Here is a 92,163-nt window from a genome sequence, read left to right as displayed (position 1 = left end):
ACTCAAACAAAAACGATTTTTAATCGTCAAGCTAATCTTGTTTTTTGGTTCACTGGCTGAGGCCGATCTAGAACCTGCTAAAGAATTGAAATATTATTTTTATTTAGGACAGATGTAATCAAACACCATTAATATAAAATGACAAAGGTTCACAGAGGTAAATCCTTGTGGATTTATTGAATATCTATTAAAAAACTAGTGCCTCAGTGTTCATTTTTAACTCTTTATTGACATAAAAAACTAATTTAAAGATCCCGTTTCTTTCTTAATTAAAGTCATGGCTAAACGAATTACATGATGTGGAATTTGCTTATTGGTTAGCTCATAAATTTGCTGTAACTGCATATGTGGATGCTGTGTTAAAATATCTTTTATCTTCTTTTTTTCATAGGGTAAAACATACTGAGCAATATCAATTCCTGCACCTTTTTCATACAAAGTAGCCAGGTGAGAATATACCGTAATTACATTTACTCCGGTTCTTGATGCAATAATTTCGGGAGATAAACCTTGTTGATATAACTTTAATGTTTTTTCATACGCAGGAGCCTTTTTCACTCGTTTCTGCTGTAAAAAGGCATTTATTTCATCCACAAAAGCCTGCCCGTACTGCTCCCATTTTTTATTTCCAACTCCCGAAATTTCTTTCATTTCCCATTCGTTTCGTGGTCTGTAAGTAACCATTTCAGAAAGTGTAGCATCCGAGAATAAGATATAAGGAGGAACGCCCATTTCTACAGCCATTTTTCTTCTCAACTGGCGTAATCTTTCGAAGAGACCTTCTTCTCTTGGAATGCTAACAGCTGGTTTTGGCTTTTTGATCTCAATTTTAGGTTCACGTTGTATTTTTTGATGCAGATGGTGCAACATGACTTCTTCTCTTTCAAAAAGCACTTTATTGCTTAATGGTGTTAAGGCAAGAATAGTACCTTGCTCATAATCGACCTTTAAATATCCCAGGCCGATCAATTGATTGATGACATTCTCCCAATCCACCAGGCTCAATTCTTTTCCGGCACCAAAAGTTTTAATTTTATGAAAACCTCCGGCCAACACATCAGGTGATCTGAGCCCGGCTAAAACTTGTGGTAAAATACTTTTAGGAAGCTTACCCGATAAACGAGCTACAGCAGATAATGCTTTTTGAGCCATCACTGTTCCATTAATCAAATTCTGCCTGCCTCTACAATTATCACACTGACCGCAATTATCAACAGTCCACTCTCCAAAGTAATTTAGTAAGAGTCTGCGACGACAATGATTAGACTGGGCAAAAAGCAACATTCTTTCCAGGCGGGCATTCAAAATTACTTTTCGTTCCGATTCTTCATTAAAAGATTCCAGAATACTATAATCCTGCTGACCGTAGAACAATAAAGCATGAGCAGCCATACCATCGCGGCCACTTCGCCCTATTTCCTGATAATAACCCTCTAAATTCTTGGGTAGGTTATGGTGAATGACCCATCGTACATTAGATTTATCTATTCCCATCCCAAAAGCAATGGTTGCACACACAACTTTGATCCTGTCATTAATAAAATCATTCTGAATACGATCACGCACATCACTATTCATACCTGCATGATAAAAGCCTGATGATATTCCATTCGCCTTTAAATAACGAGATAAGTCCTCCGTATTTTTTTTACTCAGGCAATATACAATTCCGGATTCCCGACCTCTTTGCTGTATAAAATCCAGAATTACTTCTTTTCGTTTATAGGCTGGTCGGGCTTCAAGATAAATATTAGGTCGACTAAATGAATCTTTAAAAACATTAGCTCCGGTAATATTAAGTTGAACTAAAATATCTTTTTGAGTCAATGGATCGGCTGTAGCTGTAAGAGCCATTATCGGAATATCTTTAAACTGCTTTTTTAAATACCCCAATCGCTTATAGTCAGGCCTAAAATCATGCCCCCAGCTGGAGATACAATGCGCCTCATCAATAGCAATCAAACTAATATTCAGCTGCAACAATGTATAATAGAAACTCTCAGAATTCATCTTTTCAGGCGAAACATACAGCATTTTAATGTCGCCCTTTACTGCTTTTTTTATGATTGCAGCCTGTTCCTCTTCGTTCAGCGTACTATTTATAAATTCAGCTTCAACTCCGTTTACTTTCAGAGCCTCTACCTGATCTTTCATCAAAGCTATAAGTGGCGAAACAACAATTGCTACTCCATCGAGAGTTAAAGCAGGAATTTGAAAACAAATTGACTTTCCTCCTCCTGTTGGCATTAAAACCAAACAATCTTCCCCCTGTAATACAGCATCTATTACTTTTCCTTGTAATGGTCTGAAATCACTATAACCAAAAATATCTTTTAAAGTCTTCTTTGCACTTTCAATTAACATGCTGCAAAAATATTCAAATAAATTTTGAACTACTGAAAAAAATCTTGTCCTTTTTTGTAACCACATCAAAAATGCGGGTGTCTAAATAAATAGAAACAGAACAATAAAAAATTAAATATCATGGAAGAAGTATTAGTACCTATTTTTGTAGTCGCCATTATTTTTGGTTCCATTCCAGGAATGATTGTAGCTTTAATCTATTTAAAGAACAGACGAATTGAACGCACTGCCCTTATTGCTGCCGGATTAGATGCAAGCATATTTAAAGAAGGTGAAAAGAAATCAGCCATTCACCATACCTTAAAATTTGGAATATTATCTGTTGGTGTAGGTCTTGGTATTATTATAGGTGATCTGTTGGCTCAATCATCTAATTTATCAGAACCGACAGCATACTTTTCAATGATTTTTATTTTCGGAGGTATCAGCTTATTACTTTATTATCTGATTCAAAAAAGAATAGAAACACAGTCATAATAACAACAGATCGTTAGATTTTAGATAACAGACATTAGACTGATTTACAAATCAGTTAAAATCAATAAGATAATCATTCCGCCATAGATGATTTAATATATTTAGAATCATCATATTAAAAATTTTAACGAACTAATGAATAAAAAAAGCGATGCATATGCATCGCTTTTTTATTCATTATTATTTTTTCAGAACCCTACTTCGTAAAACCATATAACTTCAACATCTTATTGAATACTTCAGTATTCTCATAGATTCCACCAAACTCACTGGCACCTGGTCCAACAGCAAATACTGGAACCATACAACCAGTATGATGACCTGTTACAAATCCACCTTCCACTTTTCCTTTATTGATATCTCCACCAACTACAGCAAAACCTCCGGTTTCATGGTCTGCAGTAACAATCACCAATGTTTCTTTATCCTCTAAAGCAAATTTTAACACCTCTCCAATAACTGTATCAAAATCCAATACTTCACCAGTTAAGAAAGAAACATTATTTTGATGTGCTCCCCAGTCAATTTGTGATCCTTCAATCATTAAAAAGAAACCATCTTTATCCTTACTTAATATTTCTAAAGCCTTATCTGAAGCCTTTAACAGCATATCTCCTCTTTGGGTGTATTCCGGATTATGTTCTGGTGCTGTTAATACACCCAGATGACCTTCGTTAACATTTGCTGCTGCATCAAGATCTGTATACATTTGGTAACCTTTTTCTTTTAATTCAGATACCAGATTTCTTTTATCCTTACGATCTGTGAAAAAAGAATTCCCTCCACCGATAAATACATCAATATCTGTTTTTAAAAAATCAGCAGCAATCTCTTCATACATACTTCTTTTGGGTTGATGTGCAATAAATGAAGCTGGGGTTGCATGTGTAATAGCAGAAGTACTTACTAATCCTGTTGCCAAACCATTAGCATCAGCAATTTCAAGGATGCTTTTAAGTGTATTTCCATTTTCATCTACTCCAATAGATCCATTGCTGGTTTTCTTTCCACAAGCCAAAGCTGTTCCGCCGGCAGCAGAATCCGTCACATAATCATCGGCACTTTGAGTTTTTGAAAAACCTATGCTTTTAAAATTCTGCAAGTTAAGCTGTCCTTTATTAGCAGTTATTCCGGCAAATATATGATCAACACCCATTCCATCGCCAATTAGCAATACAATATTCTTTGGCTTTTTCTTAAACTTAACCTCATCTACATTAACCTGTAGTACCTCATGTACCTGCTTATTCTTAAATACTAATTCTGTATCCTTATCTTTATAATTCTCCTGAGCTTTAACAGATCCGAATAAAAAAACACCTATTCCTATACCTATTAAGTATTTGCTTGCAATCATGATTAATTTATTTTGTTGATTTTAAATTTCTATCTCTAATTTATTCTGATGATAAACATACAACATATATGTTAATCACAGTAACCTACAACTTTAAAAAATGTTTATGTTTAAATTCTGGCCGAAATGTTTATCTTTTTTATTCGATAATGGTACAAATTTAATTTTGTCAACAGCATTTTCCTTTATATAACGTTCTTTAAACTTTATTAACAATATTGTGCTACAATTTCTAAGATTAATTATCATATTTGTATCAGGGATTTTTCATAAAACTTGGATTTAGTTAGCTGAATTAAGGGGAAAGGGCAGATATATTCATCTGCCCTTTTTATTTACCCCCAATTTAAACTCACAAATACTCAAAAAAAACCTTTTTTATTCGCCCTACACCCTATTACTTCTTTTTTTTCATCTTGCTATAATTGTCATTTTCATCACAGATTAATTAGTTATTTTGTACTACTTCTCTTTGCTATTTTATATTTAATATTTTCTTTCACACATATATAACCATTACTTAAACCTTTAAATGAAGTAAGTAATACTTGACATCTTCAATATTTATTACTTAATTGAACTTAATGAGCGCTATTTTCCAATTCTTAAATAAAATGTTATCTTGTGCACATTCTATGATTAAAAACTTAATAGATTTACACGATGTCAGATCTTAAAGAGAAAATTGAACTGGAATTTATTATCAAAACCTCCCCTTCAATTTTATACAACAGGCTTTCTACTCCGAGTGGACTTTCAGAATGGTTTTCTGATGACGTAAATGTTAAAGGCAATATTTATACATTTATTTGGGACGGAGCAGAACAAGAAGCTGAACTTCTTAATAAGAAAGAAAATACTTCCATAAAATTTCATTGGCTGGATGATGATGACGAAGATGCTTACTTTGAATTCATTATTAATGTTGATGAACTAACCGGAGAAACCGCATTAATGATTATTGATTTTGCCGAGGAAGACGAGAAAGAAGATTCAGTAGAGTTATGGAATCAACAAATCGACCAATTAAAACACTGTTTGGGTTCGAATTAATTATTCCTTAAATAAAATATTAATATAACTTTGCACTCTATTTTGTACTCATGTACATTAGGGTGCTTTTTTTTGGCACAATTTTTTCTTATTCAGCACAAAAAAAATACAAATGAAGAAACTGCATATTTTCATATTAAAGAGTTACTTAGGGCCTTTAGTAATGACCTTTTTTATTTCACTCTTTATTTTGGTAATGCAAATATTATGGAGATATGTTGATGATTTAGTTGGTAAAGGTTTAGAAGTTTCTGTTTTAATAGAATTGCTTTTTTATGCCTCTTTACAGGTTATACCAATGGCTTTGCCTCTTGCTATTCTGTTAGCTTCATTAATGGCGTTTGGTAACCTGGGCGAAAACTATGAACTAACCGCCTTAAAATCAGCAGGTATTTCATTGCAAAGAATCATGGCTCCGCTTATTATCTTCTCTGTAATTATTTCATTTGGAGCTTTTAAATTCTCAAACAATGTACTTCCGGTAGCTAATTTAAAGTTCACAAGCTTAATGTGGTCTGTCCGCCAATCGCGACCAGAATTTGATATTAAAGAAAAAATATTTTACGACGGCCTTGAAAACTTTAGTATTAAAATTGATCATAAATCTAAAAACGGCGAAATGCTATATGATATTATGATTTATGACCACAGGAATGAAATGGCCGGCAATTCAAATGTAACGATAGCAGACTCCGGAAAACTTCAGTTTACAGAAGATAATAAATACCTTAAGCTTACTTTATTTGATGGAGTACAATATAACGAAGAAGCTGATGATGGTAGAAAAAGAAATAAAAATAATTATCAGTTTAGAGAAGACCATTTTAAACAGCAGGTTGCTATGATTCCTCTTCAGGGAATGGAATTTAACAGAATGGATGAATCTAATTTTTCCAGCTATGGAAAGATGAAGAACTTAGAACAAATTAGTCACGATACAGATTCTTTATTGGAAATCAGACAGAAGCACATTGCCAAGCTGAAACCACAAATGGAGAAATCCTATTTTATACAACGTAAAACTGAAAATAACAGAATAGGTCAAAAAAACGACAGTATTGCCAGCACACCTGAACCTCAAATAGAAACGTATGAAGCGGTTAATGTAGATAGTGTATTTGATAGTTTTGGTGCAGAAAAAAAGGTAATGATATTAAGCAATGCGATACGCAGATCAAGAGATGCTAAAACGAAAATAGATGATCAGCTCAATTCCATGGGACGTGTGAATTACCACATTGTCAGACATAAAATTGAGTGGCACCGCAAATTTACCTTATCTATAGCCTGCCTTATATTCTTTTTTATTGGAGCCCCTCTTGGTGCCATTATCAGAAAAGGAGGATTAGGTATGCCCGTTGTGATATCAGTTGTGTTTTTTATCATTTATTATATTATTGACACCTTTGGTTATAATGTAAGTAAAAAGGAAGTTTGGCCTCCTCATTTTGGTATTTGGCTATCTTCAGTAGTTCTATTTCCTATTGGTGTATTTTTAACTTATAAAGCAGCAACTGATTCGGCTATTTTAAATTCTGATGCCTACCTAATCTTTTTCCAAAAACTATTTAAGAAGTTTAAAAGAAATAAGAAGAAATAATTGGGAACAAGTTCAACCTGAAACTTTTCATTGTTGAAGGCAAATTATTTATTTACCTTTGCCAACCAATTTTATATATTACAGGATTTTATTAAAATAAGTCATGAGCGACCAATCATATAAATTAAACACAATAGAAGAAGCAATAGAAGCTGTTAAAAAGGGAGAGTTGATTATTGTAGTTGATGATGAAGACAGAGAGAACGAAGGTGATTTTATTGCTGCAGGTGAGTTAATTACTCCGGAAAAAGTTAACTTCATGGCTACTCACGGTAGAGGATTAATCTGTACTCCAATTACAGAAAAGAGATGTGATGAGTTAAACCTGGAATTAATGGTTGGAAGAAACACTGCACTTCACGCCACTCCGTTTACTGTTTCTGTTGACTTAATTGGACATGGTTGTACAACCGGTATTTCCACTTCAGACAGAGCTAAAACAATTTTAGCATTATGCGATAAAAAAACAACACCTGAGGAATTAGGCCGACCAGGTCATATATTCCCTCTAAAAGCTAAAGACAGAGGTGTTTTACGCAGAGCAGGACACACCGAAGCTGCCATTGATTTTGCAAGATTAGCAGGTCTTTGTCCTGTTGGTGTTTTGGTTGAAATTATGAACGAAGACGGTTCGATGGCAAGATTACCTGAGTTGGTAAAAATTGCAGAAAAATTCAACCTTAAAATTGTTACGATAAAAGATCTTATTGCCTACAGACTAAAACAAGAAAGTTTAGTTATTAAAGGTGTAAAAGTAAATATGCCTACTGAATATGGTAACTTTCAATTTATTCCTTTCAAACAAAAGTCAAATGGTTTAGAGCATATGGCTTTAATCAAAGGCGAATGGAATGAAGATGAACCTATTCTGGTCAGAGTTCACTCATCTTGTGCTACCGGAGATATCTTTCATTCAAAACGATGCGAGTGTGGTGAGCAATTACATAAAGCCATGCAAACCATAGAAGATGAAGGCAAAGGTGTTATTGTTTATATGAACCAGGAAGGTAGAGGTATTGGTTTAATGAATAAAATTAAAGCATACAAACTACAAGAAGAAGGTTTAGATACTGTAGATGCAAACGTTGAGTTAGGATTTGATGCCGACGAAAGAGACTACGGGGTTGGAGCCCAAATATTGAGAGAATTAGGCGTTAAAAAAATGAGGTTAATGACTAATAATCCGGTTAAGCGAATTGGATTAGAAGGTTACGGACTTGAGATCACTGAAAATGTACCTATTGAAGTGAAGCCTAATCAATACAACGAATTTTATATGCAAACAAAAAAAGAGCGTATGGGGCACAACCTACAGTTCTTTAAATACAACAAAAAAGAAAACAAATAATATACATAACGAAGCTGCCTTATTCAGGCAGCTTTTTTTATGGCAAATAAATACAACCACCAGTATTATTTTTACTAGCTCCGGTTACACTTTTCAAACAATTATTCTGCTCTTCAATTCTTAATACTCCCAAAAAAGCAAAGATGAGCGCTTCTTTATATTCCACAAGATTATTATCCGGAACAACTAATTTTGCCCGGCATTTTTCAGATATCAATTCCAATAAAAATTGATTATAAGAACCTCCTCCTGTAAACAATACATTTCTTAATTGATTTGTTTTTATCACACTGGCCATTTGTTGTGCGAAGTGATGATAACAGGTAGTAATAATATTTTCTATCGGGCCATCAGATTGCTTCACTAAAGGCCAAAACTCCTTCTCTACCCACTCTCTGGCAAGAGATTTTGGTCCGTTTTGATTATAGAAATCCAATGCATTTAATTTTCTATACAAATCAAAATCCAGACACCCCTTTCGCCCTATCAATCCATCCTCATCGTATGCTGTATTAAATTCTGATTGAACCAACTGATTTAAAACAAAGTTAACTGGACAGATGTCATAGGCTTTTCGCTCACCCTGCACATCATAAGAAATATTAGCAAAGCCACCAATATTTATACATGCATCATAATCAGAAAATAATAATTGATCACCTATCGGAACCAAAGGTGCTCCCTGTCCTCCCAAAGCAATATCCAGTGTTCTGAAATCTGATATGGTAAGCATTTTACACTCTGCCGCTATATAAGCTCCACACCCTATCTGAAATGTAAGGTCTTCTTCAGGCTTATGAAAAACAGTATGCCCGTGTGAAGCAACAAAATCTAAATTTGTCATATTCTGGGCAAACTCAGCAACCTTTTTGCCTATATAAGCACCATACAATCTATGTAAATGAATAAATTCTGCAGCACTTAATTTTTGTGCATTTTCCAACTTCTCCTTCCATTCATTTTCATAGGCAACGGTTGTGGCTTTTTCAATTTCAAATAACCACTTATTCTCTTCATTTTTAATATTACACAAAGCTATGTCTAACCCATCTAACGAGGTTCCACTCATAACTCCGATAACCCTATATTGTTTCATATTCATAATTAAGTTGAATTGAAAATGCACTAAATAGATGATTAATATTATACTGCATCTAATAAATTATTCATAATTTAGGATTTTAGTTAAATAATATAATCCAAATATACAATTATGCCAGATTTATCAACCTCCTATATGGGACTAAAACTTTGTAGTCCAATTATTGCTTCAAGTTCAGGTTTAACAAATTCACTTCAGGATATTATTGAGCTTGAAAAAAATGGAGCCGGTGCAATCGTATTAAAATCCCTTTTTGAAGAAGAGATTGTTACCGAAATGGAGCATGAACTTAATAAAATGCAGTCTGAAAACTATCTATATCCGGAAACTATGGAGTTTTACGAGAATTATGATGTTGAGGACACATTAACCAGCTACTTAAAATTGATTGATGATTGTAAAAAGAATGTTAGTATTCCAATTATAGCCAGTATTAACTGTATCACGTCTCACAACTGGCCCTACTTTGCCAAATCGCTTGAAGAAGCAGGAGCTGATGCAATAGAGTTGAACATAAGCATTCTACCATCAGATACAGAATCGACCTGTGTTGAAAATGAAAAGGTGCTATTTAATATTATTAAGGCTGTCAAGCACGAAGTTACTATTCCTATTGCAGTAAAAATAAGTAGTTACTTTTCCAATCTGGCAGGTATTGTTTCTCAAATATCCAGAACCGGAGTAGATGGCATTGTAATGTTTAATCGATTTTATTCACCGGATATTGATGTTAATAATTTTGAAGTGATTCCTGCACCTTTATTCAGTACACCCAACGACTATGTTATTCCGCTGAGATGGATTTCAATCATGTCTGAAAGAGTTGAATGTGATCTGGCTGCATCAACAGGTGTTCATGACGGAAATACTTTGATTAAAATGATTTTAGGAGGAGCTGCTGCTGTTCAGGTGGCTTCGACATTATACAAAAATGGATTTGCTCATATGCAATTAATGCTTAATGAGCTTAAAAACTGGATGGAAGAAAAAGACTTTTCTAATATTAAGCAGATAAAAGGAATGTTAAGTCAATCACGTTCCATAAACCCTGCAGGTTATCTTAGAATTCAGTTTATGAAGCATTTTTCACAGAAATAAAAACGCAAATTAAGTTTAAGATAAAAGACCTTTAAATAAATATTTATAGGTCTTTTTTATCTTTGTACAAATTTGAAAGAATGAATTACATAGATGATTATTACCCACAGGAACCTCTGAAAGAAGGAATAGATTTTATAATGGATCCCAGAGGTTTTAGAGTAATGACAAAAAAGTATTTAACCCAAAGAGGTTATTGCTGCGGAAATGGTTGTAAAAATTGCCCCTATTTCCCTAAGCATCAAAAAGGAAACACAAACTTAGAATAGAAAATTTTACAGATGATAAAAAAAGAAGATTTACGAATTGTATTTATGGGAACTCCGGAATTTGCAGTGGAGAGCCTTAAAGCTTTGGTTGAAAATAAATACAATGTGGTTGGAGTTGTTACTGTACCTGATAAACCAGCAGGAAGAGGGCAAAAAATAAAAACATCACCTGTAAAAGACTATGCACTGGAAGCAGGTATTAAAGTGTTGCAACCTGAAAAATTAAGAAACGAAGACTTTTTAGCAGAACTGAAAGACTTAAATGCTCATTTACAAATCATCGTTGCTTTTAGAATGCTTCCCGAAGTGGTTTGGAATATGCCTCCAATGGGATCTTTTAATCTTCATGGTTCTTTGCTTCCCCAATATCGCGGTGCTGCACCTATAAACTGGGCTGTAATCAACGGTGACAAAGAAACTGGAGTAACTACATTTTTCTTAAAGCACGAAATTGATACCGGTAACATTATCGATCAAAAAAAATTACCCATCGAAATGACAGATAATGCAGGTGCAGTTCATGACAAAATGATGGTATTAGGTGCCGAATTGGTTCTTGAAACTGTTGATAACATTTGCAACGACAAAATTAAACCTGTTTCTCAAGAAGATTTCATCAAAGAAGCTATTGTATTAAATCCTGCTCCAAAAATATTTAAAGAAGATTGTAAATTAGATTGGAGTTTAGATGTTGAGATTACCTATAATAAGATCAGAGGATTAAGTCCATACCCTGCCGCCTGGACAGAATTAATTGACGCCAATGGGAAAAAGACCAGTTTAAAAATATTTGAAACTGAAATCATTACAGATAAAAATCTTTTACCCGGTCAAATAGAAACAAATGATAAAGACCTGATTTATATAGGTTGCTCCAATGGGTGTTTAAAAATAAATACGCTGCAACTAGCCGGAAAAAAGAGGATGACTACTAAAGAATTTCTTAATGGCTTTAAAAACTTAAACGATTGTAAAGCTGAATAATTATAAATCAATAATAACATTACAGGTCCTGACTACTTTCTTAAGAAGTCAGGACTTTTCGCTTTAAATATATTGGTAAGTGCAAATGATATCAATAGCATATTCACTGAATTAAAACGAGTTTCTCCACACATAAATTCAGATCTATCTAAATTATTATACTTCACAATATATCAACTACATACTACATCATAAAAAATATTTCATTCGATTTTTTAAACAATACATTCCCTCCTACGGTTATTATCTAAAATTTTATTTACAAAGACAACATATTAATCTAAGTTCAGCATAAAATTTTAATGGAATTCAGGTTATTATTAATCCCAGACTATATAACACCAAAATTAAAAAACGAGCTTTAAATAGAACGTTTGATTTTTCCAATAACATTTAAAACAATAAAATTTGAACTAATGAAGAAACTATTACTACTCTTTTCTATTAGCCTGTTAACATCAGGCATTTTTGCTCAGGAAGCAATGATAGGTGAAATAAGAATGTTTGCAGGTAACTTTGCTCCAAGAGGCTGGGCATTATGTGATGGCCAATTACTATCCATCTCTCAAAACACTGCATTATTTTCAATTTTAGGTACAACTTATGGTGGAGATGGCAGAACCACATTTGCATTACCTGATTTAAGAGGCAGAGTTCCTATGCATGCAGGAAGTGGAACAAATCTGACTTCAAGATCATTAGGTCAAAAAACAGGATCTGAAACCAATACGCTCAATATTACTCAAATACCTTCACACACACATAGTGTAACAGTCACAAATCCTGTTTATGATGACGAAGCCAATTCTGATGATCCTACAGGAAGGTACCCTGCTGTTTCTGGAGAAAACATGTACTCAGATGAAACAAATACGAATGGTGCTACACCTGAAATCACAATTGGAAACGCAGGAGGGTCGCAACCTGTAAATAACATGCAACCTTCCCTGACTATAAATTTCATAATCGCCACTTCAGGAGTATTCCCATCAAGAAATTAACAATATGATAAAAAAAATAATTGTTAGTATATATCTATTATTTACCTGCTTCACAGGCTTTTCTCAAACAACGTTGCAAACTGGCGATGTAGCATTTGTTGCTATTAATAGTGATGGGAACACTGATGATTTTTCTTTTATTTTACTAAAAGACATTGACGTGAATACCTCAATAAACTTCACTGATAATGGCTGGACAAGTAGTGGGGCATTTAATAATATATATCCGGAAAGCCATATACAATGGCTGGCGACAGAAGATTTAGATGCAGGAACTATAATACAGATAAAAACATTTAACGGTACTCAGTTACCTGTTGCTAACTCTGGAACAATTTCTGGTGAAAACATGACCATTTCAGTTGCCGGAGATCAAATATTAGCTTATCAGGGCAGTAAGTCATCACCCTCGTTTATTGCTGCAATTAGTTTTAACAAAAATGACTTATTAGCCCCGGGGGATAATTTTGATGGAGATTCCTATTCCAATTCCACATCTGCATTACCTGATGAGCTGAGTATTGGCTACTCAGCCGTTCAAATTGTAAATCTTTCTACATACAATGAAAGTGATAATGCCATATACAATGGATCTACAACAAACAGCACCAAGAGCGTTTTGTTAGGTGAAATAAACAATTATTTAAACTGGGAAACCAGTAATTCAACGCCTTTCAGTCAATATCCATTTCCATCTGAATTTCATGTGGATTTATCAACTAACGCAGAGGGAATGAAAGAGAATAATGTTGAATTATTCCCAAATCCGGCAAGCAGTTTCTTAAATATTGTCAATAATAACAGCTATGCCAGCTATATTCAAATAATAGATTCTAAAGGATTGTTAGTAAAAGATCTAACTCTAAATTCTGTTCAAACAAAATCTGTTCATGTAGATGATTTAAAGCCGGGAATGTATATTGTTAAAATAACTTCCAACAACAACCAATATATCGAAAAAATAATAATTCAATAATTACATATAGCAGAGGTTCAAACTAAACCTCTGCTATTTTATTTCTTTTAACTGTTGTACTTTAATCTCTTTTTGAAGAATCGGAACCTGAATTTTTGCTTCTGAAAATTCTATCCCCATAACTGATTCAAGGTTACTTAAAACTGATTTTACTCTTAGAATACTTAATGCCGGATTTAAACTTTGCTCTTTATTGCGATATTCTTTTACAACAGACCATAACTCACTATTGACTTTAGATAACTTTGTATTTCCAGCATCTGTAAATCCCTTTATCGTGATTGTATAACTTTGATTTTGCGCTACAATAGTTAATTCCACTCTTCTTGAATTAATATATCTATCCAATTCTTTTTTTGATTGATAATTAACTTTATCCTGAGCTATATTACTATGATTAAGTGTATCTATACTTGCTGCAGTTAAAGAGAGATTTACTTCTTTTTTATCTTCAATTACTTCCTTTGCAAATTTCTGAAGTTTGAGTTTTTCTTGTTGATTAAAGCAATTTTCACAGCTAAATTCATCAGAATTAAAATAAATCTTCTTGCTTAGAATGGTATCCTGAATCAGGATATTATTTGTTTTTTCAAGAGGCAATTCAACCCCTTCCGTAATATTAATATAAAGCTGCACCTCATCCTTTTTGTCGCTATATATAGAATAATTTGCAGCCAATAATCTTACATTTACTTTATCTATATTAGAAGAATCATCCTTAATAATCAGATCTTGAGTCTTCATATTAAACATGTTACCATCGTCAAATGTAAATATAGAATCTTCTAAAACCCATTGTTGAATATTTTCTCCCAACAAGTCTTTTTTCTGTTCCAGTTCTTTTTCTGCTTTATCTATTTTCTGATATTCAATACTAATTTTCTTTTGTAATGAACTCAACCTATTCTCTTTCACTTCAAGATTACTCAGATTTACCTCATTCCTATTTTTACGTTGCTGAATTGCTAACTCACTTGGCTCCTTCAATTTATTAATAGAGTCTATCTCCAGATTCAGTTTGTCAATTTGTGCCTGAATTTTATTCCTATTATCACTTTCTCTTTCATAAACAGAAAGTAGTCCTCCTTCCTTATTAAGATCATTTACAATCTGATCTATTTTTCGTTCCTGATATTCTTCAAGAAAATCAAAATAAGAAGTGCCTTTACTCCAATTCCTATCAGGTGAAAACTCATCTCCTCCAAAAAGCAGATACGATTTATTCCCTCTTTCAATTACCACCAAAGGCTTTTTTAAACCATCCATTCCCCATAAAGAAAGATGCAATAACGTAGGTTGATCTTGTAACAGAGGAATTTCAGTTTCTGTTGTTGATTCGAGCTCAAGCTCATTTTTTTTAACAGACATCTTATACGTAAACAACCCAATCCCCTTACCTGTTCCGGTTCCTGTATTGTCATCCTCTACATCTTCATATTCATGGAGTAATCCAGAAGAACCACTACCTTCTCCCACAGCCAATAATGCTCCGGATAGAAATATTTTCTTTTTACAAAGAATATTAAAATACGCCTCTGAACGTTCTTCAACTATCTGATTAACGATACGATACCATTTTTCAAAGAAACGTTTTTGCGTTGCTGCATCTACTTTATTGATTTTAGTAAAAGCCTCTTTCTTTTTTATAAAATTTAAACTGGGATTTAAAAGATCAAGAAAAATTGGCTGATATTTTGATTTAAGTGTTGTTCCTGACTTGACAACAGCGGGCAGCGATTTAAACATTTCATCATAAATATACCTGGCAGTAGTATTTATTGAAAATTGAGGATTTTCCTGATAACCTGATTTAATTTCACAATACAATTCCCAAAGGGTAAGCTTAACAGCAGCTTCAGCCAAAACACCCGGCGAGGCAGAACTTATTGCATCCCAGTTTACATTTAATGATTCCGGACTATTAACAATTCTGTATTCTATTGAATCCCATAGCTGAGTTTCAAATTTATCCCTGAGTTTATTGTTAAAACTGTAAAAGTCTGGCAATTCTGGTTTCGGTCCGGAATAATTAAAGTATGGACCAATATTGCTATTTAAGCAGGATGATTTTTTTACAACCTTATATAACCATGCTTTTTGTTGTGGAGAAAATTCTTGTCCGTGAATATTGAATACGACCAGCAGAAGTAAACAAATTACCTTGACCTCCCTGATCATCCTTTTCTACTCTTTCTCAATTGAATCAATTGTCCTTCCTCAATTTTTTCACTTTTATCCAGATGATTGTATTTATACAACCTACTTAATTTTACACCATACTTTTGTGAGATGTAGTGTAACGATTCTCCGGTTTTCACTCTATGCACACTATGTTTTCTATGCGCCTTATTTCTTTTGGGCTGAACATATAAATACCTGTATTCATTAATCTTAGCATTTTTATCCAGATCGTTATAAGAATAAATCTCCCAATCTTTTAAGCCAAATTCACTACAGATATCAGTAAAGGAATCCTGTTCTTGTATGGTAATGTATTTAATACCATTATTTACTCCTAATTTATGAGATGCAAATGGTTCTACTGAAAAGTTATCAACACTTCTCCCTGTTGTTTTATAAGTACCTTCTTTACTTTTTGTTTCTCTGGCAATTTTAATGTTTCCACTATCAAAACGATCCAGGTTATTGGCTTCAATAATTTCTATCAATCTTTTTGCATATCTGGGATCAGTTGCATACCCGGCTTTTTTTAATCCATGAGCCCAGCCTTTATAATCTGTTGTTTTAAGAAAAAACAAAGACGCATATCTTTGCTTTGTAGCTAAAAAATCAGAATGATCTATGTAAGATTCGTAAACAGTTTGATATTGTCTGAAACATTCGCCTTTACTATCATCATCATGATAAACCCGATTGCCTGCCCAATCATTATGACACTTGATTCCAAAATGATTGTTCGACTTTTTAGCCAAAACAGAGTTTCCATTACCAGACTCTAACATCCCTTGTGCTAAGGTTATACTAGCCGGAATACCAACTCTTTTCATTTCTTTCACTGCTAAATCACAATATTTCTCAATATAATCCTGTCTGGTATAAGATTGAGCAAATAACTGGATGGTTAAAACAAAAAGTACTAATGATATGCCAAATCGCTTCATAATGGTATGATGTTTTTAATTGAAGACAAATATAAAAAAATGGAATCAGATATCTTCGTAATTATTTCATTTCTAAATTTTATGTCGAAATCTGGATATTATCAATCAAAAGTCTAAATTTGGAACAAATAAACATTTCATGAATAAATTCGAATTAAAGACTGAAATCACACAATACGAACATTCGGAAGAACTTCCGCTGGATGAGCAAAATTTATTATCAAAAGCAAAAGAGGCTTGTTTCAATGCGTATGCTCCTTATTCTGAATTTAAAGTTGGCGTTGCTTTATTATTAGAGAATGGAGAAATTATTACAGGATCTAATCAGGAAAATGCTGCTTACCCCTCTGGATTATGTGCAGAAAGAACCGCAATTTTTTGGGCTAACTCTCAATATCCGGAAAAAGCCATAGTTAAGATGGCCATATCTTCGTTGAATAAAAACAATAAACTTTCGCAGTTGATTACACCATGCGGTGCATGCAGACAGGTAATGATAGAAACTGAATTACGGTTTAAACAGCCAATAAAAACAATTCTTGATGGAGAAAACAAAATCATTTCTATTGATAAAGTATCTGATTTACTTCCTCTTTATTTCAATGCAGATGAATTAAAATAGGCTACAAGTTTAAAACCTGTAGCCTAATATTTTACATTACATTATCAAACTCATTCCAAAGAGATTCTTCTTTTGGAACACGAGCAGTAATAATAATCTTTTCTTTTTTTACCGGATGCATAAATTCAACCTTGCGAGCATGAAGGTTGATTCCTCCTCCTTTTAATGAGCGGGATGCTCCGTATTTCAAATCGCCTCTAATAGGACAACCAATTTTTGCTAACTGACAGCGAATTTGATGATGACGACCTGTTTCTAAATCTATTTCCAACAAATGGTAATTTGCCGAACTTGAAATCAACTTATAATTTAAAACAGCTTCTTTTGAGCCCTTCTTTTGTGAATCATAAGCCTTGGATCTATTCTTCTCCTGATTTTTAATCATGTAATGAACCAACCTACCTTCATCTTCATTTGGCAAGTTTTTAACAATAGCCCAATAGGTCTTTTTCACTTCTTTATCCTGAAACATTTTACTCAGGCGTGTAGCAGCTTTACTTGTTCGCGCAAATATAACCACCCCACTTACAGGTCTGTCAATACGATGTACAACTCCTAAGTAAACATCACCAGGTTTATTGTACTTTTCCTTAACATACGCTTTTACCTTATCGCATAATGCTTCATCACCAGTTTTATCACCCTGAACAATTTCAGAGTTCGTTTTATTTACAGCAATAATATGGTTATCCTCGTATAATACTTCCATTTTCAGTTTTAATTATAATTATCAGTAAACGGTTATTTATTAACAAATATCAGTAAACAGATTCAGTTTTCAGTACATCATACTGTTGTTTGATATCTGTTAACTGCCTACTGTTATATTTTAATACTGTTCTCTTTCACTTGGGAAGTCAACGGACTTAACGTCTTGAATATAATTTTGAACTGCACCAGTCATTTCTGCATACAAATTATGGTATCTTCTTAAGAATCTAGGTGAAAATTCCTGATTGATTCCTAACATATCATGAATTACCAATACCTGTCCATCAACACCATTACCAGCACCAATACCAATAATAGGAATTGTTAATTCCTGAGCTACCTGAGTAGCTAATTTAGCTGGAATTTTTTCCAGAACTATACCAAAACAGCCTGCTTCCTGCAACAAACGTGCATCTTCAATTAATTTATTTGCTTCCTCTTCCTGCTTTGCTCTTACTGTATATGTTCCAAATTTATGAATGGATTGTGGGGTTAATCCTAAATGGCCCATAACAGGAATTCCTGCAGATAAAATACGCTTTACAGATTCAATAATCTCTTCTCCACCTTCAATCTTAACAGCATCTGCAGCTGTTTCTTTCATAATTCTGATTGCAGACGTAAGTGCCTCTTTTGAATTACCCTGGTAGGTACCAAATGGCAAATCAACAACTACTAATGCTCTGTTTACCGCCCTTACCACTGATGCTCCATGATAAATCATTTGATCTAATGTGATAGGTAAAGTAGTTTCCCATCCAGCCATAACATTTGATGCCGAGTCTCCTACTAATATCACATCCAGCCCAGCCTGATCAACAATTTTAGCCATTGAATAATCATAAGCTGTTAACATAGCAATCTTTTCATTGTTATGCTTCATCTCGCTCAACACATGAGTGGTCACCTTTCTTTGGCGATTCATCGCTACTGACATAATCCTTATATTTTTGTGTCTTGTTATATTGGAAAATCTTCCGTGAAATTTTGTTCAACTCGGCAAAGTTACTAATTACAATTCGATTTAAGCAAGTAAAAATTCATTCCAACAATTTTTAATATTTTATCATTCAAATATTTTATACTTTTGGTCGTTGAATATTATATAAATCAATTAACACAATAAATTTTTATTCAATGAGAAAAGTATTAATCTTATTAGGTTTAGTATTAACCTTTGGAACAAATGGGTTTAGTCAAACTTTGCACTCAGGAGAACAAACAGCTGGTATTGGTATAGGTATACCGGCCATTTCAAACTACTCTGTAGACTCCAAAACACCGTCGATTACCGGTTTTTACGAATATGGTTTTACCGACAAAGTAGGTATTGGACATATTGGTGGTGGAGCAGTTTTTTCTTTTGCAGGGGCTGATTACAGAGGAGGAAATTACAGATACTCCCTGGTTGGACCAAGAGCCTCATACCACTTTGACATGACTGATATTACAGGTGACAAAGCCTGGGATGTTGTAGATGTTTATGCTGGTGTTATGTCTGGCTTACGTTTTGAGCGAGTAAAGTATGAGTATACTGATGTTTGGGGGGACAGACAAACTTACAAAGAAACTGAAACCAATTTAATTACAGATATTTTTGTAGGTATACGTTATGCTTTTGCTGATCAGTTTGGGGTATATGCAGAAGCTGGCTATGGAGTAAGTTACTTAACACTGGGTGTGAGCTACAGATTTTAGCATTGCTTAGTCAAATTTAATATAACGAAGGCTATCATTTATGATGGCCTTTTTTTTGACATAATTATTTTATAAACATTTCTTTTATCTGATATTTTAAATTATTATTGCATTAATATTAAACAATTTAACCAAACAAGCTAAACCATATACATGAAAAACCTTTTTATCTTAATATTACTATTAACGATATCAACATTATCTTTGGCAGAATCTTTCTGTGGAAAAATTATTGACTCCAAAACATTACATCCCATACCTTTTGTTAATATTAGCTTAAAAGGAACCTACAGTGGAACAGTATCTGACGCTAATGGAAGATATAAGTTAATGGTTCCTAATAAAAGCGATTACATTATTTGTTTTAGTTGTATTGGCTATCAATCAGTAGAAATCAGCTACATTCAATTAAAAGAAAAGTCTGATATAATACTCACTCCTTCAATAACACCATTAAATGAGATTGTAATAATGCCAGATAGTACTTTGCGAAGTTTCTTGAGTAAAGCCTACAATAAAATTGCTGATAATTATCCCAAACAACCAACTACGTATGAAGTTTTCCACAGAAGTGGATTACAAAATGGTGACAAAGATTATATAAGACTTAACGAAGTATTATTAAATGCCTATAAATCATCTTATGATGATAAAACAGAAGGTACAGTAAGTATCATTAAAACCAGAAAATACATTGAACCCAATCAAAGTAATGAGTTTCAGTATGTCTATTATGGCGCTGTATATGATATACACCATGACGATTTAATTAAAAATAGAAGAAAGTATTTAAAGCCGGATAAAAATTATGACTACGAATTATATGGCGTAGAATATTACAATAATAGAAAAGTATATGTAATTGACTTTAAACCAAAAGTTGACAAAAAATTAAAATATAAAGGCAAAATCTTTATTGATGCAAAAACTTTAGGTTATTTAAAAATAGAATTGAGTCCAACAGAACAATGGTTAAAAGAAAGATATAATGATGTTTTAGGTCTACACTCTAATATTAAAGCAGAAGACTTTGACTTTGTTGTTAATTATAGTATTAAAGACTCTGTCTTTTATTATCAATCGTCATACTATAAAGAGAAAATTAACCACAGAGACAGCACTTATTACTTTGTTGATGAAAATGTTGTCACCTCAGTACAAATTGATGAAGTAAATAAGATTCCCTTTAACCAGCAAGTTCCGATTACCTATGTTCCTACTATTGAAGCTAAAGAATATTCGAAAAGTGATTGGAAAGATTATGCGACAATTCCCGATGCGATAAAAATTGATACTACTACTAAAGAATTATTTATATCACCATCCCCCAAACCTACAACCAAACAAATGATACAAAAGTTAATGACAAAAATGGAGTTTACTATTGGTATACGGTACTTTGCAAATTCTATAGAACAGTCAAAAATTGACTTTAATTACCAACACCTTTCTTTTAATAAAGAAATAAATCAATTAAATGCCTCACTTAATTTTGACGAGACGATATTGTATAAATTAAATAAAAGAAACGGAATCGGTTATCAATTAAATTTTTCTTTAAGCAAAGCATTTAGAACCTCTAATAACTGCCTATACTATAATTACAGAATTCCTGTAAAAACAATTGGTCGAAATATTTTTATCAACTTATCAACGGGCTATTCTTGGTTAAGCCTAGAACAAAGTTTAGGAACTAAAAATTCAAACACCAATTTTAAATTTGGAGGTAAGAAATTTAAAAACAATAAAGTTCAAGCCTATTCCGGATTAAAAATTAATGGGTTAACCTTTGGTTCCGATATTGAATTTCAATTTTCTAACATCTTTCATCTTGTACTATCAACCAACTACATATCTCCAATAAAAACAGTAGATATTATCACACTACAAGAACGTTCAGGATTTTTCTTATTCAGAAAACATGCATCCGAACCCATATCTAATAAGAATATAGATTATTTCATCAATGATATTCCTTCTAATAAAAGTGGCATGAAGTTTAATAACTGGAGTTTCGGTATTGGATTTAAGATGAAGATATAAAATTAAAGACTCAAAAAATCTTATCTTGAATTCAATAAAAAAGCATTATATATTTGTATTGCCATAAAAAATTTAACTAAACTTAATTTAAGTCAAAATGAAAAAAATCACCATTGCATTAGGTATAATACTAATACTATAAAGTTTAGTATTACTCATAGCTTCAAGGAGCTCATATATAAGCTTACTTATAGTTGGAGATTGTGTAATAGCAATTGGCTTTACTCTAAAGAAAAAAGAATAACTTATTTCAATACTTTTTTCATACTCTTCTGATAAAACTTGCAATACTCCTGCAAACCACACTTTGCACATTTCGGTTTGCGGGCAATACATACATATCGCCCATGTAATATTAACCAATGATGGGCTATGGGTAATAACTCTTCAGGAAAGTATTTTACCAATTGTTTTTCTGTTTCTAATGGTGTTTTTGAGTTTGTTGTTAAACCTATACGCTCTGATACTCTGAAAACATGAGTATCTACAGCCATAGCAGGCTTTTCAAATACGACACTGGCAATAACATTTGCAGTTTTTCGACCTACACCGGGTAGCTTTTGCAATTCTTTAATATCATCAGGTACTACATTATTAAAATCATTAACCAACATCTTTGCCATTCCCACCAGATGCTTGCTTTTATTATTTGGATAAGTACATGATCTGATATAATCAAAAACCTCTTCTGGTGTTGACTCAGCTAATTTATCCGGTGTTGGAAAACGCTGAAACAATTCCGGAGTAATCATATTTACTCTCTTATCGGTACATTGTGCCGATAATATTACTGCTACTAATAATTCATAGGGATTAGAATAATGTAACTCTGTTTCGGCAATAGGCATATTTACCTTAAACCACTCTATTATATTTTCAAAACGTTCTTTCTTCGTCATAATTAATTTAGCATCACATGTTACCTATATTATTTTTAGTAACAACATTTTTTAATCAAAAATATGCCTCTATAAAAGTAATGAATACAATTACCTTCTTATTTATTAATTTCTATTGGTCTATTATAAAAACATCAATAAACTTAATGCCATCACTACCATCCCTGCAAACAATCCATAAATAGATAAGTGATGTTCGCCATATTTTTGTGCTGCCGGCAATAATTCATCCAAACTAATAAAAACCATAATACCTGCTACTCCGGCAAATATGATCCCAAACATGGTTGGTGATAAAAAAGGCATTAAAACCAAGTAACCAACTATAGCTCCAATAGGTTCAGCCAAACCCGATAAAAAACTTAATCTAAATGCCTTTCTTCTACTTCCTGTTGCAAAGTATACAGGAACGGAAACTGCAATTCCTTCTGGTATATTATGAATGGCAATGGCCACGGCAATAGCAATACCTAAATTGGGATCTGTCAACGCTGCTGTAAAAGTTGCTAAACCTTCCGGAAAATTATGTATACCAATGGCTAAGGCTGTAAATAATCCCATCCTCATTAAATGGTTACTTTTCTTTCTTTTCTCTTCAGTCATATCCTCAATCTTTTCCATTTCATGAGGGTTTTCTGCCGATGGAATAAATTTATCAATTATAGCTATCAATAACATTCCTCCAAAAAACGAAGCAACGGTAATCCAGGTTCCTAAAACCTCATCATAAGATTCAATCAGGTTGTCTTTTGCTTTTATAAAAATTTCAACAAATGACACATATATCATTACTCCGGCTGAAAAGCCCAGCGCTAAGGACAGAAACTTCGTATTTGTTTTCTTTGCAAAAAAGGCCATGGCACTACCTATACCCGTTGCCAAACCGGCAAACAAAGTAAGTCCAAATGCAACCAGAATATTACTAAATTCAATATGATCTATATTCATAATATTAATATTATCAGTCGATTTTAAAATTTACGAATAACTACAAACAACAAAAAAATAAATTTGTTTCCAATAAATAACGCGATTTTATAGTTCTTTTTCAAAAAGGCATATAAAAAAGCAGCATTCGTGTAATAATTATGCTATTCTTCAATAATTCATTTATTTTTGCGACAATTACCTAGCAAAGAAAATTTTGATTCGTATGATTCACATAAAAAGGTTAGTGCTTTTTTTATGGTGTAGCTTATATATAATAAGTGCTCTGGCGCAAGAAGAAACTCCTTATAAAACATCTATTCCCCAAAAGGGAGAAGGATTATATGCTTTTTTAAGTCGAAATAATCTGAATCCGGATAAGTTCACTCAACAGTTTTTGGATTTAAATAAAGGTAAGTTTGGTAAAAACAACGCTTTACTACTTGGAGTAAAATATAAAATTCCCTCATCAGAAACCTATTTATTTGAACCCTTATATGGTAAAGATCGCGAGAAGTTTAAAGTGGAAAGTGATAACCTGAATGGGGCTGTTTATTATTTGGTTAGCGGACATGGAGGCCCTGATCCGGGAGCTTTAGGGCAATATGGAGATAAAACGCTGTCGGAAGACGAATATGCCTATGACATTACACTCCGACTTGCCAAAAAGCTACAGGAAAATGGAGCCAGCGTAAATATGATTATTCAGGATAAGAATGATGGCATTAGAGATGAATCTTATTTAGAGATGGATAAGGATGAAGTTTGTAATGATGAAGAAATTCCTTTGGAACAGATTAACCGATTAAAACAACGCACTACAGCAATTAATCAGCTCTACTTAAAAAATAAACCTGCTTATCAACGATGTGTTATTATCCATGTTGATTCAAGAAGCAAAGGGAAAGCCATCGATGTTTTCTTTTATCATTCACCCAAGAGTAATTCCGGAAAAAACACTGCTCAATCCTTATTAAACATATTTGATGCTAAATACAGTCAGCATCAACCGTCAAGAGGTTACTCTGGTGTTGTTTCTTCCCGTAATCTGTATTTATTACGAAAAACCTACCCTACTGCAGTATTTATTGAATTGGGCAATATTCGTAACTATAGAGATCAACAACGTTTTATTCTTGAAAACAATCGTCAGGCACTTGCCAACTGGTTGTATGAGGGATTGCTGAGTGATTACAAATCAAATAATAAATAACAAAAAATATATACAACGCTTAAACTAAAATTATGAAACCAACATTATTAGTTCTTGCTGCCGGTATGGGTAGTAGATATGGAGGATTAAAGCAATTAGATACTTTAGGACCAAATGGAGAATCAATTATCGATTATTCTGTTTACGACGCCATACAGGCCGGATTTGAAAAAGTAGTTTTTGTAATTCGTCAATCATTTGCTGATCAGTTTAAAGAAAGATTTGATCCGAAATTAGCAGGAAAAATTGAGGTTGAATATGTTTATCAGGAGTTGGGTAACCTACCAGAAGGATTTTCGGTACCAGAAGGAAGAGAAAAGCCTTGGGGAACCGGGCATGCGATGTTAATGGCCAAAGATGCTATTAAAGGACCTTTCGCAATCATTAATGCTGATGATTTTTATGGTAGAGAAGCATATCAAACGGTTGTTGATTTTGTTGAAAACAGTAAAGATGATAATGAATACGGTATGGTTGGCTATGCACTTGACAATACACTTTCGGAACACGGAACAGTATCGAGAGGCGTATGTGAAACAGATGCCAATGATAATCTGGTAAATATTATTGAAAGAACAAAAATAGGGTATCTTGATGGTAAAGTTGTTTATTGGGAAGATGACAAAACAACTGAACTTACGGGTAAAGAACCCGTTTCGATGAATTTTTGGGCCTTTAAAAACTCTTTTTTCAAAGCGCTTGAGGATGGATTTTTAGCCTTTTTAAAAGAAAAAGGTACTGAACTAAAATCAGAGTTTTATTTCAATGCTTTAGTAGATAAAATGATTAAAGCTGATCAAGCTTCAACAAAAGTATTAAGCAGCGATGCAAAATGGTTTGGCGTAACTTATCAGGAAGATAAACCGATTGTTCAGCAAAGCTTAAATTCGCTTATTGAAAAAGGAGTTTATCCAGCTAATCTTTGGGAATAATATAAATTAGTACTCAGTCTTCAATAAGCAGTTGGCAGTATGTTGTCTACTGAAGACTGTGTGCTGAAGACTATGAATTATGACACAACCCCAAAATGTATTTAAATATTGCCCCAGGTGTGGCTCCAAGCATTTTAATTTTGAAGGAAGCAGATCTTTTCTTTGTTCAGATTGTGGCTTTCATTACTTTATTAATTCCTCAGCTGCGGTTGCCGGATTAATTGAAAATGAAAAAGGAGAACTGTTACTCACGGTGAGAGCATTCAATCCTAACAAAGGCATGCTCGATTTACCGGGAGGTTTTGTTGATCCGATGGAATCTGCTGAGGCTGCATTAAAAAGAGAGATAAAAGAAGAGCTCAACCTTGAGGTTACCGAAATGCAATATTTAACTTCATTTCCTAACGAATACGTATTTTCAAATTTTTCAGTTTACACCACTGATATTGCATTTATATGTAAAGTTAAAGGTTGGAATAATATGCATATCCAGGATGACATCTCTGATATTGTTTTTGTTACCAAGCAAAACATCGATTGGAATAACATCAGTGCAGGCTCCATTAAAAGGATTATTGAAGCCTTTTGGAATTTATAGGGAATCTATTCGAAAGAGGATATTTAGCGTTTTTATTAAAAAGAATCTTTTTTACAAAATTATTTAATCATTAAATGATCATTTTTTAGCAATTTTGTAGGCACATAAGATGATTGGAAAAACGTTCATGAAATCGAAATGAATAAATAAGGATAATGATTCTTTCTTTTTCAAAGGTAAGATGATTAAATTTATTTAGAACATTTATTCTAAACAGAAAACTTAAAAACAGATGAATCCGCAAGCACAAGAATTAAACGAGGTGATTTTAGCTAAAAATCCGGTTGTTTATGATTTATTAAGTGAGAAAGGAAAAAATATTTTCTTTCCTAAAAAAGGTATTTTAGGTCAAACAGCCGAAGCAAAGGGTACAAAAATAAACGCTACCATTGGTGCTGCAATTGAAGATGATGGTACACCAATGCGCCTTGAATCTATTGCCTCTAAAATTGATTTGGATCCATCATTATCATTCCCTTATGCTCCTAGTTTTGGCCGACCAGACCTTAGAGCTAAATGGAAGGAGATGATATACGAAAAAAATCCTGCCTTAAAAACTAAAGAATTAAGCTTACCAATTGTAACCAGTGCCTTAACTCATGGTATCAGTATGGCTGGATATCTTTGGATGGATCAGGATCAGGAAGTGATTGTGCCTAATTTATTTTGGGGTAACTATAACCTGGCATTATCTAATGCCTATGGTGCTAAACTTGTTAAATTCAACTTATTCAAAGACAATCAATTTGATGTAGATTCTTTGAAAGAAAGTTTGTTGAGTGATGGAGAAAAGAAAGTTATTATTTTAAACTTTCCAAACAACCCAACCGGGTATACTCCAACAACTGAGGAAATGAAAGCTATAGTATCTGCAGTTAAAGATGCTGCTGAAGCAGGTAAAAAAATTGTAGCCATTACAGATGATGCCTACTTTGGATTGGTATTTGAAGATGGAGTTGAACCTCAATCCATTTTTGCTTACTTATCAGATATTCATGAAAATGTATTAGCTGTTAAAATTGACGGTGCAACCAAAGAAGACTATGTTTGGGGATTCAGAGTTGGTTTTATTACTTATGGAATAAAAGGGGGTACTGAAGAATTATATCATGCTTTAGAAATGAAGACAGCTGGTGCTGTTCGTGGTAATATTTCAAACTCATCGAACTTAAGTCAATCTTTATTATTACACGCTTTTGAAGCTCCTGATTATGCAGATCAGAAACACAGTAAATTCATTATCATGAAATCTCGCTACCTGGCTATTAAAGAAGCTTTAAGCGAGGATAAATATAAAGAATTCTTCACTGCTCTTCCTTATAACTCCGGATACTTTATGTGTGTACAATTAGCTGAAGGACTTGATGGAGAAGCCATCCGCGACATCTTAATTAATAAATACAGCATAGGTATTATCAACCTGAATAATATTTTAAGAGTTGCGTTTTCTGCTATGGCAGCATCTGATGCAAAAGAATTGTTTGAAGGAATCTACAATGCTTGTAAGGATTACAAAAATCAATAAGAATAATCAATTTATATATGGAACCGCATCATACGATGCGGTTTTTTTATGCTTTTTTCTTTCATAACAAAATAAATACTTATAGCTTTAATCCTAAAGCATACGGTTATGGAAACAAAAGATCTTTATTTAAAAGAGAGAAAAGAGGTTGCTCGCTTTATGCGAAGATTATACAAAAAAGGACTTACAACCAGCTTAGGTGGCAATATCAGCAAAAGAGTTGGTGAACACTTTTTAATTACCCCATCCGAAATTGACAAAGGAACGTTAAAGGCTAAAAATGTTATTATTTTAGACAAGAACGGCAATAATCTTACCCAATGGATTACTCCTAGTCGCGAAACCAGTATGCATCTTCAAATATATAAGGATCATGCAACGATTAATGCCATAGTTCATTGTCACACCATCTTTGCGTCTTCATTTTCAGGTATGGATATTCCTATAAATGCCCATTTAATTGCAGAATCAAGAATGATTATTAAAGAACCTGTAGTTGCTCCCTATGGCCTTCTAGGTACGCCGGAATTAGCTAAAAACGTAAGTGAAACCTTTGCAGAGAATAAAGTACTGATAATGGAGAATCACGGTATTACAGCTATTGGCTCAGAAATGATAAAAGCATTTAATAGAATTGAGGTTCTTGAAAACGCTGCAAAAATGACTTTTATAACTCATTTAATGAACGAAGAAAGATCGCTATCAGAAGATCAGCTCGAACAAATAGATAACTTATAACGATACCGGATGAGAAAAATAAAAACAGGAGCCTTTGCCCTGTTGGCTTTCGAGCCATATTTTTCCTCCTAAAAGCTCTACTATATTTTTAGCAATAGACAGGCCCAATCCTGTACCTCCCATATCCAGGCTATATTGTTCCTCATCTTTAAAGAATCGCTGAAAGACCAGATTCACACGATCCTTTGGAATTCCTTTTCCTGTATCTGAAACACAAAAATTATAAAACTTTCCATCCTCACTTAATTCCACCTTAAATTTCACTTCTCCAACATTGGTAAACTTAATGGCATTTTCAATCAAATTACCCAATACCTGACGAATTCTATTATAGTCGGTATAAATATACTCATCTACTCCTTCACCAACGGAGTATGAAAAACCTATACTATTCTTTTTTATAGACTTAATTCTAATTTCGAAAACCTGATACAGATTTTTAAACAGTTCTTCTATTGAAACTTTTGATTTTTCAATTTTCAGTTGTCCGATCTGAATTTGTGAAATATCTATCAGGTCTGAAATAATGTGAAGCAACTGATTTGAGTTATCTTCAATTAAATTCAGATAGTTTTCTGCATCTCCATTCGTTAAGTCCTGATATCTTAAAATATCAACAAATCCAATAATGCCATTCATTGGGGTTCGAATCTCATGAGACATATTAGAAATAAATGCTGTTTTGAGTTTATCACTTTCCTCAGCCTTTATTTTTGCAACTGATAGCTGTTCATTAATGAGCTCGATCTGACGATTATGCTGTTGTAAAATTGTATTTTTTTCTTTTAAATTTTCATTTGCCTCACTCAGTTCTTTTGTTCTTTTCCTCACTTCCTGCTTTAACTTTCTGTTGAAAAATGAAAAGTAAGCTGTTATGAGGGAAACCAAAATCAGTACTGCAACAAGAATTTTTAATACCAGATATAATCCATCTAACTTACGTTCTTTATAATCTTCAAATAAAAAACCATCCAAACTATAATTGGGATCTAACATTCCCAGACTTACATATGAATCTGCAATATGTTTCCATCTTTCTTTATTTGTATGACCTATCTCCACAAATTTTGGAAGAATTAATTCTTCCATTTTCATCGCTTCATACATTAATACATCATAAGAAAGTTCTGAATTGTATTTTTTTTGTATCAACCTTACAATTTCATCCTTATGGTTCATTGCATAGGTCCATCCCTTTAAGGTAGCATCTACAAAATCCTGAACTTTCTCCGGATCTTGCTCTATTTGTTTTTCGGAAGTATAAATACAGTCGCCATAAAAATCCACGCCATAGGTATATGGATTTATAATTACAGGCAACTGCCCCATCTGACTTAATATAAATGGAATATCTGTTACATAACCATCAATTACTTCATATTTACCATTAATCAATCCCTCCAAACGATCACCATAAGCAACTTTCTGTACTTCATTTTCAAAGTTCATTTTTATCAACAAAGCTTTTGTTGAAGTTAAACTTCCTGATGATATCCTGATTTTACGCCCCTTAAAATCGTCAATGGTATTAATTTTATATTTGGGAAGCGTAATAAATGTTTCTGGTGAATGTTGGAATACGGTTGCCAAAACCACAACTTTATGACCTTCATTTCGTGCTACTAATAATCTGGGGGAATCAACTCCAAAATCAGCTTCACCCGCCTCTACAATACTTATAAAGTCGTCTTTATCTTTCCCTTCTATAAATTTTGGATATAAACCAACTTCCTTATAATAGCCTAATTCCTGTGCAGCGTAGAATCCTGCAAATTGAAACTGATGAGACCACTTTAGCTGTATTTTTACAGTATCCAAAGATTCAGCATTAATGCCCGAAACCACAAAACACAATAAACATATTAACCAAAGTTTTCTCATACTTAAAACAAAATCTTAACAAATATAATGCTTATTCTTAAAGTCAGACAATCATTATTATAAACTAGCCCAAATTCTTGCTAATGAAGCACCAGGGGCATCTATCTTTAAATCCAAAAAGTAACCAAACGGTGTTTGAAAAACTTCATATTCAGCATTCTCTAACCTGGATTGACTGGCATTAAATAGATCAACAGTAAAATCAAATGAAGCTTTTGATTCAGATAAATGTGCAAAGGAGTGTAATATTATTCGTTTGGTATTATTCTTTCTTGCGGTCCATTTTAAATGGTTAACAAGTTTTTTTTCTCTGCTCTTCAAATCTCTTTCTTCATCCTCTTCTTCCACCTGAATAAAAGCCAGTATCGCATTGTTAATTTCCTGTCCTAATCCCGGATCCGGAGCTGTTTCCACATTTTTTACCTGTGGTTCATAAGCAAAACTATTAATGTAAAATACTAATACTTTCATTCTTTGGAATTCTACTTTTTATGATTAGTCAAAAACAAATCTCGAAATAATAAAAAAGCATGAAAATGAACTTTTCATGCTTCTGGTTAAATATATGAATTTTTAAACCATTAAGGCATTTTATTTAGGATGTTTTGTTCTAACTCCAGTGTTTTATCCACAATTTCCTGACCTTTTGATAAAATATCTGCAACAAAGGCTTTATCCTGAAGATCCTTTGCATTTATTTTTACATTCAGCCAGGCACCTAAAACACCACCTCTGGCACTAATAGCTCCAACACCTGCATCAGTTATCGAGTTTGGATTTCCAATTTCTACCATTTTTTGCATGACTTCCATTGATTCATAGCACAACTTCATGGTATTGAATGGGATTAAAATTGCATTTTTAGTGGCTTCCTCAATAGCTACTTTTCTATTATTTATCTCTTCCTCAGTTCCTTTCGGTAGTTGAAAAGCTTCCATAATCTGATTAAATGCCTCGGTATCCTTATCTACCATTTTGAGTAATTCATCATGGAAACACTTCCCTTTTTCGGCCCAATCAGAAAACTCCCCTGCTCTGTGATCCCATCCACGTTTATGCGAAGATAAATTAGCAACCATTGTTCCCAAAGCAGCTCCTATAGCTCCTAAATATGCAGAAACAGAGCCTCCACCCGGAGCGGGAGATTCACTGGCCGTTTCAAAAACAAAATCTGTCAATGATAAATCAATCAGCTTTTTCTTTCCTTTTGAAAATTCTTTTTCAAGAATATATTCAATGATTTTTTTATCCGGATCAAATGGATATAACTCATCCAATCCCAGGGATTTTACTGCAATTTTAATAATCTCCTTATCTGAAATACCCGTTGATCTGTTTTGTTTTTTCAGAAAATATTTACCTGCATCAAGCATTGATTTCAAAGGCACCACACCGACCAATTCAGAACCTGTTACCCTTAAACCATGATGAGTTGCTCTTTCGCAGGCTACATCAAAGGCCTTATGCATACTTGTAACTGAAATATCCGTTAAGTTTAGTGACAACTGAGCAATGCCATATTCTTCAATATACCAACCAATTCCTTTAACGGACTTCAACAATCCAGGTTCGTTAACCGGATTTCCTTTTTCATCCATAACAATTTTACCTGTTAGCGGATCTCCTTCTCTTTTAACCCGGCCTCTTTCTCTGATATCAAAAGCTACTGTGTTAGCTCTTCTGGTACTTGTTGTATTTAAGTTAACATTATATGCTATCAAAAAATTTCTTGCCCCAACTGCTGTCACTCCACTTTTTTGAACTTCTTCATTCCAAATTGCAGGTCCAAAATCAGGTTTCCATTCACTTGTTGTGATACGATCTGGCAATGCCTCATATTCACCTTGTCTGCAAACTGCCAAATTTTTTCGAGCTGCTGTTTTTGCTGCAAACTCATAACAATAGATCGGAATATTTAACTCTCGTCCGATCCGTTCTGCTAACTTATGTGCATAAACAACAACTTCTTCCATTGATATATTTGACACAGGAACCAAGGGACAAACATCAGTTGCACCAAATCTGGGATGTGCTCCTTTATGCCCACGCATATCAATTAATTCTTTTGCCTTTTTTACAGCTTGAAAAGCAGCTTCAAAAACTTCATCCGGAGTACCCACCATAGTTACAACAGTTCTGTTTGTTGCTTTACCCGGATCTACATCTATCAAGCTAACACCATCTATTTTTTCAATTTCGGCAGTTATTTGATTGATTATATTCATATTGCGTCCTTCACTAAAATTAGGAACACACTCTATTAATTGTTGCATAGCACAGTTTTTTATTGAATTCTAAACTTTGGAACTTTCAACACAAGATATTGTAACTATAAATAAATCTAAATGATAAGCATCAGTGTATGAATATGATTAATCACAAATTAATCATCGCTCGCTCAAATGTTAAAAAATGATAAAACAATAATAAGAAGGCAAAAAACCATTGACAAGGTGATAAAACGGTCGTAATTTGTCATTAATAAAAACGCTCTCCTGGTCCCCAATAATAGGAACATTCAAAATGTGTGTGAGGTTTAGGTTAGTTTTTTTAGAATGTTTCCGCATGCCTGTCTACTCTCAGACAGGCTTTCTTTTTATATAGAGTTCAGTATTATAACATAATCTGTATCGGTAACTCTTTTCTTTTTAAAAAATATTTACCATTTAAAGTCATTTTATATAATCATTAACTACGTAAAAATTAGCACACAACATTAAAAAAGGTATTTTTGCACCAAATTTATAAATACGAGATCGTGAAGCAGTTTGAAAAATTAGGAGTAGACAAAAAGTTCTGTAAAGCAATAAACGAAATGAATATTGTTGAACCTACTGAAATACAAGAACAGGTTATTCCTGCCTTATTGCAAAGTAATACCGACCTGGTTGCTCAGGCACAAACAGGTACAGGTAAAACTGCAGCTTATGGCTTACCTTTATTGCACAGTATTAATCCTAATAAAAAAGTTGTACAGGGCTTAATTTTATGTCCTACTCGTGAGTTAGGTCAACAAATTGCTAAACAGCTTTTTAAATTCACTAAATATTCTGACAAGATTTTTACTGAAGCTATTTTTGGTGGAGCTCAAATTGAAAAACAAATAAATGCTTTAAGAAGGCCTACACATATTATTGTTGCAACTCCTGGACGCTTAATTGAGTTGTTGCAACGTAAAGCGGTTGACTTAAAAGATGTTTCAACAGTAATACTTGATGAAGCAGATGAGATGCTTAGTATGGGATTTAAAAAAGAGTTGGATCAAATATTAAAACATCTTGAAAAGATTGATAACAAATGGCTTTTTTCAGCCACAATGCCTGATGGAATCCGAAAAATTGTAAACAATCACCTTTCAAAAAATGCAATAAGAATAGAGGTTAGTAAAAAAAGCATTGTCAACAAAAATATTGACCACCAGTTTTTAATTTGTGAAGAAGCGGAGAAACTAAATATCCTTTTACAAATACTTAAAATTGAAAAAGGTAACAGAGGTATTGTTTTTTGTAAAACAAAAGTTGCAGCCACTACATTGGCAAAACAACTTAATGCAAAGAACATAAAAACTGACGCCATTCAGGGTGATTTAAAACAAATAGAACGAGATAAGATTATGCGTTCCTTTAAAAAAGGAAATATGCAAATTTTAGTAGCAACAGATTTAGCAGCACGAGGTATTGACATTGAAGATTTGTCTTTTGTCATCCATTACCAATTGCCGGATAAAGACGAATATTATACGCACCGAAGTGGACGAACAGCGAGAGCTGGGAAAAAAGGCTATTCACTTGCTTTGATAACTTCTAAGGAAATTAAATCGGTCAGACATTTTGAAAAAGCACTAAAGATTAGTTTTAAACAAATCAGAAGATCGAAGAATTAATATTTATGAAAATAAATATAGCTGAACAATTATACCATGGTAAAGAAGGGTATAACTGTGCTCAGGCCATCTTTAAAACTTTTCAATTAGAATATGATATCAGTGAAGATCAAATAAAGTCAGCATCAGACAAAGGAAGAGGAAAAGCTAAAAATGGAATATGCGGCGCTTTATATGCTGCTCATCAACTAATTGATGAACCTTCTAATATTGAATTTATAAATTCTGAATTCATTCGTTTTGGAGGAAGCATTGAATGTAAAGAACTGAAGAAAAACAGAAAATTATCCTGCAAAGAATGTGTCCGTTTGGCTGCATCAAGTATTCAGGAAATTCTTTCAAAATAAAAAATATAACTGCCGATTCTTAGCAAATACAAAGAATCGGACAGTTATAAAAATTGCCCCGTGCTTAGTTAATTAGTAAACTAATGTTTGAATAGAATGAGGTGCAATAGTTAGTTTTGCGTGTACTCCTTCTATTATTAATTTATAATCCATTTCTTTTTCTGACTCATTCATAACAACAGTAACCATTTTTCCATCAATATTTAAAAAAGATGTACTGATGATATCACTAAAACTTGTTGTTGTACTTACTCTATGAGCTCCTGGTCTGATAAACTTTGAAAAATGTCCGATGTAGTAATATGCCGGAGTATAAATTAACTCCCCGGTATTAGTATCACCATGAATGGGTGCAAAACAAAAGTTACCCACATGGTTTGGACCTCCGTTTTGATCCAGCAAAATATTCCAATCCGTCCAACCTACTGTTCCACAATTAAAATCGTTAATCATTGATTTTCCATAGCGCTCAGCATTTGACCATCTTTGATATTCATTTGCATCAAACTTTTCATTACATCCTTCTGTGAACAATAATTGTTTATCAGGAAACGACTCTTTTACATTTCGTAGGTTATCCCATAAAGGATCTCCTCCTGCCCAGGTTTCATACCAGTGAAAACCAACTCCCCAAACATATTTTGCCGCTTCAGGATCTCCAAGTATTGTATTGGCACGATGTGATATTAAATCACGATTATGATCCCAAACAATAAGCTTTTTACTTTGAAGTCCTTCAGCTTGAAGTGTTGGTCCCAAGTAATTTTTAATAAAATCACGCTCTTCCTCAGCTGTGTAAATACACGACTCCCATGTTTGAACAGCCATTGGTTCATTTTGAACAGTTAGTCCCCAAACAGGAATACCTTCTGCCTCATAAGTCTTAATAAATTTAGCATAGTAAGATGCCCAGGATTGATAATACTCAGGCTGAAGCTTCCCTCCTCTTAGCATATCTTTTCTGCCTTTCATAAAAGCTGGTGGACTCCAGGGTGAAGCATACACTTTGATTGCTGAGTCTGCCTGCGATAAAGCCCTCTTTATCATTGGCAATCGATACGTTTGATCATGCTCAATTGAAAATGAATTCAATTCCTTATCGCCTTCTTCAATATATGTATAACTTTCTGAACTAAAATCACTACTGTGAATTGTTGTTCTCATTAACGTATAGTTAATACCCTGCGCTCCATAATAGGCATCCAACAGTTCCTTTTGTTTCTTTTCGGGAAGCTTACTAAAAACCTCAGCAGAAGCATCTGTGATTGCTCCTCCTATACCTAAAAAAGTTTGAAACTGCTTTTGTGGATTAACAAACACACTGATTTCGCTTTCCAATGGTTGTTCTGCATCTGTAAAACCATGACTCCCCACCAAGGTTAGTCGTTTATTGTCATCTTTTGAAGTGCAATAAACATCTATCATCTTATTTTTAGTATTAAAAACAAGTTCCTCTTTCGATTTTGTATCAACAGACAGAGGTTTACATGCGAAAAATATCACCCCTAAGAATGCCAAAATTCTTATATCCATATTCAATACTTTACCTCTAATTTTACAAAGCTTTTATTTCCAAACATATGTAGTTACAGAATTAGCAGCTAATTTATCAACAAACATTTCCGACCCCTTATCAATATTAAAACGTATTTCAGAACCTGATGTATTTACTACTACCAACACAATTTCTCCGTCAGGTGTATAAAATGCCACATTAGGTAATCCGGAAGGAATATTGGTTGCAATTCGAACAGAGCCAGGGCGAGCAAATTTAGATGCATGCGCTATAATGTAATAAGCCGGATTTCGTGTTACATCATCACCATCGATAGTCAACGCACCTAAACATTGTGTACATCCACCATCTGTATGAGGCTCTAATTTTGAATTACTGGCTAAATTCCATTCTAATACAGTTTTACACCAATTACGAGAAGCTCCAATAATTAAGTTCTCAGTATGCCAAACAATATCATTACCAAAATTCCCAGGGGCTCCAATCCATTGCTCAGTGAAATATAGATTTTTATCGGGATGAGCATTGTGAACTTTGCTCAAATCATCAATTGAACCTCCATATAAATGAAACGCAGAACCATCAACATATTTATTGGCTTCAGCATCATTAAAAATAGTAATCGGATAATCTGTTCGGTCAGCATTATGATCATAAACAATAATCTTGGTTGAGACACCAGCTGCTTCAAATGCTGGTCCCAAGGCATTTTTTACAAAGTTTGCCTGTGCTTGCGGTTCCATGTACATACTTGGGTTATTACCCGGATGCAATGGCTCATTTTGTATGGTTATGGCATCAATGGTAATTCCTTCATTGGCCATTGCCTGAATATATTTCACAAAATAATTTGCATAAGCTTCGTAATACTCTTCCTTTAATTCACCTCCTTTTGTTGCTCCATTGGTTTTCATCCACGTTGGTGCAGACCATGGTGAGCCTAGTATTTTAATATTAGGATTAATCGCCAAAATTTCTTTCAATACAGGAATCAAATGATCTCTATCCGGTTCAATTGAAAACTGATCAAGATTAACATCTGTTTGTCCCGCCAATAAATCATTGTAAGAAAAAGGCGCTGCATCTAAATCAGAAGCACCTATACTTATTCGCAAATAACTAATTCCTATATTTTCTTCATCATAAGCAAAAAGCTCATTTAATAACGCTTTTCTTTTTGATGATGACATATTGAACAAATGAAGGGCACTACCTCCTGTCAACGAAAATCCAAATCCATCCATCTCCTGATACTCAGTGGAAACATCAACATTTATGGAAGCGAAACTATTTGTTTCTGCATTATAAAAACTATCGTCCTGCTTATTAAATTTGGCATTTCCATCTGAGGTTGATAAATATTTTGTAACACTTAAGGCATCCTCCTGTGGTGTTGGAGGAGGTGGTGGCGTATCACTATCCTTTTTACATTGAGCCCCTGTTATTCCAAAAATCAAGGTAATTACAAAAGGAACTATTATTTTTTTACTTTTTATCAGCATAGTTTTTCTTAATTATGGGCAGCTTTTGCTGCCCATTTAATTTTTATTGTTTAACAAACTCATACGTGGCTGTAGAAAAATCATCTGCTACAACTACGGTTACGTTATAAGTGCCTGTTTCAGAAATATTCTTAAAGTTAGAAGCTCCACTATCATTAGTCATGGTACCTACTAAAGCGTTCATATCATCAGTAGCTCCTGCTCCAAACTGAATATCCCATGGCGAGAAAAACTTACTTTCAAAATCTGCAGATAGGTCTGCTGTTACTGTATAAGTAAATGGATGTGCATAAGTCATTTCTGCTTCAAGTTTAGCATCCCATCCCCCATCTGCATCATCATCCCAGTGGAATAACTTCAGATTATAATAGTGCCAATCCAATGTACCTTCGTTCACATTAATAACAAAACCAAAGGCCTGGTCTAGTGAAACTGAGAAAGGATTTGTAGATTCTTGCGCTACACCAGAACCACTTACCTTGTCTCCACTTCCTGCTTCAATAGCATCAGTTGTAGAATAACTTATGCCGCTTCCATCAGATTCTGTATTAATAATTACCTGATCAGATGACTGTAATGCGATGTATGAAGTTGTTGCAAAAGTTCCTTCTCCAACCATACTTAATTCATAAGTATCAGTTCCATTTACGATCACATACATTCTCTCGTCAGGTGCTTTTTCCAGGTCAATACTATACTCATCTGCATTTAGTGTTAGAGTAACAGTATAATAGCCTACTTCAGACTGAGGAATATTTTCAATGCCAATACCTTTATCATTAGCAAAGCTTTCATATGCTACAGTATTTGAAGTCCCTGATACTTTTTTTATAATTCCATCCCAGCTATTGTTCGCTCTGATAATATAATCTCCGGAACTCACAAAACTGATATCTGACTGCCAAACACCATCACCATGGTATTCCAAATCTTCATCAGAATTCCATCCATTTGTTAATGAAGAACCAATTATCCCAAGTGATTCAATTTTAAAATACGTTACCGACATGGCATCAAAGTCGATAATAATTTTATACACACCTTCTTCTTCAACACTCAAAGGATTAGCTCCTCTTTCCAATAAACCATCTTCGTTTATACCATATGAAATTGCTTTAGCACTTTTTCCATTATAAACCATAAATGATTTATTGGCTTTTAATGATGTATGTATTTCATAGACATTCAACTTTTCAGCTGCTGCATCTTTAAGTCTTTTAAACTTAATGGCATTAGTTACATTATCTCCTACCTCAGTTGCTGATCCGGCTAAAAACAATTGATCATCGTCGTATCTAACAACAGTAAACTGTTTTTCATCAGTCGTAGACTTTGATAAACAATCTGCAACCACTGAATATTTCAAAGAAATATCAACACCTGGTTTATAACCTGCCATATACAATGCATCATTCAAATCTGAATATGTTACAGAAGCAGTCGTTGATTTACCACTATTATCGGCTTTAACCGTAAGAATTGGGTTTGATAAATCCTGAGCATCCACAGAATCAATAACTAAAGTATAGTAAACACCATAGCGTGCTGATGAAACTGCAGCATCCCATTGAAAGGAAATTTTTTCATTAGGATTTGCCTCGTCAAGAGTAACTCCATTGATTTGAGCGACAGAAGGAACACTTAAATCCCATTGTCCTTCCGGTTGCAAGTTGCTTTCTTCTGAGCAACTCCAGGCTGTAAACAGAACAAAAACAGCCAATATCCAATTAATATTTATCTTCTTCATTCGTTACGTTATAAAGGGTTTTGTTCCAGATTCGGATTTCTATCCATTTCTTGTTGTGGAATAGGTAATAGAATTTTAGCCTCAGTCATTTGATAGTTTGTAGCAGAACCTGTTCTTAAATCAATCTCCTGAAGATTATTCATTGTTTCAACAGCTACACCATAACGAACCAAATCATCCCAACGCTGCGATTCCTGAGCCAACTCCAATCTTCTTTCTTTTAAAATGACATTACGCAATACTTCTTTTGAGCTTTTTTGATCAGCAGTTAAACCAGGTAAATCAACCCTGTTACGAATTCTATTCACTTCAACAACAGCCAAATCAAGAGAACCAGTTTCATTTAAAGCTTCGGCTTTTAGTAAAACCATGTCTCCATATCTTAAAAGGTAAGGTCTGTCGGAGCTTGACCATCCACTGGCATTTTTCCACTTGTAAGCAAACGGAATACTGCTACCTATAGCATTTCCCCAATATTCATCAACCCAACTTACTGACTCGAACAATACGGACGCATTTTTTCTTATTTCATCACCTTCTGCATCAAAGGCTTCAATTAAATTGTGAGAAGGAGTTATAAATTTACGCCATGTATCACCACTTATTGAAGGAGGCAATAAACATTGAGGTCCCCAATTACCATCACTACCTGATAAATACTGAACTTCCATAATTGACTCTGCATTATTATAATGTGCACCATCAAATAATTCAGTATAATCTATCAATTTATAATTTGCTTTACTGGCCTCAACCTTGGTGATAAAGTTTAACACCTGTGCATAATCGGGACTTGGCTTTTGAGCACAAGCTTTTGCAGCTAAAGCATATGCTGCACCTGCTGTTGCTCTGGCCTTATTTATGCTTGCATCTGCTCCATAAACATCAGGTAATAGATCTGCTGCTGCATCACAATCGGTAATAATTTGAGCAAAAACCTCTGCTGCTGTTGATCTTGGTACATTAACCGCTGATGATTCTGTTGAATTTGTGGCTTCCAGAATTAAAGGAACGCCCCCAAATAGTGTTACCAGATTATAGTAATGATAAGCTCTTAGAAATAAAGCTTCTCCAATAATTTGATTTCTTCTTTCATCACTTAATTGAGGATCTGATACTTCAACCACTTTTTCCATAACCAAATTGGCTTTTAAAATACCATTGTAAAGATTACCCCAACTTTGGTTTATTTTTGAATTGGTAGGAGAAACAGTTAAATAATCAACCTCATAGATACTTGTATTATCACCTCCAGCGTAATGATTATCAGCTCTAACATCCTGAAAAATTACATTATTCCAGATATAATGATCGGATTGAAATGTTGCGTAAGCTCCTGTTAAAGCAGCTTCTATCTGGCTTAACTTATCATAAGCACTTGCTGAAGTTTCATCTGAAATTGGCTCAAGATCAAGAATATCATTACATGAACTCATTGCCAAAGTCATTGCAAAACCTACTAGAAATATTTTAAATCTCATTGCTATCAAATTTTAATTTTAGAAAACCACATTTAAACCAAAGATGATATTTCGGGTTTGAGGATAAGTTCCATAATCAATCCCTTGCATCGTATTTGAAGCTCCATAGGCATTAACTTCAGGATCAAATCCGGAATAGTCAGTCAGTGTAAATAAGTTCTCACCAGTTGCATATACTTTCAATGAAGCAATTCCTGCTTTTTGAATCCATGCTTTAGGAAATTGGTAACTTAAACTAATTGTTTTAACACGTAGGTATGATGCATCTTCAATAAAACGAGAAGATATTCTTGAATTATCTGTATCTGCCCAACTTGCTTTTGGTATATCGGTAACATCGCCTGCTGTACGCCATCTTTTGGTAACAGCTAATAATTGATTCTTTGGATCTGTCATACCTTCCGATTCAATACGGGTTGCATTTAACATGTCGTTTCCATAAGTTCCTTCTAAAAATACAGTTAAACCAAGGCCTTTATAAGTGACCGTATTGTTAACTCCATAAAAGAAGTCCGGATTTGCATTACCAATTACCGTCCTGTCTTCCGGTTCAGGATCAAAAGTTGATTCACCATCCTTTGTTACATAGTATCCATTACCTGTTGCAGGATCAACACCTCCCCAAACATATCCGTAAAGTGTACCCAATGATCTTCCTTCTTCCAAAAGAACAGCTTCACCTCTGCCGGCAACATCACCCATTGCAAGGCTTTCCACAACAAGATTGGTAACTTTATTTCTGTTAAATGAAATATTAAAAGTTGAACTCCAATTGATTGCTTTATCAACATTTACAGTGTTTAAACTTAACTCTAAACCTTTATTTTCCAGGTTTCCAATATTTTGTAACGCTGAACTAAAACCGGTACTTGTTGGTAGTGGAGCATCTAATAATAAATCGCGTGTTTTACGTAAATATGCATCTGCAGTAAGCGTTAATCTTCCATTAAAAATGCTAACATCCAAACCAATATTTGTTTGTTCAGACTCTTCCCACTTTAAAGTATTATTATCCATTGATGAAGGGTAAGTTCCCGGCAATAAAACACCTCCAATTGGATAATCATTTGATCCAACCAATCCGAAATAAGCATAATTACTGATTTGATCATTACCTACAAGTCCCCATCCTGCACGAATTTTTAAATCATTTAAGAAATCGATACTGTTTAAAAATGACTCCTGAGACATACGCCATCCTAATGAAAACGAAGGAAAATATCCCCATCTGTTATCCGGACCAAAAGCACTTGAAGCATCAGCTCTGAAGTTTGCTGTGACTAAATATTTGTCAGCAAAAGCATAGTTTAATCTACTTAAATAAGATTCATTTGATTTTTCTGACTTATTATTACCTGCTGAAGCTATAACAGATCCTGCGTTGGTTGTTGTAATACCATCACTGGCGAAGTTTTCAGTAGTGATATAACTGTTTTCCCACTTATATTTTTGAATAACAGAACCAACTAATACCTCCACAGCATGTTTACTGATTTTTTTCTTAAATGATAATGTATTCTCTGCAATCCAGAAGCTTGATTTATCTGTATTATTGGTAGCAATACCTTGTTTTGCAATACCATAACTAGTTCTGTATGGATCTAAAAAGTAATCATACATTCCGTTACTTTGATCAATTCCGAAATTCGACTTAAAATTAAAATCCTTTAAGAACTTAATATTTAAATACATATTCCCCAAGAATCGCTCACTATTGTATTCCCTGTCAGAACCATCTGTACTTGCTAAAGGATTCTCCCAGTTTTGAAATGGATTACTTGTAAATGTGCCATCTTCATTAAATACATTTATAACTGAAGGCGTATTTAAAACACCGTTAATAACGCCACCTTTGTTAACCGCATTATTATCATTTACATCAACATCCTTATATTTTGTATATGAAATTCTGGTACCCACACTCAACCAATCATTAATCTCCTGATCGAGATTAACTTTAAAGTTGGCTCGGTCCATTTCAGAACTTCGAACAGCCCCAATTTGTTGTACCCATCCTCCTGAAACATAATAAGAGGTTTTATCCTTTCTTCCTGACATGGATAACTGATAGTTTTGAGACATACCTCTTTGGAATACTTTATTTTGCCAATCGGTATTAGCATTATACTTATTCCAATCTGTAGACTGACCTAACTCAGTCATTAAATCACGATATTGCTCTCCATTAAGAACATCCAAAGTCTTCCAAACTTCAGAGAATCCCCAATAAGCATCTAAGGTTAAAGTAGGTTTTTCCGAAGTACCTTTTTTTGTAGTAATTAAAACAACACCATTTGCTCCTTTGGCGCCATAAATTGCAGCTGAAGAAGCATCTTTTAAAACCGTCATTGTTTCAACATCTGCTGGGTTAATTGAGCGTGTATCAGTAGTTGGAATACCATCAATTACATATAAAGGTTCACTATCCGCAGTAATAGAGTTTGTACCTCTGATCCTTATACTTAATCCTTGAGATGGTTTACCTGAGCTTGATGCTACACGAACACCGGCTGCCCTACCCTGAATTAATGATCCCAACTGTGTATTTGGTCGTGATTCTAATTCATCAGCCTGAACTAAAGCTACAGAACCTGTAATATCCTTCTTTTCCTGAGTTCCATAACCCACAACAACTACTTCACCTAATCCTAAAACTTCCTCAATTAAGGTAATATTTAATTGGGTTTGCTCACCTTTCACAATAACTTCCTGCGTTTGCATCCCTATAAAACTGAATACCAAAATAGCACCATCTCCTATTTCTCCTGAAACAGAATAATGCCCCATTATATCAGTTATTGTACCTTGTGAAGTACCTTTTAGCACGACAGAAACACCAGGAATCCCTTCCCCGTTTGTATCAACAACATTTCCCTCAACAGTTTTCTGTTGAGCAAAAGTTATTACTGTAAAACATAAGAACGCCAGTATTAAGGACCATCTTAAGTTTACTTTATGTATTGACTTACTAATTTGCATTTGAAGATTTTTTTAAACTATTATTTGTAATGCAGATAAAACATTTTTGGTGAAATGATTTTCACTTTTTAGTATTGGCATTTTACACTTATTATATTCACCTAAACTCCCTTTCTTCCTTTTTTAAAAATCCTTTCATCTCTCTTTTTCATAGATTAATTAACAACAAAACATTCTTGAGATTTTTACTGCAGGTAAATCTCATTATGCATTTTATCAATTGATTTTTTTGCGCTTTACAAAGAGAATTGAATAAGTAGGGATTTACTAACTTACATAGTGAAAAAGTGGATAAATACAGATACAACAAATCCATTACTACCTCATTTACAAGCAGTTTAATTTGTTAACAAATCTTAAAAAAGTGGAAGCTTTTTAATGTATATTTAAGAATCTAAAGAGAAATTGAGGGTAATTTAGCGAAGAATGGCCCCTATTTTCATCACCTGATCTTCAAAATCATCGCGAGAAAGTGCCTTATTTTTTACCTTTACTCTGTAGTTGTAAATTGTATTTACAGAGTACCTCAATAATTTTGCAATTCTTGAACTATCAGAAATACCTAAACGTATTAATGCAAATATTCTTAATTCAGTGTTTAGCATTTCATCCTTCTTCAATTCAATCTGTTCACCTTCTTCTAGTAATGAGTTTAGTTTTTCAACAAAATTAGGATAGATATGCAGAAAGACAGAATCAAAATTCTCATAGAAAGCCTTCACTTCGTCATCAATTAATTTTCTCGATTTAGTAGTTTTTAAAAGCTCTTCTACTTTTCCTGCCAAAATTTGCTTATTAACATTTCGTCGAATATCATCTATCTTATCAATATAATCAGAGCATATGGTTAAAAAATTTCCAATATAATGCTCCTTCACATGATTGGTTTCCGATAACTCAACATTTAAGTTATGAAGGTTTGTATTTGCTTCTGATAAATTAGTATTTAACTGGTTTAATCTTGAATTAACCGTTTGCAAGTCATTCCTTGTTTTAGCTAATTTTTTCATCTGGTTAACAATGTATAAAAATGCCAAAGTCAACACCAAACTTAACAGACTTATAATGATTAAGTACCTTTTTAATTTCATGCTTTGCTGTTCGCTCTTTAATTGATATGCTTCAGTAATTAAAGGCATTATATTAGACAACTCAATAAAACGAAGCTTTGAATTATAAAACGAAGCATCTTCAAAAGAGAATTTAATATACTTATGGGCTCTGTCAATATCTTTTTCTCCGTGTAAAATAAGAGCTAAGATAGTCAGAGAAGCATTATCCTTTACCGAAGCCATAATATCTGAAATTGCAGAAAGAATCAAATATTTCTTTTCTTTTTCAGGTTCCTTTTTCAGACCGAATAAAAGAGATCTTTCAAAAGTAATCATTGAGTATAAAGGTGTTCCTATTTTAGCGCCTGAAAGTCTTTGTGAATTTATTTGTTCACATTTATCCAAATCTCTGCTATCTCTATACCGCTTCTCCATAAGACTCAAATAAGGCTCTGATTTTTCATCTAATATACGTAGCAATGAATCTGTATAAGCTGCCGACTTTAATGAGTAAGAATTTGCATTATCAGTAGACGGGGAATAAATACTTAGATCAGAATATAATTTAAGTAAATCATTATAATAATCTATTAAAAGATTTTTATCCAATAAACTTTTATCAATCAATTTGAGTACATCCAATGCTTCAAGATATCTGCCTGATGAGGCTAGTAATCGCGCCATCTCAAGATTAGATTCATTAATTAATGTTGGTTTGTTGATCTTTTTAGCAAGAGATAGATTCTTGTTTATATAATTTAATGTAGAGTCAAAATTATAGGTACGATACTCTTCTATCAGCTGATTTTGAAGATAAAACTTTTGATCGTCACCAATATCATTCTTCGTTAGCAGTTCCTTTAGATTTAATAATCTGTTTTGTCTGATAATATCAAAACTATCACGTTTGCTCATTACCTGTTCCAGCTTAACAAGAAGTGTATCAATTTCACTATTAGCCATTAAACCGGAAGATATACACAATAAAAATATACTTGTATAGAGAAAACGTATCATATATGTAGATTTTTGTCAAATATATAAAACCAACATAACATTTAAGAGTAATGAATTCATTAAAAACAAAAAAAGGGATAACCTTAACAGTTATCCCTTGAGTATATCTAGTTTTTAAAGACTAGCAGTTGAATAATAATTCACGATATTTTGGCAATGGCCATAACTCATCATCAACAATTAATTCTAATTTATCGATGTGGTAACGAATATCATCTAAGAAAGGACGAACTTTTGCATCATAAGCAAATGCTTTTTCTGATCCTTCTTCTAGTTTATTACACTCCTTACGAGCTTCGATCATTTCTTTTCTCTTAGTTTTGATATAAGAAGTATGTTTCGAAATCTCTTTAATTAATTCAATGCGTGCTCCGGCTAATTCTTTGAATTCTTCTTCTGAGAATAAATCCTTTAATCCTTGAACATTTTGAATTAATCTTGTTTGGTAAGCCACAGCTGTTGGAACAATATGGTTAATTGCAAGATCAGCAAGAACTCTAGACTCAATTTGAATTTTGTAAACGAATTTCTCCATTTCAACTTCAACACGAGCTTCTAATTCTTTTTCACTCATAATACCACCCTCAACTAAAGTTTTCTTAGCTTCTGGCTCAAGATATTTAGTTAATGATTCAGGTACACTTGTAATGTTTGTTAAACCTCTCTTAGCAGCTTCTTCTTTCCACTCATCTGAGTAACCGTTACCATTAAATTTAATTGGTTCGCACTCAATGATTAATTTCTTAAGAACTTGGAAGATAGCTTCATCTTTCTTAACTCCACTTTCAATTAATCCGTCTACTTCAACTTTAAACTCTCTTAATTGAACAGCAACAGCAGCACTTAAAGCAGTAGTTGATGCAGCAGCATTAGCTGAAGAACCTACAGCACGGAACTCAAAACGGTTTCCTGTAAATGCAAATGGAGAAGTACGGTTACGGTCAGTGTTGTCAAGAATAATTTCAGGAATACGACCAATACCTAATTTAAGAGCTGTTTTCTCATCCGGAGTCATTTTGTGATCAGGTACCTCAGCTACAATTTTATCTAACATTGCAGAAACTTCAGTTCCTAAGAAAGCAGAAATAATTGCAGGAGGAGCTTCGTTAGCACCTAAACGGTGGCTGTTAGAAGCAGTAAGAATAGATGCACGTAATAAATCCTGGTTTTTGTATACAGCCATTAATGTGTTAACCACAAAAGTTAAGAACTGTAAGTTTCCTTTAGGATTTTTACCTGGAGCATATAATACTACACCTGTATCAGTTCCTAATGACCAGTTATTGTGTTTACCAGAACCATTGATTCCAGCAAATGGTTTTTCATGTAATAATACACGGAATTTATGATGACGAGCAACACGCTTCATCAAATCCATGATGATTTGGTTGTGGTCATTACCTAAGTTAGCCTCTTCATAAATAGGAGCAACCTCAAACTGAGAAGGAGCAACCTCATTGTGACGAGTTTTAATAGGCATACCTAATTTGTGAGCTTCAACTTCTAACTCAATCATAAATTTAGATACACGCTCTGGAATAGATCCAAAGTAGTGGTCATCTAATTGTTGATCTTTAGAAGAAGAGTGTCCCATTAAAGTACGACCAGTTAACACAAGGTCAGGACGAGCTTGGTAAAGAGCTTCATCAATTAAGAAATACTCTTGCTCCCAACCCATGTTGGTATGTACTTTTGATACGTTTTTATCAAAATATTGACATACAGCAGTAGCAGCTTCATCAACAGCAGAAAGTGCTTTTAATAAAGGTGTTTTGTAATCTAATGCTTCACCTGTATATGAAATAAATACTGTAGGAATACAAAGTGTTGTTCCAACGATAAAAGCTGGTGAAGAAGTATCCCAAGCGGTATAACCACGAGCTTCAAAAGTTTGACGAATACCTCCTGATGGGAAAGAAGAAGCATCTGGCTCTTGCTGTGCTAATAATTTACCAGAGAAGTTTTCAATAATACTACCATCATCACCATAATCGATAAAACCATCATGTTTTTCTGCAGTTCCATCAGTTAATGGTTGAAACCAGTGAGTGTAGTGAGTAGCTCCTTTTTCAATAGCCCAAGCTTTCATACCAGAAGCGATACCATCAGCTTGTTTACGATCAATAGTTCCTCCTTTAGCGTTTGCAGCTTTAACTGCAGCAAAAGCATCTTTAGAAAGATACTGTCTCATCGCCTCAGCATTGAATACTAATTCGCCATAATAATCTGTTACCTTATTTGAAGGTAAGCATACATCTTTTGGTGCTCTTGAAAGCAACTCATTTAATGCTTGAAATCTTAATGTTGCCATAATTAATAAAAAATTTTAATTTTTTTTTCGAGTTAGCGAAGCAAAAATAAATAATTCTAAATTAAAACCTTTCGTTTTCATGATTTTTTTCATAAAAATTAACCTACTAAAAACAAAACCCCTTTTTTTATTAGATCACTTTGAGTTTTTATGAGATTTTTCGGCATTTTTTTGAAAAAAAAGCATTTTTGAACAGTTTAAAAATTTATTCGAGTAAATATTAAAAGCAAAAAGAGTGATTTATTTATAAATTATAAGATACACACATCTCTTTATTACTATTTAAAACACCAACCTGAAAATAATAAACAAATGGAATGACATTTAATTATATTGGTACATTATGCTCTATAATTTATTCTACATAAAAAAAGCAGGCTTTGTACAAAACCTGCTTCTGGATAAATAATACATTTATAATATATTATATATTGGACTCTACATAATATTTATAGAAATATGGGATTGCTTCAATACCTGTATAAAACTGCTCCAATGGAAAGTTTTCGTTAGGAGAATGAATTGCATCTGATTCCAATCCAAAACCCATTAATATTGATTTTACACCAAGAATTTCTTCAAAAGTTGAAATAATAGGAATAGATCCACCACTTCTTACCGGCACAGGTTTTCTATTAAATACTTTTTCATAAGCTTTTTCAGCTGCCTGATAAGCAGGTAAATCAATTGGACAAACATAACCTTGTCCTCCATGCAATGATTTTACATTAACATTTACACTTGCTGGTGCAATGGATTCGAAATGCAGCTTAAATAAGTCTGCTATTTTTTCATGATCCTGATTCGGAACCAAACGCGAAGAAATTTTTGCATATGCTTTTGATGGCAAAACTGTTTTTGCTCCTTCACCTGTGTAACCACCCCAAATTCCACAAACGTCAAACGAAGGTCTTATACCTGTACGTTCGTTAGTGGTATATCCATCTTCACCTTTTAATTCCTTAACATTCAAAGCAGTTTTATATCCTTCTTCATCAAAAGGTGCCTGAGCCATTTTTTTACGCTCTTCTTCGGTTACTTCAATCACATCATCGTAAAATCCAGGAATGGTAATTTTTCCTTTTTCATCCGTCATTTGCGAAATCATATTACACAATACGTTGATTGGATTTGCTACAGCACCACCAAATATACCTGAATGTAAATCTCGGTTAGGGCCTGTTACTTCAACTTCCCAATATGCCAGACCTCGCAATCCTGTGGTTATTGATGGAATACCAGGTGCGATCATAGATGTATCAGAAACAAGAATCACATCGCTTTGTAGCATATCCTTATGCTCTTCACAGAATTTTGGAAGATGCACAGATCCGACTTCCTCCTCTCCTTCTATTAAAAACTTTACATTGCATGGCAACTGATTTGTTCTTACCATAAACTCGAAGGCCTTTGCATGCATAAAACTTTGGCCTTTATCATCATCGGCACCTCGCCCAAATATTTTACCATCCTTAACCAATGGTTCAAAAGGATCAGAATTCCATAGGTCAATGGGATCTACAGGCATTACATCCATATGAGCATATACCATAACCGTAGGTAATTTCTCATCAATTATCTTTTCTCCAAAAACAATTGGGTTCCCTTCTGTTTCAAACACCTCTGCCTTATCTGCTCCAGCATCTAATAATATTTTCGTCCACTTTTCTGCAGCCCGATACATATCCGGCTTATGCGATTCGATACTACTTATCGATTGTATCCTTAATAATTCAAAAAGTTCGTTTAAAAAACGTTGTTTGTTTTCGCTTATATATGTTTTTAATCCTTCCATTTTTCTTTTTTATTAAAAAACGATACAATATACAAAAGGTTTAAGGTAATATATATGAATTATATCACAAGCCTATTCTTAAACCATACAATATAAAAAAGGCTGTATTCGATTTTCTCAAACACAGCCTTTTATAAAAATATCTTTTATTTAGTAATTAATCCTTATAAGAATCAATTATAACATACCTCTTTCTCTAAGAATTTTTTCAGACTCTTCCATTTCATGATAAAAAGCTTCACCATATTTTCTGATTAATGGCTCTTTAAGAAACTGATAAACAGAAACACCTTTTTCTTCACCTAAAATACATGCATCAGCACAAATTGGCCAAACATCATAATTTAAAGCCTCACCCTGCGTTAATTTTTTTGTTCTGATTGGATATAAATGGCAAGAAATTGGCTTTCTAAAATTCACTTCGCCCTGTTTCCAAGCCATTTCTATAGCACAATGTACTGTTCCTTTTGAATCAAAATAAGTATAAACACATTCTTGTCCATTAACTATTGGCGTTACTAATTCATCCTCAAAATCTATTACAGATGTTCCTTCTTCTTCAATAACCTTAATGGAGTCTTCCGACAACAAATGCTTTATTTTCGGATAGATTTCTTCCAATTCTTTGGCTTCATCCTCTGTTAATGGAGCTCCAGAATCACCCTCTACACAACAAATACCTTTGCATTTAGCTATGTTGCAAATAAATTTTTCTTGAAAAAGTTCAAGACTTATAATTTTATCATCAATTTGAATCATTCCGCAAATAAAATTCTTTCTGAAATAAACAAAGCAGCAATTCATATGAATTACTGCTTTATATTGTATATTATTCTATATTATTATTTTAAATCAATTAAGCACTCACCTGTCATATCTTCAGGTTGAGCAACTCCCATTAATTTTAAAATTGACGGTGCAACATCTGCTAAAACTCCATCTTTAACTTCACCTTCACGCTCAGTTACCCAAACAAAAGGAACTGGATTTAATGAGTGAGCTGTATTTGGAGAACCATCAGCATTTACTGCATTATCAGCATTTCCGTGGTCAGCAATAATAATTGCTTCGTATCCATTTGCTTTTGCTGCTTCAATAACACCTTCAACACACTCATCTACTGCTTTCACAGCTTTTTCAATTGCTTCGTAAACACCAGTATGTCCAACCATATCACCGTTTGCAAAGTTTAAAGCAATAAAGTCGTATTTTTTATTGTTTAATTCTGCAATCACTTTGTCTTTTACTTCATAAGCACTCATCTCTGGTTGTAAATCGTATGTAGCAACCTTAGGTGAATTTACAAGAATACGATCTTCTCCTTCAAAAACAGCTTCACGACCTCCTGAGAAGAAGAATGTTACGTGTGCATACTTTTCTGTTTCAGCAATTCTTAACTGTTTCAATCCTGCATTTGCAACAACTTCACCAATTGTATTTTGTACATTATCCTTATCGAATAAAATATGCATACCCTTAAAAGTAGCATCATAAGGAGTCATTGTGCAATAATGTAAAGGAATAGTTTTCATTCCTTCTTCTGGCATATCTTGTTGAGTTAATACAATTGTTAACTCTTTTGCTCTGTCATTACGGAAGTTGAAGAATACAATAACGTCTCCTTCTTCAATTTTTGCAACTGGATTTCCTTCTGCATCAACCTGAACAATAGGTTTAATAAACTCATCTGTTACATTTGCATCATATGAATTTTGAATAGCAGCTAAAATATCGGTTGTAGATTCTTCACCTACTCCAGCTACCATTGCATCATATGCAATTTTAACACGCTCCCATCGTTTATCTCTATCCATTGCATAATAACGACCAGTAACAGTAGCTACTTTACCAACAGATTTATCCATGTGAGCCAATAACTCAGTCATAAAACCTTTACCGCTCTTAGGGTCAGTATCACGTCCATCCATGAAAGCATGAACAAAAACATCGCTCAAACCATAGTCTTTAGCAACGCTTAATAAAGTATGAATATGCTCTTGAGAACTGTGAACTCCACCTTGTGACATTAAACCTAACAAGTGAACTTTCTTGTTATTTTCTTTTGCATAATTATATGCTTTCTCTAATTCAGGGTTTTTAGCAATTGAACCATCTGCACAAGCACGATTAATTTTTACTAAATCCTGGTATACAACTCTACCGGCACCAATATTTAAGTGACCTACTTCTGAGTTACCCATCTGTCCGTCAGGTAAACCTACATATTCTCCGGAAGCATTTAATTTTGAATTAGGATACTTAGCAATTAAGCTATCCCAATAAGGTGTTTCTACTGTTGAAATTACATCTGATTTTGATTTGTCTCCAAATCCCCATCCATCCAAAATAACAAGAATTGTTTTCTTATCCATGGCTATTATATTATTATATATTTATATTCTGTATCCGCTAAAGTAGTTTGAATCGAGGCGCAAAAATATCTAATTATAAGCTAAAAACAAAGCATTAAGCTGTTTACTTAATTTAAATTAACTTATCAACCTCCAAATAAATTATAACAATCTTTAAAAATAATTCTAAAGCTTTAATTCGTTACATAAACATTTTAAATTGCGTTTGGTTTTATAAGAAGAATAAATAAATACATGAGAGCATCATCCAACAACAAAAACATAAACAATATCACTGAAGAGCTTAAGCTTGTTCAAGAAAAATACATTGCCATATCGGAAACTACTTTTGAAGGAGTTTTTGTAATTGAAAATGGTTATTGCATTGAAGCAAATACCAAAGGTTGCCAAATGTTGGGCTACTCACACGATGAACTTATGGGATTTTATGCTCCCAATATTACAAAACCACAATACAGAGATTTTGCGATTCAACGACTTGAAAACACCACCGGGCAGCCTTATGAAGTTGAAGTTGTTAGAAAAGATGGTAGCTCATTCTTTGCTGAAGTCATTAGTAAAAGTCATTTCTACAATGAAAAACACGTTAAAATTCTTTCAATAAGAGATGTAACTGACTTTAAAAATACAGTTGAAAAACTAAAATCAAGTGAAGCTAAATACAAAACAATATTTGAGAATGCCGGAGATGGAATTTTAATTGGAAATAAAAAAGGTGAAATAATTGAAGCAAACCAAAGCTTTTTAAATATAACAGGCTTTAGTAAAGATGAAATTATTAATCAACATATATCTAAAATATTTACGCCCGAATCAATAAAAGGTAAACCGATGCGTTTTGATTTGGTTGATGTTGGTCAGTCTGTAATTCTGGAAAGAGATATTATTGGTAAAAATGGGGAAGTAATTCCAATAGAAATGAACTCAAAAAAACCAGATGAGCATCATTACCTTGCAATTATAAGAGATTTAAGGGATAGAAAAAAAGCGGAGAATGAATTAAGGGAAAGAAATAACGAACTCCAAATTGCTATAGAAAAAGCCAAAGAGAGCGATCGTTTAAAGTCATCATTTTTGGCAAATATGAGTCATGAAATCAGAACTCCAATGAATGGGATTATCGGATTTTCTGAACTTCTGAAAAATCAAAGCTTAACTCCACAACAAAAAGAAGAATACCTAAACCTGATATTATCAAGTGGTCAACAATTACTGGATATTATTAATGATGTTCTGGAAATATCAAAAATTGAAACAGGCCAAATTGAAATTACAAAATCGCACTTTAACCTTATTGAATTACTGAATACAATCAAGAGCTTTTTTGCTCCAATGGCACAACAAAGCAATAACCGCATTTTAATACATACACCAAATACTAATGTTCTGGAAATATTTAGCGACAGATCTAAAATTCAACAAATACTTACCAACCTCATAAATAACAGTCTTAAATTTACTTCAAACGGAACTGTTGAAATCATTATACAAACAAATCTGCACGAAGTAATTTTTGAAATAAAAGACAGTGGAATTGGTATTGATGCTCAATATTTACCTAAGATATTCGATCGGTTTACTCAGGCAAAACATAATAATTCTACGAACAAAGGAACAGGCCTGGGACTTTCAATATGTAAAAAACTGGTCTCAATTTTAAATGGTGAAATGTGGGTGGAATCAGAAGTAAATAAAGGATCCTCTTTCTATTTTTCTATTCCAAAGTAAAATTGGAATAGTTTAAAACAAAAAAAGATCAAAAGAATAAATCTTTTGATCTTTTTGAGTGGTACCACCTGGGATCGAACCAGGGACACATGGATTTTCAGTCCATTGCTCTACCTACTGAGCTATGGTACCCCTTAATGAGGCTGTATTTAAATACAATATTATGAATGTGGTACCACCTGGGATCGAACCAGGGACACATGGATTTTCAGTCCATTGCTCTACCTACTGAGCTATGGTACCATCATATTTTTTCAGTCTTTTGCTCTTCACTGTTTCTTTTAACAGTGACCCTTTTTCTGTAAGGCGGTGCAAATATACACAAAGATTTTTTACTGCAAAACTATTTGAAAAAAAAACTGTATTATTTTTTTTGCATCATTACTGAAATACGTTGTTCTTTAGTACTTTTGCACTCCAATAAATTTTTCATGGAATTTAATACATATACATTAAAAAACGGAATTCGAATTATTCACAAGTCTGAAAAATCAGAAGTTGGATATTGTGGTATTATAATTAATGCCGGTTCCAGAGACGAAGAGGAAGAGGAACATGGAATGGCTCATTTTATCGAGCACGTCATATTTAAAGGCACAAAAAAACGAAAAGCCTTTCATGTTTTGAGTAGATTAGAAGATGTGGGTGGTGAATTAAATGCCTATACAACTAAAGAAGAAACATGTATTTATGCATCTTTTTTAAAAGAAGACTATGAAAGATCAATGGAATTGATTGCGGATATCTCATTTCATTCCATTTTTCCGGAAAAAGAACTTGAAAAAGAAAAAGAAGTAATCATCGACGAGATAAATTCATATAAAGACTCTCCCGCTGAATTAATATTTGATGATTTTGAAGAACTTTTATATCCTAATCATCCTATCGGTAGAAACATCTTAGGGGAAGCAAAGAGATTAAAGAAGTTTACTAAAAACGATATTCTTAAATTTATTAATAAAAACTACCATACAGATCAGATTGTATTTTGCTCGGTAGGTAGTCAAAGCTTCAAGAAAGTTATAAAGCTTGCTGAAAAATATTTCGGAGATATACCAGAAAACAGAAGAGTTTGCAAACGAGAAGATATACCAGCTTCAAAACCATCTATTATAAAAACGGATAAAGATACCTATCAAAGTCATATTATCATTGGCAGTACAGCTTATGATTATAATCATCCGAAAAGACTTGGTTTACATCTTCTAAATAATTTATTAGGCGGACCAGGGATGAATAGCCGATTAAATATGTGCCTTCGCGAAAAAAGAGGTATTGCATATAATATTGAATCATCTTATACACCATTATACGGAACTGGTGTATTCTCAATCTATTGGGGTACAGACCGAAAAAATGTTGAAAAAAGTCTTAAAATAGTTTTTAATGAATTGAACAAGCTTCGCACTCAGGAACTAGGAAGTATGCAGCTTCACAAAGCTAAAAGACAATTAAAGGGTCAAATTGCGATATCGTCAGAAAATAGAGAAAACTTAATGTTAAACATCGGAAAGAGTCATCTTTTGTATAATAAAGTAGATTCTTTGACTGAAGTATACCATAAGATCGATCAGCTTACATCTTCTGATTTACTTGATATAGCAAACGAAACTTTTAATCCGGATAATTTATCGCAACTAATTTATTTGTAGTACACTGTTATGAATAACCCATCAATAGAATTAGAAAATTATATACTTGATCATATTGATCCTGAGGATTCAATATTATACGAGCTAAACAGAAAAACTCATTTACATGTATTAAGACCCAGGATGCTTTCTGGTCATTTGCAAGGCCAAATATTAAAAATGCTATGTCAGATGATTCAACCCAAAAGTATTTTGGAAATTGGAACATATACAGGCTACTCTAGTATTTGTATGGCACAAAGTACATCTGAAGAAACAACAATTGACACAATTGAAATTGATGATGAGATTATTCCGTTTACACAGTCATTCTTTGATAAAGCCGGAGTTAATAAAAAAATAAAAATTCACCTTGGAGATGCCCTTGATGTGATCCCTACCCTAAATAAAAAGTATGATTTAATTTTTATGGATGGTGATAAAAGGCAATATCCCAATTATTACAAACAAGTTTTTGACATTTTAAATCCTGGAGGATACATTTTAGCAGATAACATTTTATGGGATGGTAAAATTATCGAACCAGTACACCCGAATGATCTATACACTCAGGGAATTTTGGAGTTTAATCAAATGGTAAAAGAAGATCAGCGTGTTGAAAAAGTAATTTTTCCTTTTAGAGATGGAATCTTTGTTATCCGAAAGAAATAGATCAAACCTTTGAACTATCCATAAATCTGAGTGTTTTTAATACTCATAACGAAATAAAATAATACTATGAATAAAATAGGTATATTCTATGGCTCATCAGTTGGCAACACACGATTTGTTGCAGAAAAACTATATGACTTAATACCTGATTCTAAATTAATCGCAGTTGAAAAAGCGGATCAATCAGACATTGAAAATTGTGATTTTCTAATTTTGGGCACCTCTACGTGGGGTGTAGGTGGTTTACAAGATGATTTTGAAATATTTGTAAATACGCTAATAGAATCAGATCTTAATAATAAGAAAATTGCGCTCTTCGGATTAGGTGATCAGTATACATATCCGGATACATTTTGTAATGGAATGGGTAAACTATACGATCTTATTAAAGATAAAGGATGTAAGTTTGTAGGTAAATGGCCAACCGACTCTTATGACTTTTCAGAATCATTAGCAGTAGTAGAGGATAGTTTTGTTGGTTTGGCTTTAGATGAAGATAACGAACCTGACTTAACAGACTACAGGCTACAGGAGTGGGTTAAAACATTAAATATATAATTTAGATGCGAATTTTATCCATATCTTTTTTATCAAATAAGGTAGGATAATCTTCTAGAAAATGATCCATAACAGTTCTTAAAAGAGTTTCTCTCATAAATTTCGATTTATTTCTTATCTTATTTTTTTTACAATAAGATTCGATCGCCTCTTTTTCTTTATCATTCAGCATAAATGCCGTTCGATGATTTCTTTTAAGAGAATTTATACGAGAAACTCCATCCATTGGAAGGTTGCTTTTCTTTCCTGATTTCTTAGCCATTAAATATCCTGATGTAATAGAGCTCAAAAGTAGTAAAATTAGATTGAATAAAAGAAAGCATTCTTTGCAAAAGGTTAATTTATTTGACTTTATAAATCATTTATAAATTTTCAATAAAACAGAAAATCAAGCTATTAACAAGCTTTAACTTTAATTGAATAAATTTAGATGATATTTACCGTACATTTGTAATGTAGATTTTTTTTCATAGATTTAGATTTAACAAGACTGATTTTAAGGGTTAAGGATAGACAAAGGTCTATCCTTTTTTTATGCCCATACTTCTCTCCTATTTCCTTGTTCATATAATATTTTCTTGCTATATTTTGATAAAATAACCTAAAGCACATTATATGGAAAATGTATTCTTAAAATATATGCGAGAAAGGGTAGGAAAAACCGACAATCCTATAGCCGCGCAATCCGAAGGTCCAGTTATAACCATATCTCGCGAATATGGATGCCCAGGTAAAAGAATTGCGAAATATTTATCCGAAGTTCTTACTGAAAAATTAAAAAGACAAGACAGTAATAAAGAATGGAGATGGCTCAGTAAAGAAATTATTGATGAATCTGCACGCGAGTTAAAATTATCGCCTCAATTAATAAAAGATCTTTCTGAATATAAAAACAGAACCTTCTTTGATAATCTGGCATTATTTTTCTCAGACACCTACTATCCCGGAGATGTAAAGATCAATAATACGATTGCTAATTTTATATATACAGCGGCCAGTGAAGGAAATGTTGTTATTGTTGGTAGAGCTGCAGAGGCGATTACTAAAAATTTTAAAAAGTCGTTTCATGTAAAACTAATGGCCCCTTTGGAATGGAGAGCTGAAATCATTAGCAATACTTATGGTAAAACTATATCTGAAGCGAAAAAGGAAGCAATGGAAATGGACAGACGTAGAGCTCAATTCAGGCATTATTTTGAAAAAGATGTACCTGATGTAGAATTCTATGATGCTTGTTTTAACTGTAGAGAAATGACAGATGATGAAATTGTGGAACTTATAGTTATCATAGCTGAAACGAGAGGTTTTATTTAAACCACTATGTATATTACATTAATTAGAGGGGAACTAAGTTTAGTTCCCTTTCTTTATATAACTATTCATTAAATCAATCATTTGCCCATAGTAACTATTGCCAAATAAATTGTAATGATTCATGACATGATATAATAGATAAATATTTTCGCGATACTTGTAATCTTTTGTCAATGGATATTCATTATTATAAGCTTCATAAAATTCTTCATTAAAACCACCAAATAATTTAGTCATAGCCAAATCGGCTTCTCTATTTCCATAATAAACAGCTGGATCAATTAAAACAGCATTTCCTTCATTATTTATCATATAGTTACCTGCCCACAAATCTCCATGTAGTAAAGAAGCAGTATCTTCACTCCCATCCAATATATTACTTATTTCAGATTCTATCTTCAAAAAGAGATTTTTAAACTCTTTTGTTACATTTCCATTAGCTTCAGATAATCTATACTGAAAAAGTAATCTGTTCTGAAAGTAGAATTCTGTCCAGTTTGACGAATATGAATTATATTGAATTGATGTTCCAATAAAATTATCTTCCATAAATCCATACATATTTGAAGTAAATTGGTGCATCCTTGCTAAATCCTTCCCAAACTCCTTCATTGATCGAAAATTCTTAACACCTTGCGGTATTAATTCTAATAGCAAAAAATCTTTATCAACAAGAATAACGTTAGGGGTTTCTATGCAATCTGCCTTGGCGATTTCTTTCAAACCATTGGCTTCACATTCAAACATCCCATTATCATACCCTTGCTTAAGAAAATATAAATTGCCCTTGTCTGTTATTACCTTCCCTGATTGAGCAATACATCCTCCTCCAATAGATTGTGATGAAATAATTCTTTCACCTAAAAATTCAGATATTATTTTTAGAATTCTATTACTCATTCTCCAATTTATTGATCAATCCTTCACAGGCATCTTCCAATAAGTCTAAAACAAGCTCAAAACCCGAAGCTCCTCCATAATATGGATCAGGTACAGAGTCATGCACAAACCTTGTACAATAATCTGTCATTTTACTAATCTTAGATCTATCTTGATCCGTTTTTGCAAGATTATTCAAATCCCTTATATTTTGATCATCCATTCCAATAATATAATCAAACTCCTCAAAATCAATTTTAGGGTCCACCGGGCGGCTACTACTTGTTAAATGATAGTTTCGTCTTAATGCATGTTGCTTCATACGTGAATCAGCAGGTTCTCCAGCATGAAATCCAGTAATGCCAGCAGAATCTATATAATATTGACTCTGTAACCCTTTTTCTTTCACTAAAGCCTTCATTACAGCCTCTGCACTTGGAGAACGACAAATATTGCCTAGACAGACAAATAAAATACTCTTTTTATTCATTGCTATTTAAAACTTATTTTAAGGCAATATATAATTATTAATTTTAATGATTTACCATAAACCATTTCTTAATCCAAAATTATTTTATCTGGAAATACTTTCTTTATATTACTCTTTACATATTTTTAACCCTAATTCTTGCATATATCTAATTACGAACCGAGTCTTTTTCCCTTCTGAGATATTATCTATTAATAAAAATATTCATCCCTAATATTCTTATTTTAAATATCATGATAACTAATAGACTTTCTAAAACTATTGTTTTTTTTATTTTGCCAGAAGTAATATACTGTTGTTTCATAAAAAATTAATTTTTCTTTTATTCCATACAAACAGTTAACTTTTAAAATTCCTAAAAATCATTATTTAATAAGAATCAAGACGCTTTGTTTAACCTAATTTTATTGTGGTGAAAGAGAGAAATACAATAACAATAATATATACTTTTACACTAAAACTTTGTCAAAAATCACCCTTTACTCAATTAAACTAATAAAATCTAACTTGACCAATCAATTTAGTCAACCATTACTCAATAAATAAATCATCACATTCGCGTTTTACTCCTTTATTCTGATGAATTATTAACTCTTGACAATGTAATTCATTAGCGACCATTATTTTTTCCCCAAAAAACAAAAATAGACTCCACTTATTCTCAAAGTAAGTAGCTACAAAATCGGAAAAACATATTTTTTTTAATTATTACCACAAATACATCAGGTCTACTTGCGAAATATGATACATACATCAAGTAAAAGATGCATTTTGTCAAGTACAAAATTACTCCAACTACTTTTCTTTTATTTTTACACACCAGAATATAATACGATACTGTTAATATATTCTATGTTCAATATGATACTTGATGTATTTCAGGTATTTCCTATAAACAGCATCAATTTAGGTGGGACTGAAAGGGCGAAGCGTGGAATATATTTTAGTAAGTGTACAATAATAGATTTCATGAAATCATGATCAATAGCAATATCTATAATATAGTTTGCGTAAGCGACGAAGGTTATGTACAACATACAGCAGTAATGTTATGTTCCTTATTTGAAACTAATAAAGATAAAATTTTTCATATATACTTTTTAACAACTGGAATTACCAATGATTCTAAAGAAAAGCTAGAAGATCTTTGTAATTTATACAGTTCAGAATTTATAATAAAACAAATTAATACAGATAACATTATTGACTTACCTGTAGGACAATGGCATACTATTATGTATTTAAAACTCTACATGCCAAATGTATTGCCGGATGATGAAGACCGTTGTTTGTTTCTGGATGTTGATATGATTATTAATGCTGATATTGCTCCTCTTTACAATATTGATTTAAACGGCCATGTTTTGGCCGCAGCTGAAGATATACCAGACTGTATGGATTACAAACCTCGTCTAGGATTAATACCTGAAGATCTATATATTAACTCAGGAGTTCTGGTATGTGATTTGAAAGTATGGCGAGAAATGGAATATAAACAACCTATTTTCGACTTTACTCGTAATGTCGCTTCTAAAATTCAAAATGAGCAGGATGTAATTGCGATGTATTTTAAAAATAAAATAAAATGTTTGCCAATTCGTTGGAATATAACCACATTTTATTTTCGCAGAGTACCAATGATTTTTGATAAGTATCTTCCTCAACTAAAAGAGGCAAAACAAAATCCTGGCATAATACATTTTGCATGCCCCATAAAGCCTTGGTTTCGCGATTGTAATCACCCTCTAGGATATCAATATCTTCGTTACCTTAAACTTACAGCCTGGGGTAATATTAAAAAGTTTCCTTTTTTTGAACAACTTACACTTCGTCAGCGGTTCAACAAACAAATCAAGGACTTTCTCAATCGTATTGGTATTTTACAATATGAGGATTACTTGACGAAGTAAATTTAAGAAATAACATTTTGAAAAAATTAAGATTACCATATATAGATCAGCTAAAAGGCTTAGACATAATTTTAGTAGTATTTGGTCACGTTTCTAAATTTAGTGGAGATAACATTGGAGTTTGTAACAAATATATTTCTCTATTTAGAATGTCTTTATTCTTTTTACTTTCAGGATTGGTAGTTAGTCTTCAATATCAAAAAAACTGGACTGAAAAAACAAAATATCTTTTAAAAAAATTACAGGTTATTCTTATACCATTTTTTGCATGGGGTGTATTTAGAGAGTTAAGTACTGGTAATTCCTATTTAGATTTCTTGCTTGATTTTAACAAAGATGGATATTGGTTTTTGTGGATCCTATTCGAATTTTATATCTTCCAAGTGTTGTTCGATAGCCTTTCTGCATTAATAAACATCAAGAAAAAAATTATAGTAGATCTCATTTTCTTACTAATTGCATTTATTGCATTAAAAATTGGTTATCATTTCATCTCTGATACTGTTAATAATTTCCTAGGATACTTATACTGGATTAACAATCTTCCTTTTTTCATGGCAGGCGTAATTATAAAAAAGTATGATCTAACACAGAAGTTGTTTACATCAAATCTTTTATTTGTGTTTGCATTAGCTGTTATATTCGGATTTTCAATTTATGACATAGATTTCGCTAATAAAAATATGATCCTTGCATTTTTCATTGTTATAATTATTTTTAGCTTTTTCTATAAGCTATCAACTTCTCACAATTGGATCACAGATAAGCTTTCCTATATAGGACAAAGCACCCTAAGTATTTATGTAATGCATTATTTCTTAATAGATTACATACACATAGAGTCTATAATGAAAATATTAGTAGAAAGTAGAAATATTTTAGCAGAAGCTGCTTTACTAATAGTGATATCTTCCTCAATATGTCTAGTGTGTATTCTAGCAGAACAACTTTTAAAACAAAACAAATATCTTTCAAGGATATTTCTGGGTAAAGTAGATAATTAAAATACAAATAACCCATCATAATACAAACAGTTCATATGTATGTTTGTTGGTAGTTAACTATAAACTTAGAGACTCTCTTTCTTTTACAAACCACACAATAACAAGGCTTAAATAAATAAACAAGGAATATACTCAATCGTATTAATATATTCAATCTAGTTGATAATCATATCACTACACTTAAAAACTAACATTATGATAAAAAAAATTTCCATACATAGATCAGCTAAAAGGCTTGGACATAATTTTGGTCGTATATTGCCATGTTTCTATTTGGTGAGCACTAAATAATAGGTTAAGTAACCAATACATTACTTTCTGGTGCATTACCTAAACATAGAACCTCTGATGTAAATATTAGTGGTAAGTAAAATATAATAGCCGGAACAGTTGTACTTCTAATAACATCATTGCCAATTTGCTATATATGCATAGTTGTACGAAAGGTACACGATCAAAACAAATATCTTGCAAAAATATTCCTTGGCAAGATGAACAATTATTTCGATTAAAGCACCCGTTTGTATACAAAAAAAGCGCATAGTTTTATATGTTAGTTACAATCGCTATATTTTGTTATAGGTAAGATTTAAATAAAAGAAACCCAGAACTACAATTTTTTATTAGTATTATACATTTCATTAGTATTCTTTTCTATGCAAGAAAATAACAAACGCATTATGAAAAACACAGTTTATCTGTATGTTCGTATGCTAGTAACCATGGCCTTAAGTTTTATAACTACACGTGTAGTATTAGAGAAACTAGGTGCTTCAGATTACGGTGTTCAGAATGTAGTTGGAGGGTTCGTTTCTATGTTTGTAGTTCTTGATAGCATACTTGCTTCCGGAACAAATCGTTTTTTTGCACTCAGTCTTGGTAAAGGAGAAATAGAAAAGATAAAAAAGACTTTTTCTACATCATTCGTCATACATTTATCCATTAGTTTATTGGTTTTTATTGTATTAGAAACATTAGGTATATGGTTTCTAAACCACAAATTAAACATTGAACCAGACCGTATACATGCAGCTAATTGGGTATTCCAATTTGCAGTAATTACAACCGTTTTAGGAATTACTCAAACTCCCTATCGAGCAGCGGTAACTGCGCATGAACATTTTAATATGTATGCCTATATGAGCATCTATGATGCTGTTGCTAAACTTATTATATTATATCTATTAGTCACTATTCCAGGTGATAAATTAATTATTTATTCAGCATTATTGTTGGGAGTAAACACTAGTAGCCTAATCATATATCGTATTTATTGCATCAGAAAATTCGAAGAATGTGGATTGTCATTACGTGTAGATAAATTACTTCTAAGAGAAATGCTTCATTTTTCTGGTTGGACTACATTAGGACACTTAACTGTTGCGGTTAACGATCAGGGAATGAGTATACTTCTTAATTTATTTTTTAATACTGTAATGAATGCAGCAAGAGGACTCGCAAACACGGTATCATTCACTATTAAACAATTTATTGGAGGTTTTCTTATTGCTGCAAATCCTCAACTTGTAAAATACTATGGGGAAGGTGATAAAATTAATTTCGAGAAACTTATTTTCAATATTTCCCAATATACTATTTTTCTGATGTCCATTTTCTTGGTTCCAGTCTTGCTTGAAATTGATTATGTTCTTAAATTATGGCTTTCAGAAGTACCTCAATATACAGCTGAGTTCATTAAGATAAGTGCTATTTGCGATATCATAGTTTACTCTAACAGCATGGTTGATTCCGGTATAGTAGCTACCGGTCGGGTAAAAGAAATGAATATCTACGCGATACCATTCTATTTTATGACTTTACCATTAGTTTATATTGTATTAAAACTAGGGTGGTATCCTCCTGTAGTATACTTTGTCACTTCAATTCCAGCTCTTATTCATTTTTTAATTAATCTTAAAATTTTATCTCATTATACAGGTTTTCCTGCTCGGAAATATTTCGTAAAGATATTTCTAAAGAATACCTTTTTAATTATTTTAACATTTATTATTCCATTTCTTATTCACAGAATAATAGAAGAAAGCCTTATACGTTTTCTCGTAGTTTGCTCAAGCTCTGTTATTTCCACAATCACAATTATGTATTTTTTTGCACTTAATCCAGAGGTTAAGAAAATAGTAACAAACAAAGTATTTACTATACTTCATATCAAAAAATAAGCTGATATTATTGTTTTTACCTATTCTTTTAGATAACATTTTTATGATTCCCCGAATCTTATAAAATATATTATACATTATGAAAATTGCATTTGTATCGATTTCGGAAAATGAAAATAACAAGAAAACCTGGTCAGGTACAATATATAAATCATATATGAGTATCAAAACGGTTTTTCCTGATACTACATTCATTAGTGCTGCAAACCAAAATGATTTCTTAGGAAAAATTCTGGTTAAATTCTGGTTAAATTTACCTCGGTTTTTAAATAAACCGTTATGTATGGGAGACACTTTATATGCAAAGCGATTATATTCAAAAAAATTAAAAAAAATCAACTTTGATAAATATGACGCAATTTTTGTTTCTGGATATGCAGTTATTGTAGCTTCTTTACCTACAACAAAAACTCCGATAATTTATTTGTCTGATGCTCCATTTAGTGCCTTAATAAATTATTATCCGGAAAACACTAATCTTTTAAAATGGAACGAAATAACTGGAAATTGGATTAGCAAAAAGGCTTTTAAAAGGTCAAAAACGTGTATCCTATCTTCAGAATGGGCAAAAAAGGCTGTAATTTCAGATTACAAAATTGAAACTTCAAAATTAAAAGTAATTGAATTTGGTGCAAACATCGAAGACGAGTATTTACCGTCTCATCCGTTACTATTAAATGATAAGATTAAACAAAAAAATGAAATTAATCTATTATTAGTAGGCGTTTTATGGAGTAGAAAAGGAGGAGATGTAGCAGCAGAATGTTGCCTTGAGCTAAATAAAAAAGGATACAACACTACATTACATATTGTAGGTATGAAAATACCTGATAAATACTGCAATTACTCCAGTATCAAAGGATATGGTTTTTATGATAAAGATAACCCTGATGAATACAAAAAATACGTTGAATTGATCAGTAAAATGGATGTATTTTTATTTCCAAGCAAAGCTGAATGTTCGAGTATTGCTCTCTGTGAAGCTGCTGGTTTTGGATTACCTGCAATAAGCTATGAGACAGGAGGTACACCCAACTATATTGTGAATGGTATCAATGGTTATATGTTATCTCTGGATTCGACAGGAAATGATTTCTCAAATAAAATAATTGAAATAATTGAAAAAAATGAACTCGACACTCTTAGCAAAGGAGCCAAAGAGTTATACAACACAAAACTAAACTGGGATATTTGGTCTCAAAAAGTAAAGTTGCTATTGAAGGAGAGCGTTTAAGAATTCTTTATAATGGTTTTTATTAAAAATGAAAATAATATAAAACAAATGAAGGTTTCAATTATTGTTCCTATTTACAACGCTGAAAAAACTCTGGCGAGGAGTTTAGATAGTATCTTACATCAGACATATACAAACTTAGAGATATTGCTTATCAATGATGGAAGTACAGATGAAAGTGGACATATTTGTAAAAATTATTCGGACAGGGATAAACGAATCATTTATTTTGACAAAGATAATCAGGGAGTCAGTTCCGTAAGGGAATTTGGCGTTAGACAAGCCACTGGTGAATACCTAATACATTTTGACAGTGACGATTGGGCTGAACCACAAATGATAACCGAAATGGTAGCTCCGGCTACAAAAAATAAAGCGGATATAGTACTAACTGATTATTATGTAGATTATGAACAGGGGGAATCCTATCAATGTCAGAAACCTACAGGATTAGAACCTTTACAGGTACTACACGACTTATTAAATGGCCGATTACATGGGGCAACATGGAATAAATTAGTACGCACAAGTATTTATCAACAGTATGATATACATTTTCCAAAAAATATAAATTATTGCGAGGATGTACTTATGTGGGTAGAACTTTTGAAGCACAATGTTACAATAGCATATTTACCTCAAGCCTATTATCACTACGAATACAATTTTAATCTCAATTCAATTACACGTCAATATACCTTACAAACATTAGAACAACGTAAAAACTATATTGCAACACTTGAAAGAACATTGGATGCTGATGTATTTGGCAAAACCATTATAAAAAATAAGCTAAGAATTAAATTTGAGGTTTTTGAAAGAGGTCTTTTAAATAATAAAGAATTTAAGGCTCTTTATCCTGAAACAAATCGATATATATTTAATATGACTACATCAATAATAAACCGTATACTTTTATTTCTTGCATCAAAGGGGTTGACCAGATTTACTTTAAACCTTTATAACTTAAAAAACAAAGCATAATAACCTGGCAATAAATAATTGTAGTCAAACAAACTTTATCCGTTAATTACCAATAATTTCATAATAAATTTAGATCACTAATTATCTACCCTAAAAAAATAACGATGTTAACATTTCAAACAAATATTTGGGAAAAAGATTGGAGAATAATTTTAGCTCAAGACTATCTTGAACAAATCATCTCACGTTGTAAACAAGAATTTAAGTCTAAAGAAATAATTGTAAATAATGTAAAGAATAGAAAGTTAGTAGAAAAACATTTAGATAAAAAAGTAAATAAGGGCGTTATAGATAAGTACTACTTTGTAGAAGATTACATTGATGAAGTTCTCGATTATTTCTCTTTAACTAAGGATTCATTTCAAGGAGCTTATTATGTTTCTTCTTCTGAATTAGTTGGAATATATTTATGCCAAACAGATTACTTACTTTATTTCAAGGGAGATGCACATCTCTATAGGAATAGTAGTAATTGGATAAAGGAAGGCATTAAAGTTTTACAAGAGAGAAAAGATATTTTAGTTGCTAACGCAACATGGAATGGTGAGTATGAACATGCAGATTATGCATCTTTCGGAGAAGTTGATGAATTTTTTATTGGATATGGTTTTAGTGACCAATGTTTTTTAGTAAGAACTAAAGATCTAAAACAACAAATCTATAATGAAATGCATTCTTCCTCCAGAATATATCCGAGAGGGAATCCTTTTGAGGCAATGGTTAATAGCTATATGAGAAATCATGAATTAAAAAGGATAACTCACAAAAAAGATAGTTTCTTACACAAGAATTTCAATCTGTTTTTAATTCTTCAAAAACTTTCATTTGTTAGAAACATCTACGGACAACAGAGGTTGAAAAAGCATTGAAAACGTTTTACCCAAATGAGATTTAAACAAAGGATATTGCTTCTTATTATAACGTCGTAAGAAAAATATAAGAATCTTATTAAGTTTTATGATATCAAAAGGTAACAGAGTGAATACAAGCCAAAAAAGAACTGTACAAACTCATTTACAATGACAAAACAAAATGGTTTAATTAAAAATTATACCCATCCCAAAAGTAATGAGAGTAAAATATATTATTAAAATTCTTTTTCTTTTTACGATTTTTTTTATGTCGTATGCAAAGGTTTTTGCAGGCAATTCAATTGCATTTATAACGGACATCTTAAATATTGCCCTTTTTATATACTTGATTCAAAGCAAAAAGATTTCTTCGATAATATCTGTAATAGGAAAACCTGTTAGTGTATTATTTTTAGTACTAATAATAGTAGGACTCTTTTCTGGTATCATAAATTCATTATCCCCGATAACTATATTTTGGGGATTTAGAACCTTTTACCGTTTTTCAATTTTCTTTCTGGCTTGTATTGCTGTTTTAAGCATTGAGGATATAAAATATTACAATAAATGGTTACCAAAAATTTTAATCATCAACTTTGCTGTAAGTGCAATCCAATACTTTATTCTAAATGAGAGAGGTGATTTAAACAAAGGGACATTGGGTGATAATAGTGGATTGTATATTTTGTGCTACATTTGTTTAGCTTATTTCATTTTGGCATATATTTACAATCGAATTAGCTTGAAAACAATGTTTATATATATATCATTGATATTGCTGATTGCCATATTCTCTGAACTTAAAGTTATATTCTTTTTGATACCATTTACTTATATTCTAAGTATCATAATTGGTAAAAAGTCAATAAAAACAGTCTCTTCAATTATTTTTATTAGTGTTTTTAGTTTTATAGGTTTATTTTTAATTACTTTTTTTTATGGAGCAAAGTATACAAGTTTTTTAACTGATCAAGAGGAAATACAGGCCTATGCATTTGAAGCTGGCCATTACAATTTTCAGGAAGGAGGTTTAAACCGAGGTACAGCACTAACAGATATAGACAATATTTTTTATCATAATAATCCTATTGAACGATACTTTGGTATGGGCATAGGTTCTGCCAGTCCTTCCCCACTTATTAATTCTTCATTTTTTAATCGTTACGGATCACAACTAAGCTATTTTTACTTTTTAACATCTTACCTTTTGATTGAACAAGGTTGGTTAGGCTTCCTTCTGTATGTTACTATATGGACTATTCTAGTGTTTCGATTAAGAAATTTAAAAATTAAAAATGAGGAATTTAACTTTTGGAAAAGTTTTAGTATTATTTTATTAGTTCAAATCATTCTGAGTATTTGGTATAACGCTTCCTTGGTAAGAGATGATTGTTGGTTCCTGTTCCTATATTTATCCATTCCTTTTATTTATTACAAACAACATTTACTTCGAAGTAAGATTTCACATATCATAAAAAACAAAAATGAAATTGATTAAATAAAATCGTATTCTTTTAAATAGCAAAAGTTTTTAAAAAAATAGCTCTATTGGAATGCTTAAAAACAATTTTATATTTTACATATTATAAATACATGAAACGAGCCATGAGAAAGTTTTTCTCACACAGGAGAATGATTGTTTTTTCGGCGAGTTCCAGGTGGCAATTAGAAGAAAAAATAAACACATGAAAAAAAGAATAGAATACATAGATTATATAAGAGGTTTTATTATGTTTTTAGTGGTTTTCACTCACACCCTACCCCATTTCACAGGACCATTAGAAAAGAGTTTTATCTATCCTATTGTAAACCCACTACGCATGCCAATGTTTTTTATGATAAGTGGTTTTGTCAACTATTCAATTGTTACAGCAGATTCTATTAAATCAGTACTTATAAAACTTAAAAAAAAGGCTATTGCTCTATTGATTCCTTTTTTTGTTGTAGGATTAAGTTATGTTCTTACAAGTCATATATTTCATAACTGGGATATCCCTGTGAATTTACTTAAGGTATGGCTTACTCCGGCGACCATGTGGGGCTATTGGTTCTTACCCGTATTATTTGCTATTACAATAATTACTTCATTTATTGGTTTAGTATTAAAAAGTATTTCTGGATATAGTTCGTTTGTTTCAAAAAATACCGATTTATTTTTTGTTATAACTTTTATTCTAACACCATTTGTATTGAAAGTGATTGCTCATTACACTTTTTTGCATGACATTGGTTGTGTGTTTTTTCTTACAAATTTCATTCATTTTTATTTTTTTGGCATTTTTATAAAACGGTTTTCTAAAATGGAAAGCTTCTTAAGCTCTACTTTAGTAAATACGGTTGCGTTTATAATTATGATAGTTCTGTTTTTTTATACACAAATTATGAATTTGGACATTAGTAATCAGAACATCATCTTTCAAACCTTTTTCTCTTATGTATGTGTGATCTTTTTTTACGGAATGTTCAAACGTTTAGATACTCAATCTCGCATAGGAAGGTTATTTCAATCACTAGGAAATAATACACTGGAGATTTATATATTTCACTTTTTTTTCTTACTTGGACTTGAATATATCAATATTCAAACTCAAGAAGAGGTTATATTTAATTCATTTATCATATCATTTACTACTATTGTCATAGTTTCAAGCATTAATATTCTTTTTTGTATGAATATTGGAAATTTTCTAAAAAAGAATCCTTATCTCAACTTTATTATATTAGGTCGTATACCCAAAAGAGTGATTGAAGGTAAAAATATTGTTGATAAATCAATAAGAATATCTCATTATAAAACTAAAATAACTTTAATTGATCGTTAAAAATTAAAGTATGTCAATTGAATTATTCATACTAACGCCTCTGTAGTGAGCTGGCCTTTGCTTAACAGCCATGTATTTTCAGTAGTTATATATCTAATCATATTTTATATATTCTAAATTACAAATTCGCTTATTGGTATGATACCTAAAACCATAAATTATTGTTGGTTTGGTAAAAATCCACTTCCTAAGAGTGCAAAAAAATGTATTGCCTCCTGGAAGAAATATTTACCCGACTATGAAATAAAAGAATGGAACGAAGATAACTTTGATGTGAACATCAATACGTTTACTAAAGAAGCTTATAATAACAAGAAATATGCCTTTGTCAGTGATTATGCCCGTTTATGGATTATTTACAATTATGGGGGTATATATTTCGACACAGATGTAGAAGTTATTCGTGAAATGGATGATATATTAGATAAGGGTCCATTCATGGCTTTCGAAAAACATCTTATGTATCCTGAAATGGCTCACTATGTAGCACTAGGCCTTGGTTTTGCTGGTAAAAAAAAGAATCCTATTATCAAAGAAATTATGGTCTTTTATGAAAAAAGTCGTTCTTTTCATAATGATGTAATTCCTATTGTGCAGATAACAACAGATGTGTTGAAATTACATGGTTTATATGAGTCTGATATACCTATCCTCATTGATGGTGGTTTTACCATTTATCCATGGGAATACTTTTGTCCCATAGAGTATTTATCTAATAATTTAGAAATTACAACAAATACACGTACAATTCACCACTATACAGAATCCTGGATGGACTGGAAACTCAAATTAAAAACAAGAAAAGGTGCATTCATCAGCAAAACCAAAATATGGATAAATGGTTTTGTAAAAAAACGCAAAAATTAATATGATACCTAAAACAATACACTATTGTTGGTTTGGCAAAAATCCACTTCCAAAGAGTGCTGTAAAATGTATTGCCTCCTGGAGAAAATTTTTACCCGACTATGAAATAAAAGAATGGAATGAAGAAAATTTTGATGTAAATATTAATACGTTTACTAAAGAAGCTTATGAAGAAAAAAAATATGCCTTTGTGAGTGACTATGCACGCTTATGGATTATTTACAATTATGGGGGTATATATTTCGATACTGATGTAGAGGTCATTCGTGAAATGGATGATATATTAGATAAGGGTCCATTCATGGCTTTCGAAAAACACCTTATGAATCCCGAAATGGCTCACTACGTAAATCCAGGACTTGGCTATGCTTCTAACAAAAATAATCCCATCATAAAGGAAATAATGACATTTTATGAAAAAAGTAAATCATATCAAGAAGATGTTATTCCTATTGTACCTATAACAACAGATGTACTGAAGTTACATGGTTTATATGAATCAGATACACCTATTGAGATTAATGAAAATTTTACGATTTACCCATGGGAATATTTTTGCCCAATCGAATATCTATCTAACAAACTAGAGATCAGTGCAAATACACGATCAATTCATCATTACACAGAATCTTGGATGGGTTGGAAACTCAAGTTACAAACCAGAAAAGGTGCTTTCATTAGCAAAGCAAAAATGTGGCTAAACGATTTCACTGATAAGTAATTGAATTAGATACTTGAGAATAGTTTTCTTTTTATTAATCATAGTTTGATAAAATTAAAGACCTTAGGTAATATCCAAATCCTTTTTTTAGAAAACTATTTATTATTTAAAAGTTTAACCCAAACAACAATATGAGTGTGATAACCACAAAAAAAGAACTCTCATCAGTTCTGAAACATGAGAAGCAGATGTATTATGATTATATGTTTCAAACACGTTCTAGACTGTTTATGGGATGGTTAAAACATGAACCTATTTATCTGATTCTAAAATGGCAAAAGGCTTCCCGAATAGCAGATTACTACTTATATGCTTCACATCATGGAGGTAATATTTTAGACAAACTACTATACCTTTTTTACATACGGAAACGAAATATTAAAGCCAATCGATTGGGAATAGAAATAACAACTACGAACATTGCACCTGGTTTCTTACTTTATCATTTTGGAGCAACAGTCATTAATGGCGGAACAATGATTGGTAAAAATTGTAGAATGCATGGGAATAATTGCATAGGCAACTCTGGACCACAAAATCCAGAATGTCCAGTAATTGGAGATAACGTAATGATTGGAGTAGGAGCTAAAATTATTGGAAATATAAATATTGCCAATAATATAAAAATTGCCGCAGGTGCAGTAGTGGTAAACTCCGTTTATGAGGAAGGAATAACAATAGGTGGGATACCTGCCAAACAAATTAAATAATAAAAATGATGAACACACCATTGGTTTCCATTATTGTTCCTATATATAAAGTTGAATCATACTTAGATCGTTGCATACAGTCCCTTGTAAATCAAACATTAAAAGATATTGAGATTATTCTGGTAGATGATGAATCCCCTGATAATTGTCCGGAAATGTGTGATGAATATGCAAAACATGAACAACGAATAAAAGTTATCCATAAAAAAAACGGTGGATTAGGTTTTGCTCGCAATAGTGGATTAGAAATAGCTACGGGTAAATATGTAGCTTTCGTAGATTCAGATGATTATGTTGATTTAAATATGTATTATACATTATATAATGAGGCAGAGAAATTTCATTATGATGTTGTGTATTGTGGTTTTGTAAAAGAGATATCAACAAATAAATTTGTTAATATTTCGGACTATAATGAAAAAAAAGAAATAAACAACAATAAAGAAATAATACAAACAGCCCTGGATTTTATAGCTTCTGCTCCAAAAGTAAAAGCAGAACGTTTACATGACATGTCGGTTTGGCACTCTATATACAAAAGAGAGATTATTCAGTATAACAACATTCGCTTTTATTCAGAAAGAGAAGTTGCCTCAGAGGACATAGCTTTTCAGGTTCAATTCTTATTGAATTCAAATCAAGCCTGTTTCTTGCCAAATAATTTATATCATTATTGTTATAATGAAGTTTCTCTTACAAAAACATTTATTCGGGATAAATACAAATGTTTCTTCTATTTATATGAAATACTGAGAGATCTAACAAAAGACATTGACTCTGATTCCAAAAGATCAATACGGTTTTTATTAGGATATACAAGGACCTATGTAATTAGAGATGTTGTAGATAAAGCTCCATATAGTTTAATCGAAAAGTTTTCCTTAATAAAGGAAGTATTAAATTCTATAATTTGGAAAGATATAAAAAATGGATATAAAACAAATGATCTCCCCTTTCCTCAGAGCTTGATTAGTTATTGTATTTTAAAGAATAAACCATTTATCTTTCTATTTTTATGTTGGTTCATAAATAAAATAAAAAATAACTAATTCTATTAAATTTTTATATTAAAATTATAAATAAATGAAATTAGGATTATTATCAGAAAACTACGCTTCAAAACGATTATTTTTAGATAGAATACCGACAATTGAATACAAGAATATTCGATTTAATAATCTTTTTCTAATTATTTCAACTCCTATTCTAATTCTTAAAAATTTAGGTTTATTAAAAAATATAAGCAATGAAGAATTAGTTGAAAAAGTTTTTTATCGTTATAAAAATATTTTACCTGAAAAATGCAATATCTATCATTTCTTCAATACGGTAAATTACTCAAAAAAAACACCTTGGGTCTTAAGTGTTGAAAGTGGTGTACCATGGACTATTGATGTTACAAAAGCTATTGAAAACAACAAGCCTGATTTATCAGTTTTAAAAGATATACCAAGAGTTAAACAGGAAATACAGTTATTGGCACAAAAACAATGTTTAGCCTTATTATGCCTAAGTAAATCTTCAGAAAAGATTCAAAAAGCAATTATTCATCAATTCCCGGAATATGAACAAGCCATATTAAAAAAAACTACCACTTTACACCCTCCTCAGGAATTGTATGTTAATAGTGTAGAGGAAAAAGGAATTTCATATAACACCAAAAATCTTAATTTCATTTTTATTGGAGGAGAAATGAACAGAAAAGGCGGTCGTGAAACCATAAATTCATTATTACAATTTAAAAACAAGTATACTTTTCATATAACAGTAGTTGGAAAGTTAAACCATAAAGATGAGGACTCTCGTTATAAACAGAATTTGGATGATATATTAGTAACGAAAAAAAACATTAACGAAAATAAAGAATACATAACTTACTATGAATCCTTGCCAAATAATCAGGTTATGCAACTAATAAAAAAAGCTCATGTTGCTTTTCTTCCTACTTGGATGGATACTTATGGCTATTCAACATTGGAATGTCAAGCATGTGGAACACCGGTTGTAACAACAAACTTAAGAGCCTTGTCTGAAATAAACAATGATAGTTGTGGATGGACAATAGATGTTCCTGTAAATGAATTTGGATGCCCAATAAATAATACATATGAAGAATATTGTAATTATAAAGATAAACTTGAAAAGGGTTTAATAGAAACAATCGAGGATATTTTTAATAATACGGAAGACATTAAAGAAAAGGCAAAAAGATGTATAGAACGTATTAGGTTATATCACAATCCGGAAACATATAATAAATACTTAGAAAATCTTTATAACAAGCAATAGCTAACCACTTATAAAGATAGCTATAATATATCCCAAAAATGAAAATTTTATACATAGGCTCATCGCAAAATTATTACTTATGGCAGGAAGGAAAAAACCCGTCTCATTGGTTATACGGAGCATGTGAGATGGAAAATGATGGTCATAAAGTATTATGGGCTCAGGAAAAATATGATTTTTTTAACGACTTACGATTAATTAATCAGTACCAACCTGATAAAATATTTATTCCAAATCTAAATCTTCACGCGCATATATTATTATTAATTTTAGCTGCTTGTAAAATCATACGGATTCCTATTTTCGCATACTTACATCATAGTCCTAAAAAAAATAAGGGAATAAAATGGCTATTTTACCACTTTATTATGAGCGGAGTAAATCATATGTTTTTTCTTTCGGAACTTTCGATGCAAGAAACGGTAGAAAGAGGTTACATAAGTAGCAACAAATGCTCTACTCCAGGATGGGGTGCGGACATGGACTTTTTTAATAATATTCCAAAAGAAGATAACGGAACATTCGTTTCTACAGGTAAAGAGCAACGTGATTTTGACTTATTAATTGAAGCCTTCAAACAAACTGGTGCTTCTTTAAAAATAATTACAAGTAAAAATCATGCAGGTAATAATCACGAAGATTTACCTAAAAAATGTAAAGACATTCCTAATATTGAAGTAACTATCACCGAAAATACTGGTGAAGTTTATCCGCATATGTTATACGCTATGGCAAGCGCAAAAGCCATTGTATGTCCTCTTCGATCGGACAAATTAAATTATTGTGTAGGAATCTCGTCTGTTGCTGATTCAGAAGGTCTTCAAAAACCTCTGATTATTACTCGTAATCCATATCATTCCAAAAATCGATTAAACTTCATGCATGTGGTAGAAGATCTGAGTGATTGGATAAAAGCTATCAAAGAAATACAATTAATGGAAAGCAAAATTCCGCAATCTACATATAACATTAAAGAGTGTTATAAAAATATGAAATCAGTTATGTTTAAATAAAAAGCGGAACGAATATGTCTAAAATACTTATTATTGCAACTTCTCGCAAAACTCAAGGAGGTGTTACATCTGTAGTTAAGGCTCATGAACAAGGTGATCAATGGGAAAAATACAATTGCAAATGGATTGAAACTCATGTTGATAGAAATGTATTATTCAAATTGTTTTACTTTTTAAAATCAATCTTTATATTTTTATTTAAAATCCCTTTTTATCACGCAGTTCATATTCACTTTAGTGAGCCTCCTAGTGCCATTCGAAAATCATTATTTATTTTTATAGCAAAGATTTTAAGAAAAAAAGTTATTCTTCATTTCCATTCATACTCTATAGAAACAACTTTATATAGCAACTTTAGTTGGTTGTACCGATATATCTTTAAGCATGGAGATCTTTGCATTATTCTATCTAATTATTGGAAAATTGAATTAGAAAAATTTTATCCTGCAATCCGCAATATTAAAGTTTTGTTAAATCCGATTGTACCTGGAAAAAAAATTCAATCTAATAAGAAAAATTATATTCTTTTTGCCGGAACTCTAAACAAACGAAAGGGGTATGCAGATTTATTACAAGCATTTGCTCCTATCTGTAATAAATATTTAGATTGGAAAATTGTATTTGCTGGAAATGGAGAAATTGATAATGCAATAAAATTAGCTAAAAATTTAAATATATGTGACCAAGTTGTTATGAGAGGTTGGATTTCGGGGAAAGAAAAAGAAAAACTATTTGCAGAATCTTCAGTTTTCTGTCTACCTAGTTATGCCGAAGGTTTACCAATGGCCTTGCTAGATGCTTGGTCTTATGGATTACCTTCAATCATAACTTCAGTTGGTGGTATTCCCGATGTGGCAATAGATAATGAGAATGCAATCTTATGCACCCCTGGTAATATTAAAGATCTCTCGAGTAAACTTGATACTTTATTATCTGATAAAGAATTACAAATTAAATTATCACAAGCATCTTTAAAATTATCTGATGGTGAGTTAAATATTAATAAAATAAATAATCAATTGGATTCAATATACAAGTCCTGCCTTAAATAAGTTATAATTAGTTGATCCAAACAAACTTCACATCTCAAATTATAAATACTTCTTTAAGTATATTATAATTAGTATGTCATACCAATAAGTTCTTTCAACACTTCACATACTTTTTAAGCATTATTGTTATCAAGGGAATTAATCCTTGATATTAATAGTACTAACTTTAAATTTTTGCATATGTATTATTCTAACACAGAAGTGTTAGGTTATCATGTTTTTGGAGGAGATTTAAATCATTTTACTCACTTCAATAAAATGATAATTAACACTCTAAACGGACATTCTTATAGTGTTGCTAAAAGAGATAAATTATTTCAAGAGGCATTAAGAGATTCTGATATTTTATTACCTGATGGTGAAGCTGTTGTTTTAGGAGCAAAATTATTATATGGTCATAAAATAAAGAAAATTGCAGGTTTTGATATGTATATTCATTTGTTAAAAGAGCTCAATGATAAAAATGGATCTTGTTTCTTTTTAGGAGCGCAACCTCAAACACTTGAATTAATAGACAGACGTTTGCACAAAGATTTCTATAATGTTCTTGCAGGATCTTATTCCCCTCCTTTTGTTCATGAGTTCTCGCAAAAAGAAAGTGAAATAATGTGCAAAGTTGTGAATACGTTTAAACCAGATGTATTGTTTGTTGGGATGACGGCACCTAAACAGGAGAAATGGGTGCATCAGTTTAAAGATCAGCTAAATGTTCCAATTATTTGTTGTATTGGTGCTGTGTTTGACTTTTATGCAGGCACAAAAAATCGTCCAGCTAATTGGATGATTAAATATAAATTAGAATGGTTTGGTCGTTTCATTAAAGAACCTAGAAGAATGTTTCACCGATATTTTATCAGTACTCCTGTTATATTTATTGATATGTTCCATAAAATGATATATAGAAAAAAAGCTTCATAAAATAGCTTTTTTCTTAACTAGTTAATAACAAAATATCAATTAATATGTCAAAAAAATAGCCTTAATCACAGGTATCACCGGCCAAGATGGAGCTTATTTAGCTGAATATCTTTTAAACCTTAATTACGAAGTTCACGGCATTAAAAGACGAACCTCTTTATTTAATACCGACAGAATAGATCATCTATACCAAGATCCACATATTAAAGATCGTCATTTTATTCTTCATCATGGAGATTTAACTGACAGTATGAATCTAACACGAATTATTCAGGAAGTTCAACCAGATGAGATTTACAATTTAGCAGCCATGAGTCATGTTGCTGTTAGTTTCGACATGCCGGAATATACAGCTAATGCAGATGGTATAGGAACACTTCGTATACTTGAAGCAGTTAGGTTATTAGGATTAACTCAAAAAACACGTATTTACCAGGCATCAACTTCTGAGCTTTATGGATTAGTACAAGAGGTACCTCAAAAAGAAACAACCCCTTTTTATCCTCGCTCTCCTTATGCCGTTGCAAAATTATATGCTTATTGGATAACAGTTAATTATCGTGAAGCTTATAATATTCATGCGTCAAATGGAATTTTATTTAATCATGAATCTCCCAATAGAGGAGAAACTTTTGTTACTCGTAAAATTACACGTGCTACAGCACATATAGCATTAAATATGCAGGATAAATTATATTTAGGAAACCTTTCTGCTCAACGCGATTGGGGGCATGCAAAAGATTATATCAAAGCTATGCATCTTATTTTACAACAAGATACCCCTGATGATTATGTTATTGCTACAGGAATTACTACAACAGTTCGAGATTTTGTAAAAATTGCCTTTGCTGAATGCGGTTTAACTATTACTTTCAATGGAGAAGCTGAACATGAAGAAGGTTTTTTAAGTGATATAAACACTAATATTTTTAAAGAAAAAGTTGGCAATGATTATTTAAAAGAAATAACCAAACGTATAGGAGAAAGTATAGTGGTCGTTGATCCGAAATACTTTAGACCAACAGAAGTTGAGTTATTGATTGGAGATCCTTACAAATCAAAAAAAATATTAGGATGGGAGCCTGAATATGACTTACCTGCTTTAGTAAAAGATATGGTAGAAGCAGATTTACATTTATTTAAAAAAGATGCTTTATTAAAAGCAGAAGGTTTTAGAGTCATGAATTATTTTGAGTAAACCATAACAAGTCTATCAATAGTAATAATGATTCAATTTCTAAAAATAATATCTTCTAAATTATTAGTGATTACGGAATTCTAAATTCAACAAATCCTTTTATTCCTTCTATTTTACTATCATTATAGGGAACTGGGAAACCAATGCTCGAATTCCTTTGTTCAGAAGATATGGCAGATGCATGTATTTTCATGTTAAAGTATAGAAATTTTAATGATATTCTCAAGGAGTCTAGTTTAAATAAAATGAGATAAGAAATACCCATATAAATATTGGAACAGGAAAAGAAATCTCTATTAAAGATCTATTCGATCTTATAAAAACAGAAAATGTTTTTTTAGGTGATATTAATTAAACAGTATATTTAATTAATTGGTCACTAATTTTACAAAATATGATTTTTTTCTATAAGTCTGTATTTTGTCTTAAACAATAAATAAAACTTTTAAATAAACAGCATTAGTATATCTACAGTAAAATCATTTTATATAATTAATTATACTAATCAAAATCTTAAAATCTTAACAATAAATCTTATTCCAAAAAATTTACTTGCTTAATAATTAATGATTTAACCTTAATACTGTAATCCATGATACGTGAACGAGAGAAAGTAATCGCTAAAGGGAGTGTTATTTTCCAAACATTTCTAAGCCTTGGCAGTTTTTATTTGGCCTGGCAGTTTAACAATTATTATTTAGGATCAGAACTAGTAGGAAGACGAGAATATGAAACTATTTTTATTTTAATTGGACCGATATGGTACTTGTTATTAGATCATTTTGGCATGGGAAGAATGCTTAGAACCAAAATGTATTCTACTATTTTTTTTGAATACTTTAGTGTTGTTGGATTTGGATCTGCAACACTTTTTATAATAGTTGGTACTCTGGAATTTACTATGATATCTCGCTGGGTTTTAATTCTTTTTATTTTCTTAAACTTCTTTTTCTTATTTGCATACAAGTCATTTGTATATAAAACAATGAAAATACTTAGAGGAAAAGGATATAATTACAAACACGTTGTTATAATTGCAGATAAAGATTCAGATTTTTTTATAGACCAACTTATTGTAACAAAAGATTGGGGTTTTAAAATATTGGCAATAGTTAGTGATAGTAATGAGATAATTGAAAAATATGGAAGAAAATTTAAAATTATATCTGAAAATGAATGCTTAACAAAAATATTGGATGATATAGTTGTTGATGAAGTCATGTTCTGTAAAGGCAGTTACAATCAGGATAGAATAAGAGATATTGTAAATCTTTGTACAGAAGTAGGTGTTACTTTTAGAATGCAATCTGAAATTTTTAGTTTGGCCGGAAATCGTTCTCATCTATCCTATTTTAATCAACTACCCTTTCTTACTGTAATGAATACGCCAAGTAATTATTTGGCATTAAAACTGAAAGCACTAATGGATTATTTAGGAGCCTTTCTGATACTACTTTTAGTTTCTCCTTTACTATTAATTATTGCATTTGCTATAAAAATTGATGATGGAGGCCCTGTTTTTTTCAAACAAATCAGAGTTGGTCAAAATGGGCGTTTGTTTCATTGTTTAAAATTCAGAACAATGGTAACTAATGCAGAAGAGTTAAAGCTTACTTTAAAGGATCAAAACGAACAAAAAGGACCTGTTTTCAAAATGAAAAATGATCCGAGAGTTACAAAAATTGGTAAATTTTTAAGAAAGTCGTCTTTAGATGAATTACCTCAGTTTTTTAATGTTTTAAAAGGAGAGATGAGTATTGTTGGTCCTCGCCCTCCTGTACCATCAGAAGTTGAAGAATATGAAAGATGGCAGAGGAGACGATTAAGTATGAAACCAGGTATCACATGTATTTGGCAAGTATCAGGACGAAATAATATTCCATTTGAACAATGGATGAAAATGGATATGCAATATATTGATTCCTGGTCTTTAAAACTCGATATACAACTATTCCTTAAAACATTTAAAGTAATGCTGGTTAGAGATGGACAGTAGGTTGATAATGGTTATTAACTGGATTTATAATATAATAAAACACTTTAAAAAAAAAATCATAAGTACATGTCCATTTATGAAAACTATCGACGGACGAAATATAAAATTGAAGAATATTAAATCTAATATTATCTATTAATACTTCTAATCAATATTCAAATTTCCTACATTAACTTAATTTTATGATCATCTTATCAAAGAAAAAAATTTAACAAAGAAAAAAAAACTAACATTGCACACTAATTCTGAAAAAATAAGTACCAAATATCATAAACATAACGAATTCATGAACAAACTCATTCTTACTGTTTTTTTAACTTGTTTATTATATTCTTGCACATCAAGAAAAAATATCACATACTTTAATGATCTTGAAAACAAAGACTTCCAGCAAGCAATGCCAATTCCTGCTCCAATTCATAGAATCAAACCTAAAGATAACTTATACATTAATATCCAAACTTTAAATCCTGAGATTAATGCATTATTTAATCCTTCAACTGGAAATGGAGGTGGTAATGGAACTTCTCAGACTTATGGGGAAGGAGTAGGACAATATATAAATGGTTTTCTTGTCGATGATGACGGATATGTTACTTTACCTATAATTGGAAAAGTAAATGTTAAGAATAAAACAATTCAAGAAGCACGAGAATCTATTCAAGTCCAAGCTCAAATATATATTAAGGATGCCACTATAAAGGTTAAATTATTAAATTTTAAGTTTACAGTATTAGGTGAAGTTACTATACCTGGTATTTATTATAATTACAATAATTATATAACTATACTAGATGCTATTAGTATGGCAAAAGGAGAAACCGATAATAGTAATTTAAAACGTGCGCTGATAATTCGACAAACAAAGGATGGAACAATGATATATTATCGCATTAATCTCACTTCCGGCCAAGACCTATTACAATCCCAGGCATATTATCTACAGCCAAATGATATCGTATACATTGAACCTCAAAAAAACAAGAGTTTAAAAATAAATAGTACTGTATACTCCTTGGTATTTTCATCTATCTCAACTTTAGTTTTATTAGTTAATTTTATAAATAAATAGCAGTATAAAATAATTGTTAATAAAAAATACCATAAACTTTACAAAATATTACAATGCAAAATATCGACGAAATAATTGAGTATATGAATAATGAGCAAACTATTGATATTAAAAGTTTTCTGTTTCGAGTTTTATCAAAGTGGTACTGGTTTGTAATTTTTGGATTTATTGGATTATGTTTGGGTTTTTTATTTGCCAAAAGAAAAACAGCAACATATAATATGAATGCCACAGTTCTTATAAAGGATAAAGATACGGGTATGAGTATGGATAAGATCTTTGATGGTTTAGATGTAGGAGGTAAGACTAGTGTTGAAAATCATATCTTTATGTTACAATCTTATTCATTAAATCAACAAGCCGTAAAAAGTCTAAATATGGATATTTCATGGTACTATAAAGGAATTTTTAACGATCCGGAGTTATATGCCTCTTCTCCATATATAGTAGATGTTAATAAGAACTCGAAAAACTTAAAAGGTATCAAATTATTCATCCTACCTAAATCCCCAAAATCATTTTTATTGAAAATGCAAGGTGTATATATAGAAAATGGTGTTAAGTATAATCTTGATTCAATAGAAAAAGGAGAGTATGGAGTTCCTTTTGAAAGTAACTTATTCAATTTTACTATCACAAAAAATAAAAACTTTAACATTCAGCAAAATAAGGAATATTATTTTAAAATAAATGATCTTAATTATTTGACAAATTTATTTAAAAGTAGATTAAGCGTATCTCAAGTGAATAAAAAAACTAATGGTATTATTTTGTCTCTTACAGAAACAGTTCCACAAAGAGGAGTTGACTATTTAAATGCTTTAATAGATGTATATTTAAAATATGATTTAGAATCAAAAAATCGCACATCAGAAAATACAATTAGATTTATTGATAACCAGATACAAACAGTAGTTGATTCTCTTACTATAACAGGAAATTTATTCACTGAGTTTCGCTCGAAAAAAGGAATTGTTAATTTAAGTCAGGAGGCAAGTCAGGTTGCAGACAGACTAAAGGTTCTTCAAACAGAAAAGGAATTAGCCCAACGTAAAATGGATTATTTTAAAAATCTGCAAACCTATATGAATGATGCTGATCAGATGAAAAATATAGCTGTACCTTCAGTATTAGGAATTGCGGATGCTGGATTAAATGCATTGGTAGTAAAATTGGGTGAACTATATAATAAAAAATCAACAATGTCCTTTGTTGTAAAAGAAGAAAATCCTGCAATAAAAATCCTTAATAATGAAATAGATAACTGTTTAAATTCTCTAGGTGAAAATATAAAAAACCTTCTTCAAAACACATCTATTGAACTCCGAAATATCAATTCGCAGATGAATGGAGTACAAGTAAAATTGGCTTCGCTACCTAAAACAGAACAGCAACTTATCAATATAAAAAGAACTTTTGACATAAATAATGAATTATACACCTTCCTTTTACAAAAAAGGGCAGAGGCAGCTATTACGTCCGCATCTAATATTCCTGACGCAACAGTTATGGATCCAGCTAGACTTGAAACAGTAATCCATACAGGCCTTAATAATAAAATATATTTAATAATTGGTCTGTTACTGGGTTTTTCAATACCCTTAATCATCATTTTTTTATATGATTTCCTGGATGATACCATAAAAAGTTATGACGAGCTAGAAAAGATCAGTAAACTTCCAATCATAGCTGAAATTCCCAAAAGTAAATATTCAATGGAGATTCCAATTGTTAAGTATCCACGTTCAAGCATTGCTGAGAATTTTCGAAACTTAAGAATGAATTTACAATATTTATCCAATTCTAAAGATTCAAAAGTTATTGCTATTCATTCCTCAATCCCTGGTGAAGGAAAAACATTTACATGTTTAAACCTAGCATCAGTTTTAGCTATGGATAATAAAAATGTACTGTTAATTGGTTGTGATCTTCGTAAACCTAGATTACACAAAATATTCAACTCTAATAATGATATTGGAGTCTCATCCTATTTAATAGGAAAACATAATTATAATGAAATTATTAAAGCAACCGAACAGGAAAATCTTTACTATATTAATGCAGGTCCTATCCCTATTAATCCGGCAGAACTTATTGGCAATGGTAAATTTAAAGATCTAATAGATCAGGCAAGAAAGGACTTTCATTATGTTGTTTTGGATAATGCACCTTTATCCTTTGTTGTGGACGGTTTTCTAATTGGAAAATATGCTGACATCAATATAACTGTTGTTAGACATGGATATAGTCATAAAAAGCAGACTTCTTTTATCAATCAATTAAAGGATAAAGATAATTTTAATAATCCTGCAATTATTCTGAATGGTACTAGTGACAAAAGATATAATACAGGTTATGGAAAATATGGTAATTATAAAGAAGAGTATTATGATGATATAGAAGAGAAGGTAAATTTTTGGAAAAAATTGTTTAGACGGTCGGCATAATAAATCATTTCTTTTTAGCCATTTTTTTCATGTTCCATAATAAATTTAAAAATATAATTTGTGCTATTTAATTCATTTAATTATCTGCTATTTTTCCCTGTTGTTTGTGTAATTTATTATTTAATTCCTAATAAATTTCGCTGGGTATTCTTATTATTAGCCAGTTATTTCTTTTACATGAATTGGGAACCCATTTATGCTATATTAATATTTTTATCAACTTTTATAACATATTTATGTGCATTTAAATTAGATAAAGTTAAAGATATTAAAGTTAGAAAAGTATTATTAATAGCCAGTATTATCCTGAATTTCGGAATTTTATTTTTATTTAAATATTATAATTTTTTAACCGATTCGCTTTTTAACTTTCTTAATTATTTTAATATAAGAGTTCGTTTTCCTGAATTTAAGCTTCTATTACCTGTTGGAATTTCTTTTTACACTTTTCAGGCAGTAGGATATTCAATTGATGTATATTATAATAAACTAAAACATGAAAACAATTTTGGTAAGTATGCTTTGTTTGTATCCTTCTTTCCTCAATTAGTTGCAGGACCTATCGAAAGAGCCACAAATCTTTTACCTCAATTTAGTAAAGAAATCGTTTTCAATTATGCTAAAGCAATAGAAGGAACGAAACTAATTATATGGGGTTATTTTATGAAAGTTGTGGTAGCAGATAGACTGTCAATTTATGTTGATTCTGTATACAACAATATTAATATGCATAATTCACCCACCTTAATTATAGCCACTATTTTTTTTGCTTTTCAGATATATTGTGATTTTGGAGGATATTCAAATATAGCTATTGGGTGTGCTAAAATTTTAGGTTTTGATTTAATGACAAATTTTTGCAGACCGTATTTTGCAAAAAACTGTCCGGATTTTTGGCATAGATGGCATATATCATTATCCACTTGGTTTAAGGATTATGTATACATACCATTAGGAGGCAATAGAGTAAGTAAAAAACAGAAATATCTAAACCTAATTATAACATTCCTAGTCAGTGGTTTATGGCATGGTGCAAATTGGACTTTTGTTATATGGGGTGGATTAAACGGAATTTTTCAAGTTGTTTACAGCATTTTTAAACCTTTTAGAATAAAGCTGTCCAATAGATTTACCAATCTGATTCAGATTATAAGTACTTTTATACTAATAGATTTTACCTGGATTTTTTTCAGAGCGAATAACTCTGCTGATGCAATAAAAGTAATACAAAATATTTTCACAAAACATGGTCCATTATTTTTTGGAGATAATAAGGTTTTTATTTACGGATTTATTGGTTTGATAATTCTAATTATTAAAGATATTTATGACGAATGCTCATTTACTTTAACATTTGAAAACAATAAAATTATAAAATATACATGGTACGCTACATTAACGATACTTATATTGATGATAGGAGTTTTTGATGGTGGACAATTCATTTATTTTCAATTTTAATTTAAAGTTACAATGAAAAAATATTTCAAAATAATTATAATATCTTTTTTTATATTAGCTCTTTGTGATTACTTAATAGGCAAAGGACTAAACTTTTATTATTTAAAAAATACTTCTGGCCTTCTTTATCGAACAACCTATTCTTTAGACAGTACAAAAGCAGATATACTAATTTTTGGATCCTCAAGAGCTAACCATCATTATAATGTTAAAATAATTGAAGATAGCACAAACTTATCTGCCTATAATACAGGAAGTGATGGACATTATATATTCTACCAAACTGCAGTATTAAAATCAGTATTAAAAAGATATACCCCCAAAAAAATAATACTTGATTTCAATGGAACTTTTGAGTTTTCACAACAGGATTATGATGCTTTATCATGTTTATTACCTTATTATAGAACTCATAACGAATTGAAAGATTTAATTGAATTAAAATCACCTTTTGAAAAATACAAATTGTTTTCCAAGATATATCCCTTTAATTCATTATTAACAACAATAATCATAGGTAATTTAGAAATAAATAAATTTAGGAGTGTAAATAAAGGTGCTTATAAGGGATTTGTACCATTGACCAACACATGGGAATATAATATTAACATTATAGACAAACCTGAAAAATATAATATTGATAAACATAAATACAATGCATTTAATGATTTTATTAAGTTATGTAACGAAAAAAATATTCCCCTAACAATTATTTATTCTCCAGTTTATTTCAAATATAATAAAGATTATTCAATTGATATTTGTAGCGAAATATGCAGAAAAAATAATGTAACATTTCTTGATTATTCAAAAGATACTGATTTCTTAAATAATAAAAAATTATTTGCAGATACTTATCATTTAAATAAAAGTGGAGCTCAACTCTTTACACAAAAAATTCTACAATTTATTAAACACTAAACTATATTGTATATTTTATTTTAGTATTTGAGAAACCATCAAATAAATTAGATTACTTCTAACCAAAGTTCGAGTAAATCTATTGTTTAAATAAGAAGGTTAATACTAAGTCTGAATAGGTCTTAAACTTCAATTATTTAAGGATAACCGAACTCTACAGCACTGATTTATTGAATCTTATCTAACTTTCAATTCCAAAAAAATAACATCCACTATAAATGAAAAGAATAAATAGTGTAGATTTTATGAGAGTAGTTGCAATTATTTTCGTAATAGCAATTCATACAAATCCTTTTCTTCCTAATGCCTTTGATAATTCTCAAGGAAATATATATTTATTTGGACTTATTAATCAATTGGCAAGGTTTGCGGTGCCATTTTTCTTTGTAATATCTGGTTATTTTTATAGTGTTAAAATAAATAAAAGTAATTCAATAGAATCAACAACAAAAAAAATGGCATTACGTATTGCAATCATTTGGATATTTTGGAATTTAATATACCTTTTCCCTTTTTATAAATTCTATTCTTTGCTAGATGCAGGTGTATTAGAAATGGGAAATAATGTACTGGAGAGAATTTCATATTACATAAGTCATCCAAAAATTCTTCTTTTAGAAGGAACAAGCATACATTTATGGTTTTTGAGTTCATTATTCTTTTCAATCCTGACAACGAGTATTTTTATAAAATTCAACCTAAATAAATCGCTCATTACGATTGCTATATTTTTATATATTATTGGTGTTTTAGCAAAAGCTTATATTAATACCCCTTTAGGTATAAATTTACATTTCGATACAAGAAATAGTCTTTTTTTAGGTTTAATTTTTTTTGTGTCAGGATACAAAATAGCATCATTTACACCTAAGACGAAATGGTTAAAAATAGGATTTGTAATTTTTATTTTAGGATTATTTTTCCATTTTTTAGAGATATTTATCTTAAAAAAATATTACAATACATCAGGGAATCAGGACTATGTATTTGCTACGTATTTTATGGGATTAGGTATTGCTATTATTTCACTATCTAATCAAAACTTTTTTAATATCCCATTTTTTAATTATGTAGGACAAAAAACACTAGGCATATATGCAATCCATGTTTTACTTATTCCTATTTTAAAACCTTTTTTTATTAAATACTATCATCCTATATTTGAAATTGGATTTCCAATTATAATATATTTCATTTCACTAGTTTTTGTCGAGGTTTTATCCAGAAACAGAATGTTAAGCCAAATATTAACATAAATATTAGCATTATACATGATAATATGTATCATAATGTCAAAGTATATATCTTATTGAGCTTTTTCGCATAACAATATTCAAATAATACTTCAACTTTAATTAAGAACAATCTACCCTTTTTTTTGAATTTATTGGTAATTATTGAATTATCTTTCCTATTTACTTTCTATCTCATAACAAATTGATTTAATGTACTATTTTATTATTTACAAGTATATATTAGGTGTATTCTTATTATTTTCCATTTTGAAATTTGCATAGTTTATTCTTGTATTAACGCATAAACTGCTCTGAAATGTTTGTTAGCTTCCTACATAAATAATCAAAGCCTAGATGCTTTATGTAGAAAGAATTGACTCATCTATTCAAATAAAGTATCACAAACTTACCTCTTAAAGAACCCCATTGTATCATAATACATTAAATAATTGTAATGTCGTTCTGTATTTTTCATATTTACAATTCATGTCAAAATCATCAATGATTGAGATAAAAGAGGAAATTAAATTTCTGTAGAAGTTGTACTTAAAAGAAGTATTGCACAATCATATGAAAAAAAATCTTGATTATAGTGCAGGAACCATACTGACATGTCGATTGAAGTGCAACGAATCAATGCTGTTTCTATGGTAGGCAAACATCATAACTTATAAATATATCACAGTATTTAAATAATTTCCAAATTCTAGATGATATAATTTCTTAATAATCCTATTAAATATGTCGGATAAAAATCTTTCCGAAGAAATAATTACCCAAAGCTATTATAAAAATTGACATACAAATGTTATTATACCATTTAAACCATGAAATTGGCCTTATAATATTTCATGTAAATGAGATGGTTCGTAATCGATTTAAAGATTTTAGGATTAATATTATTGACAATAAAATCACTAAGCCATTTCTTTAGTTGTACCATATTTTCAAATATATTGTTCTTATAATATTGTATTATAAATGCCCAGATTTTTTCAGAAGGATTTAATTCCGGTGTGTATGGGGGTAATCTTAATAGTTTAATATTATCAGGAATCTCATAATTCTGTAGAGAATAAAATCCTGCATTATCAATGACCATTATTTTAAACTCTTCTGGTCTATGCAAAGAAAGCTGCTCTATATATTTATAAAATATCTCGCTTGTAGTGACTTCAATTTTAATACAAATGCATCTCCATCAACAGGTAAAAACGCGCCATATAAGTAGGTATTTTTAAAACCATGTTGATATTTAACAATTGGTTTAACTCCTTTTGCAGTCAGATATATACCAATAGGTGTCATTAGACCAAATCTGCTTTCGTCTTGAAAATATAAATTAATGGATTTATACTTATTTTTATTTAGACTTGTTCTAATCGACTTGAATTCATTTGGTAGTTTTTAAAAAGGCTTAAATAGCCTGATCATCTTTTTTATAATGCCATTTCCTGGGAGATTTAAGTTTGGTGCCAAAATTGGTGATCATATATTTTCGAAGTGTAGCATACTTAACATCCAAGAGAAATAGTTTTTTAACCCATAAAACAGCATCCCAATATCCTAGCAAAGGATCTTCAGAATTATTAAGTTTTTGTTTTAAAGCTTCATGTACTTCATTGTGATTATACTCTTTGGTTTACCTTTCTCTTTAATTTTCAAAAAAGCATCAAGGCCATTCTTAGAATAGTCTCTGTACCAACTTTTTAAGGTGGAATATCCTATACCTAAATGAGTGGAAATATCTTTCTGTTTTTTGAAATCTTTTGATTGTAAAAGAAGAAGGCTTCTGATTTTTAATCTAACCTTTTGATTGTTTGATGATTGAAGCAATTTTCTTAATATCTTAGTATTTTCAGAAACTGTAATTTTTGACGTCGTTGGCGTAATGCCAAGATAGTTAAAATAAGGCTTATTTCGTAGTCATAATGGTATTATATAAGATTATGCAATTTAAAATTAATAAATACCACTAAGTGTTAGATGATAATTATTAAGGCACATTTATTTATCAAATTAATATTAATTAAAACCTCATAAACCTAATAGTCCTAGACCAAAATAATGAGCTAAAATGTATAAAATGAAAAGAAATTTATTTATTGATTCAATTAGAGGTTTACTTCTAATTACTATGCTAATTGATCACACTTCATTATCTTTTATTAATTATTACACCGACCATCCTTTAGGATTTTTTTCAGCTGCTGAAGGTTTTATATTTATATCAGCATATTTATTTGGTTTAATATATTCTAAATATTTAAATAATGTAAATATGCTTTTACAAAAAACGATGAAACGAGTATGGTGTATTTATAAGTATCATATAGCTTCAATAGTTGTATTGCATCTACTTATATATAGTATTATTATTTTCATTCCATCATCGTCTATAAACCCTAATATATTTCGTATAGAAATATATTCTCTAATTTATAATTTAAAGACTGTACTATTACTAAAACAGCCTTGGTGTCTCGATATACTGCCCTTATATATAATACTGATAGCATTTAGTCCAATTATTTTAATTGGTTTTAAATACAATTACAAAATTACTTTGCTTATTAGTTTTACTATATGGGCATTAATTCAATTTACTTCTATTGAAGTTATATATTATGGAATTTTATCTAAATTGGATATTAATCTTGGTGCTTTTAATATATTTGGATGGCAATTTTTATTTACAATTGGATTATTTTTAGGATATCAAAACTTTTATCATAATTTCAAAATTAGTTACAATTCAAAAATTGTATACTCCACATTAATTATAGTCTTTACTCTTTTCATTTTTAGACATACACTACCTGAATATAATAACGATCTTTTTAGTTTACTTTACAATAATAAACGTATTTTGCAACCATTTCGTTTGATAAACTTTATGTTAATAGCATATTTATTTTGTATAGTTAATAAATATTTTTCAAATATTAAACTGAATTTTTTTTCATACATCGGACAGTATTCTCTTGATGTTTTTACCTTTCACCTTATTCTAATATATATTTTAAAGTTAAATTTTAATCTTAATAAAGAAACTGTATTAACTCAGATAATCGTTGGAATACTATTAATTTTATCATTAATAATTCCTGCTATTATAAAGGAAGAATATAATTTAAAGTTAAAAAAAGAGAGACGTGCTAGGATTAAATCCAGACTAGCTTTAATAATAAATATTAATAGAGATGTTTTAAAAGTAACACATTATTGTATAGTGCATTCAAAAAAACTTATAACCAAAATTATATTTTCAGAGAAAATATCTAAATAAAACAATTTTTCAAACAGAATAACATATATTAAATACGTTTATCACAAGCCAATTTTTGAACATGAAAACGATCAATAACAGTAGTGGAATTGCAATAAAAAACTAGACAAAAAGTTAAGCCACATTTCTGATAACCACCTTTCCATACTCATCAGGTGTTTGATAGTTTAAATAAGA

The 92,163-nt window shown here is 31.6% G+C and carries 76 protein-coding genes and 2 tRNA genes; 48 read left to right on the top strand and 30 right to left on the bottom strand.

The genetic code is table 11. The features are described 5' to 3' along the window. Positions 1–240: 240 nt before the first annotated feature. Positions 241–2,364 (bottom strand): DNA helicase RecQ, encoded by a 2,124-nt coding sequence (recQ, locus tag OM075_RS09535; RefSeq protein WP_301190272.1) that lies wholly within the window; start codon positions 2,362–2,364, stop codon positions 241–243. 120 nt (positions 2,365–2,484) lie between these two features. On the opposite strand from recQ, the gene OM075_RS09530 reads away from it, so the two are divergent. After that, a complete protein-coding gene (locus OM075_RS09530; protein WP_301190271.1) occupies positions 2,485–2,841 on the top strand; it encodes a DUF6249 domain-containing protein in 357 nt (118 codons plus the stop codon). A gap of 196 nt (positions 2,842–3,037) precedes the next feature. On the opposite strand, the gene OM075_RS09525 is transcribed toward OM075_RS09530, so the two are convergent. Then, positions 3,038–4,198: an alkaline phosphatase gene (locus OM075_RS09525; RefSeq protein ID WP_301190270.1), complete on the bottom strand. Its 1,161-nt coding sequence runs from the start codon at positions 4,196–4,198 to the stop codon at positions 3,038–3,040. Between the two features lie 663 nt (positions 4,199–4,861). Here OM075_RS09525 and OM075_RS09520 point away from each other — a divergent pair. The 3 genes from OM075_RS09520 to OM075_RS09510 all read left to right on the top strand — a co-directional run bounded on the left by OM075_RS09520 (position 4,862) and on the right by OM075_RS09510 (position 8,199). Continuing rightward, positions 4,862–5,251, top strand: a complete 390-nt coding sequence (locus tag OM075_RS09520; RefSeq protein ID WP_301190269.1) for an START-like domain-containing protein — start codon at positions 4,862–4,864, stop codon at positions 5,249–5,251. Positions 5,252–5,363: 112 nt separating this feature from the next. Next, positions 5,364–6,851 (top strand): LptF/LptG family permease, encoded by a 1,488-nt coding sequence (locus OM075_RS09515; protein ID WP_301190268.1) that lies wholly within the window; start codon positions 5,364–5,366, stop codon positions 6,849–6,851. 103 nt (positions 6,852–6,954) lie between these two features. Continuing rightward, positions 6,955–8,199, top strand: coding sequence for a bifunctional 3,4-dihydroxy-2-butanone-4-phosphate synthase/GTP cyclohydrolase II (locus OM075_RS09510; RefSeq protein WP_301190267.1), 1,245 nt, complete (start codon positions 6,955–6,957; stop codon positions 8,197–8,199). Positions 8,200–8,236: 37 nt separating this feature from the next. On the opposite strand, the gene OM075_RS09505 is transcribed toward OM075_RS09510, so the two are convergent. Further along, entirely contained in the window at positions 8,237–9,295 is a 1,059-nt protein-coding gene (locus OM075_RS09505; RefSeq protein ID WP_301190266.1) for an anhydro-N-acetylmuramic acid kinase, read from the bottom strand. A 117-nt stretch (positions 9,296–9,412) separates the two neighbouring features. Here OM075_RS09505 and OM075_RS09500 point away from each other — a divergent pair, with 117 nt between their 5' ends. The 5 genes from OM075_RS09500 to OM075_RS09480 all read left to right on the top strand — a co-directional run bounded on the left by OM075_RS09500 (position 9,413) and on the right by OM075_RS09480 (position 13,629). After that, positions 9,413–10,399, top strand: coding sequence for a dihydroorotate dehydrogenase-like protein (locus OM075_RS09500; RefSeq protein WP_301190265.1), 987 nt, complete (start codon positions 9,413–9,415; stop codon positions 10,397–10,399). An 80-nt stretch (positions 10,400–10,479) separates the two neighbouring features. Continuing rightward, positions 10,480–10,668 (top strand): C1orf53 family protein, encoded by a 189-nt coding sequence (locus tag OM075_RS09495; RefSeq protein ID WP_301190264.1) that lies wholly within the window; start codon positions 10,480–10,482, stop codon positions 10,666–10,668. Positions 10,669–10,680: 12 nt separating this feature from the next. Then, complete coding sequence (fmt, locus tag OM075_RS09490) at positions 10,681–11,652, top strand: methionyl-tRNA formyltransferase (RefSeq protein WP_301190263.1); 972 nt, start codon at positions 10,681–10,683, stop codon at positions 11,650–11,652. A 416-nt stretch (positions 11,653–12,068) separates the two neighbouring features. Next, positions 12,069–12,653, top strand: a complete 585-nt coding sequence (locus tag OM075_RS09485) for a phage tail protein (RefSeq protein ID WP_301190262.1) — start codon at positions 12,069–12,071, stop codon at positions 12,651–12,653. A 4-nt stretch (positions 12,654–12,657) separates the two neighbouring features. Further along, positions 12,658–13,629, top strand: a complete 972-nt coding sequence (locus OM075_RS09480) for a T9SS type A sorting domain-containing protein (protein ID WP_301190261.1) — start codon at positions 12,658–12,660, stop codon at positions 13,627–13,629. Positions 13,630–13,662: 33 nt separating this feature from the next. Here the strand turns inward: OM075_RS09480 and OM075_RS09475 are convergent, their stop codons facing one another. Next, on the bottom strand, positions 13,663–15,807 hold the full coding sequence (locus OM075_RS09475) for a hypothetical protein (RefSeq protein ID WP_301190260.1): 2,145 nt from the start codon (positions 15,805–15,807) through the stop codon (positions 13,663–13,665). Then, positions 15,804–16,751, bottom strand: a complete 948-nt coding sequence (locus tag OM075_RS09470) for a glucosaminidase domain-containing protein (RefSeq protein ID WP_301190259.1) — start codon at positions 16,749–16,751, stop codon at positions 15,804–15,806. Before OM075_RS09470 ends, OM075_RS09475 begins: the two co-directional genes overlap by 4 nt. A 139-nt stretch (positions 16,752–16,890) precedes the next feature. Between OM075_RS09470 and cdd the strand changes: the two genes are divergently transcribed. After that, positions 16,891–17,373, top strand: coding sequence for a cytidine deaminase (gene cdd / locus OM075_RS09465; RefSeq protein ID WP_301190258.1), 483 nt, complete (start codon positions 16,891–16,893; stop codon positions 17,371–17,373). Between the two features lie 31 nt (positions 17,374–17,404). On the opposite strand, the gene OM075_RS09460 is transcribed toward cdd, so the two are convergent. After that, positions 17,405–18,082: an RluA family pseudouridine synthase gene (locus tag OM075_RS09460; protein WP_301190257.1), complete on the bottom strand. Its 678-nt coding sequence runs from the start codon at positions 18,080–18,082 to the stop codon at positions 17,405–17,407. Positions 18,083–18,202: 120 nt separating this feature from the next. Next, positions 18,203–19,021, bottom strand: coding sequence for a 3-methyl-2-oxobutanoate hydroxymethyltransferase (gene panB / locus OM075_RS09455; RefSeq protein ID WP_301190256.1), 819 nt, complete (start codon positions 19,019–19,021; stop codon positions 18,203–18,205). A gap of 200 nt (positions 19,022–19,221) precedes the next feature. On the opposite strand from panB, the gene OM075_RS09450 reads away from it, so the two are divergent. Next, the gene (locus OM075_RS09450) at positions 19,222–19,782 is read left to right on the top strand and encodes an outer membrane beta-barrel protein (RefSeq protein WP_301190255.1); all 561 of its coding nucleotides are present in this window, start codon (positions 19,222–19,224) and stop codon (positions 19,780–19,782) included. Positions 19,783–19,935: 153 nt separating this feature from the next. Continuing rightward, on the top strand, positions 19,936–21,825 hold the full coding sequence (locus tag OM075_RS09445; RefSeq protein ID WP_301190254.1) for a carboxypeptidase-like regulatory domain-containing protein: 1,890 nt from the start codon (positions 19,936–19,938) through the stop codon (positions 21,823–21,825). A gap of 245 nt (positions 21,826–22,070) precedes the next feature. Here OM075_RS09445 and nth read toward each other — a convergent pair whose 3' ends face one another. Further along, on the bottom strand, positions 22,071–22,724 hold the full coding sequence (gene nth / locus OM075_RS09440; protein WP_301190253.1) for an endonuclease III: 654 nt from the start codon (positions 22,722–22,724) through the stop codon (positions 22,071–22,073). 123 nt (positions 22,725–22,847) lie between these two features. Next, positions 22,848–23,672 carry a zinc transporter ZupT gene (gene zupT, locus OM075_RS09435; protein WP_301190252.1) on the bottom strand — a complete coding sequence of 275 codons (825 nt, stop codon included), beginning with the start codon at positions 23,670–23,672 and terminating at the stop codon, positions 22,848–22,850. A gap of 205 nt (positions 23,673–23,877) precedes the next feature. Between zupT and OM075_RS09430 the strand changes: the two genes are divergently transcribed. The 5 genes from OM075_RS09430 to OM075_RS09410 all read left to right on the top strand — a co-directional run bounded on the left by OM075_RS09430 (position 23,878) and on the right by OM075_RS09410 (position 28,657). Next, positions 23,878–24,864 carry an N-acetylmuramoyl-L-alanine amidase family protein gene (locus OM075_RS09430; RefSeq protein ID WP_301190251.1) on the top strand — a complete coding sequence of 329 codons (987 nt, stop codon included), beginning with the start codon at positions 23,878–23,880 and terminating at the stop codon, positions 24,862–24,864. A gap of 32 nt (positions 24,865–24,896) precedes the next feature. Further along, positions 24,897–25,796 carry a nucleotidyltransferase family protein gene (locus OM075_RS09425; protein ID WP_301190250.1) on the top strand — a complete coding sequence of 300 codons (900 nt, stop codon included), beginning with the start codon at positions 24,897–24,899 and terminating at the stop codon, positions 25,794–25,796. Between the two features lie 79 nt (positions 25,797–25,875). After that, positions 25,876–26,394, top strand: coding sequence for an NUDIX hydrolase (locus tag OM075_RS09420; RefSeq protein WP_301190249.1), 519 nt, complete (start codon positions 25,876–25,878; stop codon positions 26,392–26,394). 232 nt (positions 26,395–26,626) lie between these two features. Beyond that, positions 26,627–27,919, top strand: a complete 1,293-nt coding sequence (locus OM075_RS09415; RefSeq protein WP_301190248.1) for an aminotransferase class I/II-fold pyridoxal phosphate-dependent enzyme — start codon at positions 26,627–26,629, stop codon at positions 27,917–27,919. 108 nt (positions 27,920–28,027) lie between these two features. After that, a complete protein-coding gene (locus tag OM075_RS09410; protein ID WP_301190247.1) occupies positions 28,028–28,657 on the top strand; it encodes a class II aldolase/adducin family protein in 630 nt (209 codons plus the stop codon). Here the strand turns inward: OM075_RS09410 and OM075_RS09405 are convergent. From OM075_RS09405 to ftcD, 3 genes are all read right to left on the bottom strand, one after another. Beyond that, positions 28,652–30,538 (bottom strand): ABC transporter substrate-binding protein, encoded by a 1,887-nt coding sequence (locus tag OM075_RS09405; RefSeq protein WP_301190246.1) that lies wholly within the window; start codon positions 30,536–30,538, stop codon positions 28,652–28,654. The genes OM075_RS09410 and OM075_RS09405 overlap by 6 nt on opposite strands. A 57-nt stretch (positions 30,539–30,595) precedes the next feature. Further along, entirely contained in the window at positions 30,596–31,009 is a 414-nt protein-coding gene (locus tag OM075_RS09400) for a threonyl-tRNA synthetase editing domain-containing protein (RefSeq protein WP_301190245.1), read from the bottom strand. Between the two features lie 110 nt (positions 31,010–31,119). Beyond that, on the bottom strand, positions 31,120–32,811 hold the full coding sequence (gene ftcD / locus OM075_RS09395; protein WP_301190244.1) for a glutamate formimidoyltransferase: 1,692 nt from the start codon (positions 32,809–32,811) through the stop codon (positions 31,120–31,122). Positions 32,812–33,296: 485 nt separating this feature from the next. Here ftcD and OM075_RS09390 point away from each other — a divergent pair, with 485 nt between their 5' ends. Together OM075_RS09390 and OM075_RS09385 are read left to right on the top strand one after the other, a co-directional pair. Then, entirely contained in the window at positions 33,297–34,421 is a 1,125-nt protein-coding gene (locus OM075_RS09390; RefSeq protein ID WP_301190243.1) for a DEAD/DEAH box helicase, read from the top strand. Positions 34,422–34,426: 5 nt separating this feature from the next. After that, positions 34,427–34,768 (top strand): C-GCAxxG-C-C family (seleno)protein, encoded by a 342-nt coding sequence (locus OM075_RS09385; RefSeq protein ID WP_301190242.1) that lies wholly within the window; start codon positions 34,427–34,429, stop codon positions 34,766–34,768. A gap of 72 nt (positions 34,769–34,840) precedes the next feature. Here OM075_RS09385 and OM075_RS09380 read toward each other — a convergent pair whose 3' ends face one another. From OM075_RS09380 to gpmI, 10 genes are all read right to left on the bottom strand, one after another. Further along, entirely contained in the window at positions 34,841–36,301 is a 1,461-nt protein-coding gene (locus OM075_RS09380; protein ID WP_301190241.1) for a glycoside hydrolase family 30 protein, read from the bottom strand. Between the two features lie 33 nt (positions 36,302–36,334). After that, positions 36,335–37,786 carry a glycoside hydrolase family 30 protein gene (locus OM075_RS09375; protein ID WP_301190240.1) on the bottom strand — a complete coding sequence of 484 codons (1,452 nt, stop codon included), beginning with the start codon at positions 37,784–37,786 and terminating at the stop codon, positions 36,335–36,337. A gap of 43 nt (positions 37,787–37,829) precedes the next feature. After that, positions 37,830–39,533 (bottom strand): SusE domain-containing protein, encoded by a 1,704-nt coding sequence (locus OM075_RS09370; RefSeq protein ID WP_301190239.1) that lies wholly within the window; start codon positions 39,531–39,533, stop codon positions 37,830–37,832. Positions 39,534–39,541: 8 nt separating this feature from the next. Beyond that, positions 39,542–41,014, bottom strand: a complete 1,473-nt coding sequence (locus tag OM075_RS09365) for a RagB/SusD family nutrient uptake outer membrane protein (protein WP_301190238.1) — start codon at positions 41,012–41,014, stop codon at positions 39,542–39,544. 18 nt (positions 41,015–41,032) lie between these two features. After that, positions 41,033–43,993, bottom strand: coding sequence for a SusC/RagA family TonB-linked outer membrane protein (locus OM075_RS09360; RefSeq protein ID WP_301190237.1), 2,961 nt, complete (start codon positions 43,991–43,993; stop codon positions 41,033–41,035). Between the two features lie 416 nt (positions 43,994–44,409). Then, on the bottom strand, positions 44,410–46,062 hold the full coding sequence (susR, locus tag OM075_RS09355) for a SusR family glycan utilization regulator (protein WP_301190236.1): 1,653 nt from the start codon (positions 46,060–46,062) through the stop codon (positions 44,410–44,412). A gap of 121 nt (positions 46,063–46,183) precedes the next feature. Further along, on the bottom strand, positions 46,184–48,373 hold the full coding sequence (locus tag OM075_RS09350) for a glutamine synthetase III family protein (protein ID WP_301190235.1): 2,190 nt from the start codon (positions 48,371–48,373) through the stop codon (positions 46,184–46,186). Positions 48,374–48,797: 424 nt separating this feature from the next. Continuing rightward, positions 48,798–50,168 carry a dipeptidase gene (locus OM075_RS09345; RefSeq protein WP_301190234.1) on the bottom strand — a complete coding sequence of 457 codons (1,371 nt, stop codon included), beginning with the start codon at positions 50,166–50,168 and terminating at the stop codon, positions 48,798–48,800. A gap of 177 nt (positions 50,169–50,345) precedes the next feature. Continuing rightward, positions 50,346–50,927, bottom strand: a complete 582-nt coding sequence (locus OM075_RS09340; protein WP_301190233.1) for a DUF3109 family protein — start codon at positions 50,925–50,927, stop codon at positions 50,346–50,348. A gap of 83 nt (positions 50,928–51,010) precedes the next feature. After that, positions 51,011–52,540: a 2,3-bisphosphoglycerate-independent phosphoglycerate mutase gene (gene gpmI, locus OM075_RS09335; protein ID WP_301190232.1), complete on the bottom strand. Its 1,530-nt coding sequence runs from the start codon at positions 52,538–52,540 to the stop codon at positions 51,011–51,013. Positions 52,541–52,774: 234 nt separating this feature from the next. Between gpmI and OM075_RS09330 the strand changes: the two genes are divergently transcribed. After that, the gene (locus OM075_RS09330; protein ID WP_301190231.1) at positions 52,775–54,268 is read left to right on the top strand and encodes a PAS domain-containing sensor histidine kinase; all 1,494 of its coding nucleotides are present in this window, start codon (positions 52,775–52,777) and stop codon (positions 54,266–54,268) included. Positions 54,269–54,327: 59 nt separating this feature from the next. Here the strand turns inward: OM075_RS09330 and OM075_RS09325 are convergent. Both OM075_RS09325 and OM075_RS09320 read right to left on the bottom strand, forming a co-directional pair. Beyond that, positions 54,328–54,400, bottom strand: a tRNA-Phe gene (locus tag OM075_RS09325). Between the two features lie 38 nt (positions 54,401–54,438). After that, positions 54,439–54,511 (bottom strand) — tRNA-Phe (locus OM075_RS09320). 188 nt (positions 54,512–54,699) lie between these two features. On the opposite strand from OM075_RS09320, the gene OM075_RS09315 reads away from it, so the two are divergent. From OM075_RS09315 to OM075_RS09305, 3 genes are all read left to right on the top strand, one after another. Next, positions 54,700–55,920 carry a M16 family metallopeptidase gene (locus OM075_RS09315; RefSeq protein WP_301190230.1) on the top strand — a complete coding sequence of 407 codons (1,221 nt, stop codon included), beginning with the start codon at positions 54,700–54,702 and terminating at the stop codon, positions 55,918–55,920. Positions 55,921–55,929: 9 nt separating this feature from the next. Next, positions 55,930–56,571 (top strand): O-methyltransferase, encoded by a 642-nt coding sequence (locus OM075_RS09310; protein WP_301190229.1) that lies wholly within the window; start codon positions 55,930–55,932, stop codon positions 56,569–56,571. A 66-nt stretch (positions 56,572–56,637) separates the two neighbouring features. After that, the gene (locus tag OM075_RS09305) at positions 56,638–57,129 is read left to right on the top strand and encodes a flavodoxin (protein WP_301190228.1); all 492 of its coding nucleotides are present in this window, start codon (positions 56,638–56,640) and stop codon (positions 57,127–57,129) included. 1 nt (position 57,130) lies between these two features. Here the strand turns inward: OM075_RS09305 and OM075_RS09300 are convergent, their stop codons facing one another. Then, positions 57,131–57,391 carry a hypothetical protein gene (locus OM075_RS09300; protein ID WP_301190227.1) on the bottom strand — a complete coding sequence of 87 codons (261 nt, stop codon included), beginning with the start codon at positions 57,389–57,391 and terminating at the stop codon, positions 57,131–57,133. A gap of 353 nt (positions 57,392–57,744) precedes the next feature. Here OM075_RS09300 and OM075_RS09295 point away from each other — a divergent pair, with 353 nt between their 5' ends. Then, positions 57,745–58,443, top strand: a complete 699-nt coding sequence (locus tag OM075_RS09295; RefSeq protein ID WP_301190226.1) for a cytidylate kinase-like family protein — start codon at positions 57,745–57,747, stop codon at positions 58,441–58,443. Between the two features lie 39 nt (positions 58,444–58,482). Here the strand turns inward: OM075_RS09295 and OM075_RS09290 are convergent, their stop codons facing one another. Further along, positions 58,483–59,343 carry a fructosamine kinase family protein gene (locus OM075_RS09290; RefSeq protein ID WP_301190225.1) on the bottom strand — a complete coding sequence of 287 codons (861 nt, stop codon included), beginning with the start codon at positions 59,341–59,343 and terminating at the stop codon, positions 58,483–58,485. Then, complete coding sequence (locus OM075_RS09285) at positions 59,336–59,812, bottom strand: low molecular weight protein-tyrosine-phosphatase (protein WP_301190224.1); 477 nt, start codon at positions 59,810–59,812, stop codon at positions 59,336–59,338. The genes OM075_RS09290 and OM075_RS09285 overlap by 8 nt, the downstream gene beginning before the upstream one ends. Before the next feature lie 977 nt (positions 59,813–60,789). Between OM075_RS09285 and OM075_RS09280 the strand changes: the two genes are divergently transcribed. The 17 genes from OM075_RS09280 (at position 60,790) to gmd (ending at position 79,565) form a co-directional block, all read left to right on the top strand. After that, on the top strand, positions 60,790–61,722 hold the full coding sequence (locus OM075_RS09280; protein WP_301190223.1) for a glycosyltransferase family 8 protein: 933 nt from the start codon (positions 60,790–60,792) through the stop codon (positions 61,720–61,722). Between the two features lie 17 nt (positions 61,723–61,739). Then, positions 61,740–62,726 (top strand): acyltransferase family protein, encoded by a 987-nt coding sequence (locus tag OM075_RS09275; RefSeq protein ID WP_301190222.1) that lies wholly within the window; start codon positions 61,740–61,742, stop codon positions 62,724–62,726. A 680-nt stretch (positions 62,727–63,406) separates the two neighbouring features. Beyond that, positions 63,407–64,906: a lipopolysaccharide biosynthesis protein gene (locus tag OM075_RS09270; protein ID WP_301190221.1), complete on the top strand. Its 1,500-nt coding sequence runs from the start codon at positions 63,407–63,409 to the stop codon at positions 64,904–64,906. Positions 64,907–64,985: 79 nt separating this feature from the next. After that, positions 64,986–66,140, top strand: coding sequence for a glycosyltransferase family 4 protein (locus OM075_RS09265; protein ID WP_301190220.1), 1,155 nt, complete (start codon positions 64,986–64,988; stop codon positions 66,138–66,140). Positions 66,141–66,188: 48 nt separating this feature from the next. Then, positions 66,189–67,124 (top strand): glycosyltransferase family 2 protein, encoded by a 936-nt coding sequence (locus OM075_RS09260; RefSeq protein ID WP_301190219.1) that lies wholly within the window; start codon positions 66,189–66,191, stop codon positions 67,122–67,124. Between the two features lie 104 nt (positions 67,125–67,228). Continuing rightward, complete coding sequence (locus tag OM075_RS09255; protein ID WP_301190218.1) at positions 67,229–67,993, top strand: hypothetical protein; 765 nt, start codon at positions 67,229–67,231, stop codon at positions 67,991–67,993. A 199-nt stretch (positions 67,994–68,192) separates the two neighbouring features. After that, on the top strand, positions 68,193–69,473 hold the full coding sequence (locus OM075_RS09250; protein ID WP_301190217.1) for an O-antigen polymerase: 1,281 nt from the start codon (positions 68,193–68,195) through the stop codon (positions 69,471–69,473). 187 nt (positions 69,474–69,660) lie between these two features. Then, positions 69,661–70,797, top strand: coding sequence for an acyltransferase family protein (locus tag OM075_RS09245; RefSeq protein ID WP_301190216.1), 1,137 nt, complete (start codon positions 69,661–69,663; stop codon positions 70,795–70,797). Between the two features lie 138 nt (positions 70,798–70,935). Then, positions 70,936–71,664, top strand: coding sequence for a glycosyltransferase family 32 protein (locus tag OM075_RS09240; RefSeq protein ID WP_301190215.1), 729 nt, complete (start codon positions 70,936–70,938; stop codon positions 71,662–71,664). A 1-nt stretch (position 71,665) separates the two neighbouring features. Then, a complete protein-coding gene (locus tag OM075_RS09235) occupies positions 71,666–72,385 on the top strand; it encodes a glycosyltransferase family 32 protein (RefSeq protein ID WP_301190214.1) in 720 nt (239 codons plus the stop codon). A gap of 131 nt (positions 72,386–72,516) precedes the next feature. Beyond that, positions 72,517–73,095 carry an LbetaH domain-containing protein gene (locus OM075_RS09230; RefSeq protein WP_301190213.1) on the top strand — a complete coding sequence of 193 codons (579 nt, stop codon included), beginning with the start codon at positions 72,517–72,519 and terminating at the stop codon, positions 73,093–73,095. A gap of 5 nt (positions 73,096–73,100) precedes the next feature. Beyond that, a complete protein-coding gene (locus tag OM075_RS09225; protein WP_301190212.1) occupies positions 73,101–74,144 on the top strand; it encodes a glycosyltransferase in 1,044 nt (347 codons plus the stop codon). 34 nt (positions 74,145–74,178) lie between these two features. Next, positions 74,179–75,384 carry a glycosyltransferase gene (locus OM075_RS09220; RefSeq protein WP_301190211.1) on the top strand — a complete coding sequence of 402 codons (1,206 nt, stop codon included), beginning with the start codon at positions 74,179–74,181 and terminating at the stop codon, positions 75,382–75,384. Between the two features lie 38 nt (positions 75,385–75,422). Next, positions 75,423–76,397 carry a glycosyltransferase family protein gene (locus OM075_RS09215; RefSeq protein ID WP_301190210.1) on the top strand — a complete coding sequence of 325 codons (975 nt, stop codon included), beginning with the start codon at positions 75,423–75,425 and terminating at the stop codon, positions 76,395–76,397. A 14-nt stretch (positions 76,398–76,411) separates the two neighbouring features. Further along, a complete protein-coding gene (locus tag OM075_RS09210) occupies positions 76,412–77,449 on the top strand; it encodes a glycosyltransferase family 4 protein (protein ID WP_301190209.1) in 1,038 nt (345 codons plus the stop codon). Between the two features lie 180 nt (positions 77,450–77,629). Next, positions 77,630–78,367: a WecB/TagA/CpsF family glycosyltransferase gene (locus tag OM075_RS09205; protein ID WP_301190208.1), complete on the top strand. Its 738-nt coding sequence runs from the start codon at positions 77,630–77,632 to the stop codon at positions 78,365–78,367. Between the two features lie 55 nt (positions 78,368–78,422). Then, positions 78,423–79,565 (top strand): GDP-mannose 4,6-dehydratase, encoded by a 1,143-nt coding sequence (gmd, locus tag OM075_RS09200; RefSeq protein WP_301190273.1) that lies wholly within the window; start codon positions 78,423–78,425, stop codon positions 79,563–79,565. Between the two features lie 70 nt (positions 79,566–79,635). Here the strand turns inward: gmd and OM075_RS09195 are convergent, their stop codons facing one another. Further along, positions 79,636–79,758 carry a hypothetical protein gene (locus OM075_RS09195; RefSeq protein WP_301190207.1) on the bottom strand — a complete coding sequence of 41 codons (123 nt, stop codon included), beginning with the start codon at positions 79,756–79,758 and terminating at the stop codon, positions 79,636–79,638. A 399-nt stretch (positions 79,759–80,157) separates the two neighbouring features. Here OM075_RS09195 and OM075_RS09190 point away from each other — a divergent pair, with 399 nt between their 5' ends. From OM075_RS09190 to OM075_RS09165, 6 genes are all read left to right on the top strand, one after another. Next, positions 80,158–81,561: a sugar transferase gene (locus OM075_RS09190; RefSeq protein WP_301190206.1), complete on the top strand. Its 1,404-nt coding sequence runs from the start codon at positions 80,158–80,160 to the stop codon at positions 81,559–81,561. Positions 81,562–81,847: 286 nt separating this feature from the next. Then, positions 81,848–82,633, top strand: a complete 786-nt coding sequence (locus OM075_RS09185; protein ID WP_301190205.1) for a polysaccharide biosynthesis/export family protein — start codon at positions 81,848–81,850, stop codon at positions 82,631–82,633. A 53-nt stretch (positions 82,634–82,686) separates the two neighbouring features. After that, positions 82,687–85,080, top strand: coding sequence for a GumC family protein (locus OM075_RS09180; protein ID WP_301190204.1), 2,394 nt, complete (start codon positions 82,687–82,689; stop codon positions 85,078–85,080). Between the two features lie 60 nt (positions 85,081–85,140). Further along, positions 85,141–86,541 (top strand): MBOAT family O-acyltransferase, encoded by a 1,401-nt coding sequence (locus tag OM075_RS09175; protein WP_301190203.1) that lies wholly within the window; start codon positions 85,141–85,143, stop codon positions 86,539–86,541. Positions 86,542–86,553: 12 nt separating this feature from the next. Further along, a complete protein-coding gene (locus tag OM075_RS09170; RefSeq protein WP_301190202.1) occupies positions 86,554–87,462 on the top strand; it encodes an SGNH/GDSL hydrolase family protein in 909 nt (302 codons plus the stop codon). Between the two features lie 218 nt (positions 87,463–87,680). Further along, entirely contained in the window at positions 87,681–88,718 is a 1,038-nt protein-coding gene (locus OM075_RS09165; protein ID WP_301190201.1) for an acyltransferase, read from the top strand. Positions 88,719–89,517: 799 nt separating this feature from the next. Here OM075_RS09165 and OM075_RS26085 read toward each other — a convergent pair. Further along, positions 89,518–89,877, bottom strand: coding sequence for a transposase (locus OM075_RS26085; RefSeq protein WP_363321570.1), 360 nt, complete (start codon positions 89,875–89,877; stop codon positions 89,518–89,520). Positions 89,878–90,299: 422 nt separating this feature from the next. Next, positions 90,300–90,533, bottom strand: a complete 234-nt coding sequence (locus OM075_RS26080; protein ID WP_363321565.1) for a helix-turn-helix domain-containing protein — start codon at positions 90,531–90,533, stop codon at positions 90,300–90,302. A gap of 250 nt (positions 90,534–90,783) precedes the next feature. On the opposite strand from OM075_RS26080, the gene opgC reads away from it, so the two are divergent. Next, positions 90,784–91,986 (top strand): OpgC domain-containing protein, encoded by a 1,203-nt coding sequence (opgC, locus tag OM075_RS09160; protein WP_301190200.1) that lies wholly within the window; start codon positions 90,784–90,786, stop codon positions 91,984–91,986. Positions 91,987–92,163: the final 177 nt, after the last annotated feature.

Origin of the sequence: Plebeiibacterium sediminum (genome assembly GCF_026013605.1) — a bacterium.
Classification (GTDB): Bacteria; Bacteroidota; Bacteroidia; order Bacteroidales; family Marinilabiliaceae; genus Saccharicrinis; species Saccharicrinis sediminus.
This window is presented reverse-complemented; position numbering and strand designations above follow the sequence as displayed.

Coding starts and splice junctions, on each gene's coding strand:
- OM075_RS09270 (WP_301190221.1), top strand. CDS start 63,407: ATGAAAAACACAGTTTATCTGTATGTTCGTATGCTAGTAACCATGGCC.
- OM075_RS09235 (WP_301190214.1), top strand. CDS start 71,666: ATGATACCTAAAACAATACACTATTGTTGGTTTGGCAAAAATCCACTT.
- recQ (WP_301190272.1), bottom strand. CDS start 2,364: ATGTTAATTGAAAGTGCAAAGAAGACTTTAAAAGATATTTTTGGTTAT.
- OM075_RS09380 (WP_301190241.1), bottom strand. CDS start 36,301: ATGGATATAAGAATTTTGGCATTCTTAGGGGTGATATTTTTCGCATGT.
- OM075_RS09165 (WP_301190201.1), top strand. CDS start 87,681: ATGAAAAGAATAAATAGTGTAGATTTTATGAGAGTAGTTGCAATTATT.
- OM075_RS09265 (WP_301190220.1), top strand. CDS start 64,986: ATGAAAATTGCATTTGTATCGATTTCGGAAAATGAAAATAACAAGAAA.
- OM075_RS09485 (WP_301190262.1), top strand. CDS start 12,069: ATGAAGAAACTATTACTACTCTTTTCTATTAGCCTGTTAACATCAGGC.
- OM075_RS09420 (WP_301190249.1), top strand. CDS start 25,876: ATGACACAACCCCAAAATGTATTTAAATATTGCCCCAGGTGTGGCTCC.
- OM075_RS09460 (WP_301190257.1), bottom strand. CDS start 18,082: ATGGAAGTATTATACGAGGATAACCATATTATTGCTGTAAATAAAACG.
- OM075_RS09495 (WP_301190264.1), top strand. CDS start 10,480: ATGAATTACATAGATGATTATTACCCACAGGAACCTCTGAAAGAAGGA.
- OM075_RS09290 (WP_301190225.1), bottom strand. CDS start 59,343: ATGAGTAATAGAATTCTAAAAATAATATCTGAATTTTTAGGTGAAAGA.
- OM075_RS09215 (WP_301190210.1), top strand. CDS start 75,423: ATGAAAATTTTATACATAGGCTCATCGCAAAATTATTACTTATGGCAG.
- OM075_RS09180 (WP_301190204.1), top strand. CDS start 82,687: ATGCAAAATATCGACGAAATAATTGAGTATATGAATAATGAGCAAACT.
- fmt (WP_301190263.1), top strand. CDS start 10,681: ATGATAAAAAAAGAAGATTTACGAATTGTATTTATGGGAACTCCGGAA.
- ftcD (WP_301190244.1), bottom strand. CDS start 32,811: ATGCAACAATTAATAGAGTGTGTTCCTAATTTTAGTGAAGGACGCAAT.
- OM075_RS09450 (WP_301190255.1), top strand. CDS start 19,222: ATGAGAAAAGTATTAATCTTATTAGGTTTAGTATTAACCTTTGGAACA.
- OM075_RS09345 (WP_301190234.1), bottom strand. CDS start 50,168: ATGGAAGGATTAAAAACATATATAAGCGAAAACAAACAACGTTTTTTA.
- OM075_RS09530 (WP_301190271.1), top strand. CDS start 2,485: ATGGAAGAAGTATTAGTACCTATTTTTGTAGTCGCCATTATTTTTGGT.
- OM075_RS09525 (WP_301190270.1), bottom strand. CDS start 4,198: ATGATTGCAAGCAAATACTTAATAGGTATAGGAATAGGTGTTTTTTTA.
- OM075_RS09400 (WP_301190245.1), bottom strand. CDS start 31,009: ATGAAAGTATTAGTATTTTACATTAATAGTTTTGCTTATGAACCACAG.
- OM075_RS09430 (WP_301190251.1), top strand. CDS start 23,878: ATGATTCACATAAAAAGGTTAGTGCTTTTTTTATGGTGTAGCTTATAT.
- OM075_RS09295 (WP_301190226.1), top strand. CDS start 57,745: ATGGAAAATGTATTCTTAAAATATATGCGAGAAAGGGTAGGAAAAACC.
- susR (WP_301190236.1), bottom strand. CDS start 46,062: ATGATACGTTTTCTCTATACAAGTATATTTTTATTGTGTATATCTTCC.
- OM075_RS09375 (WP_301190240.1), bottom strand. CDS start 37,786: ATGCTGATAAAAAGTAAAAAAATAATAGTTCCTTTTGTAATTACCTTG.
- OM075_RS09330 (WP_301190231.1), top strand. CDS start 52,775: ATGAGAGCATCATCCAACAACAAAAACATAAACAATATCACTGAAGAG.
- OM075_RS09470 (WP_301190259.1), bottom strand. CDS start 16,751: ATGAAGCGATTTGGCATATCATTAGTACTTTTTGTTTTAACCATCCAG.
- OM075_RS09305 (WP_301190228.1), top strand. CDS start 56,638: ATGAATAAAATAGGTATATTCTATGGCTCATCAGTTGGCAACACACGA.
- OM075_RS09185 (WP_301190205.1), top strand. CDS start 81,848: ATGAACAAACTCATTCTTACTGTTTTTTTAACTTGTTTATTATATTCT.
- OM075_RS09300 (WP_301190227.1), bottom strand. CDS start 57,391: ATGGCTAAGAAATCAGGAAAGAAAAGCAACCTTCCAATGGATGGAGTT.
- OM075_RS09410 (WP_301190247.1), top strand. CDS start 28,028: ATGGAAACAAAAGATCTTTATTTAAAAGAGAGAAAAGAGGTTGCTCGC.
- OM075_RS09445 (WP_301190254.1), top strand. CDS start 19,936: ATGAAAAACCTTTTTATCTTAATATTACTATTAACGATATCAACATTA.
- nth (WP_301190253.1), bottom strand. CDS start 22,724: ATGACGAAGAAAGAACGTTTTGAAAATATAATAGAGTGGTTTAAGGTA.
- OM075_RS09385 (WP_301190242.1), top strand. CDS start 34,427: ATGAAAATAAATATAGCTGAACAATTATACCATGGTAAAGAAGGGTAT.
- OM075_RS09255 (WP_301190218.1), top strand. CDS start 67,229: ATGTTAACATTTCAAACAAATATTTGGGAAAAAGATTGGAGAATAATT.
- OM075_RS09230 (WP_301190213.1), top strand. CDS start 72,517: ATGAGTGTGATAACCACAAAAAAAGAACTCTCATCAGTTCTGAAACAT.
- OM075_RS09205 (WP_301190208.1), top strand. CDS start 77,630: ATGTATTATTCTAACACAGAAGTGTTAGGTTATCATGTTTTTGGAGGA.
- opgC (WP_301190200.1), top strand. CDS start 90,784: ATGAAAAGAAATTTATTTATTGATTCAATTAGAGGTTTACTTCTAATT.
- OM075_RS09350 (WP_301190235.1), bottom strand. CDS start 48,373: ATGGCAACATTAAGATTTCAAGCATTAAATGAGTTGCTTTCAAGAGCA.
- OM075_RS09285 (WP_301190224.1), bottom strand. CDS start 59,812: ATGAATAAAAAGAGTATTTTATTTGTCTGTCTAGGCAATATTTGTCGT.
- OM075_RS09360 (WP_301190237.1), bottom strand. CDS start 43,993: ATGCAAATTAGTAAGTCAATACATAAAGTAAACTTAAGATGGTCCTTA.
- OM075_RS09245 (WP_301190216.1), top strand. CDS start 69,661: ATGAAAAAAAGAATAGAATACATAGATTATATAAGAGGTTTTATTATG.
- OM075_RS09280 (WP_301190223.1), top strand. CDS start 60,790: ATGATCAATAGCAATATCTATAATATAGTTTGCGTAAGCGACGAAGGT.
- OM075_RS09505 (WP_301190266.1), bottom strand. CDS start 9,295: ATGAAACAATATAGGGTTATCGGAGTTATGAGTGGAACCTCGTTAGAT.
- OM075_RS09190 (WP_301190206.1), top strand. CDS start 80,158: ATGATACGTGAACGAGAGAAAGTAATCGCTAAAGGGAGTGTTATTTTC.
- OM075_RS09220 (WP_301190211.1), top strand. CDS start 74,179: ATGAAATTAGGATTATTATCAGAAAACTACGCTTCAAAACGATTATTT.
- zupT (WP_301190252.1), bottom strand. CDS start 23,672: ATGAATATAGATCATATTGAATTTAGTAATATTCTGGTTGCATTTGGA.
- OM075_RS09480 (WP_301190261.1), top strand. CDS start 12,658: ATGATAAAAAAAATAATTGTTAGTATATATCTATTATTTACCTGCTTC.
- gpmI (WP_301190232.1), bottom strand. CDS start 52,540: ATGGATAAGAAAACAATTCTTGTTATTTTGGATGGATGGGGATTTGGA.
- OM075_RS09210 (WP_301190209.1), top strand. CDS start 76,412: ATGTCTAAAATACTTATTATTGCAACTTCTCGCAAAACTCAAGGAGGT.
- OM075_RS09475 (WP_301190260.1), bottom strand. CDS start 15,807: ATGATCAGGGAGGTCAAGGTAATTTGTTTACTTCTGCTGGTCGTATTC.
- cdd (WP_301190258.1), top strand. CDS start 16,891: ATGAATAAATTCGAATTAAAGACTGAAATCACACAATACGAACATTCG.
- OM075_RS09260 (WP_301190219.1), top strand. CDS start 66,189: ATGAAGGTTTCAATTATTGTTCCTATTTACAACGCTGAAAAAACTCTG.
- panB (WP_301190256.1), bottom strand. CDS start 19,021: ATGTCAGTAGCGATGAATCGCCAAAGAAAGGTGACCACTCATGTGTTG.
- OM075_RS09520 (WP_301190269.1), top strand. CDS start 4,862: ATGTCAGATCTTAAAGAGAAAATTGAACTGGAATTTATTATCAAAACC.
- OM075_RS09365 (WP_301190238.1), bottom strand. CDS start 41,014: ATGAGATTTAAAATATTTCTAGTAGGTTTTGCAATGACTTTGGCAATG.
- OM075_RS09500 (WP_301190265.1), top strand. CDS start 9,413: ATGCCAGATTTATCAACCTCCTATATGGGACTAAAACTTTGTAGTCCA.
- OM075_RS09370 (WP_301190239.1), bottom strand. CDS start 39,533: ATGAAGAAGATAAATATTAATTGGATATTGGCTGTTTTTGTTCTGTTT.
- OM075_RS09425 (WP_301190250.1), top strand. CDS start 24,897: ATGAAACCAACATTATTAGTTCTTGCTGCCGGTATGGGTAGTAGATAT.
- OM075_RS09340 (WP_301190233.1), bottom strand. CDS start 50,927: ATGATTCAAATTGATGATAAAATTATAAGTCTTGAACTTTTTCAAGAA.
- OM075_RS09405 (WP_301190246.1), bottom strand. CDS start 30,538: ATGAGAAAACTTTGGTTAATATGTTTATTGTGTTTTGTGGTTTCGGGC.
- OM075_RS09250 (WP_301190217.1), top strand. CDS start 68,193: ATGAGAGTAAAATATATTATTAAAATTCTTTTTCTTTTTACGATTTTT.
- OM075_RS09315 (WP_301190230.1), top strand. CDS start 54,700: ATGGAATTTAATACATATACATTAAAAAACGGAATTCGAATTATTCAC.
- OM075_RS09510 (WP_301190267.1), top strand. CDS start 6,955: ATGAGCGACCAATCATATAAATTAAACACAATAGAAGAAGCAATAGAA.
- OM075_RS09310 (WP_301190229.1), top strand. CDS start 55,930: ATGAATAACCCATCAATAGAATTAGAAAATTATATACTTGATCATATT.
- OM075_RS09225 (WP_301190212.1), top strand. CDS start 73,101: ATGATGAACACACCATTGGTTTCCATTATTGTTCCTATATATAAAGTT.
- OM075_RS09170 (WP_301190202.1), top strand. CDS start 86,554: ATGAAAAAATATTTCAAAATAATTATAATATCTTTTTTTATATTAGCT.
- OM075_RS09415 (WP_301190248.1), top strand. CDS start 26,627: ATGAATCCGCAAGCACAAGAATTAAACGAGGTGATTTTAGCTAAAAAT.
- OM075_RS09515 (WP_301190268.1), top strand. CDS start 5,364: ATGAAGAAACTGCATATTTTCATATTAAAGAGTTACTTAGGGCCTTTA.
- OM075_RS09195 (WP_301190207.1), bottom strand. CDS start 79,758: ATGAAAATACATGCATCTGCCATATCTTCTGAACAAAGGAATTCGAGC.
- OM075_RS09240 (WP_301190215.1), top strand. CDS start 70,936: ATGATACCTAAAACCATAAATTATTGTTGGTTTGGTAAAAATCCACTT.